The organism is Burkholderia sp. 22313, from assembly GCF_052045245.1.
In the GTDB taxonomy this organism is placed as follows: domain Bacteria; phylum Pseudomonadota; class Gammaproteobacteria; order Burkholderiales; family Burkholderiaceae; genus Burkholderia.
The window spans coordinates 53,361-156,920 of sequence record NZ_JBQEON010000014.1 but is presented as its reverse complement, the minus strand read 5'-3'; the positions used below and the strand labels follow the sequence as shown (position 1 = coordinate 156,920).

Sequence of the window (103,560 nt, the reverse complement as noted above, 5' to 3'; positions counted from 1 at the left end):
ATGACGGACGTAGTGATCGTATCGGCCGCGCGGACCGCGGTCGGCAAATTCGGCGGCTCGCTCGCGAAGATCGCGGCACCCGAACTGGGCGCGACGGTGATTCGGGCGGTGCTGGAGCGCTCGGGCGTGAAGCCGGAGCAGGTGAGCGAAGTGATCATGGGCCAGGTGCTGACGGCGGGTTCGGGCCAGAACCCGGCGCGCCAGTCGCTGATCAAGGCCGGGCTGCCGGCGGCCGTGCCGGGGATGACGATCAACAAGGTGTGCGGCTCGGGCCTGAAGGCCGTGATGCTGGCGGCGAACGCGATCATGGCGGGCGACGCGGAGATCGTGGTCGCGGGCGGCCAGGAAAACATGAGCGCGTCGCCGCACGTGCTGCCGGGCTCGCGCGACGGCTTCCGGATGGGCGATGCGAAGCTGGTCGACACGATGATCGTCGACGGCCTGTGGGACGTGTACAACCAGTACCACATGGGGATCACGGCGGAGAACGTCGCGAAGGAATACGGGATCACGCGCGAAGAGCAGGACGCATTCGCGGCGCTGTCGCAGAACAAGGCGGAAGCCGCGCAGAAGGCCGGCCGCTTCGACGACGAGATCGTGCCGGTGGCGATTCCGCAACGCAAGGGCGAGCCGCTGCAGTTCGCGACCGACGAGTTCGTGCGTCACGGCGTGACGGCGGAGTCGCTCGCGGGCCTGAAGCCGGCGTTCGCGAAGGACGGTTCGGTGACGGCGGCGAACGCGTCGGGCCTGAACGACGGCGCGGCGGCGGTGCTGGTGATGTCGGCGCAGAAGGCGGCGGCACTCGGCCTGACGCCGCTTGCGCGGATCAAGGCCTACGCGAACGCGGGCGTCGATCCGAGCGTGATGGGCATGGGCCCGGTGCCGGCGTCGCGCCGTGCGCTGGAGCGCGCGGGCTGGACGCCGGGCGACCTGGACCTGATGGAAATCAACGAGGCGTTCGCGGCGCAGGCGCTGGCGGTGCACAAGCAGATGGGCTGGGACACGTCGAAGGTGAACGTGAACGGCGGGGCGATCGCGATCGGCCATCCGATCGGCGCGTCGGGCTGCCGGATCCTGGTGACGCTGCTGCACGAGATGGTCAAGCGCGACGCGAAGCGCGGGCTGGCGTCGCTGTGCATCGGTGGCGGGATGGGTGTCGCACTCGCGGTCGAGCGCGGTTGAAGCGGGTCTGGCGATAGTGCACGCGTGCGGCGCCGGCCTGCGCCGCACACGCGCGAAGCGAGCTTCGCGCGCAACACGCTACCAACAACAAGCGTGATGTTCCGATGCGCGCCGCGTCCGTCTTGCGGACGGCAGCGCATCGCAGCGGCGCGACGGCGGCATGTGCCATGCAGCCGTCGCGCATCATTGAATACTTTTCTTGTCGGTGAACAATAGGATGACTAAGCGAATTGCAGTTGTGACGGGTGGGATGGGCGGTCTTGGCGAAGCGATCAGCATCCGGTTGAACGATGCGGGCTACCAGGTCGTCGTCACGTATTCGCCGAGCAATACCGGCGCCGATCGCTGGCTGACCGAGATGCACGCGGCCGGCCGCGAATTCCACGCGTATCCGGTGGATGTGGCCGACCACGATTCGTGCCAGCAGTGCATCGAGAAGATCGTCCGGGACGTCGGCCCGGTCGACATCCTGGTGAACAATGCGGGCATCACGCGCGACATGACGCTGCGCAAGCTCGACAAGGTCAACTGGGACGCGGTCATCCGCACCAACCTCGATTCCGTGTTCAACATGACGAAGCCGGTCTGCGACGGCATGGTCGAGCGCGGCTGGGGCCGCATCGTCAACATCGCGTCGGTCAACGGCTCGAAGGGGTCGGTCGGCCAGACCAACTACGCGGCCGCGAAGGCCGGCATGCACGGCTTCACGAAATCGCTCGCGCTCGAGATCGCGCGCAAGGGCGTGACGGTGAACACGGTGTCGCCGGGCTATCTCGCGACGAAGATGGTGACGGCGATCCCGCAGGACATCCTCGATACGAAGATCCTGCCGCAGATTCCGGCGGGGCGGCTCGGTCAGCCCGAGGAAGTCGCGGCGCTGGTCGCGTATCTGTGTTCGGAGGACGCCGGTTTCGTGACGGGCTCCAACATCGCGATCAACGGCGGCCAGCACATGAATTGACGCGCGGCGGCCCGGGCGGCGTTCGCGCGCGCGTCCGGGCCGTGCTCCCGTTGTATCCAGCGCCGGGGCGGCGCGCACGCGCGCGATGACGGATCACGGACGAGGCTCGCCGCGCATGCGGCGGGCCGCATGCGCCCGCGCTCCGGCTACCGTGTCGCGGTACGCGCGCCGTGCCGGCCCCGTATTCCGGAGGAGGCATGGGCGACACCTGGATGGGACTCGCGATCGGCGGCTCGGCACTGGCCGTCGCGCTGACGATGGCGATCGCGCTTCACTGGCTCGAGCGGCGCCGCGCGCGGTTGCTGCGAAACTTCGATCATCGCGATTGCTGGCTCGTCGCGTACGGCAAGAGCCTCGCGCGCGGGCCGGCGCGCCGCACCCGCAGCGGCGCGCGATGACATGACGGTAGCGGTGCGGCAGCGGCGCGTTCGGGCGCCGTGCCGCATCCCGCACATCCCGCCGGCGGTGCGCGGCACGCTCACGCTCAATCGCTCTTCTTCTCCGCGCCTGCGCCCGAATCGTTCTTGTGGAAGATCCGCTTCGTCGTGCGCTTGGTGGCATCCCAGCCCTCGCGCGACGCATGCGCGATGCCGTGGCCGACCGTCTTCGCGGCGCTCGCGGTCGCATGGCCGAAGTCGCGCGCGGCCTCGCCGGTCTTGTGCGCGGCTTCCTTCGAATCGCGCTTGATGTCCTGCTTCACTTCCGACATGTCCGCGTGTGCGATCGGGCTGATCAGCGCAAGAACGAACGCGGTGCAAATGAACTGACGTACTTTCACGGCCTGGCTTCCTTGGGGCAAATTCATCGAGGGTCCGCGCAGCCTGCCGGCGGCGGAACAAAGGCGCCGGCCGCCGATGCATCGAGCATCACCGCGGCACGGCCACTGAGCAGCACGCGCTCGCCGCAGCGTAGCGCGAAGCCGTACAGCACGGAGCGGCCATCGCCGCCGATACGTTCGGCATCGACGGTCAGCGGCAGCGCGAACGTGTCGAGCCGATCGACGAACGCATCGACGCCGCGCACGCTCGCGAGATAGCCGACGCGCGGCCGCGCGGGGTCCGTCTGCGCCTGTTGCGCGCCGAGCAGCGCGCCGTGCACGGCCATCGCCTGCGCCGCGTATTCGATGCCGCAGACCGACGCGAGCCGGCCGCGCGAGCGCAGCGGATTGTGCGGGTCGCGGTGGCTCGTCGCGCTGCAGCGGATGCGCGCGGCATCCCAGGCTTCGACGTGATCGAGCACGCACATCGACCCCGCATGCGGAATGCGCGCGGCGATCCAGGCGTGGTCGAGCGTCGCTGTCGGCGTCGCGATGGGCGTCGTCATTGCGGGGGCTCCGTGGTGGCATCCGGCAGCGCGATATCGACCTGCACGCGCGTATCCGCCAGATAGTCGAGCACGATGCGCGTCGCATGCCGCGCGGCGAGCGCGGCGAGCAGCGGCAGCGCACGCGCGGCCGGATTGCCGGTGCGCAGCGCGTCGAGCTCCGGGTTCGCGAGCGGCGTCGCCGGTGCGTCGGTGAGCTGCACGTCGATGCGCGCGAGCGTGCGTGCGTTCGCGTCGGGTGCGAGCACGAGCGCGACGCCGAATGCGTCGACGATCGGCCGCACCGCGTGCAGCGGCTCCGGGTAATCGGTGTCGTACGCGATCAGCAGGCTCGGCACGCGCTCGACCGCGACCTGGCACAGGCTCTCGAGCAGGCCGGCGGCAAAGCTGCCGTCGTGCGCGCACAGCACGTTCGACGTTGCCATCGAGCGGGTCGCGATGCTCCAGTAGCCGGCCGGCGCGTTGTGCACCGAGTTGTGAAAGCGCGTGGGCGACAGGTGGCGATCATCGCCGGCGAGGGTCGCGCAGATCGCGTGGCAGTTCGGGCCGTCGCCGCCGGACGCGCTGAACACGGTCGCGAGCGTGGCCGCATCGCGTCCGCTTGCCGCGACCGCTTCCAGGCCGGCCGCGAGCGCGATGCGCACGACGGCGCCGGTGCGGCGCCGTTCCGCCGGCGGCAGGCTGGCCGGCGGCGACAGCACCGTGCGCGCGCTCGCGTAGGCCGCGCGGCCCGCGAGCACGTCGGTCGCGTGCGGCCAGTCGTTCAGCCCCGGCCCGACGAGGCCGACGCTTTCGATGAAGGCGGTGAGGGTCATGTCGGCTCCCGATGGCCCGCATGCTCGGCGCTGCCGAGGATCAGGCTGCAGTTCGTGCCGCCGAAACCGAACGAATTGGAGAGGACCGCGCGCATGTGCGCAGCGCGGCTCGCGAGCACGTAGTCGGCGACCAGCGCCGGATCGGGGTGCGTGGTGTTGACGCCGGCCGGCACGAACTGCTCGCGCAGCGCGAGCGCGGCGATGACCGCTTCGAGCGCGCCGGCGGCGCCGAGCGTGTGACCGGTCGCCCCTTTCGTCGAGCTGCACGGCGTGCGCGCGAGCAGCGCGCCGACCGCGCGGCTTTCGGCGGCATCGTTGCTGGGCGTCGCGGTGCCGTGCAGGTTCACGTAGTCGATGTCGGTTGCAGCAAGGCCGGCCGAAGCGAGCGCCTGTTCGATCGCGACGCGCGCGCCGAGCCCTTCCGGATGCGGCGACGACATGTGATGCGCATCGCTCGATTCGCCGATGCCGAGCAGCAGGATCGCGTCATCGTCGAGTGCGGCGGGCGCATCGGGCACGCGTTCGAGGAGTGCGAATGCGGCCGCTTCGCCGATCGAGATGCCGTCGCGCGCGACGTCGAACGGCCGGCACGGCCGGCGCGACAGCAACTCGAGCGAATTGAAGCCGTACAGCGTCGTCAGGCACAGCGAATCGACGCCGCCGACGATGGCCGCGTCGATCAGTCCTGCTTCGATCATCCGGCGTGCGGACCCGAATACCTTCGCGCCGGACGAGCACGCGGACGAGACCGCCATCGCGGGCCCGCGCAGCGCGAAATACGCGCGCACGAACGCGGCCGGCGCATACGGATTGTGCGTATCCGCATAGCGGAGCCCGGCGGGCAGCGCGCCGCTCGCCGGATCGCGCTGCGTGTACGCGCGTTCGGTTTCGAGGATGCCGGATGTGCTCGTGCCGACGAACACGCCGACGCGCTCGGCGCCGTAACGCGACACGGCCGCCGCGACGTGCGCGTCGAAGCCGTCCTGCCGGAGCCCCAGCTGCGCGAGGCGGTTGTTGCGGCAGTCGAAGCCGGCGAGATCTGCGCGCACGGGCTGCGCATCGACGCCGTCCACGGCGCCGATCCAGGTGTCGAGATCGGCGCGCTCGAAGTCGCACGGCGTGAGCCCGCCGCGCGCGTGGCGCAGCGCGTCGAGGGTCGCGTCGAGGCCGCGGCCGATGCAGCTGGTGGCGGTGAAGTGCGAGAGCAGGAGAGGTTTCACGAGGGTCGCATCCGGTGGCCGGAACGGGCGCCGCGGCAGGGCTGGCGAGCGCGCCGGACGTGGTCAGATTTTATCAAACGGGCGGGCCGCCATGCCCGGCTGGCCGGGCGGCTCGAGTGGCTCGAGTGGCTCGGGCGCGAGCGCGGCGCGCAGCGTGGTCCATTGCAACCGCGCGTCGGCGGCTGCGCGCAGCAGCGCCGGCAGCACGTCGAGCACAACCGGTTCGCCGCGCGCGTCGCGGGCCGCGTGGCCGTCGTGCACGAGCAGGATGTCGCGCGCGGCAAGGCCGTTCAGCAGGCGGCGCGTGATGGTGTCCGCATCGTGCGCACGCGTGTCGAAGCCGCGTCGCGTCCAGCTGGCGAGCTGCAGGCCCAGCTCGCACAGCACCGGTTCGAGAAACGGATTGCGCAGGCCGGCCGGCGCGCGGAAGAAGCGCGGGCGCGTGCCGGCGAGCTCGGTCAGCGTCTGCTGCGCGGCGACGATTTCGCGCCGCAGCGCGGCGGGGCCCGACAGCGAGAACGTATGCCGGTGCCGCTGGCTGTGGTTCTCGACCGCGTGGCCGCGCGCGACGATCGCTTCGATCCACTGCGGATGGCGGCGCGCGAGATCGCCGATACAGAAGAACGTCGCGCGCGCGTCGTACCGATCGAGCAGGTCGAGCACGCGCGGCGTCACGTCGGGGTCGGGCCCGTCGTCGATCGTCAACGCGATGCGGCGGCCGGCATCGGCCGGCAGCCGCGTCCAGTTCGGCCCGAGCAGCGCGCTGCGCGGCCACAGGCCGGCGGCCGTCAACGCGAGATGCGACGCGACCACGCCGCCGGCGGCCCACGGCCACGTGACAGGCTGCGCGACGACGGCCGCGAGCGCGCCGGCGTGCAGTGCGACCGTGCCCGCGATCAGCGGCGTCGGTTTCCAGCGGCGCGGAGCGCCGGACTGCCGCGGCGGAACGGACGATGGCGCGTTCATGCGCGAGCTCCTGTCGAATCACGATGAGGGTTGTTTGCTGCCGGCGTACGCGGCGCGAGCATCGCCGCGAACGCGAGCGCGAGCATTGCGCCGGGGCCGACGGTCAGCCCGAAGGTTTCGAGCAGCGGTACGCGCGACAGCGCGAGCAGGCCGAAACCGGCGACCGTCGCGAGGTTCGCGATCAGCAGCGAGACGAGCGTAGGTGGCGTGACCGGTTGCGCGTCGTCGCGCTTGCAGAAGAACAGCGCGTAGTTCGAACCGACCGCGACGATCAGCAGCATCCCGACGAGATGCAGGATCGTCAGCGGCACGCCGGCGAGCGCGAAGCCGGCCGTTACCACCAGCACGGCCGCGACCAGCGGCGCGAGCGCGCGCACGACGCGGCGCGGCGAGCGCAGCGCGATCAGCAGCAGCACGGCGATCGCGGCGAAGCCCGCGAGCGACAGCCGGATGTCCTCGTGCACGTAGTTGACGTACAGGCGGTCGGCCTCGTCCTTCAGGTCGACGAACAGCGTGTCGGGCACGCCGGCGCGCGCGACGGCCGCACGGATCGGCGCGGCATCGAGTGCCGGCGCAGCCGCCGCGGCCGTGTGCGCGACGTCCGGCGCGCGCAGCGGCAGCATCGCGCTCCAGCGGCCGGCGCGTTCGGTGAGCAAGGCATCGACGGCGAGCGCCATCGACGTGCCGCGCAAGTCCGCGCGCGTGAGCAGCGGCGCGTGGCGTGCGGCCTCGACGTCGGCGATGAACGGTGCGAACAGCTCGGGTTTGACCGCGATCGGCTGGTTCGCGACGGCTGCGCGCATCCGCGCGGCCAGCACGTTCGCGTCCGGCAGGCTCGCCTGGCGCGCGCGCTGCGCGGCGTCGCTCGGCAGGTAGCGCGCGGGACTCTCGAAGCCCGCGAGCACCCCGCGATCGACGAGCGGCTGCAATTGCGCGGCGACCTGCTCCGCGCGTTCGAGCGCGGCCTGTCCCGTCGGCGCGGAAATCACGACGAGGTAGCGCACGTCCGGTGCGCCGACATCGGCGCGCAGGCGCGCGTCGAGTGTCTGCGCGCGGGCGGGAACGGGGCTCAGCGCGGCGAGCTCGCGGCTCCACAGGCCGTCGCGATGCAGCACCAGCGTCGCGCAGGCGGCGAGCACCAGCACGGCGAGCGGCCAGCGCAGCCGCGGCGCGGCTGCGGCCGCCCGCGCGAGCACCGCGCCGACGCGCGACACGTCGCGAATCGCGACATGCTCGCCGCGCAGGTGCGGCAGCACGAAGCGCGTGACGAGCGCCGCGGCCGTCAGCCCGGCGATCGAGTACAGCCCGAGTTGCACGAGGCCCGGAAAGCCGGAGAACAGCATCGACGCGAAGCCGCACACGGACGTCAGCACGCCGAGCCGGATCGTCGGCCAGTATGCGGCGACCCAGGCACGCGTCGCGTCGGCGGGCCGCGCGGTGCCGCGCGAGCCGGCCTGCGCCGATTGCACGAACAGGTAGATCGAGTAGTCGACCGCTTCGCCGATCAGCGTCGTGCCGAAACCAAGCGTCAGCCCGTGGACCGTGCCGAACGCGAGGCTGACCGCCGCGATGCCGGCGGCGATACCCGTCAGCACCGGCAGCAGCCCCAGCGCGAGCGTGCGCGGCGAGCGGTACAGCGTCAGCAGCAGCGCGACGATCAGCACGACGCTTGCGCTCGACAGCCGCTCGACGTCGTGCCGGATCGTGTCGCGCGAGTCGACGGAGAACACGCCGGGGCCGGTCATCGCGAGCGAGTACGCGGCCGGGTTCGGCAGGGTGTGCGTCGCGGCGGCGAACGCGCGGCGCACCGTGTCGATCGCGCGTGCCTGCGCGTCGGTGTCGGAGCCGGCGGCCACCGTCTGCACGACGAGCACCGCGCGCGTGCCGTCGCGCGACGCCCACACGCCGTCGCGGATGGCGGGTTGCGCGCCGCTGTCGAGCTGGCCGACGAGCGCCGTCACTTCGCCGGTCGGATCGCGCGGCAGCATCGCCTTCGCGACGAGGCCGGCCGACGAGCCCAGCAGGTCGAGGCTGTCGCCGAGCGCCTGATGCAGCCCGTCGGCGCTGAAGCGCTGCGGCGTGACGGCCGGGCTCAGCAGGTAGCGATGGTCGAACACGAACGACTGGTCGCGCGCGTCGTTCACGGCTTCGCCGTTGTTGATCGCCGAGAATTGCCGGTCGGCGCGCAGCGTGCCGGCGACGCGCCGCGACAGCGCGGCGCGCGTGGCCGCATCGCCGCCGTCGATCGCGACGAGGATCAGCCGCGACACGATGCCGTCGCGCAGTTGATCGACGAGCACGCGCTGCCCGGCGCTCGGGGCGCGCGGCAGGAACGCGGACAGGTCGGCCGTGAAGTTCGCGCGGGCGATCGCGATCCCGCACGCGACGAGCGCGAGCAGCCACACGAGCACGGCGCGCTGCCGCCACGCGGGCGGGCGATGCGTGACGGGTGCGGGCGGCTGGGTGCGCGAGTCCATCAGTTCGCCGGAATCGGTTGCAGGCGCATCAGCGAATGGTCGCCGTCGGCCTGCCGGATCGCGACGCTGCGCAGCATGTCGCGCGTGCCTTCGAGCGTGATCGTGCTGACCACTTTCAGCAACCGCGAATCGAGCGGCGTGAGCGTCAGCGTCCAGTCGTCGCCGCGGCCGGCGAGCGCGACCTTGTAGACCTGCTCGAGCGCATAGCGGTTGCCGGCCAGCGTCGCGCGGATGCTGTCGATGAACGCGCCGAGTTCCGGATAGCGCGTGAGCGCGAGCGTGTATGTGCGGTTGTTGCGCTCGACGGTGAGCATGTCGCCGTCGACGACGAGATGCTCCGGCTTCGGGCTCAGCGTGTGCTTCTCGAGATGGTCGGGGGCGACGAACACGAGCTCGCCCGACGATTCGAGCGGTTGCGCGGCGATCGACAGCGTCTTCGTCTCGGTGAACGTCGCGCGCCCGGACTTGTGCTGCGCGAGCGCCGACATCAGCCGGTCGAGGGTCCACGCCGACGCGGTGTCGGCTGCATGGGCAGGCAGCGCGAGCGCGATGGCGGCCGTGACGGCGAGCATGCGCGCGGCACGGCGCGGCGCGAGCGGGTGCGGCAGCCGGAACAGCGGCAGCAGGCGGCGAACGGCGATCATGCGTCGGAATCCCTCGTGGCGGACAGGTCGGTGCACGCGTGCGCGGCGTCGCGCCGCGCGGCGGCGTTGCCGGTCTGCCAGAAATCGAAATAGTTGAACCAGTTGTACGGTGCCGCGCGACAGTACCGGTCGAGCAGCGCGACGTAGCGCACGAGCGCCGCGTCGACGGCTGCCGCGCGTGCGTCGCGGTTCACGTCGGAGAAATCGGCGAGCGTGTCGAAGTGCACATCGTAGCGGTTGCCGTCGCGGTAGAGACCGGTCATGAACAGCACCGGGCGCCGCAGCATCGCGGCCATGTACAGCGGCCCGAGCGGGAACGCGGCCGGTGCGCCGAGCAGCGGCAGGCGCCGCAACGACGCAGCCGCGTCGTCGAGCAGCGTGCGGTCGGCGAGCATGCCGACCATGCAGTTCGCATCGAGGCGCTCGCGCACCTTCAGCATCGAATCGACCTGCCCGAGCGGGATCACTTCCGGCTTCGCGGCCGGATTCACGGCGGCGAGCGTTGCATTGATCTTGCGTGCGTTCTCCTCGTACATCGTGACGACGACGCGCAGGTCGGGACGCGTGCGGCCGATCGCCCGCACGACTTCGAAGCTGCCGAGATGCGCGCCCAGCAGGAAGGCGCCGCGCCCGCCGGCGAGCGCGGCATCGACGCACGTCTCGCCATGCAGCCGAATGTCGAACAGGTCGAAGCGGCCGTTCATCAGGTAGATGCGATCGTGGATCGTTGCCGCGAACGTGAACACGTGCCGGTACACGTCGCGCCAGCGTGGGGGGCGGCCGAGCACGCGGCGCAGGTAGTCGCGCGACGCCGCGCACGCGATCGGCGAGAACAGCACGAAATAGATCGCGATGGCATGCAGGACGACGCGCGACGCCCGCCGGCCGAAGCGCAGCGAAATCCACGTCATCGCGCGCAGCAACCTCGTGCTGCTGCGCTCCTGGCGCTGGGCCCAGGCAGTGCGCTTCATGGGTGCCCGTCCTGCGCCGCGGGCGGCGCGGACAGCACGCCGGTCGCGACGTCGCGCGCGCCGGCGCGCAGCGTGAAGCGGATCGCGCCGCCGGCGGCCGTGTCGAATGCGAGATCGAGCGGCTCGCCGGGCGCGACCGGGCTCAGGAATTTCGCGGAAGCCAGCCGCCACGTATCCAGCGGGCGGTTCAGCGATGCGCCGAGCGCGGCGATCGCGTGATCGAGCAGCACGACACCCGGCACGATCGGTCGACCCGGGAAATGATCGGGCAGCGCCGGGTGATCGGCGGGAATCGTGAACGCGAGCGGCGCGGCGTGCTCGGGCGCGTCGGTTGCGTCGGCCGCGGCCGGGGCTGCGCGCGTGTGCCGCGCGACGAGCGCGGCGAGCACGTTGCGCGGCAGCTTGCCCGTTTCGTTGCGCGGCAACGCGTCGACGAACACGAGCGGACGCGGCATGAACGCGGGATCGATCCGCTCGCGCAGCGCGCGCTGCAGGTCGGCGGCGGCGAGCGTCGGCGCGACCACGAGCGCGACGAGGCGCGTGACCGGTTCTCGGGCCGCATCGGCACCGGCTGGCGCGGCTTCGTCCGGCATGAAGAACACGCCGTCGACGACGCCGGCAATCGCGTTCAGCTGATGATTCAGATAGGCGAGCGACGTGCGCTTGCCCGCGATGTTGACGAGGTCCGCCTTGCGGCCGTGCAGCAGGAACCGGCCGTCGCCGAGCAGTTCGAGCGCGTCGCCCATCGGCACCGGTACTTCGACGTGTCCGCCCGACACCCATACGGTCGGGCCGCTGTCGTCGCTGGCGGCGTCATGTGCGTCATGTGCATCGAGCCGGATCGCCGGGAACAGCTGCCAGGTCGCGCCTTGCGACGTGCGTCGCGTCGCGATCTGGCCGGTTTCGGTGCTGCCGTAGATCTCGACGAGCGGCGCGTCGAGCGCGGCCTCGGCTTCGCCCGCGAGCTTTTCCGGCAGCGGTGCGGTGGCCGACAGCACGAGCGCGGCCGGCGGCAGCGGATGGCCGGCCGACAGCAGCGCGCGCAGGTGGATCGGCGACGTGACGAGCACGCGCGGCTGCGGGATCGCGGCGAGTTCGTCGCGGATGTCGAGCGGGTAGAACGGCTGGCGGTTGCTGAACGCCAGGCCGCCGATCAGCGCGAGCAGCACCGTCGATTCGAAGCCGTACATGTGCTGCGCGGGCACGGTGCCGATCAGTGTGGCCGTGCGGCCGTCGAGCAGGCCGAGGCGCTCGGCCGCCGCGCGCACGCCGCCGACCAGGAAGCCCCAGGTCTTGCGGTGCGGTACCGGCGCGCCGGTCGAGCCGGACGTGAACACGTAGGCCATGATCCGCGCCGCGTCGATCTGCGGCACCGCCCACGGTGCGTCGTCGTCGAGGGCCGCCGGTGCGGCGTCCGGATACGCGAAGCGCGGCAGGTCGATCGTGCAGTCCGGCGCATCGTGCAGGCAGAACGCGTCCGGTGCGAACGACGCGAGCTGGCGCACCGTTTCACGCGTATGCGTCGACGGCAGCAGGCTGATCTTGCCGGCGACCAGCGCCGCGCACAGGCTGACCGCGAAGCGGTAGCGGTCGCGGCACACGTTGAACACGTGGCCGCCGGCGGGCAGCGCGGCAGCCACGCGGGTGACGTCGGCGACGAACGCGCGCACGCTGACGGGCGTGCCGTCGCGCCAGGCGATCGTCTGGTCCGGCGAGGAATGGAATACCAGCGGGTAAGTCGGCATAAATCGGCTGAAGCGAAAGGCGGTGACCGGCGCGGCCGCGATGCGGCGCCGCGCCGGCCATGGATTCATCGTGACGGCTGGGTCGACGCGCGGTAGGCGCGCACCGCGTCGACCATCCGCGGCCGCGCATCGTGCGGCAGCGCGAAGCGCCGGCACGCATGCTCGGCGGCGAACATCACGGCGACGAGCGGCAGCGACAGGTAGTTCGCGAACGTCGACCACGCGACGATCGGCGCGGTCGCGAACAGCAGCGTCGACACCGCGGCGATCGCGACGAAGAACAGCGTCCACGCGAGCGTGATGCGCCGGGTGTAGCGCGCGATGGCGGGCGTGATCGTGCCGTGGATCATCGTCGCGAAGCGCGTGCACAGCGGCATCTGGCCGGCCACCAGCGTGCGGCCGAACAGCAGCGCCATCGCGAGGTTGAAGCTCGCATGCTCCAGATACAGGCCCCATTCGAAATGGCGCGCGAGCGGGAGGCGCGCGATCCACAGCGCGACGGCGGCCAGCAGCCACGCCGGCACGAGCCAGCCGCGCTTCGGCGAGCGCCACGCCGCGCCGAGCGCGAGCAGCAGCGGCGGCACGAGTGCCATCGCGAGGCCGAAGCCGTGTGCGCCGGGCGTCGCGGCCGCGTAATGCGCGCCGATCTGGTACGCCGCCACCGCGGCGAGCGCACCGGCGCCGCGCGCGATGTCGAGCGGCGAGCTCATCGCGGCGCTCCCGGCGCGCAGCGCGGGCGTGCGTTGCGGCCGGCGGCTGCGGCACGGCGGCAAGCGGGCGGGCAAACCGGAGCGGGACAAACGGACGGGCGCGGCATGGCTGCTGGAAACATCGGGCGGATCGGGGGGCCGGACGCGTGCGCCGGGCCGTCAAAACATCATATGAATGGCGGCCGGGACGCGGTCCGGGCCGGTTGTCGTGCACGCACATTTTAGGGCCCCGGCGCGCGGGTTCGGGACCGGCGCGGCCGGGTTTTGTAACCGAATGTATGGCAGCGCACTGAACCTTTCGCGGGGGCGATTCATTTCCATCCGAAGCGGCTCAAGCGTCTCGTGTGTTCCGGTCCCGAAACCGGCCGCGCGGGCGGCCTTCAGTCTGTAACCATTCCCGGTATACGCTCCGATACCCATCGTCTAGAATCCGCGTAACTTTTACAAACGACCCCCAATAACGCAGGCGGGGAAGCCGGCAGACGCCGGAGGGACGGAGATTCACGTGCGCTTCGCACACGCCGGGCGTGCACGACAGTTGCCGCTTCCGGAGGTGCCGCTTCCGGATGTCTCCGCTGCCATGGGCCGCCTGCCCGCAAGCATGATGAACGTACTGGAACAAGAGCTCGCCACGCTGATCATCGGCGAACTGAATCTCGAAGACGTCCCGCTCGACACGGTGACGGCCGGGACCCCGCTGTATGGCGAGGGCTTCGGGCTCGACTCCATCGACATCCTGGAAATCGCGCTGCTGATTTCGAAGAAGTACGGCTTCGAGCTGCGCTCGGACAATCCGGACAACCAGAAGATCTTCGCGACGCTCGGCGCGCTTGCCGAATACGTCGCCGCGCATCGCACGAAGTGACGGCGGCGCGCGCGAGCGCGACGCGGCACGCAGGTGATGACGGCACGCGGCAGCGGTCGCTGGACGATCCGCCGCCGCGTCGATCGAGGTGAAACGCGATGAACGGAGTCATTCGATGCGGGCGCTCGTAACGGGCGGCAGCGGCGCACTCGGGCAGGCGATCTGCACGACGCTCGCGCAGGCCGGCCATGAAGTCTGGGTGCACGCGAACCGGAATCTCGCGCAGGCGGAAGCGGTCGCGCTGCGGATCGCCGCGGCCGGCGGCACCGCGCACGCGATCGCGTTCGACGTGACCGACGCCGATGCGACGCTCGCCGCGCTCGCGCCGTTCATCGACGACGCACCGGTGCAGATCCTGGTCAACAACGCGGGCATTCACGACGATGCGCCGATGGCCGGCATGTCGCGCCGGCAATGGCACAGCGTGATCGACGTGACGCTCAACGGTTTTTTCAACGTCACGCAACCGCTGTTGCTGCCGATGATCCGCAAGCGGCATGGCCGGATCGTCAACATCGCATCGGTCGCCGGCGTGACCGGCAACCGCGGGCAGGTCAATTACGCGGCCGCGAAGGCGGGGTTGATCGGCGCGACGAAATCGCTGTCGCTGGAGCTTGCGTCGCGCGGCATCACCGTGAATGCGGTCGCGCCCGGCATCATCGAATCGCCGATGGCCGACCACGCGTTTCCGGCCGAACGGATCAGGCAGCTCGTGCCGGCGCAACGCGCGGGCCGGCCCGACGAAGTCGCGGCGATGGTCGCGTATCTGGTATCCGATGCGGCCGCCTACGTGACGGGACAGGTGCTGTCCGTCAACGGCGGGCTCGCATGACGACGACGCGCGCCTGCGCCGCATAGTGAGGAAATCGAAGTGTCAGTGCATCCAGTCCTGTCTGCTGGCCGAGATCGACGCGAGCCCCGGCCATCCATCGGAGCCGCCGTCGTGACGCGCGCGGACCTGACGCTGCGCGAACCGTCGCCCGGCGTCGACGTAGCCTGCCGGCGGTCGCCTGCGGGTCATGAACTTTTGTCAGGATCACCGTCTTCGCAACCGGCCGTTCCCATGTCCAAGCTGCACGCCTCGTCCACCCATCTCGTGCTGATTCCGAGCTACAACCCGGGCGCCAAGGTCGATACGACTGTGCGCAACGCCCGCGCGCAGTGGAATCCGGTGTGGGTCGTCGTCGACGGCAGCACCGACGGCAGCGCCGAGCGGCTGCAGGCGATGGCCGAGCGCGATCCGGGGCTGCGCGTGATCGTGTTGCCGGAGAACCGCGGCAAGGGCGCGGCGGTGCTCGCCGGGCTCGACGCGGCGGCCGCGAGCGGCTTCACGCACGTGCTGACGATGGATTCCGACGGCCAGCATCCGGTCGACCTGATTCCCGAATTCATGGCCACATCGCAGGCGCTGCCGGACGCGATGGTGCTTGGCCTGCCGAAGTTCGACGCGAGCGCGCCGCAACTGCGCGTGCAGGGCCGGCGGCTGTCGAATGGCTGGGCCGACCTCGAGACGCTGTGGGCCGGGATCGGCGATTCGCTGTATGGCTTTCGCGTGTATCCGGTCGCGCCGCTCGCCGCGATCATGCATCGGCAGCCGTGGATGCGCGGCTTCGACTTCGACCCGGAAGCAGCCGTGCGGCTGTGCTGGGCCGGCGTGCGGCCGATCCGCATCGACGCGCCGGTGCGCTACTTCGGCGCGCACGAGGGCGGCGTGTCGCATTTCCACTACGGGCGCGACAACGCGCTGCTCGTGTGGATGCACCTGCGGCTCTTCGCCGGTTTCGTGGTGCGGCTGCCGATGCTGGTCGCGCGGCGGCTCACGCGCCGGTCCCGTTCTGCGCTCAGCCGGTCGCCCGGCCGCGGCGATTGACCGACTGCTTGTCATCAATCGGCCGGTCGATTCGGCGATTTATTCCGGATCGGTCGGTAATAAAATTGTCATTCGATGTAAACATCTGGTAATTTCCTGCCGGATTATGCAAAATCGCCGCTTCCAAATACAACTACCGAGAGATCCGGAATGCATATCAAGAAAGCGGCGGCAGCGTGTGGCATGGCGTTCCTGTTGAGCGCGTGCGGCGGGGTACAGAGTCTCGACGCAAACAGTCTGACGTCGGCGGGGACCAGCCTGTTCAAGGCAGCGACGCTGTCGGACAGCGACATCGCGGCACTGTCGAACGACTCGTGCAAGGCGAGCGACGCCGAATCGAAGCTCGCCGCGCCGAACAGCGCGTATGCGAAGCGCCTGACGAAGGTGATGAAGGGCTTCGGCGACATGACGCTGAACGGCCAGAAGATCAACTACAAGGTCTACATGACCAAGGACGTCAACGCGTGGGCGATGGGCAACGGCTGCGTGCGCGTGTACAGCGGCCTGATGGACATGATGAACGACGACGAACTGCGCGGCGTGATCGGTCATGAAATGGGCCACGTCGCACTGGGGCACTCGAAGAAGGCGATGCAGACCGCCTACGCGGTGAGCGCGGCGCGTACCGCGGCCGGCGCGGCTTCGCCGGGCGTCGCGGCCCTGACGAGCTCGCAGCTCGGCGACATCACCGAGAAGTTCATCAACGCGCAATTCTCGCAGACGCAGGAAAGCGCGGCGGACGACTACTCGTTCGATCTGATGAAGCAGAAGAGCATGAACCAGAAGGGCCTCGTCACCGCGTTCCAGAAGCTCGCGCAACTCGATGGCGGCAAGAGCTCGATGATGAGCTCGCACCCGTCGTCGGCGAGCCGTGCGCAGCACATCCAGGATCGGATCGCGAAGGGCAGCTGATCGCGGATCGACGCGCCGGCCCGGTCCGGCGCCCGCGATGACGATGTGGAAAACCCCACGCTCTTTCGGGCGTGGGGTTTTGTCTTTCAGGGGCCAGGAAATGCCAGGAAATGCCAGGAAAGGGAAGGAAAGGGAAGGAAAGGCCAGGAAAGCGGCCGCGCCGCTTCGCTTACGGCACCATTCCCGGCAGCACGTACGCCTGCACGAGCGTGATCAGGCCGACGATCGCCGCGAACAGCAGGCTGTGACGTACCGTGAAGCGGAACAGCTCCGACTCCTTGCCGACGAGGCCCGTCGCCGCGCACGCGACGGCGATCGACTGCGGCGAGATCATCTTCGCGGTCACGCCGCCCGTCGTGTTGGCGGCGACCGCGAGCGTCTCGGGCACGCCGAGTTGGTGCGCGGTCGCTTGCTGCAGCGAGCAGAACAGGGCGTTCGACGACGTATCCGAGCCGGTCAGGAACACGCCGAGCCAGCCGAGGAACGGCGAGAAGAACGGGAACGCGGCGCCCGTCGCAGCCAGCATCAGCGCGAGCGTCGACGACATCCCCGAGTAGTTCGCGACGAACGCGAACGCGAGCACGAGGCCGATCGACAGGATCGGGCGCGTGAGCTCCTTCAGCGTTTCGCCGAACGTGACGAGCGCGTCGCGCGGCTTCATCCGCAGCAGCGCCATCGAGATCAGCGCGGTCACGAGGATCGCGCTGCCCACCGCCGACACGAGATCGATCTTCAGCACCGCGTCGAGCGCCTTCGGCGTCGCGGCGATCGGCGCGGTCTTCACGACCAGCTGGTCGAGCCCGGCCACGTGGAACTTGAGGATGGTCGACGCGAGCGCGCCGTGCGCGGCGAACAGTGCCTTGAACGGCGCGATGCTCCACACGGTGACGACGGCCGTCAGGATCAGGAACGGCGACCACGCGCGCACCGTCTGCGCGAGCGTGTACGGCGACGGCTGGCGGGTCGTGCCCGAACCGTTGCCGCCCGAGCCGAAGCCGGCGAGCGCCGCACCGCCGCCGGACGCGACGAGGCCGCCGGCCGCCTGCTTCGCGCTGCTTGGCTGCCAGACCTTCAGGAACGCGGCGAGCGACACGAGGCTGACGAGCGACGACGTGATGTCCGGCAGCTCGGGCCCGATATGGTTCGACGTGAAGTACTGCGTGAGCGCGAAGCTGCCGCCCGCGACGAGCGCGGCGGGCCACGTCTGCCGCACGCCGCGCACCCCGTCCATCATGAACACGAGCCAGAACGGCACCGCGAGCGACAGCAGCGGCAACTGGCGGCCGGCCATCGCGCCGATGTGGAACGGATCGATGCCCGTCACCTGCCCGGCGACGATGATCGGAATGCCCATCGCGCCGAACGCGACCGGCGCGGTGTTTGCAATCAGACACAGTCCGGCCGCGTGCAGCGGCTTGAAGCCGAGGCCGACCAGCAGCGCGGCCGTGATGGCGACGGGCGCGCCGAATCCGGCCGCGCCTTCGAGGAACGCGCCGAACGAGAAGCCGATCAGCAGCATCTGCAGCCGCTGGTCGTCGGTGATCGACAGCACCGACGCGCGGATGATGTCGAACTGGCCGGTCTTCACGACGATCTTGTACAGGAACACCGCCGCGACGATGATCCACGCGATCGGCCACAGGCCGTACGCGAAGCCGAAACCGGCTGCCGCGAGCGCCTGCCGCACGGGCATCCCGTACGCGAGGACCGCGACGCCGAGCGCCAGCAGCAACGTGATCGCGGCGGCGACGTGCCCCTTCATCCGCAGCGCGGCGAGCGCGACGAAAAAGAAGATGATCGGAATTGCGGCGACGAACGCCGACAGCCCGAGGCTGCCGAGCGGCGTGTAGATCTGATGCCAAACCTGCATGGGTGTCTCCTCCATGGATTTCTAGTGGTACGGGTTTGAAAACGAATGGGCTATTCGGGCTGGCCGCGTGCGCGCAGCAGGTCGGACAGGCTGCGCGGCGCGGGCTCGAGCGGCGTGCGGTGCCGGGTCCAGCCCATCTGCTTCGCGGGCGTCAGCGCGCGCAGCCGCGTCGCGGTCCAGCGGAACGCGCGATACGCGCGCGGATGCGCGAACGCGCCCGACCAGAAGCGCCATACGAGGTCTTCCGCGCGGGTGTAGTTCGCGCCCTGGCCGCGCAGCGGATGCGCGACGGGCTCGTCGGGCTTGCGGTTCGCCTCGGTGCGCAGCCGCACCAGCAACTGCGGAATCGGAATCCGGACCGGACACACCTCGCCGCATGCGCCGCACAGCGTCGACGCGGTCGGCAGGTCGGCCGTCGCGTCGAGGCCGAGCAGGTGCGGCGAGATGATCTTGCCGATCGGGCCCGGGTAGGTCGTCCCGTAGGCGTGGCCGCCGATCCGCGTGTAGACGGGGCAGTGGTTCATGCATGCGCCGCAGCGGATGCATTGCAGCGTCGCGCGCAGCTGCTCGTCCGCGTAGGCCTGCGTGCGGCCGTTGTCGAGCAGCACCAGATGCAGCTCGCGCGGGCCGTCGCGTTCGCCGTCGCGGCGCGGGCCCGAGATCAGGTTGAAGTAGGTCGTGATCGCCTGGCCGGTGGCCGAACGTGTGAGCAGGCTCGACAGCGGCACGATGTGCTCGAGTTTCTCGACGACCTTCTCGATTCCCATGATTGCGACGTGCGTGTCGGGCACGGTGGTCGACAGCCGGCCGTTTCCTTCGTTCTCGACGAGCCACAGCGTGCCCGTGTCGGCCGCCGCGAAGTTCACGCCGGACAGGCCGATGTCGGCTTCCGCGAACGCGTGGCGCAGCGCGCGCCGGCCGGTCTGGATCAGCTCGTCGACGTCCTCCGTGTAGCGCGTGCCGGGGATGTGTTCCTCGAACAGTTCGGCGATGTCGCCGCGGGTCTTGTGGATCGCCGGCATCACGATGTGCGACGGCTTCTCGCCCGCGAGCTGCACGATGAATTCGCCCATGTCGGACTCGATGCAGTCGACGCCGTGATCCGCGAGGTAATGGTTCAGCTCGATTTCCTCGCTTGCCATCGACTTGCCCTTGATCACGCGGCGCGCCTTCTTCGTCTGCGCGATGCCGAGCACGATCGCGTTCGCGTCGGCGGCCGTCTCGGCCCAGTGCACGTGCACGCCGGCCGCGGTGAGCTGCGCCTCGAGCCGCTCCAGCAGCGCGGGCAGTTGCGCGAGCGCGTGCTGCCGCACGGCTTCGCCGAGATCGCGCAGCTGCTGCAGCTCGGTATCGTCGGGGAACTGGGTCGCGCGCTTGCCTTGCAGGAAGTCCATCGCGCCGCGAAAGCTCTGGCGCAGCGCGGGGTCGTCGAGCGCGGCGCGCGCGCGGGCCTTGAAGTCGCCGGGGGCGACGAATTGCAGCGGTTGGTCGCTCATCGCGGCAGGTCCTGGCAAGCGGTTGCGGTCGGTTCGTCGATCGGTTCGGTGACGATCACGACCCACAGGTTGCGCGGGCCGTGTGCGCCGTACGCGAGCGTCTGCTGGATGTCGGACGTCTTCGACGGGCCCGACACCAGCACGACGTTGGTCGGCATGCCGGCATGCCAGCGCTCTGCCTGCACGGCCGCGTGAAGGTCCGCATGCAGCGTGCGCGCATGCACGAGCGCGATGTGCAGCGGCGGTACCAGCGACACCGTGCGCGGTGTGCCCGCGTCGGGGGCGAGCACGACGGTGCCGGTCGCCGCGATGCCCGAGCGCGCGACGGTGAAGCCCGCATCGATCGTGTCGAACAGCTCGGCCTTCCACACATCGATCGGCCGGTCGAACGGCACCGGCGCGACCGCGTCGGGCAACGCACGGGCGAGGGCCGCGGATTCGGCGCGGGCCGGGTCGAGCAGCAGGCGCTTCACGCCGGCTTCGGCGAGGCGCGCGGCAAGCTGCGCGGGCCATGCGTCGGCGCTCGCGCACCAGACTTGCGCGTGCGACGCGGCCAGCGCGGCCTGCATCGTCCGGGCGAGCGCGTGCGGATCGGGCGCGCTCGCCGCGCGGCGGGTCATGTAATGCGTGTCGATGCGCACATCGAGCGCGGACACGGCATGCGTGGCGATACCGGGTGCCGCGGCGCGCAGGCGCGCGAGGATCGCGTCGCGCGCGCTCATTGCTTGTCTCCGCGCAGTGACGCGGCGCCGGCCGTGCGGCGCCACAGGAAACTCGCGAGATGCTCGACGGGCAGTGCCGCGCCGGCCTTGGTCGCCGCGTGACCGATGTTCAGCAGGCAGCCGCAGTCCGCCGAGACGAGCCGGTCGCAGCCGGTCGCACAGGCCGACGCGACCTTGTCGCGCACCATCGCGCCGGAGATATCGGGGTGCTTCAGCGAGAACGTGCCGCCGAAGCCGCAGCATTCCGATTCGCGTTCGTGCTCGATGCGCGTGACGCCCGGCAGCGCATCGACGAGCGCGACGCCGTGCATCCGCGTGCCCATCTCGCGGCGGGCCGCGCAGGACGTGTGCAGCGCCACGCGTTCGTCGGCAGCGGGGTTCGCTGCGACGCCGTCGAGCCGCACGTCGAGTACGTGGACGAGGAATTCGGTGAGTTCGTAGGTGCGCTCCGCGATCTCGCGCGCCTTGGGGCCGTGAACGGGATCGTCGGCGAACAGGGCCGGCCAATGGTGCCGGATCATGCCCGCGCACGAGCCGGACGGCACGATCACGGGCCATGCTTGCGCGAACAGGTCGAGCTGCGCAGCCGCGACGCGGCGCGCTTCGTCGGGATTGCCGCTGCTGTAGGCCGGCTGCCCGCAGCAGCTCTGGCCGCGCGGATAGTGGACGGTCAGGCCTTCGCGCTCCAGCAGGCGGACCGCGTCGAGCCCGGCTTCGGGGACGAACAGGTCGACCAGGCAGGTCGCGAACAGATACACGTGCGCGGGGGCGGCGGCGGGGTAGTGCCTTTCGTTCATGTCTCGCTCCAGGGGCGACGGCCCGGCATGCGAATGCGGGACGACGGTTTCGCTGCATAATTCCCGCGATGGCGCCGCAGCTCAAATTGGTTGGGCCAATCGGCGCGGCGGGCATTCGGAGGGGACACGACGATGGCGGCGATGACGGCACGGGGCCGGACCGAAGTGGTGATGCGCAAGATCGAGACGGCGCTGCTCGACGGCACCTGGCCGGCCGGCGCGCGGCTGCCGGCCGAGCGCGTGCTCGCGCAGCAGTACGGCGTCGCGCGCAACACGGTGCGCGAGGCGACCCAGCGGCTCGTCGCGCGCGGGTTGCTGCAGAGCCGGCGCGGCGCGGGCGTGTACGTGACCGACCAGTTGCGCGCGGGCATCGCGTCGCCGTGGGGCCAGCTGGTCGCCGACCACCCGGCGCTGCGCGACGACATTCTCGAATTCCGCCGCGTGCTCGAAGGCGCGACCGCGTATTTCGCCGCGCTGCGCGCCGACGCGAACGACCGGCGCCGGATCCGCGCGCTGCTGCGCGAACTCGAAACCGCGCATGCGAACGACGATGCGGCCATCGAGGCGTCGACCGACGCGAAGCTGCACGAGGCGATCGCGCTCGCGTCGCACAACACGATGTTCCTGCACCTGCATACGAGCGTGATCGGGATGCTGCGCGAGCACATTTCGATCAACGTCACGGGGATGACGACGCACGACGAGCGGGCGTCCGAGCTGCTGTTGCTGCAGCACCGGGTGGTCTGCGACGCGATCTGCGGGCACCGGCCCGAAGAAGCGCGCACGGCGATGCAGACCCATATCGACTACGTGCGCAGCCACTTCGAGCAAAGCGGCGACGCGCCGTGAGATTGGTTGGACCATGCGCGCCGGCGGCCCGCCTGGCGGCCGGTCGCGCGTGGCGGCCCGCCGTTCGGGGCGGCTGCCGCATGCGCGGGCCGCGCGATTGACCGGTTCGTCGGGCGCCCACTAGAATCGGCCGGAACCGCTCGTCAGCCGCGCGCCGCGGCAATTGTCGACCCATTGATCCGCCTGTCGAGGAAGCTTCCGTGCTCACGTCTTTGATCCGGCGCACGCCGGTCGCGCTGTCGTGGCGCGCCGCGTGCCGCCCGGCCCGCGCGCTCGCCGTAGGCATGCTGCTGTCGCTGGTCGCCGCGTGCGCGACGCACCCGCCCGCCACCACGCTCGATCGTCCCGTCTCGCACGCGTTGCCGGCCTCGGCCGCGACGCCGCTGCGCGACGCGCTGGTCGGACCGGAAGCCGCGCATCCGGGCCAGTCGGGCTTCCGGCTGCTGCCCGACGGCGCGACCGCGCTGCAGATGCGCATCGCGCTCGCGCGCGCGGCGACCAAGACGCTCGACATGCAGTACTACATCGCGACCGAGGACACGACCGGCAAGCTGCTGCTGGGTGCCGCGCTGTACGCGGCCGATCGCGGCGTGCGCGTGCGGATGCTGGTCGACGACCTGAACTTCCGCGATATCGATCGCGTCATGGCCGCGCTGAATACGCACCCGAACATCGAGATTCGCGTGTTCAACCCGTTCGGCGCGTCGCAGCAAGGGATGGTCGAGCGCACGGCCAATTTCTTCACGCGCATCGACAGCTTCACGCGCCGGATGCACAACAAGGCGATGATCACGGACAACCAGCTCGCGATCGTCGGCGGCCGCAATCTCGGCGACGAATATTTCAGCGCGAGCCCGACGCTTCAGTTCCGCGATCTCGACGTGCTCGCGGCCGGCCCCGTGACGAACGACATCTCGAAGAGCTTCGACGACTACTGGGCGAGCGCGAGCAGCTATCCGTTGCGCGTGCTGAATCATCAGAAGTTCGATCCGAAGGATCTCGACGCGATGCGCGACGAGTTGCGCGAGCACTGGCGCAAGAACGCCGACCCGTACAACGCGAAGCCGCTGAACGCGACACCGCTCGCGCAGCAGATCGCGCGCGACGAGCTCGGGCTCGTGTGGGCGCCGGCCGAATTCCAGGTCGACGCGCCGGACAAGGTCGCGCGGCCGACCGATGCGTACGTGAGCCCGCCGATGCAGCGTCTCGTCGAGCTGACGCGCGGCGCGCAGCAGGAATTCCTCGCGTTTTCGCCGTATTTCGTGCCGCACGACGCGGGCGTGAAGATCCTCGGCGACACGACCGCGCGCGGCGTGCGCGTCGCGATCCTGACCAACTCGCTCGCCGCGACCGATGCGGTTGCGGTGCAGGCCGGCTACGCGCCGTACCGCGTGCCGTTGCTGCGGCACGGCGTCGAGCTGTACGAATTCAAGGCGCAGCCCGATCAGGCGCCGCCGCGGCTGTTTGGCTCGCGCTCGCGTGCGAGCCTGCATGCGAAGGCCTACGTCATCGACCGGCGCATCCTCGTGATCGGTTCCCTCAACCTCGACCCGCGCTCGGCGCACCTCAATACCGAGCTGGCGCTCGTGATCCACAGCCCGGTGCTCGCGCAGCAGGCCGCGGCAATCTTCGCGCGCGCGACGCAGCCTGACGAAAGCTATCGCGTCACGCTCGCGAAGCAGCAGGACGGCGGTTCGCCCGCACTCGAATGGACCGGTGTCGACGGCGGTCAGCCGACCACCTATCACGTCGATCCGCATGCGGGCCTGCTGCGCAACGTGATGACTGGCCTCTTCATGCTGCTGCCGGTCGACGATCAGTTGTAAGGGCCCGAACGGCTCGGGCCAAACCCGCGATACCGGTGCGCGGGGAAAGGTGATATGGTTGTGTGCGCAACTATATGCGTATCGTGAAGGGTGCCGCCGGGCGGCTCGCGCATGGCGGGCCGGCGCGGTGCCGAACGATGCGCCGCACGCGCCATTGCACGCCATGCACGCCATGCATGCGTGCGGCGCCAGGAGACGAAGGACGATGCGCGCAGCCGCCCGCGGCCACCGTGCCCGCCCGCAACCGGAGTGCCTCATGCAACGTGTACCGAACCAGCCGTTCACGCGTCCCGCCCGTTTCTCCGAAGCCGAATGGCAGGCGCGCGTGCAGCTCGCGGCCGCCTACCGGATCTTCGATCATCTCGGCTGGACCGAGCTGATCTACAACCATATCTCGCTGCGCGTGCCGGGCGAGGACGGTCATTTCCTGATCAACCCGTTCGGGCTCCATTACCGCGAAGTCTGCGCGTCGAACCTCGTGAAGATCGACATCGACGGCAACGTGATCGGCCATTCCGACTGGCCGATCAACCCGGCGGGCTTCACGTTTCACAGCGCGATCCATGCGGCGCTGCCCGACGCGCACTGCGTGATGCATGTGCACACGACGCCCACGATGGCCGTGTGCTGCTCGCGCGACGGGCTGTCGTTCTCGAACTTCTATTCGGCGCAGCTGTACGGGAAGATCGCGTATCACGATTTCGAGGGCATCACCGTGCATCTCGAGGAAGGGCGGCGCATCGTCGCGAGCGCCGGCGGGCGGCCCGTGCTGCTGCTGCGCAACCACGGGCCCGTGACGATCGGCGCGACGCTCGCGCAGACTTTCTCGCTGATGTGGCTGCTCAATCGCGCGTGCGAGGTGCAGGTCGCGACGCACGCGATCGGCGACGCGCTGGCGATTGCGCCGTCCGTGCTCGAGGGCTGCGTGCGGGATTCACTGAATTTCGATCCGAAGCACGGCGCGGGGCAGGATGCGTTCGATGCGTTGCAGCGCATCGTCGATCGCATCGACCCCGGCTATCGCGCGTGAGGCGCGATCGTCCGCGCGCCGGCGATCGGAGATCCGTCGGCGAAAATCGATTCGCGATGCTCGGTAATTCGCGGTGGTGCTTGCGAATGACGGTGTGGGCATGCCGTGCGGATGCGGCGCGGGCAAAAAAAACGCGGCCGGATGGCCGCGCGAATACTCGCAGACTCCTTCGGACGAAGGAAACAAGCAACTGTGAGACGAAGTGTAGCGAAAGGCCAGGCGCGGATTCAGGGCTTCCGCTGCAAAGGTCTCTTCCAGGTTCAGGCAGGCTGCCGGATCGGCGGCGATCGACTACCATCATGTAACGCCCCCGGCCGGGTGGCATACCACGTCGTACAAGGAGGATTCATGGTGAAGCCGCGTTTGCTCCAGGTGGCGTTGCTCGCGGGCGTGCTGGCCGCCGGCAGTGCCGCCGCCGAGACGGTGCGCCTGTCCGCCAACCTGCAGCCGTCGAGCGAGGTGCCGCCCACCGCGACGAAGGGCTCCGGCGCCGTCGACGCCACCTACGACACGGCCACGCACAAGCTGCAGTGGACGGTGACTTACGAACACCTCACGGGGCCGGCGACCGCCGCGCACTTCCACGGGCCGGCACCGGTCGGCCAGAACGCCGGCGTGCAGGTGCCGATCGCGAAGGACGCGCTCGCGAGCCCGATCAAGGGCTCGAAGGAGCTGACCGACGCGCAGGTGACCGACCTGATGGGCGGCAAGTGGTATTTCAACGTGCACACGAAGGAGCATCCGTCCGGCGAGATCCGCGGCCAGGTGATGCCGGCGAACTGAAGCCGGTGAACCAGGCGCGCCGGCGGAACGCGCGCCGGCGTTTGACCTGAATGCGTGTGAAACCCGGTCCTTCAGGGCAAGGGGGAGGATAGCGCGGCCGCCAATGCGGCGTTCTTTGCCGTTCGATGTATGGGCGGACGAGGCCTGACATCCCGTACGTGTGGCAGCGGTACATGCCGATGGTGCCGGTGTCGCGCGCCGCACTCGACCGGGCGGCCGCGTTCCTGCGCCGCGTCGCGGTCGAACGGGCGGTTCAGCGCGCGGGCGAGCCGTCGATCGCCTGATACGCGGCCTTCACGGCCACCGAGCCGTACTTGCGCTCGAGCCGGCGCACGGTGAAGTGGCCGTGCGCCATCTGCTGGAAGTGGTCGATGAACAGCGTGTTGACGGTCGCGCCGAGCACCGCGCCGATCGCCGGGATCGACTTCGCGGCCATCTGCTCGGTGACCTGCACCGAAAAGCGCGATGCGACCGTCTGCACGAGCTTGAACACCGCCGCCGAGCTGTGCGCGGCGATCCCTTTGGTCGTGATGTCCGACGACGCCTTCGAAATCGCCTGCGCGAGCGCGCCGCGCAGCACGAAATAGCCGAGATCGGCCTCCTCGTCGTGCTTGTCCGGATGACCGCCCATGCCGAGCACGGCCAGGCACTGCAACTGCGTATCCACCGAACTCAGGTCCTCGCCCTCGCTGCGCGCGATGTCGCACACCGAGCGGAAGATCAGCGTGGTCGTCACCGGCAGCTCGACCGGCAGCGCGAGGAAGCCGAACGCGCCGCCCGCCGCGCCGGTCGTCGCGACCGCGAGCTTGTGCAGCAGGTTGCTCGGCTTGTCCGGCTCGGCATCGGGTGCCTGCGGCTTGCCGAGCGTGCGCAGCGCGATGTTCAGGCACTTGCGCAGCGCGAGTTGCGTCGCGTCGTTGATCTTGCCCGTCGCGAAGTCCGGCAGCCGCGCGATCATCTTCTCGACCGGCGCACCCAGCACGCCCGTCAGCTTCATCGTCAGCGACGGGCTTTCCAGCACCTGCTTCGCGCGCCGCAATGCGTCCTGGTCTTCCGGCGACAGTGTCGCGGCAGGCATGATTGAAATCGGTTCCATCTTTCTCCTTGCGGGCCGGGAACCGGCCCTGAACCCTCGCCAGCCTAGATTACTCCGGCGTGCTAGAATTTTGAGATTGTTTGACTCGTCAAAAGTTGCATCAGCAAAAAATGGCCGTCCATACTGCCGCCCACCATTCGAGTGGGCAAGTCCTGCCGTTCCGAGAATCGCTGCTGGCGATGATCGGGATCTCGTTCGTCACCATGCTCGTCGCGCTCGACCAGACGGTCGTCGGCACCGCGTTGCCGACCATCGTCGCCGAGTTGCGGGGCTTCGACCTGTACGCGTGGGTCGCGACCTCGTACCTGCTCAGTTCCGTGATTACGGTGCCGATCTTCGGCCGCCTCGGCGACTACTACGGCCGCAAGCCGTTCGTCATCGCGTCGATCGTCGTGTTTACCGCCGCGTCGGTGCTGTGCGGGATGGCGAACGACATGCTGTCGCTGGTGCTCGCACGCGGCCTGCAGGGGATCGGCGGCGGGATGCTGGTCGGCACCGCCTTCGCGTGCATTCCCGACCTGTTCCCCGATTCCGTCGTGCGGCTGCGCTGGCAGGTGCTGATGAGCTCCGCGTTCGGTATCGCGAACGCGGTCGGGCCGTCGCTCGGCGGTTTCCTGACCCAGTCGTTCGGCTGGCGCTCGGTGTTCTACGTGAACCTGCCGGTCGGCCTGCTGTCGCTGTTCTTCGTGTGGCGCTACCTGCCGCACCTGCGGCAAGTCGCACACGAGCGCAAGATGCGGCTCGACTGGCCCGGCGCGCTCCTGATCGCGCTGTCGCTCGGCGCGCTGCAGCTGTTCGTCGAATGGCTGCCGAAGTATGGTGTGCTGAGCTGGGCGTCGCTGCTGCTGGTCGTCGCGGTGGGCGCCGGCGTCGGCTTGTGGCATTGGGAAAAGCGCTGCGCGCAGCCGATTCTGCCGTTCGACATGTTCGGCAACCGCGCGCTGTCGGCGCTGTTCGTGCTCGCGATCCTTGCCGGCTTCTCGATGTTCTCGCTGCTGTTCTACGCGCCGCTGCTGTTCCAGGGCGGCTTCGGGATGTCGCCGAAGGAGGCGGGGCTCGTGATCACGCCGCTCGTCGTGTTCATCACGATCGGCAGCATCATGAACGGCCGCGTCGTCACGCGCATCCGCAATCCGAACGCGATGCTGCACGTCGGCTTCGTGCTGTTCGCGATCGCGTGCGCGGGCATCGTCGTGGCGACGCACACCACGCCGACCTGGGTGCTGATGGCGCTGATGGTCGCGGGCGGCATCGGCCTCGGCTTCGTGCTGCCGAACCTTACCGTGTTCGCGCAGCAGACGGCCGGCCGCGAGCATCTCGGCATCGCGACCGCGCTGCTGCAGTCGCTGCGGATGGTGGGCGGCATGATCGGCACCGCGCTGACGGGCACGCTCGTCAACCAGCTGTATTCGAGCGGCGTGCGCGATGCGCTGTCGGGCGACCACGCACTGCAGTGGCATGCGCAGCTCGCCGATCCGCAGATCCTGATCGATCGCGCCGCGCAAGGCGGTCTCGTCGCGGAGCTGACCCGCGCCGGGCATAATGGCGCGCTGCTGCTGGAAGCGGCCCGCGAATCGCTGGTCGGCGCGATTCACCTGGGCGTCGCGATGGCGGCCTTCGTCGCCGTGGTGTCGGTGTGGCAGTGCCGCCGGGTGCCGCCGATCGCGCTGCGGCGCAAGATCGAACCGCATGTCGCGGCCGATTGACCGATTCAACGAACAGAACTGAGCGCATGGAAGAACAGGACCGCGTCGCGATCTTGCAGCAATTCGGACGCACGTATCGCGCATTCATGACCGCGTTCGAAACGCACGTCGGGCAGCCGATGCCGCGCTGGCGCATCATGGTCGCGCTGCACACGCTGGGCGGGCATGCTTCGCAGAAGAAGCTCGTCGAAGTGCTGCGCATCGATCCGGGCGCGCTCACGCGCCAGTTGAAGTCGCTCGATGCGCTCGGCTGGATCGAGCGCGCGTCCGATGCCCGCGACAATCGCGTGACCAACGTCACGCTGACCGCCGACGGCCGCGTCGCGTTCGACGCATGCCTGCCGCGCCGCACGGCGTTCCTCGACCGGACGGTGGCGCAGCTGCCGGACGACGTGCTGAATGCGCTGTCGGGTGCGCTGGCGATGCTGGAGTCGCGGATCGCGGATGCCGGCTCGACGCCGGCATCGCACTGAAGGTGAAGGGCAGGGCACGCGGCACGACGGGGGGAGGCGCCCGTCGGCCGTTCTCGCGACCGGGGCGATCGACGGGTTGCGCGAGGATGGCTCCAACCCGCCGCCGGCCGGCGCTTCACTTCAACTCATTTCACTTCGACGGGGTTCACAGCTCGATGCGCGTACCGAGCAGTGCGAGGAACTGCGCGAGCCATGCCGGATGCGCGGGCCACGCGGGTGCGGTGACGAACGGCGCGTCGGTCACGGCTGCGTCGACCGGAATGTCCGCGTATTCGCCGCCCGCGAGCTTCACTTCGGGCGCGCAGGCCGGGTAGGCCGAGATGCGCTTGCCGCGGATCACGTCGGCGGCCGCGAGCAGTTGCGCCGCGTGGCAGATCGCGGCGATCGGCTTGCCGGCTTCCGAGAACGCGCGCACCAGTGCGATCACCTTCGCATCGAGACGCAGGTATTCGGGCGCGCGGCCGCCCGCGATCGCGAGCGCGTCGTAGCCCGACGCATCGACGTCGTCGAATGTCGCGTTCAGCGTGAAGTTGTGGCCGGGCTTTTCGGTGTAGGTCTGGTCGCCCTCGAAATCGTGGATCGCGGTCTTGACCTTGTCGCCCGCGCGCTTGCCCGGGCAGACTGCATCGACGTGATGGCCGACGGCCTGCAGCGCCTGGAACGGCACCATCGTTTCGTAGTCTTCGGCGAAATCGCCGGTCAGGAACAGGATCTTCTTCGCGGCCATGGCGCTCTCCATTGAACAGCGTTGAGGGTCCGTTCGCGCCGGGCGCGGCAGACGGGCGCGACGGCGACGAAACGGCCCCGAGGACGAAAGCGCAGTGTACTCCGGCAGATTGAAGCGCGCGTGACGGCCGCCCCGCGCGGCGGCGGGGCGGCCGGGTGGTGCGTGGGGCGCGTCAGAAGAACGTTTCGACGACTTCCGTCACGCGGAACTGCGGATCGAGGACGAGCAACTGGCGCCACTTGTCGAACGTCAGGCACGGGTGCGAGATGTCGAACGCGACCATGTCGCCGACCTTCACGTCCGCGCCCGGCGGGATCTGCAGGTACGCGTGCTGGTCCATCATCCCGGTGACGGCCCAGCCTTCGCTCGCGGCCACGTCGCGCGGCGCGCTGTCGCGGCCCGGGCGGAAGTGGCGCGCCGGCTCCGGCAGGCCCGCGTCGAATGCCGCATCGCGCTTGCCGAGCGCGATGATCGCGCGGTCGGCTTCCGGTACCGATTGCACGTACGCCCAGAGCTGCAGCGCCGGCAGCAGCCCTTCTCCCATCTTGCGGGCGATCGGGTTGCGCGCGAACACGTCGGTCTGCGCCTTCTTGTAGATGCCGACGTCGTGCGTCAGGTAGCAACCCGGACGCAGCACGACTTCCGCGAATCCGGCGTCGGATGCCTTCGCGAATTCCTCCGCGACCACGTCGTACCATGCCGAACCGGCGCCCGACAGGATCGCCGGCGTGCGTGCGAAGCGGCCGGCTTCGGCCAGCTCGCGCGTGAGCGCGACCGCGGCCTGCAGGAATGCGCGGATCTCGCCTTCCTCCTTCAGCACGCCTTCGTAGAGCTCGATGCCGGCCAGCTTCAGCGTGTCCGGATAGCGCGCGATCGCGTCGAGCACGGCCTGGCGCTGCGCGGCATCGCGCACGCCTGCGCGGCCGCCGGGCACGCCGAGTTCGATCAGCACGTTCAGCGTCTTCTTCGCGTCGCCGAAGAAGCGGCCGAGCTGGTCGACGCTGTCGGCCGAATCGACAAGGCAGAAGAATTCGAAGTCGGGATCGGACAGCAGCTCCGCGATGATCGTCATGTTCTGGCGACCGACCAGCTGGTTCGCGAGCAGCACGCGGCGCACGCCGCCGTGATACGCGGCCTGCGTCTGGTGCGCGGTCGCGAGCGTGATGCCCCACGCGCCGGCGGCGAGCTGGCGGCGGAACAGTTGCGGCGCCATCGTCGTCTTGCCGTGCGGCGCGAACTGCACGCCGTATTGCTGGACGAACGCCTGCATCCAGTTCAGATTGTGTTCGATGCGATCGGCGTACAGCACGGCGGCCGGCAGGCTGACGTCTTCCGCGAGCAGGCTCCACTCGAGGCGGCCCGCGTCGTCGAGCGGCACGCTGGCGCTCGGCAGGTTGCCGAGGCCCTTGCCCAACGGATTGATTGTCGGTTCCTGATAGTTTGTAACTTTCATGTCATCCCGCTCCATCATCACTATGCATTGCACTGAAGTTGACATGCAGATGGTACAGAAAGTAGCATCTGCGCGGTAATGTTATTTAGTAACATGAGGCGCCACACCCTTTTCAGCAGATGAATACGCCCGCCACCCCGTCCGCTCCGTTCGCAGTCGAGCAATCGGTTCCGGCCGCCCAGCCGGTCCTCGACATCGTCGCGCGAATCGCCGAATGCGCGCCCGAGCTGCGCGAAGCCGAACGCAAGGTCGCCGCGTTCATCCTCGCCGATCTCGCGCGCGCCGCGCATGCGAGCATCGGCGCGCTGGCCCGCGACGCGGAAGTCAGCGTCGCGACGGTCACGCGGTTCGCGAAGGCCGTCGGCTGTCGCGACGTGCGCGAACTGAAGGTGCTCGTCGCGCAGGCGGCCGCCGTCGGCCAGCGCTTTCTCGTGCCGTCCGACGAGCATGCCGAGGAAGACACGAGCCCGGCGTCGGTCGTCTACGACGAGATCCGCGTGGCGCTCGCGCACAACCACCAGCTGCTGCGCAACACGTCGTTCGACGCGGCGGCCGACCTGCTCGCCGGCGCGAAGATGATCTACGTGTACGGGCAGGGCGGCGGCTCGACCGCGCTCGCCGACGAACTGCGCTTCCGGCTCGTGCGCTTCGGCCGGCCGGTCGCGAGCTACCAGGACAGCCTGCTGCAGCGGATGGTGTCGGCGACGCTGTCGCGCGACGCCGTGGTCGTCGCGCTGTCGGTGAGCGGGCGCGTGCCCGAGCTGCTCGAGAGCTGCCGCCTCGCGAAGCGCTACGGCGCGAAGCTGATCGCGATCACCGCGCCGGCGTCGCCGCTCGCGAAGCTCGCGGACCACCTGATCCCGGTCGTCGCGTTCGAAACCGATTTCATTTACAAGCCTTCGACATCGCGCTACGCGATGATGATGGCGATCGACGTGCTCGTCACCGGAGTCGCGCTGCGGCTCGGCGATGCGGGCCGAGAATCGCTGCGCCGCATCAAGCATGCGCTCGATGCGCACCGCGGCGGCGGAGACCGTCAACCGGTAGGAGACTGACCATGCATTCGCATCCCGAAGCCGCCGATACGCTGATCGTCGGCGCGCAGCTGTACGACGGCACCGGCGCGCCGCCCGTCACGCGCGACGTCGCAATCCGCAACGGCGTGATCGCGGCGATCGGCAACCTGTCGAACTGGCTCGCCGAGACCATCGTCGATGCGAACGGCCGCGCGCTCGCGCCCGGCTTCGTCGACGTGCACACGCACGACGACACACACGTGATCCGCGCGCCGGAGATGCTGCCGAAGATCTCGCAGGGCGTGACGACCGTGATCGTGGGCAACTGCGGGATCAGCGCGTCGCCGGTGACGCTCGCGGGCGATCCGCCCGATCCGATGAACCTGCTCGGCGAGCGCGACGCGTTCCGCTACCCGACCTTCGCCGCCTATGTCGCGGCGGTGAACGAAGCGCGTCCGGCGGTGAACGTCGCGGCGCTCGTCGGGCATACCGCGTTGCGCAACAACCAGATGGACCGCCTCGACCGCGCGGCGACCGACGGCGAAATCGCCGGCATGCGCACGCAGCTCGAGGAAGCGCTCGCGAACGGCGCGCTCGGGCTGTCGTCCGGCCTCGCGTACGGTTCCGCGTTCGCGGCGCCGGCCGAGGAAGTGATGGCGCTGGCCGAGCCGCTCGCGAAGGCGGGCGCGCTGTACACGACGCACATGCGCACCGAGTTCGACGCGATCCTCGATGCGATGGAAGAGGCGTACCAGGTCGGCCGCCATGCTCGCGTGCCGGTCGTGATCTCGCACCTGAAGTGCGCGGGCCCGTCGAACTGGGGGCGCAGCACCGAGGTGCTCGCATCGCTCGAAGGCGCGCGCCGCTACCAGCCGGTCGGCTGCGACTGCTATCCGTACAGCCGCAGCTCGTCGACGCTCGACCTGAAGCAGGTGACGGGCGACATCGACATCACGATCACGTGGTCGGAGCCGCATCCGGAAGTCGCGGGCAAGCTGCTGAAGGCGATCGCGGCCGACTGGGGCGTGACCGAGCAGGAAGCCGCGCAGCGGATTCGCCCGGCCGGCGCCGTGTATCACAACATGTCCGAGGACGACGTGCGCAGGATCCTGTCGCATCCGGCGACGATGGTCGGCTCGGACGGCCTGCCGAACGATCCGCTGCCGCACCCGCGGTTGTGGGGGGCGTTCCCGCGCGTGCTCGGCCATTACGTGCGCGACACGGACCTGCTGCCGCTCGAAGAGGCGATCCGCAAGATGACGTCGCTGTCCGCGCGTCGCTACGGGATCGCGCGGCGCGGCGAGGTGCACGTCGGCTACCACGCGGATCTCGTGCTGTTCGATCCGGCGCGCGTGATCGATGCGGCGACGTTCGAGCAGCCGCAGCAGCCCGCTCACGGGATCGACGCGGTGTGGGTGAACGGCGTGCTGACTTACGAGAACGGCCGGCCGACCGGCGAGCGCGCCGGCGGTTTCGTCGCACGCGGCGAGCGCGTGGCGGCGAGTGCCGACGCCGCGTTCTGAACGCGGTCGTTGTTCCGATCTACCGCGCGCGCCATCGTCGGTGCGCGCATTCGTAACCGAAACAAGGAGTGAAACGATGAAGCGATATGGCGTAGGCGAAGCGAAGGGCACCGGCGGCCAGGTGATGCCGTTTGCGCGTGCGGTCGAGGCCGACGGCTGGCTGTACGTGTCGGGCCAGACGCCGATGGTGAACGGCGAGGTCGTCGAAGGCGGGATCGTCACGCAGTCGAAGCAGACGATCGAGAACGTGATCGCGATCCTGAAGGAAGCCGGCTACGGCCTCGAACACGTCGTGCGCTGCGGCGTGTGGCTCGACGACGCTCGCGATTTCGCGTCGTTCAACAAGGTGTTCGTGTCGTACTTCGGCGAGCATCCGCCGGCACGCGCGTGCGTGCAGTCGAGCATGGTCATCGACTGCAAGGTCGAGGTCGACTGCATCGCTTACAAGGCGCCGGCGAAGTAACGCGGCGAGGGCGGAAGCTGTACGACAAGGCCGGTGCATTGACGTGCACCGGCCTTGTTGTGTTGGCACTGAATTTTTACACTTTGAATAGAATCCTGTCGATGAGAGCGCGAGACGATAGGTCCGTCTGGCGGGTGACGGCAGTGATGGACGCGTAATTCGCAACGAGCATCATGAAATTCGAGCGAGCAGACTAAATGGATTGCTGGGTATGGTCGTCTTCCCGATCAACGATTCGTGAAGTCGCACCATGACGAGCAATACATACCGCTACGGCGTTCATTCGGATCTCACACCCGCCGAGCTTTTCTTTTTTGTGGCTGTAGAAGAGACGTGTGCACGGGCCGGGATCGACGATGTCGAAGCTGTGATCCTGATCCTGGCGGGCTGGCCGGTTTTGCCGACGCGGCAGAAATTCGGCGGCGCGACGAAAGGAACGTCCGTCGCATCCGTGATGGCGCGATCGATTTTCCGCTACCAGTTGAACAGGAAGGTTTTACCAACCGTGACGCTGCAGAGCATCAAGTCGTTTCGGATCATCTTGACCCATAAGCTCAGCGTGTTCGTCGGACGTGCCGTCCCCGGCGTGGGTTGGGCGCTGCTTGCGCGTGACGTGTTCGCGATCGTTCACGGCACGGTCTCCAGGTACAACAGCCTAGTCAAACGCGAGGATAGGGTGTTCTGATGGAAAACGTGAGTTGGGACGAGATCGAGGCCTTTGTCAGGTCGGAGGTGGGGCTCGGTCCATCGAAGCCGCTCGCCGCTGGCACTCGGCTCTGGGAAGACTTGGGTCAAACCGGCGACGAAGCCAACGATTTCATCGGGCATTTTTTCGAACGGTTTGCCGTGGATGCGGGCGATTTCGATTTCCACAGATATTTCCTAATGGAAGGCGAAGGGTTGCTCTATTCGCTATTCCTGCGATGGGTGCTCCGAAAGCCGCACGACTTCAAACGGGAACCGATTACGCTCGCGATGCTGCATCGTGCGGCCGTAGAAAGGAGATGGGACGCCGCGCGATTGGCCGCGCTGCCGTGAAACATCGGATATTTGAACAGCGCGGTGTCCGGCGGATGCCGGGCAATGCGCGATGTTGGCGAGCCGCACAATGCCCGCCAACACCGCGTCATTTACTGCCGCGCCGTCCGCGCATTATCCGGCATCGGTTGGTTGTAATTCGTGCGGAACGGGTTGATATCCAGCCCGCCGCGGCGCGTATAGCGTGCATACACCGCGAGCTTCACCGGTTTGCACGCATGCAGGATGTCGAGGAAGATGCGCTCGACGCACTGCTCGTGAAAGCCCGTGTGATTGCGGAACGAGATGATGTAGCGCAGCAGCCCCGCGTGATCGATCTGCGGCCCGACGTAGTGGATCTGCACGCTGCCCCAGTCGGGCTGCCCGGTGACCGGGCAGTTCGAGCGCAGCAGGTCGGACACGAGCGTCTCCTCGACCGGCGCTTCGTCCTCGGCGTCGGCCGCCGACAGCAGCGACGGATCGGGTTCGTACACGTCGGTGTCGAGGTCGAGCCGGTCGAGCGACAGCCCGTCGAGCTCCTCCATCTCGAGCTTGCCGAAATCGTGCGGCGACACGAGCTGCACCGACACGGTCGCGCCGCACGCGGCCGACACGTCGCGCTTCAGTACGTCGCGCACGGCGTCGACCGAGTCGAACTGCGATTGCGCGAACGAGCCGAGATACAGCTTGAACGACTTCGATTCGACGATGTTCGGCGATTCGGCCGGCACGTAGAACGTCGCGACCGCGAGCTGCGGCTTGCCGCGCGCGTTGAGCCACGACAGCTCGTAGGCGTTCCAGATGTCGGTGCCGAAGAACGGCAGCGCCGACGTGATGCCGAGCTGCTCGCGCGCCCCGGCGCGCGGGATCGGGAACAGCAGCGACGCGTCGTACTGCGTCGCGTAGACGGTGGCCTTGCCGAGCGGGGAGTGTTCGGGATTCATTGCAGGAAGCCTTTACGACAGGAAGAGGCGGTAAGCCGGATTGGCGCTCTCTTCGACATACGGATAGCCGAGCGCGGCGAGGAAGCGTTCGAACTCGGCACGATCGGCCGGCGGCACCTGCAGCCCGACGAGGATCGAGCTGTAGTCCGCGCCCTGGTTGCGGTAGTGGAACAGGCTGATGTTCCAGTCCGGCGCCATCGACGACAGGAACTTCATCAGCGCGCCCGGCCGTTCCGGGAATTCGAAGCGGAACAGGCGTTCGTCGAGCGCGAGCGGCGAGCGGCCGCCCACCATGTAGCGGATGTGCTCCTTCGACAGCTCGTCGTGCGTCAGGTCGACGGTCTGGAAGCCGTGCGACTCGAAATTCGCGGCGATCTCGGCCGATTCGCCGCGCCGCTTGATCTGCACGCCGACGAAGATGTGCGCGGACTGCGCATCGGCGATCCGGTAATTGAACTCGGTCACGTTGCGGTCGCCGACGAGCGTGCAGAAGCGCTTGAAGCTGCCGCGTTCCTCGGGGATCGTGACCGCGAACACGGCTTCGCGCGCCTCGCCGACTTCCGCGCGCTCCGCGACGAAGCGCATCCGGTCGAAGTTCATGTTCGCGCCGGACGTGACCGCGACGAGCGTCTGGTTCTCGATCCCTTCGCGTTCCGCATAGCGTTTCGCGCCCGCGACCGCGAGCGCGCCGGACGGCTCGAGCACGCTGCGCGTGTCCTGGAACACGTCCTTGATCGCCGCGCACAGCGCGTCGGTGTCGACCGTCACCACGCCGTCGAGGAATTCGCTGCAGAGCCGGAACGTTTCCTCGCCGACGAGTTTCACCGCCGTGCCGTCCGCGAACAGGCCGACTTCGCTCAGCTCGACGCGTTCGCCCTTCTGCAGCGACTGCGCCATCGCGCACGAATCCTCGGCCTGCACGCCGAACACCTTGATCTCCGGACGCACTGCCTTGACGTAGGCCGCCACGCCGGCCGCGAGCCCGCCGCCGCCGATCGGCACGAAGATCGCGTGAATCGGCGCCTGGTGCTGGCGCAGGATTTCCATCGCGATCGTGCCCTGGCCGGCGATCACGTACGGATCGTCGAACGGGTGGACGAAGGTCAGGTCGCGTTCCGCCTGCACCTTCACCGCGTGCGCGTACGCATCGCTGTACGACTCGCCCGCCTGGATCACCTCGACGCTCGGGCCGCCGTGCGCGCGCACCGCATCGACCTTCACCTGCGGCGTCGTGACGGGCACGACGATCACGGCCTTCACGCCCATCCGCGCCGCCGAAAACGCGACACCCTGCGCATGGTTGCCTGCCGATGCCGTAATCACGCCGCGCGCGAGCGCGTCGGCCGGAATGTGCGCCATCTTGTTGTACGCGCCGCGCAGCTTGAACGAGAACACCGGCTGGTTGTCCTCGCGCTTCAGGTATACGGGGTTGCGCAGCCGGGCCGACAGGTTTCGGGCGGGTTCGAGTTCCGTCTCGAGCGCGACGTCGTAGACGCGCGCGGTGAGGATTTTCTTCAGGTAATCGTGGGATGCCATGGGCGCTCGCGTGCAGTGCGGAAAGCAGACGGTAAAGGATCAATGATAGCGCCAAGGGTCCGCCCGAATGCAAGCGGCATGCCGGGCACACCGCCGCGGAACCGCGTCGGCGGGCGTGTTGGCTGCGTCGAACGTCCTTTTTTACCGGTTTAACTGCCCGGTTACCGACCGGACGGACGGCGAATGTCGGCGCAAAACCGCGCCGAACCAGGCCTGGCGCGGGTTGCGGCGAAAGCCCCACGACCTGTCCGGCGTGTCACGGACGGCTCGATCATGGGTTAGAATTCCGTTTTGAATCAAGGATCGGAAGATGCAGAGGCACCCTCGGATCGCCCCGTTGAAGCCGACGCCGCGCGCAGCCAGCCCCGCGGCGGAGCGGCATGCGCGCCGCGCGCGATCGTGCTGATGGCTCCGAGTGCCGCCAGGCCCTGCCGGCCCGGAACGGTGAGTGAAGACCCGCTCCGGCCCCATGCGAGATAGTCGCGCGCCTGGCACCAGAACAGATTTCCCCAAGATTGCGCCTACGCGCTTGCCGACGCCCGTGCACGGTGTATCGGCCCTCCGAGTCGTCCGAACATGAACGCACCACAAGTTTTCGATCCGCATGGCGCGGCCGCCGCCGTCGCCGCTGACCCCGCGCCCCGTCTGCGCGAGATTCCCTACAACTACACGTCGTTCTCCGACCGCGAGATCGTGATCCGCCTGCTGGGCGCGGACGCGTGGTCGGTGCTCGACGAGCTGCGCGCGGAACGCCGCACGGGCCGCTCGGCACGGATGCTGTACGAAGTGCTCGGCGATATCTGGGTCGTGCGCCGCAACCCGTACCTGCAGGACGACCTGCTCGACAACCCGAAGCGCCGCGCGCTGCTGATCGAGGCGCTGAACCACCGCCTGACCGAGATCGGCAAGCGCCGTCGCGCCGACCTGACCGCGCACCACGACGACGCAGGCCGCGAGCGCGCCGAGCGCGTCGAGATGCTCGAGGCCGCCGCGCAGCGCGCGGTCGACGAATTCGCAGACGAATTCGACAAGATGGCCGACCTGCGCCGCCGCGCGACCAAGGCGCTCGGCCGCTGTACGGAGAAGGACAACATCCGCTTCGACGGGCTGTCGCGCGTGTCGCACGTGACCGACGCGACCGACTGGCGCGTCGAATATCCGTTCGTCGTATTGACCCCCGACACCGAAGCCGAGATCGCCGCGCTGATCAAGGCGTGTTTCGAACTCGGCCTGACCGTGATCCCGCGCGGCGGCGGCACGGGCTACACGGGCGGCGCGGTGCCGCTCACGCCGTTCTCCGCGGTGATCAACACCGAGAAGCTCGAGCAGCTCGGCGCGGTCGAACTCACCGAACTGCCGGGCGTCGCGCACAAGGTGCCGACGATCTTCTCCGGCGCGGGCGTCGTCACGCGTCGCGTGACGGAGGCGGCCGAAGCGGCCGGCTACGTGTTCGCGGTCGATCCGACCTCGCTCGACGCATCGTGCATCGGCGGCAACGTCGCGATGAATGCTGGCGGCAAGAAGGCCGTGCTGTGGGGCACCGCGCTCGACAACCTGGCCTGGTGGCGGATGGTCGACCCGGACGGCAACTGGCTCGAAGTCACGCGCCACGAGCACAACCAGGGCAAGATCCACGACATCGCGGTCGCGCGTTTCGAGCTGAAGTGGTTCGACGGTGCCCATGCGCCGGGCGAGAAGCTGCTGAAGACCGAAATGCTCGAGATCGAAGGCCGCCGGTTCCGCAAGGAAGGTCTCGGCAAGGACGTGACCGACAAGTTCCTCGCCGGCCTGCCGGGCGTGCAGAAGGAAGGCTGCGACGGGCTGATCACGTCCGCGCGCTGGGTGCTGCACAAGATGCCCGCGCACACGCGCACCGTCTGTCTCGAATTCTTCGGCCAGGCGCGCGAGGCGATCCCGAGCATCGTCGAAATCAAGGACTACCTGTTCGAGACGTCGAAGCAGGGCGGCGCGATCCTCGCGGGCCTCGAGCACCTCGACGAGCGCTACCTGCGCGCGGTCGGCTACGCGACCAAGAGCAAGCGCAATGCATTCCCCAAGATGGTGCTGATCGGCGACATCGTCGGCGATGACGCCGATGCGGTCGCGCACGCGACGTCCGAAGTGGTCCGGATGGCGAACGGCAAGAGCGGCGAAGGCTTCGTCGCGATCAGCGCGGAGGCGCGCAAGCGCTTCTGGCTCGACCGCAGCCGCACGGCCGCGATCGCGAAGCACACCAACGCGTTCAAGATCAACGAAGACGTCGTGATCCCGCTGAACCGGATGGGCGAATACACCGACGGCATCGAGCGGATCAACATCGAGCTGTCGCTGAAGAACAAGCTGCAGCTGGTCGACGCGCTCGAGGCGTTCTTCCGCGCCGGCAACCTGCCGCTCGGCAAGACCGACGACGCGAACGAGATCCCGAGCGCCGAACTGCTGGAAGACCGCGTGCAGCAGGCGCTGGAACTGCTCAAGCGCGTGCGGGCACGCTGGGAATTCGTGCGCGACCGGCTCGACCAGCCGTTGCGCGAGGCGCAGCACTACCTGGTGCAGCTCGGCTACGAGGCGCTGGCCGAGAAGTTCGCGGATCGCGCGGACGAGCAGCCGGACGCAACCGTGTTCCACATCACGCAGGACCGCACGGTCCGCATCTCGTGGAAGCAGGAGATCCGCGCGGAGCTGCGCGCGATCTTCAACGGCGGCGCGTTCAAGCAGATCCTCGACGAAGCGCAGGCGATCCACAAGCAGGTGCTGCGCGGCCGCGTGTTCGTCGCGCTGCACATGCACGCGGGCGACGGCAACGTCCACACCAACATCCCGGTCAACTCCGACAACTACGAGATGCTGCAGGATGCGCACGCGTCGGTCGCGCGCATCATGACGCTGGCACGTTCGCTCGACGGCGTGATTTCCGGCGAACACGGGATCGGCATCACGAAGCTCGAGTTCCTGACCGACGACGAGATCGCCGAATTCCGCGCGTACAAGCAGCGCGTCGACCCGAACGGCCGCTTCAACAAGGGCAAGCTGCTCGACGGCGCCGACCTCCGCAATGCCTACACGCCCAGCTTCGGGCTGATGGGCTACGAGTCGCTGATCATGAAGCAGTCCGACATCGGCGCAATCGCCGATTCGGTGAAGGACTGCCTGCGCTGCGGCAAGTGCAAGCCGGTGTGCGCGACCCACGTGCCGCGCGCGAACCTGCTGTACAGCCCGCGCAACAAGATCCTCGCGACGTCGCTGCTGGTCGAGGCGTTCCTGTACGAAGAGCAGACGCGCCGCGGCGTGTCGATCAAGCACTGGGACGAGTTCAACGACGTGGCCGACCATTGCACGGTGTGCCACAAGTGCGCGACGCCGTGCCCGGTGAAGATCGACTTCGGCGACGTCACGATGAACATGCGCAACCTGTTGCGCAAGATGGGCAAGAAGAAGTTCAACGCCGGCAATGCGGCGGGCATGTTCTTCCTGAACGCGACCAATCCGCAGACGATCAACGCCGCGCGCAGCGTGATGATGGGCGTCGGCTACAAGGTGCAGCGCTTCGCGAACGACATGCTGAAGAAGGTCGTGACGAAGCAGACGCAGCACCCGCCCGCGACGGTCGGCAAGCCGCCCGTCGTCGAGCAGGTGATCCACTTCGTCAACAAGAAGATGCCGGGCAACCTGCCGAAGAAGACGGCGCGCGCGCTGCTCGACATCGAGGACAACAAGATCGTGCCGATCATCCGCAACCCGAAGTCGACGACCGTCGATTCGGAGGCGGTGTTCTACTTCCCGGGCTGCGGCTCCGAGCGCCTGTTCTCGCAGGTCGGCCTCGCGACGCAGGCGATGCTGTGGGAAGCGGGCGTGCAGACCGTGCTGCCGCCGGGCTACCTGTGCTGCGGCTATCCGCAGCGCGGCTCGGGCCAGTACGACAAGGCCGAGAAGATCGTCACCGACAACCGCGTGCTGTTCCACCGGGTCGCGAACACGCTGAACTACCTCGACATCAAGACGGTGGTCGTGTCGTGCGGCACCTGCTACGACCAGCTCGCAGGCTATGAATTCGACAAGATCTTCCCGGGCTGCCGGATCATCGACATTCACGAGTTCCTGCTCGAGAAGGGGATGAAGCTCGACGGCGTGACGGGCACGCGCTACATGTATCACGACCCGTGCCACACGCCGATCAAGACGATGGACCCGGTGAAGCTCGTCAACGAGCTGATGGGCGCGGAGAAGGACGGCTACAAGATCGAGAAGAACGAGCGCTGCTGCGGTGAATCGGGCACGCTCGCGGTCACGCGTCCGGACATTTCCACGCAGGTCCGCTTCCGCAAGGAAGAGGAAATCCGCAAGGGTGCCGCGAAGCTGCGCAGCATCCCGGTCGTGGCCGATGGCGCACCCGCGCCGGCCGCCGCCGCGAACGGCCCGGACGTGAAGATCCTGACGAGCTGCCCGTCGTGCCTGCAGGGCCTGTCGCGCTACAACGAGGACGCCAACCTCGAGGCCGACTACATCGTGGTCGAAATCGCGCGCCAGACGCTCGGCGAGAACTGGATGGCCGACTATGTCGCACACGCGAACAATGGCGGGATCGAGCGCGTGCTGGTCTAATGCGGGCATGACGACCGCCCGACCGGGCGACGGATGAGCGGGCGCCGGCGCTGATGCGTCGGCGCCCGTCCACATGGGAGCGACGATGGAATGCGTGTTTTGCCGTGAAGACGGCGGCGAGGTGCTCTGGCAGGACGACATGCTGCGCGTCGTCCTCGCGACGGGCGAGCACGACTACCCGGGCTTCTGCCGGGTGATCTGGGGCACGCACGTGGCCGAGTTCTCCGATCTCGGCGAGCCCGAGCGGGCACATTTGATGCGCATCGTGTACGCGGTGGAGCGAGCCGTGCGCCGCGTGATGCAGCCGAACAAGGTGAATCTCGCGAGCCTCGGCAACATGGTGCCGCACGTGCACTGGCACGTGATCCCGCGCTTCTCGAACGACGCCCATTTCCCGCAGCCGATCTGGGCACCGCGCCAGCGCGGCGTGTCCGACGCGCTGCTGCGCGCGCGCGCGGCGCAGGCCTCGCTGCTGCACAATGCGGTGCGCGAGGAAATTCAACGAACGACCGATTCGAGGCAGCCATGAGCGGTTTGACTTCCACGACGCCGATTCCGTCAGGCGTCGTCGTGCACGCGGTGTCGCGCGTGCTCGAATTGCAGTATCCGAACGGCGAGAATTACCGGATTCCGTTCGAGCTGATGCGCGTCTATTCGCCGTCGGCCGAGGTGCGCGGCCACGGGCCCGGCCAGGAGACGCTGCAGACGGGCAAGCGCGAAGTGACGATCACCGCGCTCGAGGGCGTGGGCAACTACGCGCTGCAGCCGACGTTCTCCGACGGCCATTCGACCGGCATCTACTCGTGGGATCTGCTGTACGAACTGGCGACGCAGCAGGACGCGCTGTGGCGCGACTATTTCGACAAACTGAAGGCGGCGGGCGTCGAGCGCGACGCACCGATGCAGGCGGCCTCCGCGCCGCACGGCCACTGCCACTGAAATCGACGGCGCCCGCTCGGCGCCGTCTTGCCATTTACTGAGGATCAACGCGATGAGCAAAACCCACTTCGGCTTCGAAAGCGTCGAGGAAACTGAAAAAGCGAAGAAAGTGGCGGGCGTGTTCCATTCGGTCGCGAGCAACTACGATCTGATGAACGACCTGATGTCGGCCGGCATGCACCGCGCGTGGAAGGCGTTCACGATCGCGCAGGCGAATGTTCGCCCCGGCTTCAAGGTGCTCGACATCGCGGCCGGCACGGGCGACCTGACCAAGGCGTTCGCGAAGGCGGCCGGCCCGACGGGCGAGGTCTGGCACACCGACATCAACGAATCGATGCTGCGCGTCGGTCGCGACCGCCTGCTCGACAAGGGCATCGTGACGCCGTCGCTGCTGTGCGACGCGGAGAAAACCCCGTTTCCCGACAACTACTTCGACGTGGTCACGGTTGCGTTCGGGTTGCGCAACATGACGCACAAGGACGCCGCGCTCGCCGAGATGCGCCGTGTGACGAAGCCCGGCGGCCGCGTGATGGTGCTGGAATTCTCGAAAGTCTGGGATCCGCTGAAAAAAGCGTACGACCTGTATTCTTTCAAAGTATTACCGTGGCTTGGCGACAAGTTCGCGAAAGATGCTGAAAGTTACCGGTATCTTGCTGAATCTATCCGGATGCACCCCGATCAGGACACGCTGAAGACGATGATGGAACAAGCGGGCCTCGATGCCGTCAAATATTACAATTTGTCAGGTGGCGTGGTAGCTTTACACCTAGGAACCAAGTACTAAGGGGTTCTTTCCCTACATTCGTCTTACATCCGGAGAAGCTGATGTCCGAATCGCGTTCGTTGTTCAACCGTAGCAAGCCGTCGAAGCCGTGGGCTCGACGGGTCGGCACGCTGCTGATGGTCGGCCTGCTCACGGCCGGCACGTTCGCATCGCTCGACGCCGAAGCCCGGCGCATGGGCGGCGGGCGCAGCATCGGCCGCCAGAACTCCACCGTCACGCAGCGCCAGGCCACGCCGCCCGCGCAGCAGCCGATGCAGCAGGCCGCGCCGTCGCAGGCGCAGCGCGCGAACCCGGCTGCCCCGGCGCCGGCCGCGCAGCCGAACCGCTCGCGCTGGCTCGGGCCGATCGCCGGTCTCGCGGCCGGCCTCGGCATCGCGGCGCTGCTGTCGCACTTCGGCCTCGGCGGCGCGTTCGCGAGCATGATGGCGAACGTCATCGTGATCGCGCTGCTCGCGATGGTCGGCATCTGGCTGATCCGCAAGTTCATGAACCGCCGCCGTCCGCAGGAACCGGCGTACTCGGTGGGGGGCTCGGCATCGTCGTCGGGCGGCTACTCGCAGAGCCCGTCGTTCCAGCAAGGCAGCACCGGCAGCAACCATGCCGGTAGCGGCAGCAGCTACGCGAACGAAGCGCAGGGCGTGTTCGGCGGCGGCGCATCGGCCGCCGGCGCGGCGGGCACGATGGCGGCCGCACCGCTGCAGGTGCCGGCCGGTTTCGACACCGAAGCGTTCCTGCGCAGCGCGAAGGTCTACTTCGTGCGACTGCAGGCGGCCTGGGACCAGGGCAACCTGGCCGACATCCGCGAGTTCTCGACCCCCGAAATGTTCGCCGAGATCAAGATCGACCTCGATTCGCGCGGCAGCGAGGCGAACCAGACCGATGTCGTGCAGCTCGACGCGGAACTGGTCGCGATCGAGGATCGCGGCATCGAGCAGTCGGCGAGCGTGCGCTTCCACGGGCTGATCCGCGAATCGGCGAATGCGTCGGCGGCACCGTTCGACGAGGTGTGGAACCTGTCGAAGTCGGGCAGCCAGGGCTGGCTGCTCGCGGGTATCCAGCAGATCAACACGCACTGAGCGTGGCCGGCGGCCGGCTTGCCGGCTGCCCGGGCGACGGCCGCCGCACTGCGGCCGCTTGCCGCCCGGGTGTGCGGTTGGCCGCGGTCTGCCGACGATCCGACGTTACAATAGAAACCCGCGCGGGCGCCCGGCCTGCGCGGGTTTTTTCTTTCCCAGCCCCGATGACCTTTGCCGCCAAGCCTTTTGCTGCTGCTGTCAATCACCTGCTCGCGCGCGAATCGTGGGCGCGTGACCGCTTGATCCCCTACGCGGGCAAGACCGCCCGGTTCGACGTGCCGCCCGTCACGCTCACGCTGCTCGTGCAGCCCGACGGCTACCTGTCGGCGGTGGAAGCGCACGATGCGCAACACGTCGACGTGTCGATCGCGCTCGCGGGCGATACGGTCGCCGCATTCCTGCAGGGCGGCCAGGCGGCCGTGATGAAGCACGTGAAGATCGAGGGCGACGCGGAGTTCGCGACGCAGATCGCGAAGCTGGCCGAGCATCTGCGCTGGGAACCTGAAGAAGATCTCGCGAAGCTGGTCGGCGACGCGGCGGCATACCGGATCGCGACGGTCGTGCGCGATGCCGGCGCACGTGCGCGCCGCACCGGCCGCAACGTGCTCGATTCCGTCGCCGAGTACTGGCTCGACGAGAACCCGCAAGTCGTCCGGCGCACGGTGCTCGGCGGCTTCGACGCCGAACTGGCGCGGGCGCGCGATGCGCTCGCGCGGGTCGAAAAACGGATCGAGCGACTCGAACAAAAAATCGGCGCGCGCACGGGCTCCGGCCCGCGCGGCGCGCACTGAGGGCCGCAGGGCATGCGCATTTTCCGTTTCATCAAGATTGTCTACACCGTCATCCGCTTCGGCCTCGACGAGGTGATGCTGTCCCGGATCGACGACCGCCGCGTGAGGCTGCTGCTGCGGATCACGACGATCGGCCGCCGTTATTCGTCGCCGCCTGCCGTGCGGTTGCGCCACGCGCTCGAAAGCCTCGGCCCGATCTTCGTGAAGTTCGGCCAGGTGCTGTCGACGCGCCGCGACCTGCTGTCGGTCGATTTCGCGAACGAACTCGCGAAGCTGCAGGACCAGGTGCCGCCGTTCGATTCGGCGGTCGCGATCGCGATCATCGAGAAGTCGCTCGGTGCGCCGGTCGACGAGCTGTTCGACGAGTTCGAGCGCGAGCCGATCGCGAGCGCGTCGATCGCGCAGGTGCATTTCGCGAAGCTCAAGCAGGGCCCGCACGCGGGCAAGTTCGTCGCGGTCAAGGTGCTGCGTCCGAACATGCTGCCGGTGATCGATTCCGACCTCGCGCTGATGCGCGACATCGCGACGTGGACCGAGCGGATGTGGCCCGACGGCCGGCGTCTGAAGCCGCGCGAAGTGGTCGCCGAATTCGACAAGTACCTGCACGACGAGCTCGACCTGATGCGCGAGGCCGCGAACGGCAGCCAGCTGCGCCGCAACTTCGCGGGGCTCGACCTGCTGCTCGTGCCCGAGATGTTCTGGGATTTCTCGACGTCGCAGGTGCTCGTGATGGAGCGCATGACCGGTGTGCCGATCAGTCAGGTCGAAACGCTGCGCTCGGCGGGCGTCGACATCAAGAAGCTCGCGCGCGAAGGCGTCGAGATCTTCTTCACGCAGGTGTTCCGCGATGGCTTCTTTCATGCGGACATGCACCCGGGCAATATCCAGGTGAGCCTCGACCCGAACACGTTCGGCCGCTATATCGCGCTCGATTTCGGGATCGTCGGCGCGTTGTCCGATTTCGACAAGAACTACCTCGCGCAGAACTTCCTCGCGTTCTTCAAGCGCGATTACCATCGCGTCGCGACGCTGCACCTCGAGTCGGGCTGGGTGCCGCCCGAGACGCGCGTCGAGGAACTCGAAAGCGCGATCCGCGCGGTGTGCGAGCCGTACTTCGACCGCGCGTTGAAGGACATCTCGCTCGGCCAGGTGCTGATGCGCCTGTTCTCGACGTCGCGCCGTTTCAACGTCGAGATTCAGCCGCAGCTCGTGCTGCTGCAGAAGACGATGCTGAACGTCGAGGGGCTCGGCCGTTCGCTCGACCCCGAGCTCGACCTGTGGAAGACCGCGAAGCCGTATCTCGAGCGCTGGATGACCGAGCAGATCGGCCTGCGCGGCTGGTACGAGCGCTTCAAGGTCGAGGCGCCGCAGTGGAGCAAGACGCTGCCGCAACTGCCGCGCCTGATCCATCACGCGATGGCCGCGCGCCACGATGCGCCGCGCGCGGCGAGCGAGGACCTGATGCGTCAGATCCTCGTCGAGCAGAAACGGACCAACCGGCTGATGCAGGCGCTGCTGATCTTCGGTCTTGCCGTCGGCGTCGGCGCGCTCGTCGCGCGCGTGCTGCTCGCGCTCGCGTACGGCGCGTGACCGAAAGGATTCGAGCGATGTCCGAACCGAAACAACCCTCCGCACCGGGCGCCGCCGATTTTGCGACGCGCGACCCCGGCAATGCATCGTTCTGGGACGAGCGGTTCGCACGCGGCGTGACGCCGTGGGAATTCGACGGCGTGCCGGACGGGTTCCGCGCGTTTGCGCAGCGGCGCGAGCCGTGCGCGGTGCTGATTCCCGGTTGCGGCAGTGCACAGGAGGCCGGCTGGCTCGCGCAGGCCGGCTGGCCGGTGCGAGCGATCGATTTCGCCGCGCAAGCGGTGGCGGCCGCGAAGGCACAGCTCGGCGCGCATGCGGACGTCGTGGAGCAGGCCGATTTCTTCGCGTATCGGCCGCCGTTCGATGTGCAGTGGGTGTACGAGCGCGCGTTCCTGTGCGCGTTGCCGGCGAGCCTGCGCGCCGGCTACGCAGCGCGGATGGCCGAACTGCTGCCCGCCGGCGGGCTGCTGGCCGGTTATTTCTTCGTGACGAAGAAACCGAAGGGGCCGCCGTTCGGCATCGAGCGCGCCGAACTCGATGCGCTGCTCGCGCCGCACTTCGAGCTGATCGAGGATCTGCCCGTGACCGATTCGCTGGCCGTGTTCGACGGGCACGAGCGCTGGCTCACGTGGCGCCGTCGCTGAAGCCCGCGCGTCGCAGCCGTTGCCGGAGCGCGCCGGGGTTTCGGCTATAATTCAAGGTTTTGCAAGCCGTTTCCAGTTTCCGCGGGAAAAAATACCATGCCGATCTACGCCTATCGATGCGAAGCGTGCGGTTTCGCCAAGGACGTGCTCCAGAAGATGAGCGACGCGCCGCTGTCGCAGTGCCCGGAATGCGGGAAGGATGCTTTTCGCAAGCAGGTCACCGCCGCCGGTTTCCAGTTGAAGGGTTCCGGCTGGTATGTCACCGATTTCCGCGGTGGCTCGGGCGGCACCAGCGCGCCGGCGACGGCGTCCGGCGATGCGGCTGCAGCCGCGCCGGCAGCCGACGCGCCGGCAGCAGCCGCGCCCGCTACGACGAGTTCCGAAAGTACGACGACGAGCGCCGCGCCCGCCCCGGCTGCAGCGCCCGCCGCCGGCAGTTGACAGTCGCGGCCCGGTCGGGCCGCGTCCACGCCGCGCTTCCGGCGCGGCTCATTGACGGCAGATGATGAAAAAGACGACCCTGAAATCGGTGTTTTTGACCGGCCTGCTGGTTCTCGTCCCGCTCGCGATCACGCTGTGGGTGCTCGGTCTCATCATCGGCACGATGGACCAGACGCTGCTCCTGCTGCCCGAATCGTGGCAGCCCGAGCGGATGCTCGGCTTCCACCTGCCGGGGATCGGCGCGGTGCTGACGCTCGCGTTCATCTTCGTCGTCGGGCTGGCCACGCGGAACTTCATCGGCCAGAAGCTCGTCACCTGGTGGAACGCGGTCGTGCGTCACATCCCGGTCGTCGGGCCGATCTACACGAGCGTCAAGCAGGTGTCGGACACGCTGCTGTCGAGCAGCGGCAACGCGTTCCGCAAGGCGCTCCTGATCGAATACCCGCGCCGCGGCTCGTATACGATCGCGTTTCTGACCGGTGCGCCCGGCGGCGACGTGGTCAACCATCTGACGGAAGAGTACGTGAGCGTGTACGTGCCCACGACGCCGAACCCGACGTCCGGCTTCTTCCTGATGCTGCCGAAGAGCGAAGTCATCGAACTCGACATGTCGGTCGATGCCGCGCTCAAGTACATCGTCTCGATGGGCGTCGTGGCGCCTTCGGCGCCGGCTCCGGCGCCCGCCCGCCGCCCCGTCGAGCCGCCGCTGTAAGTAAAGAATCATCGCCCGGGCCGCGCGTTGCGGCACCCGTTGATCAAACCGAACGAAAGCAAACATCATGTCGATGCGTACTGAATACTGCGGTCTCGTGACCGAACACCTGCTGGGCCAAACCGTGTCGCTGTGCGGCTGGGTGCAGCGCCGCCGCGATCACGGCGGTGTGATCTTCATCGACCTGCGCGATCGTGAAGGCCTCGTGCAGGTGGTGTGCGACCCGGACCGCGCGGACATGTTCGCGACCGCCGAAGGCGTGCGCAACGAGTTCTGCGTGCAGATCAAGGGTCTCGTGCGCAACCGTCCGGAAGGCACGGTCAACGCCGGCCTGAAGAGCGGCAAGATCGAAGTGCTGTGCCACGAGCTGATCGTGCTGAACGCGTCGGTCACGCCGCCGTTCCAGCTCGACGACGACAACCTGTCGGAAACGACGCGCCTCACGCACCGCGTGCTCGACCTGCGCCGTCCGCAGATGCAGCACAACCTGCGCCTGCGCTACCGCGTCGCGATCGAAGCGCGCAAGTACCTCGACGAGCAGGGCTTCATCGACATCGAAACGCCGATGCTGACGAAGAGCACGCCGGAAGGCGCGCGCGACTACCTCGTGCCGTCGCGCGTGAACGCCGGCCAGTTCTTCGCGCTGCCGCAGTCGCCGCAGCTGTTTAAGCAGCTGCTGATGGTCGCGAACTTCGACCGTTACTACCAGATCACCAAGTGCTTCCGCGACGAAGACCTCCGCGCCGACCGTCAGCCGGAATTCACGCAGATCGACTGCGAAACGTCGTTCCTCGGCGAGCAGGAAATCCGTGACCTGTTCGAAGACATGATCCGTCACATCTTCAAGACGACGATCGACGTCGAACTCGACGCAACGTTCCCGGTGATGCCGTACTCGGAAGCGATGGCGCGTTTCGGTTCGGACAAGCCGGACCTGCGCGTGCAGCTTGAATTCACCGAGCTGACCGACGCGATGAAGGACGTCGATTTCAAGGTGTTCAGCACGCCGGCCAACGCGAAGGACGGCCGTGTCGCGGCGCTGCGCGTGCCGAAGGGCAGCGAACTGTCGCGCGGCGACATCGACGGCTACACGGAATTCGTGCGCATCTACGGCGCGAAGGGCCTCGCATGGATCAAGGTCAACGAGAAGGCGAAGGGCCGCGACGGCCTGCAAAGCCCGATCGTCAAGAACCTGCACGACGCATCGATCGCGGCGATCCTCGAGCGCACCGGCGCTGAAGACGGCGACATCATCTTCTTCGCGGCCGACCGTGCGAAGGTCGTCAACGACAGCCTCGGCGCACTGCGCCTGAAGATCGGCCATTCGGAATTCGGCAAGGCGAACGGCCTCGTCCAGGCCGGCTGGAAGCCGCTGTGGGTCGTTGACTTCCCGATGTTCGAATACGACGACGAAGATGCACGCTACGTCGCGGCGCACCACCCGTTCACGAGCCCGAAGGACGAGCACCTCGAGTACCTCGAGACCGATCCGGGCCGCTGCCTCGCGAAGGCCTACGACATGGTGCTGAACGGCTGGGAAATCGGTGGCGGCTCGGTGCGTATCCACCGCGAGGAAGTGCAGAGCAAGGTGTTCCGCGCGCTGAAGATCGGCGCGGAAGAAGCGCAGCTGAAGTTCGGCTTCCTGCTGGACGCGCTGCAGTACGGCGCGCCGCCGCACGGCGGTATCGCATTCGGTCTCGACCGCATCGTCACGATGATGGCCGGTGCCGACTCGATCCGCGACGTGATCGCGTTCCCGAAGACGCAGCGTGCGCAGGATCTGCTCACGCAGGCGCCGAGCCCGGTCGACGAGCGTCAGCTGCGCGAACTGCACATCCGTCTGCGTCAGCCGGAACAGCCGAAGGCGTAAGCGCGTTCGCACCCGGTCGTGCGCGCGGCGACGCGCGCGCGACATCCAACGAAAAGGCGCCGTGGTGCGCCTTTTTCGTTTTTTGCGGTACAGTCGCAGCACTTGCCGCACGATCGGGCACAGGCCCGGCGCTCGGCCCTGTGCCGCATGAAACCAAGATGACGAAGCCGCCGAAAATCCCCGAATCCGTTCTCGTCGTGATCTACACGCCCGAACTCGATGTGTTGGTGATCAAGCGTGCCGACCAGCCCGATTTCTGGCAATCGGTGACCGGCTCGAAGGACACACCCGACGAGCCGCTTGCGCTGACGGCCGCGCGCGAAGTCGCCGAGGAAACCGGCATCGCGGTCGGGTCGCGCGACGTGCCGGCCACCGCGCTGGTCGACTGGCACCACCGGATCGAATACACGATCTATCCGCAATATCTGCATCGCTATGCGCCGGGCGTCACGCGCAACGTCGAGCACTGGTTCGGCCTGTGCGTGCCGCACCGCGTCGACGTGACGCTGTCGCCGCGCGAGCATGTCGACCATGCGTGGCTGCCGTTTCGCGAAGCGGCCGCGCGATGCTTCTCGCCGTCGAACGCCGAGGCGATCCTGCAATTGCCCGCCCGCATGGCCCTCGCGCGGGCGCCGCACGGCTCGTCCGCATGAATGCGGAAACCCGCAAGCGCTTCGCGCAATTGCGGCAGATGTTCCTGCAGGAGCGCGGCTCCGCGTCGCGGCTCGCATTCACGGCCGGCAACACGGTGCGGCTGTGCGAGAGCGGCAACGAATTCTTCCACGCGCTGATCGAGCGGATCGATGCCGCGCGCGAGCAGGTCATGCTCGAAACCTACATCTTCTGCGACGACGCGGCCGGCCGGCCGGTATCGGATGCGCTGATCCGCGCGGCGCAGCGCGGTGTGCGCGTGCGGGTGATCACCGACGGCATCGGCACCGCACGCCTGCCGCTGTTCGATACCTGGACCGACGCTGGCATCGAGCACTGCATCTACAACCGCTTCCTGTTCGGCCGCTTCGGCTTCTCGCGCACGCACCGCAAGCTCGCGGTGATCGATCAGGCAGCCGCGTTCTGCGGTGGCATCAACATCGTCGACGACTACACGCAGGGCAGTGCGACGCTGCCGTTCGCGCGCTGGGATTTCGCGGTCGAGATGGCCGGGCCGGCGGTGTCCGACGTGCGCGCCGCGTTCGAGCTGCAGTGGCACCGGATCCAGTTCGGCCACAAGCCGTATGCGCAGTACGCGGCCGGGCTGCACGGCGGCGCAGCGTTCCCGGACATGTTCCGGCGCTGGATCCGCAGCCATCGGTGGGTCAAGGCCGGCGCGCTGCGAGTCGTGACCGAGCCGAGCGTCGCATTCGTCGCGCGCGACAACGTCGTGAATCGGCGTGCGATCGAGAAGGCGTATCTCGCCGCGATCGGCCAGGCGCGCCAGCGGATCCTGCTCGCGAATCCGTATTTCATGCCGGGCCGCAAGCTGCGCCGCGCGCTGACCGGCGCCGCGCGCCGCGGCGTCGACGTGCGGATCCTGATCGGCCGCAAGGAGTTCGCGGCGCTCGATACGGCCGTGCCGTTCCTGTATCACGCGCTGCTGCGCGCGGGCGTGCGCGTGGCGGAATACGACAAGACGATCCTGCACGGCAAGGTGGCCGTGATCGACGACAACTGGGCGACGGTCGGCTCGTCGAACCTGGATGCGCTGAGCCTGATGCTGAACAATGAGGCCAATGTCGTGCTGGTGCGCTACGACGCGGTGACCAACGAGCTGCGCGACGCGATCGCGGCCGCGTTCGCCGAAGGTCGCGAAATCGATGCCGCGCGGTACGCCGCACGGCCGCGAATCGAGCGTATGCTGAACTGGCTGGCATACAACACCTATCGCGTCGTGATGAAGGCGCTGACGGTCGGCGGTTACGACTGACACGGACTCAGCATCCGCTTCATGAAATCTGTCCGCACGTTCGTGCGGAAAAGCCGCTCCGGACCCGCCGGAATCGCGCAAAATAGCGGCTCGGTTAGACACCGGTTTCTAATAATTTCCTTGTTTCGCGAGCGGCCGCACTCAATAATAGTACGGCCGTTCGATTCTATTCGAACCCCCGAACGGTTACAGAAAAAGCTATGCGAAAAGGCGAACAGACGCGTGCCGCGATACTTGAAGCTGCTTTGGACCTCGCCAGCCGTGATGGGCTGGAGGGGCTGACGATCGGCCTGCTGGCCGAGCGCATGCAGATGAGCAAGAGCGGCGTGTTCGCGCACTTCGGATCGCGTGAAGACCTGCAGGTCGAGGTCGTCCGCGAGTATCACCATCGTTTCGAAAACGAGGTGTTCTTTCCGAGCCTGCGCGAGCCGCGAGGCTTGCCGCGCCTTCGGGCGATGCTGGCCCGCTGGACGGAGAAGCGCATCCAGGAGGTGACGACGGGATGCATCTACATCAGCGGGGCCGTCGAGTACGACGACCGGCCTGACAGCCCCGTGCGCGAGCAGTTGATCGCGAGCGTGACGGCCTGGCGTGCCGCGATGCTGCGTGCCATTTCGCAGGCGAAGGAAGAAGGCCATCTGCGTGCGGATACCGATCCGGACCTGATGCTCTTCGAGTTGTACAGCTTCACGCTCGGCCTGCATCACGACGCCCGCTTCCTGCATTCGCCGGATGCCGTGCGCCTCACGTGGGCCGCGCTGGAAAAGACGATCGTTTCGTATCAGAGCGAGAGCCGTTAGCGGCGCGTAACCCGCCCGCCAGGAGCTCGAGCCGTTTTGCCCACCTTTGGAGAGAGTCATGGGACAGTACGCCGCGCCGCTGCGCGACATGCAATTCGTGTTGCACGAGCTTCTGAACGTCGAAGCCGAGGTCAAGCAAATGCCGCGGCACGCGGACCTCGACGCCGACACGATCAACCAGGTCCTCGAGGAAGCGGGCAAGTTCTGCTCCGAGGTACTGTTCCCGCTGAACCAGGTCGGCGACCGCGAAGGCTGCACGTATGAAGGCGACGGCGTCGTGAAGACCCCGACCGGCTTCAAGGAAGCGTATCGGCAGTACGTCGAGGCCGGCTGGCCGGCGCTCGGCTGCGATCCCGACTACGGCGGCCAGGGCCTGCCCGCGTTCGTGAACAACGCGCTCTACGAAATGCTGAACTCGGCGAACCAGGCGTGGACGATGTATCCGGGCCTGTCGCACGGCGCGTACGAATGCCTGCACGCGCACGGCGCGCCGGAACTGCAGCAGCAATACCTGCCGAAGCTCGTGTCGGGCGAATGGACGGGCACGATGTGCCTGACCGAGCCGCACTGCGGCACCGACCTCGGCATCCTGCGCACCAAGGCCGAACCGAACGGCGACGGCTCGTACTCGATCAGCGGCACGAAGATCTTCATCTCGAGCGGCGAGCACGACATGTCGAAGAACATCATCCACCTCGTGCTCGCGCGCCTGCCGGACGCGCCGCAAGGCACGAAGGGGATCTCGCTGTTCATCGTGCCGAAGTTCATTCCGGACGCCGCGGGCGAGCCGGGCGAGCGCAACGGCATCAAGTGCGGCTCGATCGAGCACAAGATGGGCATCCACGGCAACTCGACGTGCGTGATGAACCTCGACGGCGCGAAGGGCTGGATGGTCGGCGAGCCGAACAAGGGCTTGAACGCGATGTTCGTGATGATGAACGCCGCGCGTCTGGGCGTCGGCATGCAGGGCCTGGGCCTGACGGAAGTTGCGTACCAGAACTCGCTGACGTACGCGAAGGAGCGTCTGCAGATGCGCTCGCTGACGGGCCCGAAGGCACCGGACAAGCCGGCCGATCCGATCATCGTGCACCCGGACGTGCGCCGCATGCTGCTCACGCAGAAGGCCTACGCGGAAGGCGCACGCGCGTTCACGTACTGGTCCGCGCTGCAGATCGACAAGGAGCTGTCGCACGGTGACGAAGCGGTGCGCAAGGAGGCGGCCGATCTCGTCGCGCTGCTCACGCCGATCATCAAGGCCTTCCTGACCGACAACGCGTTCGAGTGCACGAACCACGCGATGCAGATCTACGGCGGCCACGGCTTCATCTCCGAGTGGGGCATGGAGCAGTACGTGCGCGACGCGCGGATCAACATGATCTACGAAGGCACGAACTCGATCCAGTCGCTCGACCTGCTGGGCCGCAAGGTGCTCGGCGACATGGGCGCGAAGCTGAAGAAGTTCGGCAAGCTCGTCACCGAATTCGCGGAAGCGGAAGGCGTGAAGCCGGAGATGGCCGAGTTCATCAACCCGCTCGCCGATATCGGCGACAAGGTGCAGAAGCTGACGATGGAAATCGGCATGAAGGCGATGCAGAACCCGGACGAAGTCGGCGCCGCCGCCGTGCCGTACCTGCGCACCGTCGGCCACCTGGTGTTCTCGTACTTCTGGGCGCGCATGGCGCGCCTCGCGCTCGACAAGGAAGCGTCGGGCGATCCGTTCTACAAGTCGAAGCTCGCCACCGCCCGTTTCTATTTCGCGCGCCTCTTGCCCGAGACGGCCGCGACGATCCGCGCCGCGCGCGCCGGTTCGAAGACGATGATGGAAGTCGACGAATCGCTGTTCTGACGCGAGTCCGGGCGGTGCGCGCCGCGCACTGCCCGAACGCAACGGTTCCTGGTACTCACTTCGCCGTGCAGCCCACCCAACCCGCGCTGCACGACACTATCCGGAGACATCCCGTGAGCAATTTCCTGATTCGCAAGGTCGCCGTGCTGGGCGCCGGCGTGATGGGCGCGCAGATCGCCGCGCATCTCGTCAACGCGCGCGTGCCGGTGCTGCTGTTCGACCTGCCGGCCAAGGAAGGCCCGAAAAACGCGATCGCGCTGAAGGCGATCGAGAACCTGAAGAAGCTGTCGCCCGCGCCGTTCGGCGTGAAGGGCGATGCGAAATACCTCGAAGCCGCGAACTACGAAGACGACATCGCGAAGCTCGCCGAATGCGACGTCGTGATCGAAGCGATCGCCGAGCGGATGGACTGGAAGCACGACCTGTACAAGAAGGTCGCGCCGCACATCGCTTCGCACGCGATCTTCGCGACCAACACGTCCGGCCTGTCGATCACGAAGCTGTCCGAAGGTTTCTCGGACGAGCTGAAGTCGCGCTTCTGCGGCGTGCACTTCTTCAACCCGCCGCGCTACATGCACCTCGTCGAACTGATCCCGACCGCGCATACGCGTCCGGAGATCCTCGACCAGCTCGAAACCTTCCTGACGAGCATCGTCGGCAAGGGCGTCGTGCGCGCGAAGGACACGCCGAACTTCATCGCGAACCGCGTCGGCATCTTCTCGATCCTCGCCGTGATCACCGAGGCCGCGAAGTTCGGCCTGCGCTTCGACGAAGTCGATGACCTGACGGGCAGCCGTCTCGGCCGCGCGAAGTCGGCGACGTTCCGCACCGCGGACGTGGTCGGCCTCGACACGATGGCGCACGTGATCAAGACGATGCAGGACAACCTCGCCGACGATCCGTTCTTCCCGGTCTACCAGACGCCTGCCGTGCTTGCCGAACTGGTGAAGCAGGGCGCGCTCGGCCAGAAGACGGGCGGCGGTTTCTACAAGAAGGAAGGCAAGGCGATCAAGGTGCTCGACGCGAAGACGGGCACCTACGTGGATTCGGGCGCGAAGGCAGACGAAACCGTCGGCCGCATCCTGAAGCGCCCGCCGGCGGAACGCCTGAAGCTGTTGCGCGAGACGGACCATCCGCACGCGCAGTTCCTGTGGTCGATCTTCCGCGACGTGTTCCACTACATCGGCGTGCATCTCGAGTCGATCGCCGACAACGCACGCGACGTCGACCTCGCGATCCGCTGGGGCTTCGGCTGGAACGAAGGCCCGTTCGAAGGCTGGCAGGCCGCCGGCTGGAAGCAGGTCGCCGAGTGGGTGCAGGAAGACATCGCGGCCGGCAAGGCGCTCGCGGACGTGCCGCTGCCGTCGTGGGTGCTCGAAGGCGCCGTCGCGGAGAAGGGCGGCGTGCACACGGCCGAAGGCTCGTGGGCGCCGGCCGCTCAGCGCTTCGTGCCGCGTTCGGGCCTCGCGGTCTACGACAAGCAGGTATTCCGCGCGCCACTGCTCGGCGAAGCCGGTGCCGATCCTAAGACGTACGGCAAGACGCTGTTCGAAACCGACGCGGTGCGTGCGTGGGTCGACGATCGTGCGGGTGAGGACGACGTCGTGATCGTGTCGTTCAAGTCGAAGATGAACACGATCGGACCGAGCGTGATCGACGGCCTCGTGCAGGCGATCGAACTCGCGGAGAAGGACTACAAGGGCGTGGTGATCTGGCAGCCGACGTCGCTGAAGCTCGGCACGCCGGGCGGCCCGTTCTCGGCAGGCGCGAACCTCGAAGAGGCGATGCCCGCGTTCATGATGGGCGGTGCGAAGGGCATCGAGCCGTTCGTGAAGAAGTTCCAGGAAGGCATGCTGCGCGTGAAGTACGCGAACGTGCCGGTCGTGGCAGCCGTGTCGGGCATCGCGCTCGGCGGCGGGTGCGAGCTGATGCTGCACAGCGCGAAGCGCGTCGTGCACGTCGAGAGCTACATCGGTCTCGTCGAAGTGGGCGTCGGCCTCGTGCCGGCGGGCGGCGGCCTGAAGGAAGCGGCGCTGCGCGCAGCGGACGCCGCGACGGCCGCGAACGCGACCACCGACATCCTGAAGTTCGTCACGAAGTCGTTCGAGAACGCGGCGATGGCGAAAGTCTCAGCGTCCGCACACGATGCACGTGCAATGGGCTACGTGAAGCCGTCCGACACGATCGTCTTCAACGTGTTCGAACTGCTCGACACCGCGAAGAAGGAAGCGCGTGCGCTGGCTGCCACCGGTTACCGCGCACCGCTGCGTGCGAAGGACGTGCCGGTCGCAGGCCGCTCGGCGATCGCGACGATCAAGGCATCGCTCGTCAACATGCGCGATGGCCGCTTCATCAGCGACCACGACTACCTGATCGCGAGCCGCATCGCCGAAGCGGTGTGCGGCGGCGACGTCGAAGCCGGCAGCCTCGTCGACGAGCAGTGGCTGCTCGCGCTGGAGCGCCGTGCGTTCGTCGAGCTGCTCGGCACGCAAAAGACGCAGGAACGGATCATGGGCATGTTGCAGACCGGCAAGCCGGTGCGTAACTGAGCGAGCGGATAAGGCAAGGAGTCTCAAATGAGCAAACAATTGCAAGACGCATACATCGTCGCCGCCAGCCGCACGCCGATCGGCAAGGCCCCGCGCGGTGTCTTCAAGAACACGCGCCCGGACGAGCTGCTGGTCCACGCGATCAAGTCGGCGGTGGCGCAGGTGCCGGGCTTCGACACGAAGCTGATCGAGGACGCGATCATCGGCTGCGCGATTCCGGAAGCCGAGCAGGGCCTGAACGTCGCGCGGATGGGCGCGCTGCTCGCGGGCCTGCCGCAGACGGTCGGCGGCGTGACGGTCAACCGCTTCTGCGCGTCGGGCATCACGGCGCTGGCAATGGCGGCCGACCGCATCCGCGTCGGCGAATCGGACGCGATCTTCGCGGGTGGCTGCGAATCGATGAGCATGGTGCCGATGATGGGCAACAAGCCGTCGATGTCGCCGCACATCTTCGATCGCAACGAAGATTTCGGCATCGCGTACGGGATGGGCCTGACGGCCGAGCGTGTCGCCGAGCAGTGGAAGGTGAGCCGCGAAGACCAGGACGCGTTCTCGGTCGAGTCGCACCGCAAGGCACTGGCCGCGCAGCAGGCCGGCGAGTTCAACGACGAGATCGCCGCGTACACGATCACCGAGCGTTTCCCGAACCTCGCGACCGGTGAGGTCGACGTGAAGACGCGCGAGATCAAGCTCGACGAAGGTCCGCGTGCGGATACGTCGATCGAAGGCCTCGCGAAGCTGCGCACGGTGTTCGCGAACAAGGGTTCGGTCACGGCCGGCAACAGCTCGCAGACGTCGGACGGCGCGGGCGCGCTGCTCGTCGTGTCGGAGAAGGTGCTCAAGGAGTTCAACCTGACGCCGCTCGCGCGCTTCGTGAGCTTCGCGGTGCGCGGCGTGCCGCCGGAGATCATGGGCATCGGCCCGAAGGAAGCGATTCCGGCCGCGCTGAAGGCTGCCGGCCTGAAGCAGGACGATCTCGACTGGATCGAGCTGAACGAGGCATTCGCCGCGCAGTCGCTGGCGGTGATGCGCGATCTCGGCCTCGACCCGTCGAAGGTCAACCCGATGGGCGGCGCGATCGCACTCGGCCACCCGCTCGGCGCGACCGGCGCGATCCGCGCGGCGACCGTCGTGCACGGCCTGCGCCGCCGCAACCTGAAGTACGGCATGGTCACGATGTGCGTCGGCACCGGCATGGGTGCGGCGGGCATCATCGAACGCCTGTAAGCGAAGCGGGACAGTAGCGATCACGGTGCGCGAGCCACGAGCTTGCGCACCGTTTTTCATTCCGGAAGAGGAAAGTCAAAGGAGACGGTTGTGGCCGAAATTCAAGTGGAACGCGCCGACGGCGTGATGACGATCACGATCGCGCGCCCGGCGAAGAAGAACGCACTGACGGCGGCGATGTACCAGACGATGGCCGATGCACTCGCCGAGGCGCAGGAAGACAAGGCGATCCGCGCGATCCTGCTGCGCGGCGGCGATGGCAACTTCAGCGCGGGGAACGATCTCGAGGATTTCCTGAAGACGCCGCCGAAGGACGAGAACGCGTCGGTGTTCCAGTTCCTCGCGCGCATCAGCCAGGCGACCAAGCCGATCGTCGCCGCGGTGCCGGGCATCGCGGTCGGCGTCGGCGTGACGATGCTGCTGCACTGCGATCTCGTGTACGCGGCCGACACCGCGACGTTCTCGCTACCGTTCGCGCAGCTCGGGCTGTGCCCGGAAGCGGCATCGAGCGTGTTGCTGCCGCGTCTGGCCGGCCATCAGGTCGCCGCGGAAAAGCTGCTGCTCGGCGAAGCGTTCGACGCGCTGGAAGCGCACCGGATCGGGATCGTCAATCGCGTGCTGCCGGCGGCCGAGCTCGACGCATTCGCGGCGAAGCAGGCCGCGAAGCTCGCGGCGCTGCCGGCGTCGTCGCTGCGCGTGACGAAGGCATTGCTGAAGCAGACGGGCGGCGTGGCGGTTTCCGAGCGCATGGCCGAGGAAGCCGGCCACTTCTCGGCGATGCTGCGCGCGCCCGAAGCACGCGAGGCGATGACGGCGTTCTTCGAGAAGCGCAAGCCGGATTTCCGCCAGTTCGACTGACGTGACGAGCCGCGCCGGCGCGAGCGCGTTGGCGCGCCCGCCCGGCCGGCTGGCGTCAGGCCGTGCCGTATTCGACGTGGCCGGTTTCGCGGCAGAAGCTGACCAGTCGCAAGCCGGCCGCCTTCGCGATCTCGATCGCGAGCGACGACGGCGCGGAGATCGTCGCGACCATCGGGATGCCGACGCGCGCCGACTTGCGCACGAGCTCGTAGCTCGCGCGGCTCGACAGGAACACGAAGCCGTCGGTCGCGTCGGCGCGCGACAGCACGAGCGAGCCGATCAGCTTGTCCAGCGCGTTGTGGCGGCCGACATCCTCGAACGCCATCCGGATCGCGCCTGTTGCGTCGCACCACGCGGCCGCGTGCAGGCCGCCGGTGAGCCGGGTGAGTGCCTGATGGGCCGGCAGCGCGTGCGCCGCGCGCGCGAGCGCGTCGGGCGCGAGGCGCGCGAGAAAACCGGTATCGGGTACGCGTTCCGGCGCGAGGTCGAGCAGGTCGATGCTTTCGATCCCGCACACGCCGCAGCCGGTGCGGCCCGCGAGCGCGCGGCGCCGGTCCTTCAGCGCGGCGAACGCCTGCTGGACGACGTCCAGATGCACCTCGGCGTGCGGCAGCGGCGCGTCGGCATGCAGGATCACCTCGATGTCCTTGATGTCGCTGCCGCGCGCGACGATGCCTTCCGAGATCGCGAAGCCGACCGCGAACGCCTCGAGATCGCGCGGCGTGCACATCATCACGGCATGGGAGATGCCGTTGAACACCAGTGCGACCGGCCATTCCTGGCCGACGTAGTCGTGCGCGGTTTCGACGGCGCCGCCGCGCGTGCGGCGCACGGACAGCTCGATCGCGCCGCGCGGTTCGTCATGCAGCGGGTTGCGCAATGGGTCGCGCAGTTGATCGGTTTCGGTCGGATTCACGAGCACTCCCGTTGATTCGAAGCAGCCGCGGCGACGATCGTGTGCGCCGCTCGCGCGTAGAGGTTCTAAAATACCCCAGGCAGGCCGGCCGCGCCGGCATCCGCCACTCAGGTAACGACCATGGGACTCAGCGACGCTCCGCTGCTATTCGATTTCGAACACGATTCGTCGGAAAACCTCACGTACATCCCGATGATCGTGCGTTTCAATCTCGACCGTTTCGGTCTGCGGATTTCGCTCGAGCAGTGGCAGCTGCTGCCGCTCGAGGACCGCAGGCTGCTTGCGCGCTTCCCGGCCGACGACGACACCGCGATCGAGCCCAACTTCGATCACGCGCTGTTCGAGATGCTGCGCACGCATGCCGACCTCGAACCGTCGTGGTTCCAGCCGGACGACCAGCCGACCTGGCGCGCGACCGACACGGTGCCGGACGCGCTCGTGCAGCAGAGCGCGCTGGCCGGGCTGCCGGCGCCCGCGCTCGCGCAGTGGCAGCGGCTCGCGCCGTTCCAGCGCTACGTGCTGATGAAGCTGTCGCGCAAGCCGAAGCTCAATCACGACTTCCTGCCCGCGATGCGGGAGTTCGGGCTGACGGCCACGCACTGACGGGCCCCAGGGAGCGCCGCGTGCCGCGCTGCAGCACGGCGCGTGCGCGTTACAGCGACGGCAGTTGCCGCGGCTTGCGGTCCGGGCCGGTCGCGACGTAGGTGAGCGTCGCTTCGGTAACCTTGACGATTTCGCCGATCAGCCGCATGCGCTGCGCGTATACCTCGACGTCGACCGTCACCGACGTGTTGCCGGTGCGCGTGATGGTGGCGTAGAAGCTCAGCAGGTCGCCGACGAACACCGGCTGCTTGAACACGAACGAATTGACCGCGACCGTCGCGACCCGCCCGTTCGCGCGCTGGCTCGCGGGGATCGAGCCGGCGATGTCGACCTGCGACATGATCCAGCCACCGAACACGTCGCCATGGACGTTCGCGTCGTGCGGTTGCGGGACGACGCGCAAGGCGGGCTGTTTCTGCGGGAGTTCGAGGGTCGAATCGGTCATGGCGGGGGCTTTCATCCTGTAATAAATGCGCCGCCGCGCGCAGGCCGGCCGGCGAGGCCGCCGGCAGCGGCGCGTAGCGGCTTCTGCGACAATACAACGTTCGCAAATTGTACGAGAAAGCGGGCGAGCCGGCCGCCGCAGCACGCGTCCGGCAGCGCCGCCGATCCCTTCCCCCATGCGCCGATATTCCGCTTCCGGCGAGCCCGCGCCGGCTCCGACCGGGCCCCGCAACGACTGGCAGACCATCCGGTCGCTGCTGCCGTACCTCGCCACCTACAAACTGCGCGTGGCGCTCGCGCTCGGCTGCCTGATCGGCGCGAAGGTCGCCAACCTCGGCGTGCCGGTCGTGATGAAGCGCATCGTCGATCACCTGTCCGCCGTGCAGCAGCTCACCGCGCTCGGCCGCGCCGAGCAGTCGGCGGGTATCGTGCTCGCGGGCGGCGTCGGCCTGCTGGTCGTCGCGTATGCGCTGGTGCGGCTGTCGATGTCGCTGTTCACCGAACTGCGCGAGATCCTGTTCTCGAAGGTCACCGAGAGCGCGGTGCGCCAGCTTGCGCTGCAGGTGTTCCGGCATCTGCACGGGCTGTCGCTGCGCTTCCATCTCGAGCGACAGACGGGCGGCATGTCGCGCGACATCGAGCGCGGTACGCGCGGCATCCAGCAGCTGATTTCCTATTCGCTGTACAGCATCCTGCCGACGCTCGTCGAGGTCGGCCTCGTGCTCGGCTTCTTCGTGGTCAAGTACGAGGCGTACTACGCGTACGTGACGTTCGCGGCGCTCGTCACGTACATCGTGTTCACCGTGAAAGTCACCAACTGGCGCACGCACTTTCGCCGCACGATGAACGAGCTCGATTCGCGCGCGAACTCGCGGGCGATCGATTCGCTGATCAACTACGAGACGGTGAAGTACTTCGGCAACGAGGAGTGGGAGGCGCAGCGCTACGACGAGAATCTGAAGCGCTACCGCAAGGCCGCGATCCGCTCGCAGAATTCGCTGTCGGTGCTGAACTTCGGCCAGCAGGCGATCATCGGCACCGGCCTCGTGTTCATCCTGTGGCGTGCGACGCAGGGCGTGCTGGCCGGCAAGCTCACGCTCGGCGATCTCGTGCTGATCAACACGTTCATGCTGCAGCTGTACATTCCGCTGAATTTTCTCGGCGTCGTCTATCGCGAACTGAAGCAGAGCCTGACCGACATGGACCGGATGTTCGGGCTGCTGTCGTCCGCGAAGGAAGTCGCGGACGCGCCCGACGCGCGGCCGCTCGCGGTGGCCGGCGCGCAGGTGCGCTTCGAGCACGTGAATTTCTCGTACGAGGCGTCGCGGCAGATCCTGCACGACGTGACCTTCACGATCGAGGCGGGCACGACGACCGCGGTGGTCGGTCACAGCGGCTCCGGCAAGTCGACGCTGTCGCGGCTGCTGTTCCGCTTCTACGATCTCGACCGGCAGGCGGGCGGCGCGATCCGGATCGACGGCCAGGACATTCGCGACGTCACGCAGGACTCGCTGCGCGCGTCGATCGGGATCGTGCCGCAGGATACCGTGCTGTTCAACGACTCGATCTATTACAACATCGCGTACGGCCGGCCGACCGCGAGCCGCGACGAAGTGATCGCGGCCGCGCGCGCGGCGCATATCCACGACTTCATCGAGAGCTTGCCGAAGGGTTATGACACGCCGGTCGGCGAGCGCGGGCTGAAGCTGTCGGGCGGCGAGAAGCAGCGCGTCGCGATCGCGCGCACGCTGCTGAAGGATCCGCCGGTGCTGCTGTTCGACGAGGCGACGTCGGCGCTCGATTCGCGCTCGGAGCGCGCGATCCAGCACGAGCTCGACCAGATCGCGCGGCACCGCACGACGCTCGTGATCGCGCACCGGCTGTCGACGGTCGTGCATGCGCAGCAGATTCTGGTGATGGACCACGGGCGCATCGTCGAGCGCGGCACGCACGACGAGCTGGTGCGCGCGGACGGGCTGTATGCGCAGATGTGGGCGCTGCAGCAGCAGCGCGCGGCGGCGGGCGGGGAAGCGGCCGAGGCCGCGTGAGCGAGGATGCCGCGCCGGGTGGCGCGGCGCTCGGCGGGGAAACGATCAGCCCGCGGCGGCGCGCAGCCGCGCGTCGAGCTCGCCGAGTTGCGCGGGCGTGCCGACGTTCTCCCAGATACCTTCATACAATTCGCCGCTCGCGCGGCCGGCTTCGATGGTTGCCTTGAAGTACGGCGACAGCGCGCGGTGCGTGCCGGGCACGATGTCGCGGAACATCCGCGTGTCGTACACGCCGATGCTGCCGAACGTGACGCGCGGCGTGCCGGCGAGTGCCAGCCGGCCGTCGTCGCGCAGCACGAAATCGCCGGCCGGATGGAACGGCGGGTTCGGCACCATCACGAGATGCATCGCGGGCGCGTCGAGCGGGGCCATCTGCGCGGCGCGGGCGGCAAGGCTGCGGTAGTCGAATGCGCAGTACACGTCGCCCGCGACCGCGACGAACACCGTCGGCCGGCCGTCGCGCTCGAGCAGCGGCAGCGCTTGCGCGATGCCGCCGGCGGTTTCCAGCGCGTCGCCTTCGGCCGAATACGCGAGCCGCACGTCCCAGCGGGAACCGTCGCCGAGCGTCGCCTCGAGCTGCTCGCCGAGCCACGCATGGTTGATCACGATCGTCTCGACGCCCGCGCGGGCGAGCGCCTCGATCTGCCAGACGATCAGCGGCTTGCCGCCGGCTTCGAGCAGCGGTTTCGGGCGGGTGTCGGTCAGCGGGCGCATCCGTTCGCCGCGGCCGGCGGCGAAGATCATCGCCGTGGTCAGGGGAGTGCTCATGTTCGGCTGAAGGTGAGGGCGGTGAAGGCGGTCAGAACGTATAGCCGACGTCGGCCGCGCCCTTGCCCTCGAGCTCGTCGAGCAGCTTCGCGAACGGCACGAGCGGGCGGTAGCGCAGCGCGACCTTGCGCGCGTAGGTCAGGAAGCGCGGCAGGTCGTTCAGGTAGTGCGGCTTGCCATCGCGGTAGTTGATCCGCGCGAACAGGCCGAGGATCTTGATGTGGCGCTGCAGCCCCATCCATTCGAGCTGGCGGTAGAACTCGCCGAAATCCGGGTCGACCGGCAGGCCGGCCTTCTTCGCCTTTTCCCAGTAGTATGCGAAGCAGTCGAGTTCGAACGCCTCGTCCCAGCTGATGAACGCGTCGCGCAACAGCGACACGACGTCGTACGTCAGCGGCCCGTACACGGCGTCCTGGAAGTCGAGCACGCCGGGGTTCGGCTCGCAGACCATCAGGTTGCGCGGCATGAAATCGCGCAGCATGAAGCCCTGCGGCTGCGCGTGGGCGCTCGCGACCAGCAGCGCGAAGGTGCGGTCGAGCGTGCCGCGCATCGCATCGGTGACGGGCTTGCCGAGGTGCCGGCCGACATACCATTCGGGCAGCAGCTCCATCTCGCGGCGCAGGAACGCCTCGTCGAACGGCGGCAGCACGTCCGGCTTCGAGCTCAGCTGGAAGCGGATCAGCGCGTCGAGCGCGTCGCGCATCAGCGGCTTTGCGGCGACCGGGTCGGCCGGATCGAGCACCGAGATGTACGGCGTGCGGCCGAGGTCCGTCACGAGCATGAAGCCCGCGTCGAAATCGTGGGCCAGTACGTCCGGCACGTGGTCACCGGCCGCGGCGAGCAACGCCGCGACCTGGACGAATTCGCGGCACTTCTCGGGCGGCGGCGCGTCGACCGCGACCAGCGAGCCGCCGGGGCTCGTGGCCGACGCGACACGGAAATAGCGGCGGAAACTGGCGTCCGACGACGCGGGCGCGAGGGTCGACAGGTCGAGGGCGTAGCGCTCGGCGAGCGGGTGCAGCCACGCGGCGAGTGCTTCGAGGCGGGCGTCGGGCTGGGATGCGGCGGATGGGGGCGTCATGAAACTCGGGGGAGGGGGGAACGTCTTGCCATATAATACCCCACGACTTTTTTGACGCGCCCCGCGTCAGCTTCCGCCGTGCAGGCCCGCCGCCTGTCGCGCCGCCCGCCCGATCGCCTCCCCGGTTTGCGCTCAGCCGCAGTCGCGGTGCGACGGCGCGGCCCGCCGCGCGCGAATGTGCCATGCCGGTGCGGTTGACAAGGGGCGATTCGCCAAACGATAGATGCCGCCCAAACCGCTATTCCCGAATGTCTTCCCCGGTGACGGGGCGCCGCGCAAACGGCGGCTCGCGCTCGCGCTCCTGGCCGTGCCCGGCCTCGTGCCGGCCGTGTCGTACGCGCAGCTGTCGGGCGCGGCCGCGCAGCCGCAGCCGCTCGACTCGCCGTGGGACCTGCGGCTCGCACCGCAGCTCGAGGATCATCCGCTGAAGGACGGCGCGAAGCCGGCCGCCTTCGTGATTGCCGACCACACGAGCGGCACCGCCGAGCAGGACCTGGCCGCGAAAGGCTCGGCCGAGCTGCGTCGCGGCGATGCGGTCGTGAAGGCCGACGCGATCCACTACGATCAGGATACCGACATGGCCGATGCGTACGGCCAGGTCAGGGTGATCAACAACGGTACGTCGTTCGCGGGCCCCGAGGCGCATCTGAAGATCGAGGCGAACCAGGGCTTCATGACGGCGCCGAAGTACCACTTCAACGTGACGGGCGGGTCCGGCAGCGCGGAGCGCGTCGACCTGCTCGACAGCGAGCGCTCGGTGTTCGTCAACGGCACCTACACCGCGTGCCAGTGCTCGACGAACCCCGCGTGGTACATCAAGGGCAGCCGCTTCGACTTCGATACGGGCGCCGACGAAGGCACCGCGCGCAACGGCGTGCTGTTCTTCCAGGGCGTGCCGATCTTCGCGAGCCCGTGGATGACGTTCCCGCTGTCGGGCGAGCGGCGCAGCGGCCTGCTGCCGCCGACGTTCTCGATGAGCTCGAACAACGGGTTCGAGCTGTCGCTGCCGTACTACTTCAACATCGCGCCGAACCGCGACCTGACGATCACGCCGCGTATCCTCGCGCGGCGCGGCGTGCAGACGGAAGCGTCGTTCCGCTACCTGTCGCCGTCGTATTCGGGCACGTTTACGGCCAATTACCTGCCGGACGACCGGCTCGCGCACCGCGACCGCTACGCGATCTACTGGCAGCACCAGCAGAACTTCGGCGGCGGTTTCGGCGGCTACGTCTACTTCAACAAGGTCTCGGACAACACGTATCCCGAAGACCTTGGGTCGATGAACGAGTTCATCAACGGGACGCAGACGCTGTACCAGCAGGAAGCCGGCCTCACGTACAACAACGGCCCGTGGTCGGTGCTCGCGCGCTACCAGCACTGGCAGACGCTGCCGCCGTCGATCGCGCCGTACAGCCGCGAGCCGCAGTTGAACGTGAAGTACACGAAGTACAACGTCGGCGGTTTCGACTTCGGCGCGGAAGCCGATTATTCGCGGTTCCGCATCACGACCGGCGATGCGACCGAAGGCGACCGGATCGTCTTCAACCCGTACATCGCGTACGGCGTGTATGGCCCCGGCTACTTCGCGGTGCCGAAAGTCCAGTACCACTTCGCGTCGTACGACCTGAACTACCTGTCGTCGAGCACGCCGAACAGCCCGAAGCGCTTCACCGAGTCGATTCCGACCGTGAGCTTCGACTCCGGCCTGATCTTCGACCGCTCGGTGCACCTGTTCGGCCAGGACTTCATCCAGACCCTCGAGCCGCGCCTGTACTACGTGTACACGCCGTATCGCGACCAGTCGAACGCGCCGCTGTTCGACACCGCGGAATCGGACTTCGGCCTCGCGGAGATCTACCAGCCGAACACGTTCGTCGGCAACGACCGGATCGCGGACGCAAACCGGATCACGGCCGGCCTGACGTCGCGCTTCATCGATCCGCGCACCGGCGACGAACGCGCGCGCTTCGTGATCGCGCAGCAGTACTACTTCGCCGACCAGCGCGTCACGCTGAACGCGGGCCAGAGCGCGGTGCTGGCGCGCCATTCCGACCTGATCGCCGGCGCCGCGCTGAAGCTCGGCTCCGGTTTCATGTCGGAGACGGCGTTCCAGTACAACCAGAACAACAACCAGCTCGTGAAGTCGAGCATCGGTTTCGGTTTCAGCCCGGGCGAGCGCCGCGTGATCAACGTCGGCTATCGCTATACGCGCTCGAACACGACGCTCGACAACCAGCCGATCAACCAGTTCCTGGTGTCCGCGCAGTGGCCGCTCACGCGCCGCTTGTACGCGGTCGGCCGCTTCAACTACGACCTGGCCGCCGACCGGATCGTCGACGGTCTGCTCGGCTTACAATACGACGCGGATTGCTGGGCGCTGGGAGTCGGGGTCCAGCGGTTCGCGAACGGCGTGAATTCGTCGGGACAGCAGAACTCGTCGACGCGATTCATGATGCAGCTGACGCTCAAGGGCTTGTCGAGCGTCGACAACGGCCTCGTGGCCGCGTTCCGCGCCGGGGTGCCGGGCTACACGGCGCTGCCGTCCGCGCCGCCGCCGATGTCCCGCTTCAGCAACTACGAATAACGCCGGCTCGTCCGCACCGGTCAGCACGATTTCAATGGAGTATCAGTGGCAATGAAGAAAACCCTTCGTTTCGCGGCAGTCGTGTCCAGCCTCGCCGCGTCCGCCGCGCTGCTCGCCGCTGCGCCGGCCGCGGCGCAGGCGCTCGGTTCGCAAGGCGCGCAGCTCGCCGACGAAGTCGTCGCGGTCGTCAACAACGACGTGATCACCGGCCGCGAACTCGACCAGCGCGTCGGCCTGATCTCGCGCCGGCTGCAGCAGCAGAACGCACCCGTACCGCCGGTCGACCAGCTCCGCGCGCAAGTGCTGAACCAGATGGTGCTCGAACGCATCCAGGTGCAGAAGGCGAAGGACGACGGGATCCGCGTCGACGACGCGACCGTGCAGTCCACGCTGCAGCGCCTCGCGCAGGCGAACGGGATGACGCTCGACCAGTATCGCGCGCGGATCGTCGCGCAGGGCGTGCCCTGGAGCGTGTTCACGAGCGACGCCCGTACCGAGCTGATGCTGTCGAAGCTGCGCGAGCGCGAGGTCGACGGCAAGATCACCGTGTCGGACGCCGAGGTCGCGAACTACATCGCGAGCCAGCGCGGCCCGAACGCGTCGCAGCAGCAGGACCTGCGCTTCCAGCACATCTTCATCAAGGCACCGACCAATGCGCCGCAGGCCGAGATCGAAGCCGCGCAGAAGAAGGCCGACGCACTGCTGCAGCAGGCCACGTCGGGCGCCGATTTCGAGAAGCTCACGAAGAACAATTCGGAAGCGAACGACGCGAAGAAGGGCGGCGACCTCGGCTTCAAGGCACCGGGCGCGCTGCCGGCCGACGTCGTCGACGCCGCATCGAAGCTGCGCCCGGGCCAGGTCAATCCGACGCTGATCCGCGTGCCGGACGGCTTCGAGATCGTGCGTCTCGTCGACCGCCGCCAGAGCCAGGGCACGAGCGCCGCGGCACCGAAGATCGTCCAGACGCACGTGCGCCACATCCTGTTGCGCGTGGGCGAAGGCAAGTCGGAAGGCCAGGCGCGCCAGCAGCTGCTGGACATCCGCAAGCAGGTCGAGGCCGGCGGCGATTTCGAGAAGTTCGCGCGTACCTACTCGCAGGACGGCTCGGCGTCGCAGGGCGGCGATCTCGGCTGGATCAGCCCGGGTGAGACCGTGCCGGAATTCGAGCGCGCGATGAACAACCTGCAGGCCGGCCAGATCAGCCAGCCGATTCGTACCGAGTACGGCTATCACCTGATCCAGGTGGTCGAGCGCCGCGAGGCGGAAGGCTCGGTGCAGCAGCAGATGGATATCGCGCGCCAGGCGATCGGCCAGCGCAAGGCCGAGCAGGCATATGCCGACTGGCTGCGCGAACTGCGCGATTCGTCGTACGTGCAGTACAAGATCGGCGGCGCCGGCCCGGCGGACTGAGCGAGCTTCACATGACGGCATCCGCGCTGCAGATCGCGATCACGACGGGCGAACCCGCGGGGGTTGGCCCGGAGCTGACCGTGCAGGCATTGCAGGATGCCGCGCGGCGCTGGCCCGGCGCGCACTTCACCGTGCTCGGCGACGCCGCGCTGCTCGACGCACGCGCGGCGGCCGTCGGTGCCGGCCGTGCGGTGCTCGCCGGCGGCGGGCCGGTGTCGGTCGAGCATCATCCGCTCGCCGTGCCCACGCAGGCGGGCCGGCTCGACGCGGCCAACGGCCGCTACGTGCTCGGGCTGCTCGATGCCGCGATCGATGGCGCGGTGGCGGGCCGCTATGACGCGATCGTCACCGCACCGCTGCAGAAGAGCACGATCAACGATGCCGGCGTGCCGTTCACCGGCCATACCGAATACCTCGCGGAACGCACGCACACGCCGCGCGTCGTGATGATGCTGGCCGGCACGGGCGAACGGCCGCTGCGCGTCGCGCTCGCGACCACGCACCTGCCGCTGAAGGACGTGTCGGCCGCACTGACGATCGACGGGCTCGTCGAGACGCTCGCGATCATCGATCGCGACCTGCGGCGCGACTTCGGTCTCGCGGTGCCCCGCATCCTCGTGACGGGACTGAACCCGCACGCGGGCGAGAACGGCTATCTCGGGCGCGAGGAGATCGACGTGATCTCGCCGGCGCTCGCGCGAGCACAAGCGCAGGGCATCGACGCGCGCGGCCCGTACCCGGCCGACACGCTGTTCCAGCCGCGCCATCTCGAAGGCGCCGATTGCGTGCTCGCGATGTTCCACGATCAGGGCTTGCCCGTGCTGAAGTATGCGACCTTCGGCGAGGGCATCAACGTCACGCTCGGGCTGCCGATCATCCGCACGTCGGTCGATCACGGCACCGCGCTGGATCTGGCCGGCACGGGCCGCGCGGATCCGGGCAGCATGGCCGCCGCGCTCGACACGGCCGTCACGATGGCGCGCCATCGCCGCGCGTCCTGACGCACACAGGCCCAGGCCTGACCTTATTCGTCGTATTTTTCGTTTTTCTCACTCGATGTCGAACAGCAGACAGCATCAAGGCCACTTCGCGCGCAAGCGCTTCGGGCAGAACTTCCTCGTCGATCACGGCGTGATCGACTCGATCGTCGCGACGATCGGTCCCGCGCGCGGCCAGCGGATGGTCGAGATCGGCCCCGGTCTCGGTGCGCTGACCGAGCCGCTGATCGCGCGCGTCGCGACGCCCGAGTCGCCGCTGCACGCGGTCGAGCTCGACCGCGACCTGATCGGGCGGCTGCAGCAGCGCTTCGGCGCGCTGCTCGAGCTGCACGCGGGCGATGCGCTCGCGTTCGACTTCCGCTCGCTCGCGGCACCGGGCGACAAGCCGTCGCTGCGGATCGTCGGCAACCTGCCGTACAACATTTCCAGTCCGCTGCTGTTCCACCTGATGACGGTCGCCGACGCGGTCATTGACCAGCATTTCATGTTGCAGAACGAGGTCGTCGAACGGATGGTCGCGGAGCCGGGCACGAAGGCGTTCTCGCGGCTGTCGGTGATGCTGCAGTACCGCTACGTGATGGAAAAGATGCTCGACGTGCCGCCGGAATCGTTCCAGCCGCCGCCGAAGGTCGATTCGGCGATCGTCCGGATGATTCCGTACGAGCCGCACGAACTGCCGGACGTCGATCCCGTGCTGCTCGGCGAAGTGGTCACGGCCGCGTTCTCGCAGCGCCGCAAGATGCTGCGCAATACGCTCGGCGACTATCGCGAGACGATCGATTTCGACGGGCTCGGCTTCGATCTCGCGCGGCGCGCGGAGGATGTGGGCGTGGCCGAATACGTCGGCGTCGCGCAGGCGTTGGCGAAGGTGCGCAACGCCGCGGAGTAGCGGCACGCAATGGCGCGGCGCGCCCGGCGCGCGCCGGCGCGAGATTCACGAGGCTGCCCCTGAGCGGGCAGCTTTTTTATTGCGCGCCCGGCTTCGGGAAAGCGCGCGGCCGGGCAGCGTTACGCGCGCCGGCGCGGCGGTGCGTTGACGAGCGCGATGCCGGTCAGCACCAGCGCCGCTGCCGACATGAAGCGCCAGCCGACCGATTCGCCGAGCAACAGCACGCCGAACGCGACGCCGAACAGCGGCGACAGGAACGTGAACACGGACAGCCGCGACGCGCTGTAGCGCGTCAGCAGCCAGAACCACGACAGATAGCTGACGAACGCGACGATCACCGACTGGTAGGCGAGGCTCGCGAGCGCGATCGGCGTGACCCGTGCGAACGACATCTGGCCGAGCAGTGCCGCGAGCGCGACCAGCACGACCGCCGACACCGCGAGCTGGTAGAACAGCGTCTTGCTTGCGCTGGCCCGCGCGAGCGACGTCGAGCGCACGACGACCGTCGTCGCGGCCCACATCGCCCCGCCGAGGATCCCGAGCGCGTCGCCGGCGAGCCCCGCGAGCGCCGACGCGCCGGGTGCACGCGGCTTCAGGAAGCCGTCCGCGAACGCGAGCGCGATGCCGGCGAACGCGAGGCCGACACCGGTCCACTGAGCGCGCTGCAGCCGCTCGCCGGGGGCGAACAGGTGCAGGCCGAGCGCGGTGAAGCACGGTGCCGTGTACAGGAAGATCGCCATGTGCGATGCGCTCGTCAGCGTCAGCCCGAAGAACACGCAGATGAACTCGCCGGCGAACAGCGCGCCGGCCGCGATGCCGGCGCCGAGCGTGCCGTCCGCGCGGAACAGCGGCGTGCCGCGCGAGCGGGCCCAGCCCCACAGCAGGAGCGCGGCGATCACCGAGCGCAGTCCGGCCTGGAACATCGGCGGGATCGCCGCGTTGGTGCTCTTGATCGCGACCTGCTGGAAGCCCCAGATCGCGCATAGCAGGAGCATCACGCCGATGGCGCGGGTGTCGAGCGCACGGCGCACGGGCGACCCGGCGAGCGTGGTCATCGGCGGACCTCGCCGACGTGGTGGGAGGCGGGCAGGAACAGGGACGGCAGCGGGCGGACGGCACGCTCGAATCGGCGGTTTCGCACGGCAGGCGGTGTGGTTGAGTGACGGTGGTGGTCGCGTTCCGGCGGCGGGCGGATGCCCGCTTTTGGTGCGAAATGGGAGGATGTTACCCGATCGGCAGACTCGCCGGGGCGGTCGGGCGTGGCGGCGGCCACTGGCGCAGGGCGCCGGCCCGGTCGCGCAGCGGCTTGCTGTCGGCCGCCGGCGAACCGGGCGCCGACGGCGAGATTCACCCGACTCCGGTAGAATTTCCGGTTCTGGAAAGTCCCCACAGGAGTACCACCATGCGTTTGCTGCATACAATGCTGCGAGTCGGCGATCTCGACCGCTCGATCAAGTTCTACACCGAATTGCTCGGCATGAAGCTGCTGCGTCGCGAGGATTATCCGGAAGGCAAGTTCACGCTCGCGTTCGTCGGCTATGAAGCGGAAAGCACCGGCACCGTGATCGAGCTGACCCATAACTGGGATACACCGTCCTACGATCTCGGCAACGGCTTCGGCCATCTGGCGGTGGCGGTCGAGGATGCCTACGCGGCCTGCGAGAAGATCAAGGCGCAAGGCGGCAAGGTGACCCGCGAAGCGGGCCCGATGAAGCACGGCACGACCGTGATCGCGTTCGTCGAGGATCCGGACGGCTACAAGATCGAGTTCATTCAGAAGGCGGCGCACTGAGCGCGGGCTGAACGCATCGCGGCGCACGCCGTGCGTCGCGGGCAAGCAAAACGGGCGATGCGGAGTGATCCGCATCGCCCGTTTGCATGGTCGGCACGACTGATCGCGTCAAAGCGACGGCAGCAGCTCGGGCGGGTGGTGCTTGAGCGTGTGCCGCGCTTCGCGGAATTCCGGGAAGATCGATTCGACGGTCTGCCAGAACGCCGGGCTATGGTTCATTTCGCGCAGGTGCGACAGCTCGTGCGCGACGACGTAGTCGATGATGGACATCGGGAAATGGATCAGCCGCCAGTTCAGCCGGATCTTGCCGTCGCTCGAGCAACTGCCCCAGCGCGTCGCCGCCGACGACAGCGCAACCATCGAATACGTGACGCCGAGCCGTTCCGCGTAGACCGCGAGGCGTTCGCCGAAGATCCGCTTCGCTTCGCCCTGCAACCAGCCCTGCACGCGATCCTTGATCTGCTGCATGTCCGCCTGCGCGGGCAGCGGCAGCGACAGCCGCAGCGCATCGGCGTCGAACGCGACGGCGCCCGCGCCGAGCGCGATCGTGATCGTCTTGCCGAGATAGGGGAGTTGCGCGCCGTCGCGCCAGTCGATCTGCGGTAGCGCACGCTGCTCGGTGCGGGTCTTCCACTCCGTGAGCTTCGCGAAGATCCAGCGCTGCTTTTCGGCGATCGCCGCTTCGATGTCGGCGAGCGTGACCCAGCGCGGCGCGGTGATCGACAGCCCGCTGCCGTCGATCGTGAAGCCGATCGTGCGGCGTGCCGAGCGTTTCAGCCGATACTCGAGCACGCGGCTGTCGAGGGCGAACGTGCGCACGCGCGAGCGATCGGGCGCGCGGCCCGGGTCGAGCGGTGTCGTGGGTGCTGCGGGAGCCGCGGCGGCTTCAGGCGGCGCCGGCGGCGCGGCGGGGGCCGCCGGTGCGGGCGAGGCCGCGGCCGGCCCGTCGAAGAGCGGCAGATCCATCTGGCGATGATCGAGGGCCACGACGGCAGGCCGTGGCCGCGGACGCTTTTTCATCAGTTCGCTTCGTTTCGTCGTACGCAACGGCTGCAATCCGGGTGCTTCAGACGCGCGCGGCATCGCGCGTGCCGGCATTGCCCGGCTGGCGATATGCATCGGGATCGATGCGGCGCATTTCCGCTTCGATCCATGCCTCGACTTGCGAGTTCAATACGTCGGGCGTCTTGCCTTCGACCGGAATCGGCTTGCCGATCGACACGGTGACGACACCCGGGAATTTCGTGAACGAATTGCGCGGCCACACATGACCTGCATTGTGCGCGATCGGCACGACCGGCGCACCGGATTCGATCGCGAAGCGCGCGCCGCCCGTCTTGTACTTGCCCTGCTTGCCGACCGGCGTGCGCGTGCCTTCCGGGAACATGATCATCCACGCGCCTTCCGACAGGCGCTTCTTGCCCTGGCGGATCACCGACACGAAGGCATTCTTGCCTTCCTTGCGGTTGATGTTGACCATGTGCAGCATGCCGAGCGCCCAGCCGAAGAACGGCACGTACAGCAGCTCGCGCTTGAATACGTAGCAAAGCGGCTTCGGCATCAGCGCCGGAAACGCGAGCGTCTCCCAGGCGGACTGGTGCTTCGACAGCAGCACGGCCGGGCCGTCGGGCAGGTTTTCCATCCCTTCGATCCGGTAGCGGATGCCGTTCAGCCAGCGCACGACCCACAGCGTCGACTTGCACCAGCCGGCCGCCATCCAGTAGCGCGCGTCGGGACGCATGAACGGAAACGCGATGAAGCACGCGGTGGCGTACGGCACCGTGTAGACGATGAAGTAAATCAGCAGCAGCAGGGAGCGGACGAAGCGCATCGGCGTGGGTCTGACAGTAGGGAGGATGCGCGCGGCGGCCGCATCACTCGTGTTCGTGTGAAAGGAAGTCGAGCGCGAACGCGCGCAGGTCGTCGTGGACCTTCGTGCCGTCCGGCAGGTTGCCGGCCGCGAGCGCCTTCTTGCCCTTGCCGGTCAGCACCAGATGCGGCTGAAAGCCGACCGCGACGCCGGCCTGCAGGTCGCGCAGCGCGTCGCCGACGACCGGCGTGTGATCGGGATCGATCTCGAAGCGCTCGGCGATCATCTGCATCATGCCGGGCTTCGGCTTGCGGCAGTCGCAGTGATCTTCCGCCGTATGCGGGCAGAAGAACACCGCGTCGATGCGCGCGCCGACCGCGGCCGCCGCGCGATGCATCTTCAGATGCATCGCATTGAGCGCGGCCATGTCGAACAGCCCGCGGCCGATGCCGGACTGGTTGGTCGCGACGACCACGCGATAGCCCGCGTGATTGAGCCGGGCGATCGCCTCGAGGCTGCCGGGCAGCGCGATCCACTCGTCAGGCGTCTTGATGAACGCGTCCGAATCGACGTTGATCACGCCGTCCCGGTCGAGGACGACGAGCTTGCGGTTGGGGCTGATCGGCATCGTGCGGCCTTTATGCGGCGAGCTTCGAGATGTCGGCGACGCAATTCATCTGCTGATGCAGCGCGGCCAGCAGCGCGAGACGGTTCGCACGCAGCGCGGGATCCTCGGCGTTGACCATCACGTCGTTGAAGAACGTGTCGACCGGTGCGCGCAGCGCGGCGAGCGCCGACAGCGCGCCCGTGTACGCACGCGCCTCGAGCTGCGACTGCACGTGCGGCGTCACGGCCGCGAGCTGTTCGTGCAGCGCCTTTTCGGCGGCTTCGACGAGCAGCGTCGGCTGCACCGCGCCGTTCGTGCCACCTTCCGACTTCTTCAGGATGTTCGAGATCCGCTTGTTCGCGGCCGCGAGCGCTTCGGCTTCCGCGAGGCGCGTGAATTCGCGCACCGCGTCGAGGCGCGCGACGAGATCGTCGACGCGCGTCGGGTTCAGGCTCAGCACCGCGTCGACTTCGCCGGCCGTATAGCCGCGTTCGCGCAGCAGGCCGCGCAGGCGATCCATGAAGAACGCGAAGATCGCATCGGTCGATTCGGCGACAGCCGGCACGCCTTCGAAGCGTGCATGGGCCGTGCGCAGCAGCGACACGAGATCGAGCGGCAGCTGCTTCTCGAGCAAGAGGCGCAGCACGCCGAGCGCGTGGCGGCGCAGCGCGAACGGATCCTTCTCGCCGGTCGGCGCGAGGCCGATGCCCCAGATGCCGACGATCGTCTCGAGCTTGTCGGCCAGCGCGACGGCGGTGGAGACGGGCGTGGTCGGCAGCGCGTCGCCGGAGAAGCGCGGCTGGTAGTGCTCCGCGCACGCGAGCGCGACGTCGTCGGGTTCGCCGTCGTGGCGCGCGTAGTACGTGCCCATCGTGCCCTGCAGCTCCGGGAACTCGCCGACCATGTCGGTCAGCAGGTCGGCCTTCGCGAGGCGCGCGGCGCGCTTCGCGTGCGCGGCGTCGGCGCCGATCGCGGGCGCGATCTCGCCGGCCAGCGCTTCGAGCCGCTCGACGCGTGCGAGCGCCGAACCGAGCTTGTTGTGATAGACGACGTTCGCGAGCAGCGGCACGCGGTCGGCGAGCGGCTTCTTCTTGTCCTGCTCGAAGAAGAATTTCGCGTCGGCGAGGCGCGGGCGCACGACGCGCTCGTTGCCTTCGATGATCTCGCCGGGCGTCTTCGTCTCGATGTTCGACACGATCAGGAAGCGCGAGCGCAGCTTGCCGCCGACGTCGGTCAGCGCGAAGTACTTCTGGTTCGTCTGCATCGTGAGGATCAGGCATTCCTGCGGAACCTGCAGGAATTCGTCCTCGAAGCGGCACGGATAGACGACCGGCCATTCGACCAGCGACGTCACTTCGTCGAGCAGCGCGTCGGGCATCACGACCGTGTCGCCGTTCGCGAGTTCGTTCAGTTGCGTGCGAATCGTTTCGCGGCGATCGGCGAAATGCGCGATCACACGGCCCTTGTCGCGCAGCGTGTCGGCATACGCGCGCGCATGCTGGATCGCGACGAGGCCGTCGGAGAGGAAGCGATGGCCGAGCGTGGTGTCGCCTGCATCGATACCGAACGCGGTGACGGGCACGATGCGATCGTCGTGCAGCACGGTCAGGCGGTGTACCGGACGCACGAACTTCACGTCGGAGCCGTCCGGGCGCTGGTAGGTCATGAACTTCGGGATCGGCAGCTTCGCGAGCGCTTCGTCGAGCGCGGCCTGCAGCCCGTCGGCGAGCGTGGCGCCGGCCGCCGAGTAGTTGACGAAGAACGCTTCGGCCTTGCCGTCCTGCGCGCGCTCGAGATCGGCGATCGTCAGGTTCGGGTGGCCGAGCGCCGCGAGCTTCTTCGCGAGCGGGGCGGTCGGGTTGCCTTCGGCGTCGAGCGCGACCGATACGGGCAGGACCTTTTCGCGGACCTGCTTTTCCGGTGCGACGGCGCGCACGTTCTGCACGACGACCGCGAGGCGGCGCGGCGTCGCGTAGCGTTCGAATACGAGTTCGCCTTCGACGAGGTCGCGCGCCGCGAGGCGTTGCGCGAGACCTTCGGCGAATGCGTCGCCGAGGCGCGCGAGGGCCTTCGGCGGCAGCTCTTCGGTCAGCAGTTCGACGAGCAGGGGGGCGGGATGATTGTGCGTCATGTCTGGAATAAATCTCGTCTCGTCAGTCCTGATCGATCTTGCGTTCGACCTTGAGCGGCGGCGCCCATGCCGGCTGCGCGGCGTCCTGGGCGTCGGTGGTGAGGCCCGGCACGCCCGGCGGGTTGCCGAGCATCGGGAAGCCGAGCTTCTCGCGCGAGTCGTAGTAAGCCTGCGCAACGAGACGCGACAGCGCACGGATGCGGCCGATGTACGCCGCACGTTCCGTCACCGAGATCGCGCCGCGCGCGTCGAGCAGGTTGAACGTGTGGCCGGCTTTCAGCACGAGCTCGTACGCGGGCAGCGCGAGCTGCGCGTCGATCATCTTCTTCGCTTCCGCTTCGTAGCTGTTGAAGAACGTGAACAGCAGGTCGACGTTCGCGTGCTCGAAGTTGTAGGTCGACTGCTCGACCTCGTTCTGGTGGTAGACGTCGCCGTACGACAGGCGGCGCAGCTCGGGGCCGTTCGGGCCTTGCTCCTCCCACTCGGTCCACACCAGGTCGTACACGTTCTCGACCTTCTGCAGGTACATCGCGAGGCGCTCGAGGCCGTACGTGATCTCGCCGAGCACCGGCTTGCATTCGAGGCCGCCGACTTCCTGGAAATACGTGAACTGCGTGACTTCCATCCCGTTCAGCCACACTTCCCAGCCGAGGCCCCATGCGCCGAGCGTCGGGTTTTCCCAGTCGTCCTCGACGAAGCGCACGTCGTTCTGCTTCAGGTCGAAGCCGAGCGCTGCCAGCGAGCCGAGGTACAGGTCGAGGATGTTTTCCGGCGCCGGCTTGAGCACGACCTGGTATTGGTAGTAGTGCTGCAGGCGGTTCGGGTTTTCGCCGTAGCGGCCGTCCTTCGGGCGGCGCGACGGCTGCACGTACGCGGCGCGCCACGGCTCGGGGCCGACCGCGCGCAGGAAGGTGTGGACGTGCGACGTGCCCGCGCCGACTTCCATGTCGATCGGCTGGAGCAGAGCGCAACCCTGCTTGTCCCAGTAGGACTGCAGCGTCAGGATGATTTGCTGAAACGTAAGCATGAAGAGCCTTCGTGGCGCTGGCGCTCCGTTGCGGGCGACGCTCCGTGGCGGTGCCCGGAAGGTCGGCTCGCGCGGCGGCGCGGCTTGTTAGTGTGCTGAAACGCGTAATTTTACCGGATCGGCGACCGGATGCGGCCGGAACGCGGTTGAAGGGGGGCGTCGGTGGGGTTTCGGCGGCCCGTGCGCCGCGGTTGAGGCGTCGACACGCCACCAGTGCGCGAGGTGCCGATGCGCGCGATGCGGTGGTCGACTCGCGTGCCGCGCCGCCTTGCGCGGGCGTTAAGATGCGCACATTGCGGTGCGCGCGACGCGTGCCGCGCCACCGATTGCCGACTCCGGACCGCATGGACGATTCGAACGACCTCCTCATTCCGCTGATGCCGCCGCTGCTCGCGCTGCTCGGGCAGGCCGCCGATGCGCGCGCGCGCGGCGAGCACGACGCCCATGCGCTCTGGCTCGCCGCCGCCGGCCATCTGCACGCCGTCGACATGGCCGCGCTCGCGCAACTCACCGCGGCGCTCGTCGCGCGGCAGCGCACGGCCGACGCGCTCGCGCTGGCCGAATGCGCGGCGCGCGTTCATCCGGGCGCGGCTGCCCGTTTCAATCATGGTTACGTGCTGCAGATGCTCGGCCGCCACGCCGACGCGATCGCGCCGTACCGCGCCGCCCATGCGCTCGATCCGGGCTGGCCGTCGCTGCGCAACAACCTCGCGATCGCGCTGCGTCTGTCGGGCGGCGCTCGCCACGAAGAAATCGCGTTGCTGGAGACGGCCGTGGAGGCCGATCCGCACGACGTGCAGGCATGGATCAACCTGGTCGTCGCGCGGCTCGCGACGCAGGACCTCGACGGCGCGCTCGCCTGTGCGGCGCGGCTCGCGGAGATCGCGCCCGACAATGCGCTCGCGCTGAACAACATCGCGATGGCGATGAAGGAGGCGCAGCGCTGGGACGACGCCGAGCGCTACGCGGCGCGCGCGTGCGCGCTGGCGCCCGACGACGCGTCGTTCCGCTTCAACCTCGCGATCATCCAGCTCGTGCGCGGCAACCATGCGGACGGCTGGCGCGGCCACGAGGCGCGCTGGGATGGCGCCGGCGAATTGCGCGGCCGCCGCCCGGTACTGCCGGGCCCGCGCTGGCAGGGCGAGCCGCTCGCGGGCAAGACGCTGCTCGTCTGGGGCGAGCAGGGGCTCGGCGACGTGCTGCAGTTCGCGCGCTTCGTCGCACCGCTCGCCGAGCGCGTGCACCGCGAGGGCGGCCGGCTTGCGTGGAACACGTTTCCGCAGGTGGGCGCGCTGATGCAGCGCAGCCTCGGCGCACACGCGGACGGGTTCAGCGCGGGCGGCGGCGTCGACGAACTGCCTGGGTTCGACTACGAAGTGCCGTTGATCGGCCTGCCGCTGATGCTCGGGATGGAGACGTCGACGCTTGGCGCGTCGGTGCCGTACCTGCACGCCGATCGCCAGGCGCGCGACGCGTGGCGCACGCGGCTCGCGGGCGACGGCCGGCTGAAGGTCGGGCTCGTGTGGACGGGCAGCGCGGGGCATCAGCGCAATCCGTTCCGGCGCGTGGGGCTCGAGCGCTACGCCAAAGCGTTGCGCGGCATCGACGGCGTCGCGTTTTATTCGCTGCAGCCGGGCGCGGACGCGGATGTCGCCGCCGCGCGCGCGGCCGGTTTCGCGATCGAAGACTTCACCGCCGAGCTGACGAGTTTCGACGATACGGCCGCGTTCATCGGCGCGCTGGATCTGGTGATCACGGTGTGCACCTCGGTCGCGCACCTGGCGGGCGCGCTCGGTGCGCGCACATGGGTGCTGCTCGATGTGAATCCGCACTGGCCGTGGCTGCTCGAACGCACGGACAGCCCGTGGTATCCGACCGCCACGCTCTATCGGCAGCCGACGTTCGGCGCATGGGCGCCGGTGATGGAAGCGCTCGGGCGGGATCTGCGCGACCTGGCCGCCCGGACGCAGCGCCCCGCCTGAGCGGCGCGACGTGGCTTCATGCACGCCGGCTTGCCCGCGTGTCACGAACACTGTGCGTCATGGAGCGAATGCCGGCATGCGGCGAGGCCCGCATGCCGGAACCGCGGCCGCCGCGCAGCGCGCCGCGGCCGCACGATGCATTACACGTTCCGGTCGTTGCCGGCCTTCGCGCCGTTGCGACGGCGGCGCAGGCCCGGCCCGAACGTGAAGCCGAACGCGAGCAGCACCAGCGACACCGCCAGCACGATGTTGTTGCCGCTCGTCACGTACGGCGTGAAGCCGCTCGTGCCTTCGATCCGCACGTCGAGCGAGCCGATCGTGAACGGCTTCAGCTGGCCGAGCACGCGGCCGTGCGCGTCGATCGCGGCCGTCATCCCGGTGTTGGTCGAGCGCAGCATCGGCCGGCCCGTTTCGAGCGCGCGCATCCGTGCGATCTGCAGGTGCTGGTCGAGTGCGATCGTGTCGCCGAACCACGCGAGATTCGTCACGTTGACGAGCACGCCGGGCGGCTGCGGATTGTCGCGGATCGTCGCGGCGATTTCCTCGCCGAACAAGTCCTCGTAGCAGATGTCGGCCATCACCGGCTGGTTGTGCACGAGGAACGGTTTCTGCACCGGCGCGCCGCGCGCGAAGTCGCCGAGCGGCATCTTCATCAGGTCGACGAACCACCGGAAGCCCCATGGAATGAATTCGCCGAAGGGCACGAGATGGTGCTTGTCGTAGTGATAGATGTCGCGCGAGTGCGGCGTCACGCCGTACAGGCTGTTCGTGTAGTCGACGTAATGGCCGTCCGGCGTCACCGATGCGCCGACCGCGCCGAACAGCACGGCCGAGCCCGTCGTGTCGCTGAACTTGCGGATCGCGACGGCGAACGGCTCGGGCAGCTCCTGGATCATCACCGCGATCGCGGTTTCCGGCGTGACGATCAGGTCGGCCGGCTTCTCGACGATCATCTGCTGGTACATCTTGATCGCCGCGTCGATGCCCGCTTCCTCGAACTTGATGTCCTGCTTCACGTTGCCCTGCAGCAGCCGCACCGTCAGCGGCGCGTTCGCGGGCACCGTCCAGCTGGCCTGCGACAGCCCGATGCCGGCCGCGACGAGCGCGATGGCGATGGCGGCCGGCGCGGCGATGCGGATCCCCGGCACGCGCGCGTTGCCGCCGGCGCGTTCATCCGCAGGCGAGCGCCGCGCGGCGGCGAGCGCCTGCACGACCAGCGCGGCGAACAACGCGAGCACCCACGCGATCCCGTACACGCCGGCGACCGGCGCGAAGCCCGCGAACGGGCCGTCGACCTGCGGATAGCCGCTCGCGAGCCACGGGAAGCCGGTGAATACGGTGCCGCGCAGCCATTCGCCGAGCGCCCATGCGCTCGCGAACGCGAACGCGCCGTGCCAGGTCGGCGAGAAGGGCCGCGGATCGGGTTCGCGGCGATGCCACGCATGGCCCGCACAGAACGACCACAGCCCGGCCGAGAACGCCGGATACAGCGACAGGTACAGCGCGAACAGCACCAGCGCGGCGCCCGCGAGCGGCGCGGCCATCTCGCCGTACACGTGCATGCTGATGTAGAGCCACCAGATGCCGCTGATGAAGTTGCCGAAGCCGAACGCGCCGCCGGTGAGCGCGGCGCCGCGCCAGCTCGACGTGCGCGTCAGCTGCGCGAAAAACCAGACGAATACGACGAGCTGCAGCCAGCCGCCGTGCGGCGTGGGTGCGAAGCTGAGCGTATTGGCCGCGCCGGCGAGCAGCGCGGCCGGATAGTGCCAGCGCGGCAGCGCGTGGCCGGGCGCCGGCGCGAGAAGACCGCCAGCCGGGCGGGACGGGATCGGATCGTCCATGTGAAGCGAAGGAGGGCGAGCGGTTGAAGGAGACGCGGCCGGCGCGAGGCCGTCAGTCCTCGTGCGAGGTTTCGGCGCGGCGGCTCGCGAGCGGGTTGCGGCGCACCAGCAGCACGTGGACCTGGCGCGCATCGCCGCGCTGGATCTCGAACACGAGGTTGCCGAGCTGCAGCTTCTCGCCGCGGTGCGGCACGCGGCCGAAGTGATGGGTGATCAGGCCGCCGATCGTGTCGACCTCGTCGTCGGGGAAATCGGTGCCGAACGTCTCGTTGAACTGTTCGATCTCGGTCAGCGCGCGCACGCGGTAACGGCCATCCGGCCCCGAGATGATGTTGCCGGCTTCCTCGTCGAAGTCGTATTCGTCCTCGATGTCGCCGACGATCTGCTCGAGCACGTCCTCGATCGTGATCAGGCCCGCGACGCCGCCGTATTCGTCGACGACGATCGCGAGGTGGTTGCGGTTCACGCGGAAGTCGTGCAGCAGCACGTTCAGGCGCTTCGATTCGGGAATGAACACGGCCGGGCGCAGCATCCCGCGCACGTCGAATTCCTCTTCGGCATAGAAGCGCAGCAGGTCTTTCGCGAGCAGCACGCCGATGACGTTGTCGCGGTTCTCCTCGTAGACGGGGTAGCGCGAGTGCGCCTTATCGAGGACGTACGGGATGAAGTCTTCAGGCTTGTCGGCGATGTTGATCGCGTCCATCTGCGCGCGCGGCACCATGATGTCGCGCGCACACAGGTCGGATACCTGGAACACGCCTTCGATCATCGACAGCGAATCGGCGTCGATCAGGTTGCGTTCGTGGGCGTCCTGGAGGATTTCCAGCAGCTCCGTCCGGGATTCCGGCTCGGGCGAGATGAAGTCGGTCAGGCGCTCGAGCAGCGAGCGCTTTTCTTGCGGTTTGTCGGTTAGCTTACGACTGGGATACGAATCGTTCATGGTGGTGCGCCCGGGTCATGCCGGGGCGCGCGGTCACGGAGTAGGCAAGGATACACCAAGGGCATGGCGCGGCCGTGTCACACCGGCCGTCCGGCCGAGGGCACGCGACGCGCGCGGCGCCGTCCTTTGTATCCATCCTATCTCAGAAAGGGGCGGCGGGGCAGCGGCGGCAAAAAAGCCGGGGCGGGACGGGGCCGGCAGGTCGGCCGACAGCGGCGGCATTTCGTCGCGCGCCGGGCGGACACTGGACGCCGGAAGCCCGGAAGCCCGGAAGCCCGGAAGCCCGGAAGCCCGACGCCCGACGCCCGGAAATTCAGAAGCGCATGCCGGCGGAACAGCCGCCGGCGGCCGCGCCATTGGTCGCGGCGCCGCCGCAGCCGAAGAGGCCGCAGCCAGACAACGCGACGCTCGCGGCGACGAGCAGCGCGGCCAGCGCGCAGCGCGATCTGCGTGACGGTTTCATGGGGGAGGCTCTCCTTTGAAGGCGCGAGCACGGGCACGGCGCCCGTCACGGCGCAAGCCGGCCGGCGTCACCGGCATCGCGCGAGCAGCCCTTCCAGCGCGCGGTCGGGGATGCCGCTCGCGCGCAGCGCGTCCACGGTGCGGCTCACGTAGTCGAGCGTCGTGCCGTAGCGGCCGGCCGCGCAGCTGAACACTTCCTTCACGACGGGGTCGGTCAGCTTGCCGGTGTAAGTGGGCACGTCGCGGCGCATCACGAATGCCAGCGCGTTCACGCGTTCGCCGGATTCGAGCGAGCACGGCAGCCACGCGGGCCGGTACGAGCCCATCGGCATCTCGCGTTTCCACAACGTCTCGAGATGCGGCTGCGCGGTCGGGCCCGCGAGCCGGAACGCGATGCCCGAACACGAGCCGCCGCGATCGAGCGCGAGCACGAGGCCCGGACGTTCGGGGGTGCCGCGGTTCACGCGCGACCACAGGTACAGCCCGCGGTGATAGCCGTGCACCTTGCCGCGCACGGCGGCGACGGTCGGCAGCCCGGGGTTCCAGATCAGCGAGCCATAGCCGAACAGCCAGAGATCCTGCCGGCCGTCCCAGTCGCGCATCGTGTGCGCGAGCGACGCCGCGAGCTCGTCTTCCGTCAGCAGCCGCCCCTCGCCGATCGATGGCGGGTAGGCGGGCGGCAGCATCGCGGGGTGGTGCATGGTGCGGACGGCGTTTACTGGTACGGGTTCGGGAAACCCAGCTTCGCGAGGATGTCGACTTCGAGCGCTTCCATTTCGGCGGCGTCCTCGTCGCTCGTCTCGTGATCGTAGCCCTGCGCGTGCAGCGCGCCGTGCACCAGCAGGTGCGCATAGTGGGCCGCGAGCGGCTTGCCCTGTTCGTGGGCTTCCTTCTCGACGACCGGGCAGCACAGCACGAGGTCGCCGATCACGGAGCCGTCGGGGGCCGGATCGTACGCGAAGGTCAGTACGTTGGTCGGGTAGTCCTTGTGGCGGTAGCCGCCGTTCAGCGTGCGGCCTTCTTCCTCGCCGACGAAGCGAACGGTGAGCTGCGCGCTCGCGAACAGCGCCGGTTCGAGCCATTCGGCGATCAGCTTGCGCTTGGGGAGCGCCTTGCGGACGTCGCCGGTGATTTCGTCGCCATACTGCACGGACAGGTCGAGCTCCAGTTCGCGCAGCCCTTCTGCCATTTCCTCGTCGCGCGGCGCGGGTTCGGCGCCGACGTGCAGCGTCACGCTATCGTAGTGCTCGGGCTGCAGCGCGAGCTTCGCGCGCATCGCCGGATCGTTGTGCTGCGCGACGATCGCGACGGCCGCCTCGCCCGAACTGCCCGACAGGTCGAACATCAGGCTGCGGCCGTCCGGGAAGTCGATTCGCAGCCCTTGCGCATTGACGGTCCGGGCCTTGCCCTTCGCGTCGAACAGCGAAAGACGGGGAGATTCGGGCGCGGCAGACTGAGCGCGACCGGACTTGCGAGAATGGGAGGATTTCATGACGGGTGCGGCGATTGGAACGCGTCGAGGATACACCAAACGGCCGATCGCTCCCGAATTCGGACCGGCCGCGCGCGGGCGAAAAAAAGCCCGGCGCGCCGTCGGGCGGGCCGGGCCGGTGGCCGGGGCGGTGCGCAGGCGCCGCGGTCCGGTCACACGTGCTCGTTCAGGCGTCCTTGTGCTGCGCGTGGAAGTCGTCGTACGCCTCGACGATGCGCGCGACGAGCGGATGGCGCACGACGTCCGCGCTCGTGAAGCGCGTGAGCGCGATGCCGCGCACGCCGCCGAGCACCTGCTGCGCCTCGACGAGGCCGCTCTTGTGTCCGCGCGGCAGGTCGACCTGGCTCGTGTCGCCGGTGACGACCGCCTTCGAGCCGAAGCCGATCCGCGTGAGGAACATCTTCATCTGCTCGGGCGTCGTGTTCTGCGCCTCGTCGAGAATGATGAACGCGTGGTTCAGCGTGCGGCCGCGCATGTACGCGAGCGGCGCGATCTCGATCATCTGGCGCTCGAACATCTTCGCGGTCTTGTCGAAGCCGAGCAGGTCGTACAGCGCGTCGTACAGCGGCCGCAGGTACGGGTCGACCTTCTGCGCGAGATCGCCCGGCAGGAAGCCGAGCCGCTCGCCGGCCTCGACGGCCGGGCGCGTCAGCACGATCCGCTTGACCTGATCGCGCTCGAGCGCGTCGACCGCGCACGCGACCGCGAGGTAGGTCTTGCCGGTGCCGGCCGGCCCGATGCCGAAGGTCACGTCGTGCGACAGGATCTGCTTCAGGTATTCGCGCTGCGCGGGCGTGCGGCCGCGCAGGTCGGCGCGCCGCGTGTAGAGCTTCGGCGCCGGCTCCTCGTCGGGCCCGGCGTCGTCGAGCTGCACGGCCGGTTCGTCGAACGGATGGTCGGGATCGCCCCGAAAGCGCACGTCGATCGTGTCCTGGCGGCCGTTGCCGGTGGTGTGACGCACTTCGACCAGCGCGAGCTGGATATCGTCGACCGACAGCGGATCGCGCGCACGGTTGTAGAAGTTCTCGAGTGCGGCGAGCGCGAGCTTCGCGCCGCGCCCGCGGATCGTGATCCGGTGGCCGCGCCGTGCGAGCGTGACGTCGAGCGCCTGTTCGATCTGCCGCAGGTTCTCGTCGAGCGGGCCGCAGAGGTTGGCGAGGCGCGCGTTGTCGTCGCGCGGCGCGGTGAATTCCAGTGCTTGGACGGTCTTCAAAGTAGCGTCGGGCTCCTGTTGAGCGTCAATCGGTCAGTGGGTGGCCGCGCTCGCGTCGTCGCTGACGAGCAGCAGCTCGCCGCGCAGCGAATGCGGATACGCATGGTTGATCTTCACGTCGATCATCTGGCCGATCAGGCGCGGGTGCGACGCGAGCGGCGCCGGGAAATTCACGACCCGGTTGTTCTCGGTGCGGCCCGACAGTTCGTTCGGATCCTTGCGCGACGGGCCCTCGACGAGGATCCGCTCGACCTTCCCGACCATCGACTGGCTGATGCGCGCGACGTTTTCCTCGATGGTCGCCTGCAGATGTTGCAGGCGCTTGAGCTTCACGTCGCGCGGCGTGTCGTCGTGCAGGTTCGCGGCCGGCGTGCCGGGGCGCGGGCTGTAGATGAACGAGAAGCTGGTGTCGTAGCTCATCTCGTGCACGAGCGCCATCATCTTGTCGAAATCGTCCTCGGTCTCGCCGGGGAAGCCGACGATCATGTCGGTCGACAGCGACAGGTCCGGGCGGATCGCGCGCAGCTTGCGGATCACCGACTTGTATTCGAGCACCGTGTAGCCGCGCTTCATCGCCATCAGGATCCGGTCGGAGCCGTGCTGGACCGGCAGGTGCAGGTGGCTCACGAGCTTCGGCACCTTCGCATAGGTGTCGATCAGGCGCTGCGTGAATTCCTTCGGATGCGACGTCGTGTAGCGGATCCGCTCGATGCCGGGGATGTCGGCGACGTATTCGATCAGCGTCGCGAAATCGGCGATGTCGGTCGACCCGGCCGTCAGCGCGCCGCGGTACGCGTTCACGTTCTGGCCGAGCAGCGTGACTTCGCGCACGCCCTGGTCGGCCAGGCCGGCCACTTCGGTCAGCACGTCGTCGAGCGGGCGCGACACTTCATCGCCGCGCGTGTACGGCACGACGCAGTAGCTGCAGTACTTCGAACAGCCTTCCATGATCGACACGAACGCGCTCGGCCCCTCGACGCGCGCGGGCGGCAGGTGGTCGAACTTCTCGATCTCCGGGAACGTGATGTCGACCTGCGCACGGCCGCTCTCGCGGCGCGCGTCGATCATTTGCGGCAGGCGGTGCAGCGTCTGCGGGCCGAACACGAGGTCGACGTACGGCGCGCGCGACACGATCGACGCGCCTTCCTGGCTGGCGACGCAGCCGCCGACGCCGATCAGCAGGCCCGGCTTCGCTTCCTTCAGCTCGCGCACGCGGCCGAGGTCGGAGAACACCTTTTCCTGCGCCTTTTCACGCACCGAGCACGTGTTGAACAGGATGATGTCCGCGTCTTCCGGGGTATCGGTCTTTTCGAGGCCTTCGGCGGCATTGAGCACGTCCACCATCTTGTCCGAGTCGTACTCGTTCATCTGGCAGCCAAAGGTCTTTACGTAAACTTTCTTGGTCATGGGGATTCGCCGTTCGCAGTGGTTGACCTGGGGGCGTCGTCAAGGGTGAATCGGGACGGCTGCTGCCGGTGCCTGCCGGTGTCGTATGGCGGACCGGGGCGCGCAGCGCGCGACGTGCGAGCGAGTCGCGAGCGCGTGAAAAAGCCGTCGGGAAAGCCTTCCATTATAGCTTTACGCGCTGCCCCGGGCGGGCGACGGGTTGCACGCGCGCGACGCCCTGCACGGGATTCCGACCCCGAAAGGGCGGTGCGGCAGCCGTCACGGCCCGCGTTCAGCGGGTCGTCGCGCGCATCGAGCGCCGCTTCTTCGCGTGCGACGCGTTCGACGAGGAAGTCGAGCCGCACGCGCCGGCGTGCCGTCGCCATGGCGACAGGCAAAGGTTCGCGGGAAACACATTCCTCCGCGATGCTGATAACGGTGTGAAGATAACTTCGTTTGCCGGGGCAGGGCCGGGTGATAGCGTCTCGATATGCGCCATTCGCGGCGCAACCCGATTCCGGCTTACCCCATTCGCAGGGCCGCACGGCGGCCCGGAGGCCATGCTATGTCTTCACCCCTGGCGCTGGTGCGCGACGTGTCTTCCTTCGAGTCCGGCAATGCCGCCGACGCGCGGGCGTCCGCGTCGCTCGACGTCCTCGAGCAGGTCGTCGGCGTGAACCTCGCGCGCCTGCGCGCCGAGCGGCAACTATCGCTCGATGCGCTCGCGCGGCTGTCCGGCGTATCGCGCGCAATGCTCGCGCAGATCGAATCGGCGCGCAGCGTGCCGTCGATCAAGGTGCTCTGCAAGATCGCCGCGGCGCTGAAGGTGTCGGTCGCCGCCTTCCTGCGCCGCCACGCGGTGAACGGGTTCGAGCATCTGGCGGCCGAACGCGCGGCGCGCGTCGTCAGCTCGAACGGCCGTTTCTCGGCGCGTGCGCTGTATCCGGAAGGTGAGCCGGCCGCGGCCGAATTCCACGAGCTGCGGATCGCGCCGCTGCATACGGAGCAAGGCACGCGCCGCGCGCCCGGCACGACCGTCAACCTGGTGGTCAGCGAGGGCACGCTCGAAGTCTGCGTGCACGAGCGCCGCCAGTTGCTCGCGACCGGCGACGCGATCGTGTTCGACGCCGACCAGCCGTACAGCCTGCGCAACCCGGGCGACAGCGAGGCGCGCGCGTTCCGCGTGACGGTGAGCCCCGAAGTGCCGCCGCGCTGGCGCGTGCCCGACACAGCGCACGCGGCCGGCTGAGCGTGCACGGCTTGCCCGGCCAGCGCCGGTTCTCTCGGGACGGGGGGCGCAGGCCCGGCGTCGGCCGTTCGGACGATGCCGTCAGACGGAGTCGTCGGTAAGGTTTTAGGTGTGGTTCGCTGCGTCGTGCGCGCAGCTGATGTATGCTTGGCCCGCTGGTCCTGGGGCAGATCCCCGGCCGGCAATCAGTGCGTCTTCAGGGCGGGGTGAAATTCCCCACCGGCGGTAGGCTGGCGAAAGCCGGCGAGCCCGCGAGCGCCCGCGCATCCGCGCGGGGTCAGCAGATCTGGTCGAATGCCAGAGCCGACGGTCATAGTCCGGATGAGAGAAGATGTGCAGATAGTCATGTCCGTCAGGGCCGCTTTGCCATGCGTGCGAAGCGGGTTGTCGTTCTGTCTGTTTGCAATGCCCTGGAACGTTTTTCGCCCAAATCGTAATTGCGAGGAGCGTTTCACATGTCCTTCAAGCCTGTTTCGTCGGCACCCGCCGACGCCTTTGCCGATCTCCCGTTGCTGGATTCCGAACCGGTGCCGCCGCGCATCGCCGCCGCGCTCGACGCGTTGCGCGCGGGCCGCGCGGTCGTGTTGCAGGACGACCATGACCGTGAAAACGAGGCCGACCTGATCGTTGCCGCCGAGCGCATCACGCCCGAGACGATGGCGCTGCTGATCCGCGAGTGCAGCGGCATCGTGTGCCTGTGCCTGACCGACGACAAGGTGCGCGCGCTCGAACTGCCACCGATGGTGCAGACCAACGAAAGCCGCAACGGCACGGCGTTCACCGTGTCGATCGAAGCGCGCGAGGGCGTGCATACCGGCGTGTCCGCGGCCGACCGCGTGACGACGATCCGCGCGGCGATTGCCGACGATGCGCAGCCGTACGACATCGTGCGCCCCGGCCACGTGTTTCCGCTGCGCGCACAACCGGGCGGCGTGCTGGCGCGTCGCGGTCACACGGAAGGGACGGTCGACCTGTCGATCCTCGCGGGCCTGAAGCCGGCCGGCGTGCTGTGTGAATTGATGAATCCGGACGGTACGATGACGCGCGGCGACGACGTCGAGCGCTTCGCGCGGCAGCACGGGCTGCCGATGCTGACGATCGCGGAACTCGTCGAATTCCGCGAGGCGCTGGCGGCCGCGCGCGAGCGCTGCTGCGAACCCGCCTGACTGCCTGAATGGCGGGCACACCGGTGCGCCCGCGGTACGGCGTGCGCATCAGGGCGCACGCCATTCACTTCGATTCGGTGCGGCCGTCCGTCAGGACTGCACGTCGCCGAATTCGCCGCGCAAGCCGGCCGCGACGAGCGCCGGCAGTTCATCCATCTTCCGCATGATCCGCGTGATGCCCATCGCGCGTAGCGCGTCCGCGTAGTTGTCGGGGATGTGGCTCGCGCCGACGAACGCGATCGTCTTCATGCCCGCCGCGCGCGCCGCGTTCAGGCCCGACACGCTGTCCTCGACGACGATGCAGCGTTCCGGCGCGACGCCGAGCGTGTGCGCTGCGTGCAGGTAGACGTCGGGGTAGGGCTTCGGTCGCGCGACCTGCTCGGAGCTGAACACGCGGTCGCCGAAGATTTCGGTGAGCGATGCGCGCTTCAGCGAGCTGCGCACGCGCACGAGCCGGCTGTTCGACACCACCGCGGCCGGCAGGCCGACCTTCAGCAACGCGTCGCGCACGCCGGTGATCGGCGCGAGCGATTGCGCGAGACCGGCCTCGATGTTGTGCTCGATGGTATCGATGAAGTTCTCGGGCATCCGGATCCCGAAATGCGCTTCGAGCCCGGCGAGAAAGCGCGACGTCTGCTGGCCGAAGGCGGACTTCGCGGCGTCGGCGAAATCGAGGTGCGGGAAGGTGGCGGACAGCGTTTCGAACAGCACGCGGTCGGCAATGACTTCGCTGTCGACGAGTACGCCGTCGCAGTCGCAGATAAGGTGATCGAGCATGGTGGTGAAAAGGCGGGGGTGTCGGCGACGCCGATCGTGTCGCCATGATACGTGCTTTCGCTGGCGCGCCGCGCGCCGCCCGCCCGACCCGGCCTGGCGGGTGGGCGCCGGTGATTGCGTGACGGCGGCGGCACGGCCGGTGTCGACCGCAGGCGCTCGCTGGCGGCGGGGCACGGTGCCCGAGAAGCGGTGCCGGCGAAGCGGTGCTTCGGCGAAGCGGGACGACAGCAACAGGCAACGGCGGGGAAGAAGCCGCAGGCTGTGACACGCGCGCGGCATTCACTGCCGCGCGCGCATGAAACCGCGCTCAGGCCATCGCGTGCAGGCGCAGATACAGGCCGGCCGCCGCGGCGCCGCCGAGCAGCGGGCCGATCACCGGCACCCACGCATAGCGCCAGTCGCTGTCGCGCTTGCCGGGGATCGGCAGCAGCGCGTGCATCAGGCGCGGCGACAGGTCGCGCGCCGGGCTCATCGCATAGCCGGTCGGGCCGCCGAGCGAGATGCCGATGCCGAGCACGAGCAGGCCGACCGGCAGCGCGTCGAGCGCGCCGAGGCCGACTTGCGGCGACGCGAGGTACAGCACGCCGAGGATCAGCACGAACGTGCAGATGGCTTCGGTCAACACGTTGTGGGTGGTGCTGCGGATCGCGGGCGCCGTGCAGAACACCGCGAGCTTCAGGTCCGCGTCGACTTCCTTCGCGAAGTGCTGGCGATACGCGAGCCACACGAGCAACGCGCCTGCCATCCCGCCGAGCATCTGCGCGAGGATGTAGCCGCCGACCTTCGACCATGCGAACTTGCCCGCGAGCGCGAGGCTGATCGTCACGATCGGGTTCAGGTGCGCACCGCTGAACGACGCGGTCACGTAGACGGCGACGAATACCGCCATCGCCCAGCCCATCACGATCACGATCAGGTCCGCGCCTTTGCCCTTGGTCTTCGCAAGCAGCACGTTGGCGACCGCGCCGTTGCCGAGCAGCACGAGGATCGCGGTGCCGATGAATTCTGCAATATAAGGTGACATGATTTGTCTCTCGTAGGTCGCGGCGGACTCGCGCGCTGCGCGGTCCGCCGGTGTTGTTGTATGTCGTTCGAGTGTCGTGTCGTTACTGCGCGTCGTCGGCCCACGCCTTCGCGGCGCGCACCGCGCGCTGCCAGCCGGCCATGCAGCGCTCGACCTGCTCCTTCGGCATCGACGGCGAGAAGCGGCGATCGAGCTGCCACTGGCTGCGCACTTCGTCGAGGTTCTTCCAGTAGCCGATCGCGAGGCCCGCGAGGTAGGCCGCGCCGAGCGCGGTCGTCTCGGTGATCTGCGGACGCACCGCGTCGACGCCGAGCAGGTCGGCCTGGAACTGCATCAGCAGGTTGTTCGCGCTCGCGCCGCCGTCGACGCGCAGCTCGCCGATGCTGATGCCCGAGTCGGCTTCCATCGCGGCCAGCACGTCGAGCGACTGATAGGCGATCGCATCGAGTGCCGCGCGCGCGAGGTGCGCGGACGTCGTGCCGCGCGTGACGCCGAACACCGAACCGCGTGCCCGTGCATTCCAGTGCGGCGCGCCGAGGCCCGCGAACGCCGGCACGAGATAGACGCCGTCGGTATGCGGCACGCTCGCGGCGAGCGCTTCGATCTCGGCGGCCGTCTTGATGATGCCCACGCCGTCGCGCAGCCACTGCACGACCGCGCCCGCGATGAAGATGCTGCCTTCGAGCGCGTATTGCACGTCGTCGCCGATCTGCCACGCGATCGTCGTGACGAGGTTGTTCTTCGACTCGATCGGCTTGTCGCCGGTGTTCATCATCAGGAAGCAGCCGGTGCCGTAGGTGTTCTTCACCATGCCCGACGTCGTGCACATCTGGCCGAACAGGGCCGCGTGCTGGTCGCCGGCGATGCCCGCGAGCGGGATCTTCGACGCGAACACGGTGGTCTTCGTGTGGCCGTAGATTTCCGACGACGCCTTGACTTCCGGCAGCATGCTGCGCGGGATGTCGAGCAGTTCGAGCAGTTCGCTGTCCCACTCGCGCGTGTGGATGTTGAACAGCATCGTGCGCGACGCGTTCGTCACGTCGGTCACGTGCAGTTCGTGCTTCGTGAAGTTCCACACGAGCCAGCTGTCGACGGTGCCGAACGCGAGCTTGCCCTGGCGCGCCTTGTCGCGCGCGCCCGGCACGTTGTCGAGGATCCAGCGGATCTTGGTCGCGGAGAAGTACGAGTCGATCGGCAGGCCGGTCTTCGCGCGCACCTTGGCTTCGAGACCCTGCTGCTTCAGCGAGTCGCAGAAGTCGGCGGTGCGGCGGTCCTGCCACACGATCGCGTTGTACACGGGCTGACCCGTCTCGCGGTCCCAGACGATCGTCGTCTCGCGCTGGTTGGTGATGCCGATCGCGGCGATCGACGTGCCGTTCAGGCCGGTGCGCGTGACCGCTTCGGCGGCGACGCCCGCTTGCGTCGACCAGATTTCCTGCGGGTCGTGCTCGACCCAGCCGGGTTGCGGGTAGATCTGTTCGAATTCCTTCTGGGCGATCGATACGATGTTGCCCTGGCGATCGAACAGCATCGCGCGGGAGCTCGTCGTGCCCTGGTCAAGCGCGAGGATGTACTGATCCTGCATGTCTCTCATCTCCATCCGTGGATTGGCGTAGTTGTGATGCACACCGCATGTTGCGCGGCGCGTCGGTGAATCAACGTCGGTCAGGCAACTGCAACTGCAAACGGATCACGCGTGCGGCGCGTGCGCGGCGGCGAACCATGCGTCGACCGCGGCCGTCACCGCGTCGAGCGTGCCCGGCGTGACGTGCAGGCCGAGCTTCGAGCGGCGCCACAGCACGTCCTGCGCGCAGGTCGCCCATTCGGCGTCGCGCAGGTAGCGCAGTTCGGCGTCGTGGATGCCCGGCGCGATCTCGGTGCCGAGGTCGGCGAGCGACGTCGCGCCGTCGACCACGCGTTCCGCACGCGTGCCGTACGCACGCGCATAGCGGCGAGCGAGCGCGGCGGGCAGCCACGGATGGCGTTTCGCGAACGCCGCGGCGAACACGTCGAACTTCGCGTTCGCGATGTCGCCGCCCGGTAGCGGCGCGCCGGCCGTCCAGGTTGTCGCGTCGCGGCCGAGCGCGCGGCACAGCAGGTCGCCGGCTTCTTCCGCGAGCTTGCGGAAGGTCGTGATCTTGCCGCCGAATACCGACAGCAGCGGCGCGCCGGCGCCGTCGTCCATCTCGAGGCGGTAGTCGCGCGTGACGGCCGACGCGTTCGCCGCGTTTTCGTCCTCGAGCAGCGGGCGCACGCCCGAATAGGTCCAGTGCACGTCGTCCGGCGAGATCTTGCGCTTGAAGTAGCGGTTGATCGACTCGCACAGATATTGCGTCTCGTCGCGATCGATCGCGACCTTCGCGGGATCGTTCGTGTATTCGACGTCGGTCGTGCCGATCAGCGTGAAATCGTGTTCGTACGGAATCGCGAAGATGATCCGCTTGTCCGGGTTCTGGAAGATGTACGCGTGATCGTGCTCGAACAGGCGCCGCGTGATGATGTGGCTGCCCTTCACGAGCCGCACGCTGTGATGCGCGCCGCGGCCGAGCGCGCCGTGCAGCACATCGCCGACCCACGGGCCGGCCGCGTTCGCGACCGCACGCGCATGCACGACGCGAATCGAGCCGTCGGCGTGTTGCAGCCGCGCCTCCCATTCGTCGCCATGACGCTCCGCCGACACGAGCTTCGTGCGCGTGAGGATCTCGGCGCCGCGCTCCTTCGCGTCGAGCGCGTTCAGCACGACGAGGCGCGCATCGTCGACCCAGCCGTCCGAATACACGAAGCCGCGCTTGATCGAGTCGATCAGCGGCGTGCCGGCCGCATGGCGACGCATGTCGATGCCGCGCGAGCCGGGCAGCAGTTCGCGTTTCGCGAGGTGATCGTAGAGGAACAGGCCGATGCGGATCAGCCAGGCCGGCCGCAGGTTCGGCATGTGCGGCATCACGAAGCGCAGCGGCCACATGATGTGCGGCGCCGCGCGCAGCAGCGTCTCGCGCTCCTGCAGCGCTTTGCGCACGAGGCCGAATTCGTTGTACTCGAGATAGCGCAGGCCGCCGTGAATCAGCTTCGTGCTGCACGACGACGTGTGCGACGCGAGGTCGTCCTGCTCGCAGAGCAGGACCGACAGGCCGCGGCCGGCCGCATCGCGCGCGATGCCCGCGCCGTTGATGCCGCCGCCGACGACGAGCAGATCGTAGCGATTCGGTTGGGTCACCCTGCTGTCCTTATCGTCTGATGGAAATGGGCGAACATGAAATGTTCGAATTCGAAATTTAACGAACGAAATCGAAAAAGTAAAGTTCGAAAAAGCGGGGCCAGTAGCGCGCGGCGCGATCCCGGACGATACTGGCGGAATCGACCGTTTCGCGAGGTGAATCATGCGTATTGGGATGTGGGCCGGCGCCTGCGCCGTCGTGCTGGCAGGGTGCAGCGCCGGGACGCCGCCGCTGGCCGGCAACTGGCGTGCACCGTCGTTCGTCGACCTGCAGACGTCATGCGGCGGCACCGCGCGCGACTGGGGCGCGGACGCGCAGCCGGTCTATTCGACGCTGTACGACGCGTACGTGGCGAAACGGTATCGCGGGCTGACGCAAGCGAACTATTGTGCGTTCGTAAACGAACTTTCGACGCACTATGCGGCGCCGGACGCAGCCGCGCGCGCCGGATGGGTCGCGTATTTCAACGGCGCACGCGCGCAGGCGATCAGCTGGCGGGCCGCGGTCGATCCGACGCTGCGCGGCGGCTGACGCGGGCAAGCTGCAGGAGGCGGAACAGCGGAGAAGGCGGCGCGGCCGGGAATCCGGCCGGCGCGCTCAGGTCAGGAACAGCGGGAACTACGGCACGTCAGGAATAGCGGCATTTGATGGATCGCAACGCGGCGTCGCCCGTTTCGGTCACGCAGTATTTGCGTCCCGATCCCAGCCCTTCCAGGCGGACGAGCTGCTGCTCGAGCAGCGCGTCGAGTTCATCTCGATCCATGTCGCCGTGATCGGGGGCATCCTTCACGAGCAATAGCGTGGCGAATTCATGCGGACTCAGCATCGTTCTCTCCATGGCAACCGTTTTGCCCGCGCGGCCGGCGCAAGCGCCGATGCGCGATACCCCGCAGGGTATGGCTTGGGGGGAAAGCTGTCTTCGCCGGCCTTGCGATTCGCACACGCCTTGGCACGGGCGGATCGGGCGAACGGGCCGGGGAACTGGAGTCTAGTCGAGCGCGCGGACAACGACAAATCGTGCCCCGTTAATTTTCCGTTTGACAGGCACGTATGCTGCAAGCGGTTGGGCGGGCGCGCCAACTTCTTGATTTCACTTGAAGTTTCAGGTGCGGTGCAGCATCGCACGCGTCATTCCGCGACGTACACCTGGGTACCCGCGGCCGCCACCGCGTCGGCCATCTCCGGCGGCAGCGGCTTGTCGGTGAAGAGCGCGTGCACCTGGCTCAGGTGCCCCTGGCGCACCAGCGCCGGGCGGCCGACCTTCGAATGGTCGGCGACGAGGTAGACCGTGCGCGCATGCTGCATGATCGCCTCGGCCACCCGCACCTCGCGCGTGTCGAAGTCGCGCAGCGTGCCGTCGGCCTCGATCGCCGACGTGCCGATGATCGCGTAGTCGACCTTGAACTGGCGGATGAAGTCGATCGCGAGTTCGCCGACAATGCCCTTGTCCCACGGTCGCACGATGCCGCCCGTGATCAGCACTTCGCAGTCGGGGTAGCCGCTCATCATCGACGCGACGTTCAGGTTGTTCGTGATCACGTGCAGCCCGTGATGGCGGTTCAGCGCGCGTGCGACTTCCTCGGTCGTCGTGCCGAGGTTGATGAACAGCGAGGCCTGGTCGGGAATGTGCGACGCGGCGAGCGCCGCGATGCGCCGCTTCTCGTCGTGGAACATCCGCTGGCGCGCGGTGTACGACACGTTCTCCGAACTGGTCGGCAGGCTCGCGCCGCCGTGATAGCGGCGCAGCAGGTTCAGGTCGGCGAGCCAGTTCACGTCGCGGCGGATCGTCTGCGGCGTGACCGCGAAGTGCGCGGCGAGATCGTCGACGGTCACGAAGCCGTCGCGCTGCACCCATTCGAGCAATTCCTGCTGGCGCGCGTTGAGGGTGAGGCGGGGATCTCGGGTCATGGCTCGGCGGTCGGATCGTGAAGCGGAGCGGGTATTGTAAGGGCGCGAAGGGCGTTCGACCGGCCTGCGGCGCACGGTTGCCGGCCATTCATGCGTAAAGTGCATGGATTCATGTGACAAATGAATTTGTGCGATCGCGCGGATCGCGCTGCAATGGCGGACTGCCCACGCATGCCGATCGTCCGTTCGGCGCGTTCATTCAGCTTTCGACGAGGTGGAACCGATGACTGGCTTCAACTGGCACAACCCGTATCCGACGACCCGCATCCCGGTGTTCGCGCGCAACGTCGTGTCGACGTCGCACCCGCTCGCCGCGCAGGCCGGGCTGCGGATGCTGTGGAAGGGCGGCAATGCCGTCGATGCGGCGCTGGCGGCCGCGGCCGCGATCACGGTGGTCGAGCCCGTGTCGTGCGGGCTCGGCGGCGATGCGTTCGCGCTCGTGTGGGACGGCGGGCGCTTGTCCGGATTGAACGCGTCGGGCGTCGCCCCGGCCGCGTGGAACCCCGACTATTTCCGCAAGCGCCACGGCGAGGATGCGCACGGCATCGCGCACAAGCCGACGCGCGGCTGGGACACCGTCACGGTGCCGGGCGTGATCGCGGGCTGGGAAGCGCTGCACGCGAAGTTCGGCTCGCTGCCGTTCGCGGACCTGCTCGAGCCGGCGATCGAGATCGCCGAGCGCGGCTATTCGGTGTCGCCGATCGTTGCGCACAAGTGGGCGGCCGCGGTGCCTGAACTGCAGGATCTGCCGGGCTTCGCGGACACCTTCATGCCGCGCGGGCGCGCACCGCTCGTCGGCGAACGCATGTGCCTGCCGGGCCATGCGCAGACGCTGCGCACGCTCGCGAAGGACGGCCCGCGCGCGTTCTACGAGGGCGCGCTCGCCGAGCAGCTCGCGGCGTTCGCGCGCGAAGGCGGCGGCGCGCTGAGCGCAGCCGACCTGCGCGCGTACCGGCCGGAATGGGTCGAGCCGATCGGCAAGCGCTTCGGCCGCCACACGATTCACGAGATCCCGCCGAACGGGCAGGGCATCGCCGCGCTGATCGCGCTCGGGATCGCCGAGCATGCGGGCGTGACCGAATGGCCGGTCGATTCGGCCGATTCGCAGCACCTGCAGATCGAGGCGATGAAGCTCGCGTTCGCGGACGTCTACCGCTACGTCGCCGATCCGCGCGCGATGGACGTGACGCCCGGGCAGATGCTCGACGACGCGTATCTCGCGGAACGCGCGAAACTGATCGACCGGACGCGTGCGACGCATTTCGCTGCCGGCCGCCCGCCTTCGGGCGGCACGATCTATCTGTCGGCGGCGGACGAGCGCGGGATGATGGTGAGCTTCATTCAGTCGAACTACATGGGCTTCGGTTCGGGGCTCGTCGTGCCCGGCACGGGCATTGCGCTGCAGAACCGCGGGCACGGTTTCTCGATGGACCCGGCGTCGCCGAACGTCGTCGCGGGCGGCAAGCGGCCATTCCATACGATCATCCCGGCGTTCGTCACCGAGGAAGTCGAGGGCCGAACCGAGGCCGTGATGAGCTTCGGGGTGATGGGGGGCGACATGCAGCCGCAGGGCCACCTGCAGACCGTCGTGCGGATGCTCGGCTACGGGCAGCAGCCGCAGGCCGCGTGCGACGCGCCGCGCTGGAAGGTCAATCGCGACTTCACGCTCGACGTCGAGGCGACGATGAATCGCGCGACGGTCGACGCGCTGGCCGCGCGCGGCCATACGATCAAGTCGATTGACGATCCTTACATGGATTTCGGTTCGGGGCAGTTCGTGTGGCGCCTCGATCCCGACGATCCCGAGCGCGGCTACGTGGCCGCGAGCGACAGCCGCCGCGACGGGCTGGCGGCCGGTTTCTGACGGAACGCTTCCAGTGTGGTGCCCCGACGGGCGGCCGAACGGTCGCCCGTTTTGCTTGATGTGGCGCATGGCATCGAATGTGCGCAATCGGTTCGAAGCACTCATCTAACGAACCGCAACATGCGCGGTGGAACTGCGCGTGCCGGGCATGGTCAGTGCTTTGAAGCACGAACATGGAAGTCCGGCTAAGATGCCAGCATGGTTCGGCCGGACCAATCCACGAATAAATGCAAGCAAAACGTCGCCTGCGGGCGCACCGGGCCTGTGCCAAGGGCATGGGCGGGACGGCCGCGCGACGACTGGGAGCGCACCACCATGCCTACTGAAACGACGCATGTCATGCCGTGGCGTATCGAGGACATCGACCTGACCCGGATCGATCGTCAGCGCGCGGCTGCGAACGAGGATCTGCTGCTGTTGCTGTGCGCGTCGTCGTTCATCGAAAGCGGCTCGGATCTCTACACGAGCAACCTGAGCGAGTTCTTCAACGACGATCCGGAAGTCTCCGCGTGGCTCAACAATGTGTGGGAGCACGAAGAATTGCAGCACGGGCGCGCGCTGAAGGCGTACATCGCGCACGTGTGGCCCGAGTTCGACTGGGATGCCGCGTTCGCGAGTTTCTTCGCCGAGTATTCGAAGACGTGTTCGGTCGAGGCGTTCGAGAAGACCCGCGCGCTGGAGATGGTCGCACGCTGCGTCGTCGAGACGGGCACGGCCACGCTCTATCGCGCGATCAACGAATGCTCGGACGAGCCGGTGCTGAAGGAAATCACCGACAACATCCGCACCGACGAAGTGCGTCACTACAAGCACTTCTTCAAGTTCTTCAAGAAGTACAACCAGCGCGAAGGCAACGGCCGGCTCGCGGTGCTCGGCGCGCTGATGCGCCGCGTGATGGAAATCAAGAACGAGGATTCCGAGATCGCGCTGCGCCACGTGTTCGCGATCCGCTATCCGGATCGCATCGGCGACAATCAGTACAACCGCGAGCGTGCCGCGCGCATCAGTTCGCTCGTGCGGCGCAACCTGTCGGCCGACATGTGCGTGAAGATGCTGCTCAAGCCGCTCGACCTGCCCGCGAAGATCCAGCCGAGCGTCCACTATCCGCTGACGAAGATCACGCGGCACGTGTTCATGCGCTGATCGCCGCCGCGCGGCCAGGGGCACGTTCGCCGGTTTGGAACAGAGGCATTCGTGGCGCCCCGAGCCCGTCATGAACGGGAACAGGCGCCGGCGCGTATGCTGCGGCATCATCGTCTGCTTTTCGCCAGGGCCGCCATCATGACCGATTCCCATCGCCACGCGCTCGAACAATGGACGTTCGACGCGTGGCCGCCGGCCGTCGTCGCGCTGTTCGACGGCACCGCGCTCGAGCGCCATGCCGATTTCGCCGCATCGCTGATCGTTGCCGCCGACAACGGCCAGTTGCGCACGACGCTGCTCAGCGTCGGCGAGATTCATGCGCGCGATGCGCACACGCTGCTGCTCGCGCTATGGCCGCAATCGCGCGCGGCACGCGCGCTCGCGCAGCGACGTGCGGCCGCGTTGACGCTCGTCGCGGACGGCGCGTTTTTTCAAGCACAACTGAGGATTGAACCGCTCGAAGGGGACTTCGGGGGGCTGGCCGGCTTCGCTGCGACGATCGCGCATGGCGATGCGCAGCGGGTCGGCTATGCGCGTCTCGCGACGGGCGTCACGTTTGCGATGGAAGGGGAGGCGCGTACCGAGGTGCTCGCACGCTGGCAGCGCCAGGTCGAGCACCTGCGGCGCGCGGCCGCGCGGCTTCAGTGACCGCGCTGACCGCTGCGCGACGAACGATTGCGGTTCGGATGCGCAGCATTGCCGTTCGCGGGACGTGCGCCGTTGCCGCCGCCGGACGGACGACCGCCGGCGTTGGCGTTGCCGCTCGCGCCGCCGGCCGTGCGCGGCTTGGCCGCCTTCGCGGCCTTCGGCTGTGCGTTGCCGTCGCGCTTCGCGGCCGGCTGGCCTGAGCCGCCGGCACGCGGCTGGCGATTGCCGCCGCCACCACCGCTACCGCCGCGCGGCTGCTGACCGCGGCGCTGCTGGATCGGCTCCGGCTTGGCGGTCGGATCGGGTTCGAAGCCCGCGATCACTTCCTGCGGAATCTCGCGCTTGATCAGCCGCTCGATGTCGCGCAGCAGCTGCTTCTCGTCGACGCACACCAGCGACACGGCTTCGCCGGTCGCGCCGGCACGGCCCGTGCGGCCGATCCGGTGCACATAGTCTTCCGGCACGTTCGGCAGGTCGAAGTTGACGACGTGCGGCAGCTGGTCGATGTCGATCCCGCGTGCGGCGATGTCGGTCGCGACCAGCACCTGCAGCGTGCTGTTCTTGAATTCCGCAAGCGCGCGCGTACGGGCCGACTGGCTCTTGTTGCCGTGGATCGCCATCGCGCTGATGCCGTCCTTCGTCAGCTGTTCCGCGAGCCGGTTCGCGCCGTGCTTGGTGCGCGTGAACACGAGCACCTGGAACCAGTTGTGCTCGCGGATCAGGTGCGTGAGCAGCTCGCGCTTGCGATCGCGATCGACCGGGTGGATCTTCTGCGCAACGCTTTCCGCGGTCGTGTTGCGGCGTGCGACTTCGATCAGCGCCGGCGAATCGAGCAGGCTGTCCGCGAGCGCCTTGATCTCGTCGGAGAAGGTCGCCGAGAACAGCAGGTTCTGACGCTGCGGCGGCAGCTTCGCGAGCACGCGCTTGATGTCGTGGATGAAGCCCATGTCGAGCATCCGGTCGGCTTCGTCGAGCACGAGGATGTCGAGATTCGACAGGTCGATCGTCTTCTGCTGCATGTGGTCGAGCAGGCGCCCCGGCGTCGCGACGACGATGTCGACGCCGCGCTTGAGCGCATCGATCTGCGGATTGATGCTGACGCCGCCGAACATCACGGCCGAGCGCAGCTTCAGGTACTTGCTGTACGCGCGCACGCTTTCCTCGACCTGGGCGGCGAGTTCGCGCGTCGGCGTGAGGATCAGCGCACGCACCGCGCGCTTCGCACCGCGCTGCTCCGCGTAGAACGTGTGCAGGCGTTGCAGGATCGGCAGCGTGAAGCCAGCGGTCTTGCCGGTGCCCGTTTGTGCGCCGGCGAGCAGGTCGCCACCGCCGAGGACGGCGGGGATCGCCTGCTGCTGGATGGGAGTCGGCGACGTGTAGCCGAGCTCGTTGACCGCCCTGACGAGCGGTTCGGCCAGGCCGAGAGATTCGAAAGACATAGATACCACTCTTGAGTTTTATGATTGGCGACGCCTCGCGCGGCCCGCGCGGGGAACGGCGTCGC

Annotated in this window: 93 protein-coding genes and 1 riboswitch; of the genes, 50 read left to right on the top strand and 43 right to left on the bottom strand. The window is 68.1% G+C overall.

Features of this window, described 5'->3' with window-relative positions; genetic code table 11:
• From ACTJKF_RS14325 to ACTJKF_RS14315, 3 genes are all read left to right on the top strand, one after another.
• Positions 1–1,182 (top strand): acetyl-CoA C-acetyltransferase (locus tag ACTJKF_RS14325; protein WP_440624176.1); only part of this gene is annotated, 1,182 nt, incomplete at its 5' end.
• A 217-nt stretch (positions 1,183–1,399) separates the two neighbouring features.
• Complete coding sequence (gene phbB / locus ACTJKF_RS14320) at positions 1,400–2,143, top strand: acetoacetyl-CoA reductase (protein ID WP_440624175.1); 744 nt, start codon at positions 1,400–1,402, stop codon at positions 2,141–2,143.
• 197 nt (positions 2,144–2,340) lie between these two features.
• Positions 2,341–2,541 (top strand): hypothetical protein, encoded by a 201-nt coding sequence (locus tag ACTJKF_RS14315; RefSeq protein WP_440624174.1) that lies wholly within the window; start codon positions 2,341–2,343, stop codon positions 2,539–2,541.
• A gap of 86 nt (positions 2,542–2,627) precedes the next feature.
• On the opposite strand, the gene ACTJKF_RS14310 is transcribed toward ACTJKF_RS14315, so the two are convergent.
• The 10 genes from ACTJKF_RS14310 to ACTJKF_RS14265 all read right to left on the bottom strand — a co-directional run bounded on the left by ACTJKF_RS14310 (position 2,628) and on the right by ACTJKF_RS14265 (position 13,014).
• Entirely contained in the window at positions 2,628–2,921 is a 294-nt protein-coding gene (locus ACTJKF_RS14310) for a hypothetical protein (RefSeq protein ID WP_440624173.1), read from the bottom strand.
• Positions 2,922–2,944: 23 nt separating this feature from the next.
• Positions 2,945–3,466, bottom strand: a complete 522-nt coding sequence (locus ACTJKF_RS14305) for a hotdog family protein (protein ID WP_440624172.1) — start codon at positions 3,464–3,466, stop codon at positions 2,945–2,947.
• A complete protein-coding gene (locus ACTJKF_RS14300; protein ID WP_440624171.1) occupies positions 3,463–4,281 on the bottom strand; it encodes a beta-ketoacyl synthase chain length factor in 819 nt (272 codons plus the stop codon). The genes ACTJKF_RS14305 and ACTJKF_RS14300 overlap by 4 nt, the downstream gene beginning before the upstream one ends.
• Positions 4,278–5,501 carry a beta-ketoacyl-[acyl-carrier-protein] synthase family protein gene (locus tag ACTJKF_RS14295; protein WP_440624170.1) on the bottom strand — a complete coding sequence of 408 codons (1,224 nt, stop codon included), beginning with the start codon at positions 5,499–5,501 and terminating at the stop codon, positions 4,278–4,280. Before ACTJKF_RS14295 ends, ACTJKF_RS14300 begins: the two co-directional genes overlap by 4 nt.
• A gap of 63 nt (positions 5,502–5,564) precedes the next feature.
• Complete coding sequence (locus ACTJKF_RS14290; RefSeq protein ID WP_440624169.1) at positions 5,565–6,467, bottom strand: polysaccharide deacetylase family protein; 903 nt, start codon at positions 6,465–6,467, stop codon at positions 5,565–5,567.
• A complete protein-coding gene (locus ACTJKF_RS14285; protein ID WP_440624168.1) occupies positions 6,464–8,944 on the bottom strand; it encodes an MMPL family transporter in 2,481 nt (826 codons plus the stop codon). Before ACTJKF_RS14285 ends, ACTJKF_RS14290 begins: the two co-directional genes overlap by 4 nt.
• Entirely contained in the window at positions 8,944–9,588 is a 645-nt protein-coding gene (locus ACTJKF_RS14280) for a LolA family protein (protein WP_440624167.1), read from the bottom strand. Before ACTJKF_RS14280 ends, ACTJKF_RS14285 begins: the two co-directional genes overlap by 1 nt.
• Positions 9,585–10,559: an LpxL/LpxP family acyltransferase gene (locus ACTJKF_RS14275; RefSeq protein WP_440624166.1), complete on the bottom strand. Its 975-nt coding sequence runs from the start codon at positions 10,557–10,559 to the stop codon at positions 9,585–9,587. The genes ACTJKF_RS14280 and ACTJKF_RS14275 overlap by 4 nt, the downstream gene beginning before the upstream one ends.
• A complete protein-coding gene (locus ACTJKF_RS14270) occupies positions 10,556–12,304 on the bottom strand; it encodes an AMP-binding protein (RefSeq protein ID WP_440624165.1) in 1,749 nt (582 codons plus the stop codon). Before ACTJKF_RS14270 ends, ACTJKF_RS14275 begins: the two co-directional genes overlap by 4 nt.
• 65 nt (positions 12,305–12,369) lie before the next feature.
• Complete coding sequence (locus ACTJKF_RS14265; RefSeq protein ID WP_440624164.1) at positions 12,370–13,014, bottom strand: hypothetical protein; 645 nt, start codon at positions 13,012–13,014, stop codon at positions 12,370–12,372.
• Between the two features lie 580 nt (positions 13,015–13,594).
• On the opposite strand from ACTJKF_RS14265, the gene ACTJKF_RS14260 reads away from it, so the two are divergent.
• The 4 genes from ACTJKF_RS14260 (at position 13,595) to ACTJKF_RS14245 (ending at position 16,661) form a co-directional block, all read left to right on the top strand.
• Entirely contained in the window at positions 13,595–13,879 is a 285-nt protein-coding gene (locus tag ACTJKF_RS14260; protein WP_440624163.1) for a phosphopantetheine-binding protein, read from the top strand.
• 115 nt (positions 13,880–13,994) lie between these two features.
• Positions 13,995–14,711 (top strand): 3-oxoacyl-ACP reductase FabG, encoded by a 717-nt coding sequence (gene fabG, locus ACTJKF_RS14255; RefSeq protein ID WP_440624162.1) that lies wholly within the window; start codon positions 13,995–13,997, stop codon positions 14,709–14,711.
• Positions 14,712–14,942: 231 nt separating this feature from the next.
• The gene (locus tag ACTJKF_RS14250; protein ID WP_440624161.1) at positions 14,943–15,749 is read left to right on the top strand and encodes a glycosyltransferase family 2 protein; all 807 of its coding nucleotides are present in this window, start codon (positions 14,943–14,945) and stop codon (positions 15,747–15,749) included.
• Positions 15,750–15,899: 150 nt separating this feature from the next.
• Positions 15,900–16,661 (top strand): M48 family metalloprotease, encoded by a 762-nt coding sequence (locus tag ACTJKF_RS14245; protein ID WP_440624160.1) that lies wholly within the window; start codon positions 15,900–15,902, stop codon positions 16,659–16,661.
• Between the two features lie 169 nt (positions 16,662–16,830).
• On the opposite strand, the gene ACTJKF_RS14240 is transcribed toward ACTJKF_RS14245, so the two are convergent.
• Genes ACTJKF_RS14240 through ACTJKF_RS14225 form a run of 4 tightly spaced genes read right to left on the bottom strand, consistent with a single transcriptional unit; the run spans position 16,831 to position 21,546 of the window.
• Complete coding sequence (locus ACTJKF_RS14240) at positions 16,831–18,531, bottom strand: lactate permease LctP family transporter (RefSeq protein ID WP_440624159.1); 1,701 nt, start codon at positions 18,529–18,531, stop codon at positions 16,831–16,833.
• A 50-nt stretch (positions 18,532–18,581) separates the two neighbouring features.
• Entirely contained in the window at positions 18,582–20,027 is a 1,446-nt protein-coding gene (locus ACTJKF_RS14235; protein WP_440624158.1) for a LutB/LldF family L-lactate oxidation iron-sulfur protein, read from the bottom strand.
• Complete coding sequence (locus ACTJKF_RS14230) at positions 20,024–20,749, bottom strand: LutC/YkgG family protein (protein ID WP_440624157.1); 726 nt, start codon at positions 20,747–20,749, stop codon at positions 20,024–20,026. Before ACTJKF_RS14230 ends, ACTJKF_RS14235 begins: the two co-directional genes overlap by 4 nt.
• Positions 20,746–21,546: a (Fe-S)-binding protein gene (locus ACTJKF_RS14225; protein WP_440624156.1), complete on the bottom strand. Its 801-nt coding sequence runs from the start codon at positions 21,544–21,546 to the stop codon at positions 20,746–20,748. Before ACTJKF_RS14225 ends, ACTJKF_RS14230 begins: the two co-directional genes overlap by 4 nt.
• A 132-nt stretch (positions 21,547–21,678) precedes the next feature.
• Between ACTJKF_RS14225 and ACTJKF_RS14220 the strand changes: the two genes are divergently transcribed.
• The 4 genes from ACTJKF_RS14220 (at position 21,679) to ACTJKF_RS14205 (ending at position 26,034) form a co-directional block, all read left to right on the top strand.
• On the top strand, positions 21,679–22,395 hold the full coding sequence (locus ACTJKF_RS14220) for a FadR/GntR family transcriptional regulator (protein ID WP_440624155.1): 717 nt from the start codon (positions 21,679–21,681) through the stop codon (positions 22,393–22,395).
• 200 nt (positions 22,396–22,595) lie between these two features.
• Complete coding sequence (locus tag ACTJKF_RS14215; RefSeq protein WP_440624154.1) at positions 22,596–24,221, top strand: phospholipase D family protein; 1,626 nt, start codon at positions 22,596–22,598, stop codon at positions 24,219–24,221.
• A gap of 256 nt (positions 24,222–24,477) precedes the next feature.
• A complete protein-coding gene (locus ACTJKF_RS14210; protein ID WP_440624153.1) occupies positions 24,478–25,251 on the top strand; it encodes a class II aldolase/adducin family protein in 774 nt (257 codons plus the stop codon).
• A 348-nt stretch (positions 25,252–25,599) separates the two neighbouring features.
• A complete protein-coding gene (locus ACTJKF_RS14205) occupies positions 25,600–26,034 on the top strand; it encodes a CHRD domain-containing protein (RefSeq protein ID WP_440624152.1) in 435 nt (144 codons plus the stop codon).
• A gap of 253 nt (positions 26,035–26,287) precedes the next feature.
• On the opposite strand, the gene ACTJKF_RS14200 is transcribed toward ACTJKF_RS14205, so the two are convergent.
• Positions 26,288–27,130, bottom strand: coding sequence for an EcsC family protein (locus ACTJKF_RS14200; RefSeq protein ID WP_440624151.1), 843 nt, complete (start codon positions 27,128–27,130; stop codon positions 26,288–26,290).
• Positions 27,131–27,240: 110 nt separating this feature from the next.
• Between ACTJKF_RS14200 and ACTJKF_RS14195 the strand changes: the two genes are divergently transcribed.
• Together ACTJKF_RS14195 and ACTJKF_RS14190 are read left to right on the top strand one after the other, a co-directional pair.
• On the top strand, positions 27,241–28,836 hold the full coding sequence (locus tag ACTJKF_RS14195; RefSeq protein WP_440624150.1) for an MDR family MFS transporter: 1,596 nt from the start codon (positions 27,241–27,243) through the stop codon (positions 28,834–28,836).
• A gap of 26 nt (positions 28,837–28,862) precedes the next feature.
• Positions 28,863–29,309, top strand: coding sequence for a MarR family winged helix-turn-helix transcriptional regulator (locus tag ACTJKF_RS14190; protein ID WP_440624149.1), 447 nt, complete (start codon positions 28,863–28,865; stop codon positions 29,307–29,309).
• 145 nt (positions 29,310–29,454) lie between these two features.
• On the opposite strand, the gene ACTJKF_RS14185 is transcribed toward ACTJKF_RS14190, so the two are convergent.
• Together ACTJKF_RS14185 and ACTJKF_RS14180 are read right to left on the bottom strand one after the other, a co-directional pair.
• Positions 29,455–30,036 carry a DJ-1/PfpI family protein gene (locus ACTJKF_RS14185; RefSeq protein ID WP_440624148.1) on the bottom strand — a complete coding sequence of 194 codons (582 nt, stop codon included), beginning with the start codon at positions 30,034–30,036 and terminating at the stop codon, positions 29,455–29,457.
• 172 nt (positions 30,037–30,208) lie between these two features.
• Entirely contained in the window at positions 30,209–31,489 is a 1,281-nt protein-coding gene (locus ACTJKF_RS14180; protein WP_440624147.1) for an amino acid deaminase, read from the bottom strand.
• A 119-nt stretch (positions 31,490–31,608) separates the two neighbouring features.
• Here ACTJKF_RS14180 and ACTJKF_RS14175 point away from each other — a divergent pair, with 119 nt between their 5' ends.
• From ACTJKF_RS14175 to ACTJKF_RS14155, 5 genes are all read left to right on the top strand, one after another.
• On the top strand, positions 31,609–32,544 hold the full coding sequence (locus ACTJKF_RS14175; RefSeq protein ID WP_440624146.1) for a MurR/RpiR family transcriptional regulator: 936 nt from the start codon (positions 31,609–31,611) through the stop codon (positions 32,542–32,544).
• A 2-nt stretch (positions 32,545–32,546) separates the two neighbouring features.
• The gene (locus tag ACTJKF_RS14170; protein WP_440624145.1) at positions 32,547–34,028 is read left to right on the top strand and encodes an N-acyl-D-amino-acid deacylase family protein; all 1,482 of its coding nucleotides are present in this window, start codon (positions 32,547–32,549) and stop codon (positions 34,026–34,028) included.
• A gap of 76 nt (positions 34,029–34,104) precedes the next feature.
• Positions 34,105–34,491, top strand: coding sequence for a RidA family protein (locus ACTJKF_RS14165; protein WP_006751946.1), 387 nt, complete (start codon positions 34,105–34,107; stop codon positions 34,489–34,491).
• A 250-nt stretch (positions 34,492–34,741) separates the two neighbouring features.
• On the top strand, positions 34,742–35,176 hold the full coding sequence (locus ACTJKF_RS14160) for an STM2901 family protein (RefSeq protein ID WP_174973027.1): 435 nt from the start codon (positions 34,742–34,744) through the stop codon (positions 35,174–35,176).
• The gene (locus tag ACTJKF_RS14155) at positions 35,176–35,529 is read left to right on the top strand and encodes a DUF1493 family protein (protein ID WP_440624144.1); all 354 of its coding nucleotides are present in this window, start codon (positions 35,176–35,178) and stop codon (positions 35,527–35,529) included. Before ACTJKF_RS14160 ends, ACTJKF_RS14155 begins: the two co-directional genes overlap by 1 nt.
• Positions 35,530–35,621: 92 nt before the next feature.
• Here ACTJKF_RS14155 and queF read toward each other — a convergent pair whose 3' ends face one another.
• A complete protein-coding gene (queF, locus tag ACTJKF_RS14150; RefSeq protein WP_440624143.1) occupies positions 35,622–36,452 on the bottom strand; it encodes an NADPH-dependent 7-cyano-7-deazaguanine reductase QueF in 831 nt (276 codons plus the stop codon).
• A 12-nt stretch (positions 36,453–36,464) separates the two neighbouring features.
• Positions 36,465–37,988: a threonine ammonia-lyase, biosynthetic gene (gene ilvA, locus ACTJKF_RS14145; protein ID WP_440624142.1), complete on the bottom strand. Its 1,524-nt coding sequence runs from the start codon at positions 37,986–37,988 to the stop codon at positions 36,465–36,467.
• A 576-nt stretch (positions 37,989–38,564) separates the two neighbouring features.
• Here ilvA and ACTJKF_RS14140 point away from each other — a divergent pair.
• The 18 genes from ACTJKF_RS14140 (at position 38,565) to ACTJKF_RS14055 (ending at position 60,638) form a co-directional block, all read left to right on the top strand.
• Positions 38,565–42,587 carry a DUF3683 domain-containing protein gene (locus tag ACTJKF_RS14140; protein ID WP_440624141.1) on the top strand — a complete coding sequence of 1,341 codons (4,023 nt, stop codon included), beginning with the start codon at positions 38,565–38,567 and terminating at the stop codon, positions 42,585–42,587.
• 85 nt (positions 42,588–42,672) lie between these two features.
• Entirely contained in the window at positions 42,673–43,116 is a 444-nt protein-coding gene (locus tag ACTJKF_RS14135) for an HIT family protein (RefSeq protein ID WP_440624140.1), read from the top strand.
• Positions 43,113–43,526 (top strand): gamma-butyrobetaine hydroxylase-like domain-containing protein, encoded by a 414-nt coding sequence (locus tag ACTJKF_RS14130; protein WP_124660698.1) that lies wholly within the window; start codon positions 43,113–43,115, stop codon positions 43,524–43,526. The genes ACTJKF_RS14135 and ACTJKF_RS14130 overlap by 4 nt, the downstream gene beginning before the upstream one ends.
• A gap of 52 nt (positions 43,527–43,578) precedes the next feature.
• Entirely contained in the window at positions 43,579–44,310 is a 732-nt protein-coding gene (gene ubiE / locus ACTJKF_RS14125) for a bifunctional demethylmenaquinone methyltransferase/2-methoxy-6-polyprenyl-1,4-benzoquinol methylase UbiE (RefSeq protein WP_105832908.1), read from the top strand.
• 41 nt (positions 44,311–44,351) lie between these two features.
• The gene (locus ACTJKF_RS14120; RefSeq protein ID WP_440624139.1) at positions 44,352–45,386 is read left to right on the top strand and encodes a Tim44 domain-containing protein; all 1,035 of its coding nucleotides are present in this window, start codon (positions 44,352–44,354) and stop codon (positions 45,384–45,386) included.
• 164 nt (positions 45,387–45,550) lie between these two features.
• Complete coding sequence (locus tag ACTJKF_RS14115; RefSeq protein WP_440624138.1) at positions 45,551–46,177, top strand: ubiquinone biosynthesis accessory factor UbiJ; 627 nt, start codon at positions 45,551–45,553, stop codon at positions 46,175–46,177.
• A 12-nt stretch (positions 46,178–46,189) separates the two neighbouring features.
• On the top strand, positions 46,190–47,767 hold the full coding sequence (ubiB, locus tag ACTJKF_RS14110; RefSeq protein ID WP_440624137.1) for a ubiquinone biosynthesis regulatory protein kinase UbiB: 1,578 nt from the start codon (positions 46,190–46,192) through the stop codon (positions 47,765–47,767).
• A gap of 17 nt (positions 47,768–47,784) precedes the next feature.
• On the top strand, positions 47,785–48,411 hold the full coding sequence (locus ACTJKF_RS14105; protein WP_440624136.1) for an SAM-dependent methyltransferase: 627 nt from the start codon (positions 47,785–47,787) through the stop codon (positions 48,409–48,411).
• A 96-nt stretch (positions 48,412–48,507) separates the two neighbouring features.
• Positions 48,508–48,852: an FmdB family zinc ribbon protein gene (locus ACTJKF_RS14100; RefSeq protein WP_440624135.1), complete on the top strand. Its 345-nt coding sequence runs from the start codon at positions 48,508–48,510 to the stop codon at positions 48,850–48,852.
• 61 nt (positions 48,853–48,913) lie between these two features.
• The gene (locus tag ACTJKF_RS14095; protein WP_440624134.1) at positions 48,914–49,564 is read left to right on the top strand and encodes a DUF502 domain-containing protein; all 651 of its coding nucleotides are present in this window, start codon (positions 48,914–48,916) and stop codon (positions 49,562–49,564) included.
• Positions 49,565–49,631: 67 nt separating this feature from the next.
• Positions 49,632–51,434, top strand: a complete 1,803-nt coding sequence (gene aspS / locus ACTJKF_RS14090; RefSeq protein WP_175685208.1) for an aspartate--tRNA ligase — start codon at positions 49,632–49,634, stop codon at positions 51,432–51,434.
• Positions 51,435–51,592: 158 nt separating this feature from the next.
• Positions 51,593–52,087, top strand: a complete 495-nt coding sequence (nudB, locus tag ACTJKF_RS14085; RefSeq protein ID WP_440624133.1) for a dihydroneopterin triphosphate diphosphatase — start codon at positions 51,593–51,595, stop codon at positions 52,085–52,087.
• The gene (gene clsB / locus ACTJKF_RS14080; RefSeq protein ID WP_440624132.1) at positions 52,084–53,358 is read left to right on the top strand and encodes a cardiolipin synthase ClsB; all 1,275 of its coding nucleotides are present in this window, start codon (positions 52,084–52,086) and stop codon (positions 53,356–53,358) included. The genes nudB and clsB overlap by 4 nt, the downstream gene beginning before the upstream one ends.
• A 200-nt stretch (positions 53,359–53,558) precedes the next feature.
• Entirely contained in the window at positions 53,559–54,158 is a 600-nt protein-coding gene (locus tag ACTJKF_RS14075) for a TetR/AcrR family transcriptional regulator (RefSeq protein WP_006751498.1), read from the top strand.
• A gap of 58 nt (positions 54,159–54,216) precedes the next feature.
• Positions 54,217–56,004 (top strand): acyl-CoA dehydrogenase C-terminal domain-containing protein, encoded by a 1,788-nt coding sequence (locus tag ACTJKF_RS14070; RefSeq protein ID WP_440624131.1) that lies wholly within the window; start codon positions 54,217–54,219, stop codon positions 56,002–56,004.
• A gap of 113 nt (positions 56,005–56,117) precedes the next feature.
• Entirely contained in the window at positions 56,118–58,553 is a 2,436-nt protein-coding gene (locus ACTJKF_RS14065) for a 3-hydroxyacyl-CoA dehydrogenase/enoyl-CoA hydratase family protein (RefSeq protein ID WP_440624130.1), read from the top strand.
• A 27-nt stretch (positions 58,554–58,580) separates the two neighbouring features.
• Entirely contained in the window at positions 58,581–59,780 is a 1,200-nt protein-coding gene (locus ACTJKF_RS14060) for an acetyl-CoA C-acyltransferase (RefSeq protein WP_048026145.1), read from the top strand.
• Positions 59,781–59,870: 90 nt separating this feature from the next.
• Positions 59,871–60,638 (top strand): enoyl-CoA hydratase, encoded by a 768-nt coding sequence (locus ACTJKF_RS14055; RefSeq protein ID WP_440624129.1) that lies wholly within the window; start codon positions 59,871–59,873, stop codon positions 60,636–60,638.
• Positions 60,639–60,693: 55 nt separating this feature from the next.
• Here the strand turns inward: ACTJKF_RS14055 and fdhD are convergent, their stop codons facing one another.
• The gene (fdhD, locus tag ACTJKF_RS14050) at positions 60,694–61,554 is read right to left on the bottom strand and encodes a formate dehydrogenase accessory sulfurtransferase FdhD (RefSeq protein ID WP_440624128.1); all 861 of its coding nucleotides are present in this window, start codon (positions 61,552–61,554) and stop codon (positions 60,694–60,696) included.
• 120 nt (positions 61,555–61,674) lie between these two features.
• Between fdhD and ACTJKF_RS14045 the strand changes: the two genes are divergently transcribed.
• The gene (locus ACTJKF_RS14045) at positions 61,675–62,157 is read left to right on the top strand and encodes a nitrate reductase associated protein (RefSeq protein ID WP_440624127.1); all 483 of its coding nucleotides are present in this window, start codon (positions 61,675–61,677) and stop codon (positions 62,155–62,157) included.
• A 49-nt stretch (positions 62,158–62,206) separates the two neighbouring features.
• Here the strand turns inward: ACTJKF_RS14045 and ACTJKF_RS14040 are convergent, their stop codons facing one another.
• Positions 62,207–62,602 (bottom strand): acyl-CoA thioesterase, encoded by a 396-nt coding sequence (locus ACTJKF_RS14040; RefSeq protein ID WP_440624126.1) that lies wholly within the window; start codon positions 62,600–62,602, stop codon positions 62,207–62,209.
• A 175-nt stretch (positions 62,603–62,777) separates the two neighbouring features.
• Here ACTJKF_RS14040 and ACTJKF_RS14035 point away from each other — a divergent pair, with 175 nt between their 5' ends.
• Positions 62,778–64,649, top strand: coding sequence for an ABCB family ABC transporter ATP-binding protein/permease (locus ACTJKF_RS14035; RefSeq protein ID WP_440624125.1), 1,872 nt, complete (start codon positions 62,778–62,780; stop codon positions 64,647–64,649).
• Between the two features lie 45 nt (positions 64,650–64,694).
• On the opposite strand, the gene murU is transcribed toward ACTJKF_RS14035, so the two are convergent.
• Complete coding sequence (gene murU, locus ACTJKF_RS14030; protein ID WP_440624124.1) at positions 64,695–65,417, bottom strand: N-acetylmuramate alpha-1-phosphate uridylyltransferase MurU; 723 nt, start codon at positions 65,415–65,417, stop codon at positions 64,695–64,697.
• A gap of 31 nt (positions 65,418–65,448) precedes the next feature.
• Positions 65,449–66,498 carry an aminoglycoside phosphotransferase family protein gene (locus ACTJKF_RS14025; protein WP_440624123.1) on the bottom strand — a complete coding sequence of 350 codons (1,050 nt, stop codon included), beginning with the start codon at positions 66,496–66,498 and terminating at the stop codon, positions 65,449–65,451.
• Positions 66,499–66,721: 223 nt separating this feature from the next.
• Here ACTJKF_RS14025 and ACTJKF_RS14020 point away from each other — a divergent pair, with 223 nt between their 5' ends.
• Genes ACTJKF_RS14020 through rsmA form a run of 4 tightly spaced genes read left to right on the top strand, consistent with a single transcriptional unit; the run spans position 66,722 to position 72,379 of the window.
• Positions 66,722–69,082, top strand: coding sequence for an LPS-assembly protein LptD (locus ACTJKF_RS14020; protein WP_440624122.1), 2,361 nt, complete (start codon positions 66,722–66,724; stop codon positions 69,080–69,082).
• 51 nt (positions 69,083–69,133) lie between these two features.
• The gene (locus ACTJKF_RS14015; protein WP_440624121.1) at positions 69,134–70,492 is read left to right on the top strand and encodes a peptidylprolyl isomerase; all 1,359 of its coding nucleotides are present in this window, start codon (positions 69,134–69,136) and stop codon (positions 70,490–70,492) included.
• Between the two features lie 11 nt (positions 70,493–70,503).
• Positions 70,504–71,493 carry a 4-hydroxythreonine-4-phosphate dehydrogenase PdxA gene (gene pdxA / locus ACTJKF_RS14010; RefSeq protein ID WP_440624120.1) on the top strand — a complete coding sequence of 330 codons (990 nt, stop codon included), beginning with the start codon at positions 70,504–70,506 and terminating at the stop codon, positions 71,491–71,493.
• Between the two features lie 55 nt (positions 71,494–71,548).
• Positions 71,549–72,379, top strand: a complete 831-nt coding sequence (gene rsmA, locus ACTJKF_RS14005) for a 16S rRNA (adenine(1518)-N(6)/adenine(1519)-N(6))-dimethyltransferase RsmA (RefSeq protein WP_440624119.1) — start codon at positions 71,549–71,551, stop codon at positions 72,377–72,379.
• Positions 72,380–72,498: 119 nt separating this feature from the next.
• Here the strand turns inward: rsmA and ACTJKF_RS14000 are convergent, their stop codons facing one another.
• On the bottom strand, positions 72,499–73,434 hold the full coding sequence (locus tag ACTJKF_RS14000; RefSeq protein WP_440624118.1) for a DMT family transporter: 936 nt from the start codon (positions 73,432–73,434) through the stop codon (positions 72,499–72,501).
• A 347-nt stretch (positions 73,435–73,781) separates the two neighbouring features.
• Between ACTJKF_RS14000 and gloA the strand changes: the two genes are divergently transcribed.
• The gene (gloA, locus tag ACTJKF_RS13995) at positions 73,782–74,171 is read left to right on the top strand and encodes a lactoylglutathione lyase (RefSeq protein WP_440624117.1); all 390 of its coding nucleotides are present in this window, start codon (positions 73,782–73,784) and stop codon (positions 74,169–74,171) included.
• A gap of 108 nt (positions 74,172–74,279) precedes the next feature.
• On the opposite strand, the gene ACTJKF_RS13990 is transcribed toward gloA, so the two are convergent.
• The 5 genes from ACTJKF_RS13990 to glyQ are packed head-to-tail and all read right to left on the bottom strand — an operon-like array spanning position 74,280 to position 79,746.
• The gene (locus tag ACTJKF_RS13990; RefSeq protein WP_440624116.1) at positions 74,280–75,191 is read right to left on the bottom strand and encodes a M48 family metallopeptidase; all 912 of its coding nucleotides are present in this window, start codon (positions 75,189–75,191) and stop codon (positions 74,280–74,282) included.
• A gap of 46 nt (positions 75,192–75,237) precedes the next feature.
• Positions 75,238–76,002, bottom strand: coding sequence for a lysophospholipid acyltransferase family protein (locus ACTJKF_RS13985; protein ID WP_440624115.1), 765 nt, complete (start codon positions 76,000–76,002; stop codon positions 75,238–75,240).
• 43 nt (positions 76,003–76,045) lie between these two features.
• Positions 76,046–76,609, bottom strand: coding sequence for a D-glycero-beta-D-manno-heptose 1,7-bisphosphate 7-phosphatase (gene gmhB / locus ACTJKF_RS13980; protein WP_440624114.1), 564 nt, complete (start codon positions 76,607–76,609; stop codon positions 76,046–76,048).
• A gap of 10 nt (positions 76,610–76,619) precedes the next feature.
• Positions 76,620–78,719, bottom strand: a complete 2,100-nt coding sequence (gene glyS / locus ACTJKF_RS13975) for a glycine--tRNA ligase subunit beta (RefSeq protein WP_440624113.1) — start codon at positions 78,717–78,719, stop codon at positions 76,620–76,622.
• 22 nt (positions 78,720–78,741) lie between these two features.
• Positions 78,742–79,746, bottom strand: coding sequence for a glycine--tRNA ligase subunit alpha (gene glyQ, locus ACTJKF_RS13970; RefSeq protein WP_080681364.1), 1,005 nt, complete (start codon positions 79,744–79,746; stop codon positions 78,742–78,744).
• Between the two features lie 344 nt (positions 79,747–80,090).
• Between glyQ and ACTJKF_RS13965 the strand changes: the two genes are divergently transcribed.
• Complete coding sequence (locus tag ACTJKF_RS13965; RefSeq protein ID WP_440624112.1) at positions 80,091–81,728, top strand: tetratricopeptide repeat protein; 1,638 nt, start codon at positions 80,091–80,093, stop codon at positions 81,726–81,728.
• Between the two features lie 140 nt (positions 81,729–81,868).
• Here ACTJKF_RS13965 and lnt read toward each other — a convergent pair whose 3' ends face one another.
• The 7 genes from lnt to miaB all read right to left on the bottom strand — a co-directional run bounded on the left by lnt (position 81,869) and on the right by miaB (position 89,083).
• Complete coding sequence (lnt, locus tag ACTJKF_RS13960; RefSeq protein ID WP_440624110.1) at positions 81,869–83,569, bottom strand: apolipoprotein N-acyltransferase; 1,701 nt, start codon at positions 83,567–83,569, stop codon at positions 81,869–81,871.
• Between the two features lie 52 nt (positions 83,570–83,621).
• Positions 83,622–84,509: an HlyC/CorC family transporter gene (locus tag ACTJKF_RS13955; protein ID WP_440624109.1), complete on the bottom strand. Its 888-nt coding sequence runs from the start codon at positions 84,507–84,509 to the stop codon at positions 83,622–83,624.
• Between the two features lie 313 nt (positions 84,510–84,822).
• Positions 84,823–84,972, bottom strand: coding sequence for a hypothetical protein (locus tag ACTJKF_RS13950; protein WP_440624108.1), 150 nt, complete (start codon positions 84,970–84,972; stop codon positions 84,823–84,825).
• A gap of 67 nt (positions 84,973–85,039) precedes the next feature.
• Entirely contained in the window at positions 85,040–85,672 is a 633-nt protein-coding gene (locus ACTJKF_RS13945) for a gamma-glutamylcyclotransferase (RefSeq protein ID WP_440624107.1), read from the bottom strand.
• A gap of 14 nt (positions 85,673–85,686) precedes the next feature.
• Positions 85,687–86,463 (bottom strand): rRNA maturation RNase YbeY, encoded by a 777-nt coding sequence (gene ybeY / locus ACTJKF_RS13940; protein WP_440624106.1) that lies wholly within the window; start codon positions 86,461–86,463, stop codon positions 85,687–85,689.
• Positions 86,464–86,629: 166 nt separating this feature from the next.
• A complete protein-coding gene (locus tag ACTJKF_RS13935) occupies positions 86,630–87,676 on the bottom strand; it encodes a PhoH family protein (RefSeq protein ID WP_440624105.1) in 1,047 nt (348 codons plus the stop codon).
• 33 nt (positions 87,677–87,709) lie between these two features.
• The gene (gene miaB, locus ACTJKF_RS13930; protein WP_440624104.1) at positions 87,710–89,083 is read right to left on the bottom strand and encodes a tRNA (N6-isopentenyl adenosine(37)-C2)-methylthiotransferase MiaB; all 1,374 of its coding nucleotides are present in this window, start codon (positions 89,081–89,083) and stop codon (positions 87,710–87,712) included.
• 544 nt (positions 89,084–89,627) lie between these two features.
• Here miaB and ACTJKF_RS13925 point away from each other — a divergent pair.
• Positions 89,628–90,311: a helix-turn-helix domain-containing protein gene (locus ACTJKF_RS13925; protein WP_440624103.1), complete on the top strand. Its 684-nt coding sequence runs from the start codon at positions 89,628–89,630 to the stop codon at positions 90,309–90,311.
• Between the two features lie 188 nt (positions 90,312–90,499).
• Positions 90,500–90,648: riboswitch (FMN riboswitch) on the top strand.
• Between the two features lie 118 nt (positions 90,649–90,766).
• Positions 90,767–91,477, top strand: coding sequence for a 3,4-dihydroxy-2-butanone-4-phosphate synthase (gene ribB, locus ACTJKF_RS13920; RefSeq protein ID WP_440624102.1), 711 nt, complete (start codon positions 90,767–90,769; stop codon positions 91,475–91,477).
• Positions 91,478–91,567: 90 nt separating this feature from the next.
• On the opposite strand, the gene ACTJKF_RS13915 is transcribed toward ribB, so the two are convergent.
• The 4 genes from ACTJKF_RS13915 to glpD form a co-directional block, all read right to left on the bottom strand.
• The gene (locus ACTJKF_RS13915) at positions 91,568–92,254 is read right to left on the bottom strand and encodes an HAD family hydrolase (protein ID WP_440624101.1); all 687 of its coding nucleotides are present in this window, start codon (positions 92,252–92,254) and stop codon (positions 91,568–91,570) included.
• Positions 92,255–92,561: 307 nt separating this feature from the next.
• Positions 92,562–93,278: an MIP/aquaporin family protein gene (locus ACTJKF_RS13910; RefSeq protein WP_044846788.1), complete on the bottom strand. Its 717-nt coding sequence runs from the start codon at positions 93,276–93,278 to the stop codon at positions 92,562–92,564.
• 82 nt (positions 93,279–93,360) lie between these two features.
• Positions 93,361–94,863 carry a glycerol kinase GlpK gene (gene glpK / locus ACTJKF_RS13905; protein ID WP_440624100.1) on the bottom strand — a complete coding sequence of 501 codons (1,503 nt, stop codon included), beginning with the start codon at positions 94,861–94,863 and terminating at the stop codon, positions 93,361–93,363.
• Between the two features lie 105 nt (positions 94,864–94,968).
• The gene (glpD, locus tag ACTJKF_RS13900; RefSeq protein ID WP_440624099.1) at positions 94,969–96,492 is read right to left on the bottom strand and encodes a glycerol-3-phosphate dehydrogenase; all 1,524 of its coding nucleotides are present in this window, start codon (positions 96,490–96,492) and stop codon (positions 94,969–94,971) included.
• Between the two features lie 163 nt (positions 96,493–96,655).
• Here glpD and ACTJKF_RS13895 point away from each other — a divergent pair, with 163 nt between their 5' ends.
• Positions 96,656–97,024 carry a hypothetical protein gene (locus ACTJKF_RS13895; protein WP_440624098.1) on the top strand — a complete coding sequence of 123 codons (369 nt, stop codon included), beginning with the start codon at positions 96,656–96,658 and terminating at the stop codon, positions 97,022–97,024.
• A gap of 97 nt (positions 97,025–97,121) precedes the next feature.
• Here the strand turns inward: ACTJKF_RS13895 and ACTJKF_RS13890 are convergent, their stop codons facing one another.
• A complete protein-coding gene (locus ACTJKF_RS13890) occupies positions 97,122–97,319 on the bottom strand; it encodes a hypothetical protein (RefSeq protein WP_044846784.1) in 198 nt (65 codons plus the stop codon).
• A gap of 302 nt (positions 97,320–97,621) precedes the next feature.
• Positions 97,622–98,401: a DeoR/GlpR family DNA-binding transcription regulator gene (locus ACTJKF_RS13885; protein WP_048025981.1), complete on the bottom strand. Its 780-nt coding sequence runs from the start codon at positions 98,399–98,401 to the stop codon at positions 97,622–97,624.
• Positions 98,402–98,624: 223 nt separating this feature from the next.
• On the opposite strand from ACTJKF_RS13885, the gene ACTJKF_RS13880 reads away from it, so the two are divergent.
• The 3 genes from ACTJKF_RS13880 (at position 98,625) to ACTJKF_RS13870 (ending at position 102,056) form a co-directional block, all read left to right on the top strand.
• A complete protein-coding gene (locus ACTJKF_RS13880; protein WP_440624097.1) occupies positions 98,625–100,265 on the top strand; it encodes a gamma-glutamyltransferase family protein in 1,641 nt (546 codons plus the stop codon).
• 315 nt (positions 100,266–100,580) lie between these two features.
• Positions 100,581–101,408 carry a ferritin-like domain-containing protein gene (locus ACTJKF_RS13875; RefSeq protein WP_440624096.1) on the top strand — a complete coding sequence of 276 codons (828 nt, stop codon included), beginning with the start codon at positions 100,581–100,583 and terminating at the stop codon, positions 101,406–101,408.
• Between the two features lie 138 nt (positions 101,409–101,546).
• A complete protein-coding gene (locus ACTJKF_RS13870; protein WP_440624095.1) occupies positions 101,547–102,056 on the top strand; it encodes a hypothetical protein in 510 nt (169 codons plus the stop codon).
• Here ACTJKF_RS13870 and ACTJKF_RS13865 read toward each other — a convergent pair.
• Positions 102,050–103,495: a DEAD/DEAH box helicase gene (locus ACTJKF_RS13865; protein WP_440624094.1), complete on the bottom strand. Its 1,446-nt coding sequence runs from the start codon at positions 103,493–103,495 to the stop codon at positions 102,050–102,052. The two genes, ACTJKF_RS13870 and ACTJKF_RS13865, sit on opposite strands and share 7 nt — an antisense overlap.
• Positions 103,496–103,560: the final 65 nt, after the last annotated feature.

Bases quoted from the DNA above. Each gene is read 5' to 3' on its own strand.
- phbB (WP_440624175.1), top strand. From the start codon at position 1,400: ATGACTAAGCGAATTGCAGTTGTGACGGGTGGGATGGGCGGTCTTGGC.
- ACTJKF_RS14315 (WP_440624174.1), top strand. From the start codon at position 2,341: ATGGGCGACACCTGGATGGGACTCGCGATCGGCGGCTCGGCACTGGCC.
- ACTJKF_RS14305 (WP_440624172.1), bottom strand. From the start codon at position 3,466: ATGACGACGCCCATCGCGACGCCGACAGCGACGCTCGACCACGCCTGG.
- ACTJKF_RS14300 (WP_440624171.1), bottom strand. From the start codon at position 4,281: ATGACCCTCACCGCCTTCATCGAAAGCGTCGGCCTCGTCGGGCCGGGG.
- ACTJKF_RS14290 (WP_440624169.1), bottom strand. From the start codon at position 6,467: ATGAACGCGCCATCGTCCGTTCCGCCGCGGCAGTCCGGCGCTCCGCGC.
- ACTJKF_RS14285 (WP_440624168.1), bottom strand. From the start codon at position 8,944: ATGGACTCGCGCACCCAGCCGCCCGCACCCGTCACGCATCGCCCGCCC.
- ACTJKF_RS14280 (WP_440624167.1), bottom strand. From the start codon at position 9,588: ATGATCGCCGTTCGCCGCCTGCTGCCGCTGTTCCGGCTGCCGCACCCG.
- ACTJKF_RS14275 (WP_440624166.1), bottom strand. From the start codon at position 10,559: ATGAAGCGCACTGCCTGGGCCCAGCGCCAGGAGCGCAGCAGCACGAGG.
- ACTJKF_RS14270 (WP_440624165.1), bottom strand. From the start codon at position 12,304: ATGCCGACTTACCCGCTGGTATTCCATTCCTCGCCGGACCAGACGATC.
- ACTJKF_RS14265 (WP_440624164.1), bottom strand. From the start codon at position 13,014: ATGAGCTCGCCGCTCGACATCGCGCGCGGCGCCGGTGCGCTCGCCGCG.
- ACTJKF_RS14260 (WP_440624163.1), top strand. From the start codon at position 13,595: ATGGGCCGCCTGCCCGCAAGCATGATGAACGTACTGGAACAAGAGCTC.
- fabG (WP_440624162.1), top strand. From the start codon at position 13,995: ATGCGGGCGCTCGTAACGGGCGGCAGCGGCGCACTCGGGCAGGCGATC.
- ACTJKF_RS14250 (WP_440624161.1), top strand. From the start codon at position 14,943: ATGTCCAAGCTGCACGCCTCGTCCACCCATCTCGTGCTGATTCCGAGC.
- ACTJKF_RS14245 (WP_440624160.1), top strand. From the start codon at position 15,900: ATGCATATCAAGAAAGCGGCGGCAGCGTGTGGCATGGCGTTCCTGTTG.
- ACTJKF_RS14240 (WP_440624159.1), bottom strand. From the start codon at position 18,531: ATGCAGGTTTGGCATCAGATCTACACGCCGCTCGGCAGCCTCGGGCTG.
- ACTJKF_RS14235 (WP_440624158.1), bottom strand. From the start codon at position 20,027: ATGAGCGACCAACCGCTGCAATTCGTCGCCCCCGGCGACTTCAAGGCC.
- ACTJKF_RS14230 (WP_440624157.1), bottom strand. From the start codon at position 20,749: ATGAGCGCGCGCGACGCGATCCTCGCGCGCCTGCGCGCCGCGGCACCC.
- ACTJKF_RS14225 (WP_440624156.1), bottom strand. From the start codon at position 21,546: ATGAACGAAAGGCACTACCCCGCCGCCGCCCCCGCGCACGTGTATCTG.
- ACTJKF_RS14220 (WP_440624155.1), top strand. From the start codon at position 21,679: ATGGCGGCGATGACGGCACGGGGCCGGACCGAAGTGGTGATGCGCAAG.
- ACTJKF_RS14210 (WP_440624153.1), top strand. From the start codon at position 24,478: ATGCAACGTGTACCGAACCAGCCGTTCACGCGTCCCGCCCGTTTCTCC.
- ACTJKF_RS14205 (WP_440624152.1), top strand. From the start codon at position 25,600: ATGGTGAAGCCGCGTTTGCTCCAGGTGGCGTTGCTCGCGGGCGTGCTG.
- ACTJKF_RS14200 (WP_440624151.1), bottom strand. From the start codon at position 27,130: ATGGAACCGATTTCAATCATGCCTGCCGCGACACTGTCGCCGGAAGAC.
- ACTJKF_RS14195 (WP_440624150.1), top strand. From the start codon at position 27,241: ATGGCCGTCCATACTGCCGCCCACCATTCGAGTGGGCAAGTCCTGCCG.
- ACTJKF_RS14190 (WP_440624149.1), top strand. From the start codon at position 28,863: ATGGAAGAACAGGACCGCGTCGCGATCTTGCAGCAATTCGGACGCACG.
- ACTJKF_RS14185 (WP_440624148.1), bottom strand. From the start codon at position 30,036: ATGGCCGCGAAGAAGATCCTGTTCCTGACCGGCGATTTCGCCGAAGAC.
- ACTJKF_RS14180 (WP_440624147.1), bottom strand. From the start codon at position 31,489: ATGAAAGTTACAAACTATCAGGAACCGACAATCAATCCGTTGGGCAAG.
- ACTJKF_RS14175 (WP_440624146.1), top strand. From the start codon at position 31,609: ATGAATACGCCCGCCACCCCGTCCGCTCCGTTCGCAGTCGAGCAATCG.
- ACTJKF_RS14170 (WP_440624145.1), top strand. From the start codon at position 32,547: ATGCATTCGCATCCCGAAGCCGCCGATACGCTGATCGTCGGCGCGCAG.
- ACTJKF_RS14165 (WP_006751946.1), top strand. From the start codon at position 34,105: ATGAAGCGATATGGCGTAGGCGAAGCGAAGGGCACCGGCGGCCAGGTG.
- ACTJKF_RS14160 (WP_174973027.1), top strand. From the start codon at position 34,742: ATGACGAGCAATACATACCGCTACGGCGTTCATTCGGATCTCACACCC.
- ACTJKF_RS14155 (WP_440624144.1), top strand. From the start codon at position 35,176: ATGGAAAACGTGAGTTGGGACGAGATCGAGGCCTTTGTCAGGTCGGAG.
- queF (WP_440624143.1), bottom strand. From the start codon at position 36,452: ATGAATCCCGAACACTCCCCGCTCGGCAAGGCCACCGTCTACGCGACG.
- ilvA (WP_440624142.1), bottom strand. From the start codon at position 37,988: ATGGCATCCCACGATTACCTGAAGAAAATCCTCACCGCGCGCGTCTAC.
- ACTJKF_RS14140 (WP_440624141.1), top strand. From the start codon at position 38,565: ATGAACGCACCACAAGTTTTCGATCCGCATGGCGCGGCCGCCGCCGTC.
- ACTJKF_RS14135 (WP_440624140.1), top strand. From the start codon at position 42,673: ATGGAATGCGTGTTTTGCCGTGAAGACGGCGGCGAGGTGCTCTGGCAG.
- ACTJKF_RS14130 (WP_124660698.1), top strand. From the start codon at position 43,113: ATGAGCGGTTTGACTTCCACGACGCCGATTCCGTCAGGCGTCGTCGTG.
- ubiE (WP_105832908.1), top strand. From the start codon at position 43,579: ATGAGCAAAACCCACTTCGGCTTCGAAAGCGTCGAGGAAACTGAAAAA.
- ACTJKF_RS14120 (WP_440624139.1), top strand. From the start codon at position 44,352: ATGTCCGAATCGCGTTCGTTGTTCAACCGTAGCAAGCCGTCGAAGCCG.
- ACTJKF_RS14115 (WP_440624138.1), top strand. From the start codon at position 45,551: ATGACCTTTGCCGCCAAGCCTTTTGCTGCTGCTGTCAATCACCTGCTC.
- ubiB (WP_440624137.1), top strand. From the start codon at position 46,190: ATGCGCATTTTCCGTTTCATCAAGATTGTCTACACCGTCATCCGCTTC.
- ACTJKF_RS14105 (WP_440624136.1), top strand. From the start codon at position 47,785: ATGTCCGAACCGAAACAACCCTCCGCACCGGGCGCCGCCGATTTTGCG.
- ACTJKF_RS14100 (WP_440624135.1), top strand. From the start codon at position 48,508: ATGCCGATCTACGCCTATCGATGCGAAGCGTGCGGTTTCGCCAAGGAC.
- ACTJKF_RS14095 (WP_440624134.1), top strand. From the start codon at position 48,914: ATGATGAAAAAGACGACCCTGAAATCGGTGTTTTTGACCGGCCTGCTG.
- aspS (WP_175685208.1), top strand. From the start codon at position 49,632: ATGTCGATGCGTACTGAATACTGCGGTCTCGTGACCGAACACCTGCTG.
- nudB (WP_440624133.1), top strand. From the start codon at position 51,593: ATGACGAAGCCGCCGAAAATCCCCGAATCCGTTCTCGTCGTGATCTAC.
- clsB (WP_440624132.1), top strand. From the start codon at position 52,084: ATGAATGCGGAAACCCGCAAGCGCTTCGCGCAATTGCGGCAGATGTTC.
- ACTJKF_RS14075 (WP_006751498.1), top strand. From the start codon at position 53,559: ATGCGAAAAGGCGAACAGACGCGTGCCGCGATACTTGAAGCTGCTTTG.
- ACTJKF_RS14070 (WP_440624131.1), top strand. From the start codon at position 54,217: ATGGGACAGTACGCCGCGCCGCTGCGCGACATGCAATTCGTGTTGCAC.
- ACTJKF_RS14060 (WP_048026145.1), top strand. From the start codon at position 58,581: ATGAGCAAACAATTGCAAGACGCATACATCGTCGCCGCCAGCCGCACG.
- ACTJKF_RS14045 (WP_440624127.1), top strand. From the start codon at position 61,675: ATGGGACTCAGCGACGCTCCGCTGCTATTCGATTTCGAACACGATTCG.
- ACTJKF_RS14040 (WP_440624126.1), bottom strand. From the start codon at position 62,602: ATGACCGATTCGACCCTCGAACTCCCGCAGAAACAGCCCGCCTTGCGC.
- ACTJKF_RS14035 (WP_440624125.1), top strand. From the start codon at position 62,778: ATGCGCCGATATTCCGCTTCCGGCGAGCCCGCGCCGGCTCCGACCGGG.
- murU (WP_440624124.1), bottom strand. From the start codon at position 65,417: ATGAGCACTCCCCTGACCACGGCGATGATCTTCGCCGCCGGCCGCGGC.
- ACTJKF_RS14025 (WP_440624123.1), bottom strand. From the start codon at position 66,498: ATGACGCCCCCATCCGCCGCATCCCAGCCCGACGCCCGCCTCGAAGCA.
- ACTJKF_RS14020 (WP_440624122.1), top strand. From the start codon at position 66,722: ATGCCGCCCAAACCGCTATTCCCGAATGTCTTCCCCGGTGACGGGGCG.
- ACTJKF_RS14015 (WP_440624121.1), top strand. From the start codon at position 69,134: ATGAAGAAAACCCTTCGTTTCGCGGCAGTCGTGTCCAGCCTCGCCGCG.
- pdxA (WP_440624120.1), top strand. From the start codon at position 70,504: ATGACGGCATCCGCGCTGCAGATCGCGATCACGACGGGCGAACCCGCG.
- rsmA (WP_440624119.1), top strand. From the start codon at position 71,549: ATGTCGAACAGCAGACAGCATCAAGGCCACTTCGCGCGCAAGCGCTTC.
- ACTJKF_RS14000 (WP_440624118.1), bottom strand. From the start codon at position 73,434: ATGACCACGCTCGCCGGGTCGCCCGTGCGCCGTGCGCTCGACACCCGC.
- gloA (WP_440624117.1), top strand. From the start codon at position 73,782: ATGCGTTTGCTGCATACAATGCTGCGAGTCGGCGATCTCGACCGCTCG.
- ACTJKF_RS13990 (WP_440624116.1), bottom strand. From the start codon at position 75,191: ATGAAAAAGCGTCCGCGGCCACGGCCTGCCGTCGTGGCCCTCGATCAT.
- ACTJKF_RS13985 (WP_440624115.1), bottom strand. From the start codon at position 76,002: ATGCGCTTCGTCCGCTCCCTGCTGCTGCTGATTTACTTCATCGTCTAC.
- gmhB (WP_440624114.1), bottom strand. From the start codon at position 76,609: ATGCCGATCAGCCCCAACCGCAAGCTCGTCGTCCTCGACCGGGACGGC.
- glyS (WP_440624113.1), bottom strand. From the start codon at position 78,719: ATGACGCACAATCATCCCGCCCCCCTGCTCGTCGAACTGCTGACCGAA.
- glyQ (WP_080681364.1), bottom strand. From the start codon at position 79,746: ATGCTTACGTTTCAGCAAATCATCCTGACGCTGCAGTCCTACTGGGAC.
- ACTJKF_RS13965 (WP_440624112.1), top strand. From the start codon at position 80,091: ATGGACGATTCGAACGACCTCCTCATTCCGCTGATGCCGCCGCTGCTC.
- lnt (WP_440624110.1), bottom strand. From the start codon at position 83,569: ATGGACGATCCGATCCCGTCCCGCCCGGCTGGCGGTCTTCTCGCGCCG.
- ACTJKF_RS13955 (WP_440624109.1), bottom strand. From the start codon at position 84,509: ATGAACGATTCGTATCCCAGTCGTAAGCTAACCGACAAACCGCAAGAA.
- ACTJKF_RS13950 (WP_440624108.1), bottom strand. From the start codon at position 84,972: ATGAAACCGTCACGCAGATCGCGCTGCGCGCTGGCCGCGCTGCTCGTC.
- ACTJKF_RS13945 (WP_440624107.1), bottom strand. From the start codon at position 85,672: ATGCACCACCCCGCGATGCTGCCGCCCGCCTACCCGCCATCGATCGGC.
- ybeY (WP_440624106.1), bottom strand. From the start codon at position 86,463: ATGAAATCCTCCCATTCTCGCAAGTCCGGTCGCGCTCAGTCTGCCGCG.
- miaB (WP_440624104.1), bottom strand. From the start codon at position 89,083: ATGACCAAGAAAGTTTACGTAAAGACCTTTGGCTGCCAGATGAACGAG.
- ACTJKF_RS13925 (WP_440624103.1), top strand. From the start codon at position 89,628: ATGTCTTCACCCCTGGCGCTGGTGCGCGACGTGTCTTCCTTCGAGTCC.
- ribB (WP_440624102.1), top strand. From the start codon at position 90,767: ATGTCCTTCAAGCCTGTTTCGTCGGCACCCGCCGACGCCTTTGCCGAT.
- ACTJKF_RS13915 (WP_440624101.1), bottom strand. From the start codon at position 92,254: ATGCTCGATCACCTTATCTGCGACTGCGACGGCGTACTCGTCGACAGC.
- ACTJKF_RS13910 (WP_044846788.1), bottom strand. From the start codon at position 93,278: ATGTCACCTTATATTGCAGAATTCATCGGCACCGCGATCCTCGTGCTG.
- glpK (WP_440624100.1), bottom strand. From the start codon at position 94,863: ATGCAGGATCAGTACATCCTCGCGCTTGACCAGGGCACGACGAGCTCC.
- ACTJKF_RS13895 (WP_440624098.1), top strand. From the start codon at position 96,656: ATGCGTATTGGGATGTGGGCCGGCGCCTGCGCCGTCGTGCTGGCAGGG.
- ACTJKF_RS13890 (WP_044846784.1), bottom strand. From the start codon at position 97,319: ATGCTGAGTCCGCATGAATTCGCCACGCTATTGCTCGTGAAGGATGCC.
- ACTJKF_RS13885 (WP_048025981.1), bottom strand. From the start codon at position 98,401: ATGACCCGAGATCCCCGCCTCACCCTCAACGCGCGCCAGCAGGAATTG.
- ACTJKF_RS13880 (WP_440624097.1), top strand. From the start codon at position 98,625: ATGACTGGCTTCAACTGGCACAACCCGTATCCGACGACCCGCATCCCG.
- ACTJKF_RS13875 (WP_440624096.1), top strand. From the start codon at position 100,581: ATGCCTACTGAAACGACGCATGTCATGCCGTGGCGTATCGAGGACATC.
- ACTJKF_RS13870 (WP_440624095.1), top strand. From the start codon at position 101,547: ATGACCGATTCCCATCGCCACGCGCTCGAACAATGGACGTTCGACGCG.
- ACTJKF_RS13865 (WP_440624094.1), bottom strand. From the start codon at position 103,495: ATGTCTTTCGAATCTCTCGGCCTGGCCGAACCGCTCGTCAGGGCGGTC.